Below are 113,899 nucleotides of genomic sequence, written 5' to 3' on the forward strand. Positions count from 1 at the left end.
GCGGGTTCGCTCACCCAGGCGGAGATCGCCAGGACGACGGGCCTGTCGGCGGCGACGGTCTCGAACATCGTCCGGGAGCTGAAGGACGGCGGAACCGTCGAGGTCACGCCCACATCGGCGGGCGGCCGCCGGGCCCGCAGCGTCAGCCTGAGCGGGGACGCCGGCATCGTCATCGGCGTCGACTTCGGGCACACCCATCTGCGCGTCGCGGTCGGCAACCTCGCCCATCAGGTGCTGGCCGAGGAGTCCGAGCCGCTGGATGTGGACGCCTCCTCGACACAGGGCTTCGACCGGGCGGAAGAGCTGGTCAACCGCCTGATCGCGGCGACCGGAGTGGACCGTTCGAAGATCGCGGGGGTGGGCCTCGGCGTGCCCGGCCCGATCGACGTGGAGTCCGGGACCCTGGGTTCGACCGCCATCCTGCCGGGCTGGACCGGCACCAAACCCGCCGAGGAGCTGCGCGGACGGCTCGGCGTGCCGGTGCACGTGGACAACGACGCCAACCTCGGCGCGCTCGGCGAGCTGGTCTGGGGGAGCGGCCGGGGGGTGCGCGATCTGGCGTACATCAAGGTCGCGAGCGGTGTGGGCGCGGGTTTGGTGATCAACGGCAAGATCTACCGAGGTCCCGGCGGCACAGCCGGAGAAATCGGACATATTACACTTGATGAGTCCGGCCCGGTCTGCCGCTGTGGAAACCGCGGCTGTCTGGAGACCTTCGCGGCCGCCCGCTATGTGCTCCCGCTCCTCCAGTCCAGTCACGGCACGGATCTGACCATGGAGGGCGTCGTGCGGCTGGCCAGGGACGGAGATCCGGGCTGCCGTCGGGTGATCGCCGACGTCGGCCGCCACATCGGCAGTGGAGTCGCCAATCTCTGCAATCTCCTGAACCCGAGCCGGGTGGTCCTCGGCGGCGATCTCGCCGAGGCCGGCGAGCTGGTTCTCGGCCCCATCAGGGAGTCCGTGAGCCGGTACGCGATCCCCAGCGCAGCACGTCAACTCTCCGTTCTCCCAGGGGCCCTTGGGGGCCGCGCGGAGGTGCTCGGAGCGCTCGCACTCGCGCTCAGCGAGATGGGCGATTCGACACTTTTGGACGGCACCCTGCACGCAGCGGCACCCGCCTTCACTTAGAGAACGGATGGCACCGTTGCCAACCCGTTAAGGATTTACTTCTTGACGTCGCACGCGTGGCCGAGTTGACTTCCAGCCACCTCGGCCGCAACGACGCGGCCTCGTCAGGGAGGTTTCTGAAGTGAACACGCGTATGCGTCGTGCCGCCGTTGCCGTTGCCGCAGGTGCGATGGCCATCTCGCTCGCCGCCTGTGGCAGCGCCGATGAAGCGGGCGACAACGACTCCACCACGTCGGGCGCCAAGAAGGGCGACGACATCAAGGTCGGTCTCCTCCTTCCGGAGAACCAGACCGCGCGTTACGAGAAGTTCGACCGCCCGCTCATCGAGAAGAAGATCGACGAGCTGACGAACGGCAAGGGCGAGGTCGTCTACGCCAACGCCAAGCAGGATGCCAGCCAGCAGGCCCAGCAGGTCGAGTCGATGATCACCAACAAGGTGGACGTGATCATCCTGGACGCGGTGGACTCCGCGGCCATCAAGAGCTCGGTCCAGAAGGCCAAGGACGCGAACATCCCGGTCGTCGCCTACGACCGTCTGGCGCAGGGCCCGATCGACGCCTACACCTCGTTCGACAACGTGACGGTGGGCAAGACCCAGGGCGAGGCCCTCCTGGAGGCCCTTGGCGACAAGGCCAAGGACGGCCAGATCGTCATGATGAACGGTTCCTCCACCGACCCGAACGCCGCCCAGTTCAAGGAGGGCGCGCACTCCGTCCTCGACGGCAAGGTGAACGTCGGCAAGGAGTACGACACCAAGGAGTGGAAGCCGGAGAACGCCAACGCCAACATGGAGGGCGCGATCTCGGCGATCGGCAAGGACAAGATCATCGGCGTCTACTCCGCCAATGACGGCATGGCCGGCGGCATCATCACCGCCCTGAAGGCCGCCGGCATCGACGACGTCCCGGTGACCGGTCAGGACGCCGAGCTCGCCGGTGTGCAGCGCATCGTCACGGGTGAGCAGTACATGAGCGTCTACAAGCCGTACGCCCCCGAGGCCGACGCCGCCGCCGAGATGGCCGTCGCGCTCGCCCAGGGCAAGTCGCTCGACTCCGTCGCCAAGGACAAGGTCGACAGCCCCACCAACAAGGGCATCCCGTCCGTCCTGGTCGACGTCACCTCGCTGACCCAGGACAACATCAAGGACACCGTCATCAAGGACGGCGTCTACACGGTCGCGGAGATCTGCACCGCCAAGTACAAGGCGGCCTGCGAGAAGATCGGCCTCGAGTAAACAGCTCAAGTCCCCTTTTCAAGTACCGGAATTCGCTCTTGAATTCCGGTACGGGACTGGAAGCTCCAGGCTCCTTCCGGTGCCCCGCGCACTCGACAGCCCCGCAAGCTCGGCGCGGGGCGCCGGACGGAACTCCCCCTAAGTCTTCTGCACAACCTCCCGCCGGGTCAGGCGGCGAAGGAGATGGTTCACGTGTCCGCTACGCCCGTGCTGGCGTTGCGCGGGGTCTCCAAGCGGTTCGGTGCCGTTCAGGCGCTCACCGACGTAGAGCTTGAGGTCCACGCCGGTGAGGTGGTCGCCCTGGTCGGCGACAACGGCGCCGGAAAGTCCACGCTGGTCAAGACGATCGCCGGCGTGCACCCCATCGATGACGGCGTCATCGAGTGGGATGGCAAGCCCGTATCGATCAACCGGCCGCACGACGCCCAGAACCTGGGCATCGCGACGGTCTACCAGGACCTCGCGCTGTGCGACAACATCGATGTCGTCGGCAACCTCTACCTGGGCCGGGAAGTGCGCAAGCGCGGCGTCCTGGACGAGGTGGAGATGGAGCGCCGCTCCCGCGAGTTGCTGGACACGCTGTCGATCCGCATCCCCAGCGTCCGTATCCCGATCGCCTCGCTCTCCGGCGGTCAGCGTCAGACGGTCGCCATCGCCCGCTCGATGCTGGGCGAGCCCAAGCTGGTCATCCTCGACGAGCCCACCGCCGCCCTCGGCGTCGAGCAGACCGCCCAGGTCCTCGACCTCGTGGAGCGACTGCGCGAGCGCGGGCACGCCGTCATCCTCATCAGCCACAACATGGCGGATGTGAAGGCGGTGGCCGACAAGGTCGCCGTCCTGCGCCTCGGGCGCAACAACGGCGTCTTCGAGGTCAAGTCGACCTCGCAGGAAGAGATCATCTCCGCCATCACCGGCGCCACGGACAACGCCGTGACCCGTCGTGCGGCGCGCACCAATGGGGAGATCAAGAAGTGAGCAGCATCGACAAGACCTCCACTCCGCCCGAGGACCACGTGGTGGAGAACCCCGAGGCGGCGGCCGCGGCCGTCACCGCCGTCGACCCCCGTCTGCTGGTGCGCGAGCAGGGCCTCGCGGGCTACATCTCCGAGTTCAAGCGCAAGATGAAGGCCGGCGACCTGGGTTCCATCCCGGTCGTCATCGGTCTGGCGATCATCTGGATCATCTTCCAGAGCCTGAACTCGAACTTCCTGACCGCCGGCAACCTCTCCGACATCTCCGTCGCCATGGTCGGCACGGGCATGATCGCCGTCGGTATCGTGTTCGTCCTGCTGCTCGGCGAGATCGACCTGTCGGTCGGCTCGGTCTCCGGTGTCGCCGGCGCCTCCTTCGCGGTGCTGAACGTCACCAACGGCATGAGCGAGTGGCTCGCCTTCGTGCTCGCCATCCTCACCGGCACGGCCGCCGGTGCCATCCACGGCTTCTTCTTCGCGAAGATCGGCGTCCCCGCCTTCGCCGTGACCCTGGCCGGTCTGCTGTTCTGGAACGGCTTCATGCTCAAGATCCTGGGCGACAACGGCACCATCAACCTGGACAGCGATGGCCTCGTCGCCAAGCTGACCAGCTACTACTTCTCCGATGTGGCCGCCGCCTACGGTCTCGCCATCGCCGCGACCGCGCTGTTCTTCCTCAGCTCCTTCTACGGCAACCGCCGCCGCGAGGCCGCGGGCGTGCCGTCCCGGCCGCTGAGCGACACCATCCTGCGCACCGTGCTGCTGGCGATCGTCTCCTTCGCCGTGGCCATGGTCTACAACTCGTACAAGGGCCTGCCGCTGGCCGTGGTGCTGTTCATCGCGGTCCTGCTGCTCACGGACTTCGTCCTGCGCCGCACCGCCTACGGCCGCAAGGTCTTCGCGCTCGGCGGCAGCGTCGAGGCGTCCCGCCGTGCGGGTATCAACGTGGAGATGATCCGGATCTCGGTCTTCGCGATCTCCGGCACCTTCGCGGCCATCGGCGGTCTGTTCATCGCCTCCAAGATCGCCTCGGCGAACCAGGGCGCCGGCGCCGGTGACCTGCTGATGAACGCCATCGCGGCGGCCGTCATCGGTGGCACCTCGCTGTTCGGCGGCCGCGGCCGCACCTGGAACGCCCTGCTCGGTGTCCTCGTGATCGTCTCGATCCAGTACGGCCTGGCCCTGGAGGGCATCGCCTCCCCGGTCCAGTACATGATCACCGGTGGCGTGCTGCTGGCGACCGTCGTCATCGACGCGGTCACCCGCAAGACACAGAAGACCGCCGGTCGCGCGTAAGCGTCCGCCCAGCGCGTCCCGTAATACCTGTTGCCCGGTGCCAATGGCGGTACCGGGCAACAGTCATGTCGTAGGAACGCCGCATTGTGGGTACAGCCGCTTCCGTGACGTACGACGCACCGCCCGCGCGTCAGCCGCGGAGGCGGAACATTAGACTCGACGAGCCCGGCAACAGCTCGAACAGCTCTACTGCAAGGAGGCACGGGTGCCGCTGCTGACCCGCATCAGGGGACCGCGCGATCTGGACCGGCTCAGCCTGGAGCAGCTGGACCAGCTGGCAGAGGAGATCCGGACCTTCCTCGTCGACGCCGTCTCCAAGACCGGCGGCCACCTCGGCCCCAACCTCGGTGTGGTGGAGCTGACCATCGCCCTGCACCGGGTCTTCGAGTCCCCCAAGGACAAGGTGCTGTGGGACACCGGCCACCAGTCCTATGTCCACAAGCTGCTCACCGGCCGTCAGGACTTCTCCCGACTGAAGATGAAGGGCGGCCTGTCCGGCTACCCCTCGCAGGCCGAGTCCGAGCACGACGTCATCGAGAACAGCCACGCCTCGACGGTCCTCGGCTGGGCCGACGGCCTGGCGAAGGCCAACCAGATCCTGAAACGCGACGACCACGTCGTCGCCGTGATCGGTGACGGCGCCCTCACCGGCGGTATGGCCTGGGAGGCGCTGAACAACATTGCCGAGGCCAAGGGCCGTCCGCTCGTCATCGTCGTCAACGACAACGAGCGGTCCTACGCCCCGACCATCGGCGGTCTCGCCAACCACCTGGCGACCCTGCGGACGACCGACGGGTACGAGCGCTTCCTGACCCGCACGAAGGAGATCCTCGACCGCACGCCGGTCGTCGGAAAGCCGCTCTACGAGACCCTCCACGGCGCCAAGAAGGGCCTGAAGGACTTCATCGCCCCGCAGGGCATGTTCGAGGACCTCGGCCTGAAGTACGTCGGCCCCATCGACGGCCACGACATCGAGGCCCTGGAGTCGGCCCTCGCCCGCGCCAAGCGCTTCGGCGGCCCCGTCATCGTGCACTGCCTCACCGAGAAGGGCCGCGGCTACCAGCCCGCCCTCCAGGACGAGGCCGACCGCTTCCACGGCATCGGCCCCATCCACCCCGACACCGGCCTGCCGATCAAGGCCTCGGGCGCCGACTGGACGTCCGTCTTCGGCGACGAGATGGTCAAGCTCGGCAAGGAGCGCGAGGACATCGTGGCGATCACCGCGGCGATGCTCCAGCCGGTCGGCCTGAAGAAGTTCGCGGACACCTTCCCGGACCGGATCTACGACGTCGGCATCGCCGAGCAGCACGGCGCCGTGTCCGCCGCCGGCCTGGCGACGGGCGGCCTGCACCCTGTCTTCGCCGTCTACGCCACCTTCCTCAACCGCGCCTTCGACCAGGTCCTGATGGACGTGGCCCTGCACAAGTGCGGGGTGACCTTCGTCCTGGACCGGGCCGGGGTCACCGGCACCGACGGCGCCTCCCACAACGGCATGTGGGACATGTCGATCCTCCAGGTCGTCCCCGGCCTCAGGCTCGCCGCCCCGCGCGACGCCGACCAGGTCCGCGCCCAGCTCCGCGAGGCCGTCGAGGTCAAGGACGCGCCGACCGTGGTCCGCTTCTCCAAGGGCGCCGTCGGCCCCGCCGTACCGGCCGTGGGCCGCGTCGGCGGCATGGACGTGCTGCGCGAGCCGGGCACCGACCGGCCCGACGTGCTGCTCGTCTCGGTGGGCGCCCTCGCCCCGATGTGCCTGGAGATCGCCGACCTGCTCGACAAGCAGGGCATCTCCGCCACCGTCGTCGACCCGCGCTGGGTCAAGCCCGTCGACGAGGCCATGGCTCCGCTCGCCGAACGGCACCGCGTGGTCGTCACCGTCGAGGACAACTCCCGCGTCGGCGGCGTCGGCTCGGCCGTCGCCCAGGCGCTGCGCGACGCCGGGGTCGATGTCCCGCTGCGTGACTTCGGCATCCCGCCGCGCTTCCTCGACCACGCCTCGCGCGCCGAGGTCATGGCCGAGATCGGCCTGACGGCCCCGGACATCGCCCGCCAGGTCACCGGCCTGGTCTCCAAGCTCGACGGCGGGTACGACCGCTCGCCCGCCGAGGTCGACTCGGTGGAGCCCGCGCGCGACTGAGTACCGCCGAACGGGCCGGTCCCACCCCCCTTTTGCGGTGGTGGAACCGGCCCGTCCGTGTGACATCGCCCGTGTCAGGGCATACGCACCACGCCCCCTCTCGATCATGTCGAGGACGACAAGCGTGGGAGGTACGCCCGTGAGCAGCACCCTCTTCCGTACGAAGAAGGTCGAGCAGTCCATCCTCGATACCGAGGAACCCGAGCACGCGCTCAAGAAATCCCTGTCCGCGCTCGATCTGACGGTCTTCGGCGTCGGTGTCATCATCGGCACCGGAATCTTCGTGCTGACCGGCACCGTCGCCAAGAACAACGCCGGGCCCGCCGTCGCGCTGGCCTTCGTGGCGGCCGGCGTCGCCTGCGCGCTCGCCGCGCTCTGTTACGCCGAGTTCGCCTCCACGGTCCCGGTCGCCGGGTCCGCCTACACCTTCTCGTACGCCTCCCTCGGTGAACTGCCCGCCTGGATCATCGGCTGGGACCTGGTTCTGGAGTTCGCGCTCGGCACGGCGGTGGTCGCCGTCGGCTGGTCGGGCTATGTCCAGTCGCTCATGGACAACGCGGGCTGGGAGATGCCCGCGGCCCTGGGCAGCAGAGAGGGCGCGGGCGACTTCGGCTTCGACATCCTCGCCGCCGCGCTGGTCCTCGTCCTCACCTTCATCCTCGTGCTCGGTATGAAGCTGTCCGCACGGATCACGTCGCTCGTCGTCGCCATCAAGGTGACCGTCGTCATGACCGTGATCATCGCTGGCGCGTTCCTGATCGACGGCGACAACTACGACCCCTTCGTCCCGAAGCAGCAGGCCGTGGAGGCCGGGGAGAGTCTCCAGGCCCCGCTGATCCAGTTGATGTTCGGCTGGGCGCCCTCCAACTTCGGCGTGATGGGCATCTTCACCGCCGCCTCGGTCGTCTTCTTCGCCTTCATCGGCTTCGACGTCGTGGCGACCGCCGCCGAGGAGACCAAGAACCCGCAGCGGGACATGCCGCGCGGCATCATCGGTTCCCTCCTGATCTGCACCACGCTGTACGTCGCCGTGTCGATCGTCGTCACGGGCATGCAGCACTACAGCGAGCTGTCCGTGGACGCCCCGCTCGCCGACGCCTTCAAGGCCACCGGGCATCCCTGGTTCGCGGGCTTCATCAGCTTCGGCGCGGCGGTCGGGCTGACGACGGTCTGCATGATCCTGCTGCTCGGCCAGACGCGGGTCTTCTTCGCGATGAGCCGCGACGGACTGCTGCCGCGCTTCTTCTCCCGCGTCCATCCGAGGTTCAAGACCCCGCACCGGCCGACCATCCTGCTCGGCGTGATCATCGCGATCCTCGCCGGCTTCACCCCGCTGACCGAACTGGCCGCCCTGGTGAACATCGGCACACTGTTCGCCTTCGTGGTCGTCGCGATCGGCGTGCTGGTCCTCCGCAGGACCCGCCCCGACCTGCACCGGGCCTTCCGCACCCCGTGGGTGCCGGTCATCCCGATCCTGTCGGTGTGCGCCTCCCTGTGGCTGATGATCAACCTGCCCGCCGAGACCTGGGTCCGGTTCGCCATCTGGATGGCCGCCGGCTTCTTCGTGTACTTCCTGTACGGCCGTTCCCACAGCCGCCTCGGACGCCACGAGGAGACCACGATCGGCCAGATCATGAAGCCGCCGCGGGGTGACGCGGAGTAGCCATTCCGGATTGCCTTCCCGGCCCCGTATGTCCCGCTCAGGCAGGGACTGCGGGGCCGGATAGCGTGCACTTCCATGTACGCCGAGCCCCTCGCCCCGCAACGCTCCGTCACCGCACCGCGAGTCGGCGAAGGCTACTGGCGCCGTCTGCTGCCGATGCTGACGGCCTTGGCCTGCCTCACCCGCGTCCCGTCCTTCGCCCACCCCCTGTGGAACCCCGACGAGGGCTATCTGGCCGTACAGGCACGCCTGCTGGCCCACGGCGGAGAGCTGTACGAGACGGTCGTGGACCGCAAGCCCCCGCTCGTACCGTGGCTCTACCAGGGGGCGTTGGCGCTGGCGGGCTCGGATTCGCTGGTGTCGGTGCGGCTGCTGGCCGTAGGGGCCCATCTGCTGACGGCTGCCCTCCTCGCCTCACTGGCCCGCCGCCGCTGGGGAGATGCGGCGGGCCGTACGGCAGGAGTCCTGTATCTGCTGATCTCCGTCGGCCTGAACCCCGAGGACGCGCAGGCGGCCGGCTTCGAGGTGTTCATGCTGCCGTGCACGGCGGCCGCGATGTGGTGCGCGGACCGAAGGCGCTGGGCCGCGGCGGGCGTGGCCGTCGGGTGCGCGTTCCTCGCCAAGCAGACGGGCGGGGCGGTGCTGTTGCCGGTGCTGTGGCTGTGCGGCGCGTCATGGGGCGGGCTGCTGCGGCTCGGAGTGGGGGCGGTGGCACCCGTGCTCACGGCGGCGGTGCTCACGAACCCGGCGGGCTTCCTGTTCTGGACGGTCACCGGATCGGGCGCGTACGCGTCCTTCACCGGTTCCGAACTCCACGTCCTCACAAGGGCGTTGGCGAACACGGCGATCCTGACGGTGGCCTGCGCGGGCCTGCTCCCGCCGCTGGTCCGGGCCTCGCGGATCGCGCGCACGGCCTCGGCGGACGTGTGGCTGTGGCTCGCGGCATCGGCGGGCGCGGTCGTGCTCGGCTTCCACTTCTTCGGCCACTACTACCTGCAACTGACCGCACCGCTCGCCCTGTTGTCGACAGCGGCGCTGCGGATCCTGCCCAGGGCCCACCGCACGCGCGCGGTCGTGACCTCGGCCTGCTGCTGCACCCTGTTCCTGACCTGGGGGATGCTCGCCCCACGCCCGGAACTGACCCACGCCGAGCGCCTGGCGGACGCGATCGGCCGCCACACCACCCCGGACGACCGCGTCCTTCTGTGGGGCATACACCCGGAGACGTACTGGCTGGCGAACCGCACGCCGGCCACCCGCTATCTGACGGCGGGCCTCCTGACCAACTACAGCGGCGGCCGGGACGGCCCAGAAGTGGGCGAGAAGTACGCGATGCGGGGTGCCTGGACCACGCTCCACCGGGAACTGGCCGCCCACCCGCCCCGGTTGATCGTCGACGACTCCCGGGGCAAGCCCTACGCCCCGGACCGGATCAGGCCCCTACGACGGCTGCTGGAGGGGTACGAGGAGGTGGCGGTGGTCGACGGTGCCGTACTGCACGCCCGGGCGCGGTAGTCACGGCCGTACCGTCCGAGGCCCCGCCACCTCCGCCCCCAGCTCCGTCACCCGCCGCCGCAGTTCCCGGTCCGCCGTCACCACCAGGCACGGGCGCTCGGCCGCCCGCCCCGCGACCAGGCCCACCATGTGGTCGTCCCCGCTGCCCTCCGCGGACTCCACGCGCACCCCCGCCACCGACGAGACCCCCCGAGCCGCCCCCTCCACCACCAGCACGATCTCCACCGGCCCCGACCGCCCCGGCACCCCGTCCGCCGCCAGCCGGTCCCGCAACCGCTCGGCCGCTCCCTTGCGGTCCCGCCACCAGCCATCCGGCACCGACCCGACGACGTTCGCGGCGTCGACGATCACAAGCAAGGCAGACTCCATGGGCCCAGGGTCGCACGCGGTGCCCGGGACGCCCCCGTTTAGAGTGATCCGGTGAACGGCGACTGGCTCATACGCGGTCGAGATGGCCGCCTCAGCGTCTACTGGCACACCCAGGACGCCGTCCTGTGCCGTGCGGAGCAGGTCCCCGGCGGCCCCTGGGCCGCGCCGCGCCGAGTGGGCGGCGAGCAGAAGGTGCGGACGGGCTTCGCCCTGGGCCAGGGCGCGGACGGCTACGCCCATCTCATCGCCTGGCGGCCCACCCGTTCGGGGGAATCGGGCCTGGTGCATTCCACGCACTTCCGTCCGCTCCTCGCCGCCCTTGACTGGCTGCCCATCGGTCACCCCAACAAGCAGGGCGAGCGCACCGGCACCCCGGCGGTCGCCGTCGACGCGGAGGGCCGCGCGTACCTCTTCGTACGCAATCGCGGCAAGGGCGTCCACACCATCAACCAGAAGGAACGCGGCGGCTGGAACGGCTGGCACGATCTGAAGGGCTCCAAGGTGGGCGAGGAACTCGTCGCCGTCACCGCCGAGTCGGGCCTGGTCGGGGTGTACGCCACCAACCCCACCGGCGTCCTGCGCTGGCTCCAGCGGGAACCGGGCGGCCGTCCCGTCGCGGCCGACCCCTTGGCCGTACGGATCGCTCCGGGGACCCTGAGCGCCCTGCCGACCTCGAAGGAGCACACGACCCTCTTCTTCGCGGACCCCGAGGGCGTGCTGTACGCCTGGCGTCCGGACGGCGATCCGCTCCCCCTGCTCGCCGCCGCGGGCCCGGGGCCGGTGTCCGCCGTCCGCTGTGTCCTGGACGGCCACGACTGCACCCTGCTCGCCCAGCGCTCGTCCTCCGGCAGGGTGGCGTTCGCCGCGTATCCGACGGAGCAGGAGTCGGCGGGCCTGTGGTGGACGGAGTCGGGACCGACCCTGCCCGCGGGCACCCGGGTCGCCGTGGCGGAGGACGCCGAGGGCCGCGTGGTGGCGGCGACCCTCACCCCGGACGGCGTCCTGCGCCTGGCCCGCCAGAAGGACGAGCCTGGCCTGGCGTTGGCGGCGTGGCGGACTATTTAGCCCGTCCGGCGTTTGAGGACGAGGCCGTTCAGGCCGATACGGGGGTCTGGGGGCGCAGCCCCCCAGGAGCGAGAACGCCGGTGCCTCGCACACCAACTGGCATGCGAGGCACCGGCGTTCACAGCGGAGCGCCTAAGCGGGAACCGAAGCAACCCCCGGCGCCAGGAACTTCCTTCCGTTCACGCGCTCCGAGACACCCTCGCGGTCCAGGTACGGCGTGATGCCGCCCAGGTGGAAGGGCCAGCCGGCGCCCGTGATCAGGCACAGGTCGATGTCCTGGGCCTCGGCGACGACACCCTCGGCGAGCATGAGCCCGATCTCCTGGGCGACGGCGTCGAGAACGCGCGCCCGCACCTGCTCCTCGGTCAGGACGACATCGCCCTGCTTCAGCAGCGCGGCGACCTCCGGGTCCAGCTCAGGCTTGCCGGAGTCGTAGACGTAGAAGCCGCGCTTGCCCGCCTTGACGACGGCCGCGAGGTTCGGAGAGACCGTGAAGCGGTCCGGGAAGGCCCGGTTGAGGGTCTCCGAGACGTGCAGACCGATCGCGGGACCGACCAGCTCCAGCAGCACCAGCGGGGACATCGGCAGACCGAGCGGCTCGACGGCCTTCTCGGCGACCTCGACCGAGGTGCCCTCGTCGATGACGTTCTGGATCTCGCCCATGAAGCGGGTGAGGATGCGGTTCACGACGAACGCCGGGGCGTCCTTCACCAGGACCGCGGTCTTCTTCAGCTTCTTGGCGACGGCGAAGGCCGTGGCCAGCGAGGCGTCGTCCGTCTGCTCACCGCGGACGATCTCCAGCAGCGGCAGGACCGCGACCGGGTTGAAGAAGTGGAAGCCGACGACCCGCTCGGGGTTCTTCAGCTTCGACGCCATCTCGGTGACCGACAGCGAGGAGGTGTTGGTGGCGAGGATCGCGTGCGCCGGGGCGACCGCCTCGACCTCCGCGAACACCTGCTGCTTGACGCCGATCTCCTCGAAGACGGCCTCGATGATGAAGTCGGCGTCGGCGAAGCCCTCGGCCTTGTCCAGGACACCGGTGACCAGGGCCTTGAGGCGGTTGGCCTTGTCCTGGTTGATACGGCCCTTGCCGAGCAGCTTCTCGATCTCGGCGTGGACGTAGCCCACACCCTTGTCGACGCGCTCCTGGTCGATGTCGGTCAGCACGACCGGCACCTCGAGGCGGCGCAGGAAGAGCAGCGCGAGCTGGGAGGCCATCAGACCGGCGCCGACGACACCGACCTTGGTGACCGGGCGGGCCAGGTTCTTGTCCGGGGCACCGGCCGGGCGCTTGCCGCGCTTCTGCACGAGGTTGAACGCGTAGATACCGGCGCGCAGTTCGCCACCCATGATCAGGTCGGCGAGCGCGACGTCCTCGGCGTCGTAGCCCTGCTGGAGGTCGCCGTTCTTGGCGGCGGCGATGATGTCCAGGGCGCGGTAGGCGGCCGGAGCGGCGCCGTGCACCTTGGAGTCCGCGATGAAGCGGCCCTTGGCGACGGCCTGGTCCCAGGCCTCGCCGCGGTCGATCACCGGACGCTCGACCTCGACATCGCCCTTCAGTACCTGGGCGGTCCAGATCAGCGACTGCTCAAGGAAGTCGGCGCCCTCGAAGATGGCGTCGGCGATGCCCAGGTCGAAGACCTGCTGGCCCCCCAGCTGCTTGTTCTGGTTGAGGCTGTTCTCGATGATCACCGAGACGGCCTTGTCGGCACCGATCAGGTTCGGCAGGATCGTGCAGCCGCCCCAGCCCGGGACCAGACCGAGGAAGACCTCGGGAAGCGAGAAGGCAGGGAGCGCCTTGGAGACGGTCCGGTACTTGCAGTGCAGACCGACCTCGACGCCGCCGCCCATCGCGGCACCGTTGTAGTACGCGAAGGTCGGCACGGCCAGGCCCGCGAGGCGCTTGAAGACCTCGTGGCCGCCCTTGCCGATGGCCAGCGCGTCCTTGTGCTCCTTCAGCAGCTCGACGCCCTTGAGGTCGGCGCCGACGGCGAAGATGAACGGCTTGCCGGTGATGCCGACGCCGACGATGTCGCCGTCCGCGGCCTCCTTCTCGACCTGGTCGATGGCGGTGTTGAGGTTCGCCAGCGAGGCCGGGCCGAAGGTGGTCGGCTTGGTGTGGTCGAAGCCGTTGTCCAGCGTGATCAGGGCGAAGCGCCCGGCGCCGAACGGCAGGTCGAGATGGCGTACGTGCGCGGACGTCACGACCTCGTCCGGGAACAGCTCGGCCGCGCCCTTCAGGAGCTCAGCGGTGGTGCTCACTTGTTGCCTCCGGCGTCCTTGTGGTGCGGGTTCTCCCAGATCACCGTGGCGCCCATGCCGAAGCCGACGCACATGGTGGTGAGGCCGTAACGGACCTCCGGCTGCTCCTCGAACTGGCGGGCCAGCTGCGTCATCAGACGCACGCCGGAGGAGGCCAGCGGGTGACCGTAGGCGATGGCGCCGCCGTACTGGTTGACGCGTGCGTCGTCGTCGGCGATGCCGTAGTGCTCCAGGAAGGCGAGCACCTGGACGGCGAAGGCCTCGTTGATCTCGAAGAGGTTGATGTCCTCGATCGACAGGCCGGCCTTGGCGAGGGCCTTCTCCGTCGCCGGGATCGGGCCGTAGCCCATGACCTCCGGCTCCACGCCCGCGAAGGCGTAGGAGACGAGGCGCATCTTCACCGGGAGGTTGTTCTCGCGGGCGAAGTCCTCGGAGGCGATGATCGAGGCGGTGGCGCCGTCGTTCAGACCGGCCGCGTTACCGGCGGTGACCCGGCCGTGGACGCGGAACGGGGTCTTCAGACCGGCCAGGTTCTCCAGCGTGGTGCCCGGGCGCATCGGCTCGTCGGCGGTGACCAGGCCCCAGCCCGTCTCGCCCGCCTCCGGGTTGGTGCGGCGCACCGAGATCGGCACCAGGTCCTGCTGGATCTTGCCGTTGGCGTAAGCCTTGGCGGCCTTCTCCTGCGAACGCACCGCGTACTCGTCGGCGCGCTGCTTGGTGATCGTCGGGTAGCGGTCGTGCAGGTTCTCGGCGGTCATGCCCATGAACAGCGCCGACTCGTCGACCAGCTTCTCGCTGACGAACCGCGGGTTCGGGTCGACGCCCTCGCCCATCGGGTGGCGGCCCATGTGCTCGACACCACCGGCGATGACGGCGTCGTAGGCGCCGAAGGCGATGGAACCGGCCGTGGTGGTGACGGCGGTCAGGGCGCCGGCGCACATACGGTCGATCGAGTAGCCGGGCACCGACTGCGGCAGCCCGGCGAGGATGCCGGCCGTGCGGCCGATGGTGAGGCCCTGGTCACCGATCTGCGTGGTCGCGGCGATGGCGACCTCGTCGATCTTCTTCGGGTCGAGGCCGGGGTTGCGGCGCAGCAGCTCCCGGATCGCCTTCACGACAAGGTCGTCGGCACGGGTCTCGTGGTAGATGCCCTTCGGGCCCGCCTTGCCGAACGGGGTGCGGACGCCGTCGACGAAGACGACGTCCCTGACGGTACGAGGCACGATGGCTCTCCTCCAGGGTGCGGGACTGCACTGCTGCGGCACGCATGCACTGAGCGCGCGCTTACGACCATGCTACTTATGAGTAACGTAGCTGCACAGTCCCGCAGGACCAAGCGGTGAAGGTCACACCATCGGGGGTGCCGTCGACCCTCGCGGGGTGAGGACCGGTGTCGGTACGGGATGCGACCCCGGCCCCTCCCCGGTGATCACCCCGAACAGGGTCCGGGCCACATCCGCCCCGAACCCGTGCACGTCATGACTCATCGCGGACAACGTCGGATGCGTGAGCCGGCACAGCTGGGAGTCGTCCCAGGCCAGCAGGGACACGTCGGCGGGGACCCGTAGCCCCATCTCCGCCGCCACCGACAGCCCCGCCACCGCCATGATGTCGTTGTCGTACACGATCGCCGTAGGCCGATCAGCCGCCGCGGCCATCAGCAGCGAGCGCGTCGCCCGAGCCCCCGCGTCCCCGGAGAAGTCCGTCGCCACCTGCCAGGCCCCGGCCAGCTCCAGCACCCGCGCCGCCTCGTCGAACGCGGCCGTACGGATCGACGTGTGCCCGAGCGCCGCCGCCCCGCCCACCCGGGCGATCCGCCGATGCCCGAGCGCCGCCAGATACCGCACGGCCTCCGTCACGGCCGTGGCGTCGTCGGTCCACACCGAGGGCAGCCCACCGGTCAGCGACGGATGTCCCACGGCGACGACCGGCATCCCCAGCCGCTCCATCGCCGCCACCCTCGGGTCGTCGGCCCGGAAGTCGACCAGGATCGAGCCCCCGATCTGCCGCCCCCGCCACCACGACTCCTGGATCCCGACCTCCTCCTGCACATTCCGCACCAGCCGCAGCAGCAACGAGCAGGACCGCTCGGTCAGCACGCTCTCCACACCCGAGACGAACTCCATGTAGAAGGGTTCGAGCCCGAGCAGCCTCGCCGGCCGGCAGATCGCGAGCCCGACGACGTCCACCCGCGACCCCGCCAGCGACCGCGCGGTGAGGTTGGGCGCCCAGCCCAGCTCACGGGCGGCCCGGAAGATCCGGTCGCGGGTCGCCTCGGACAGCCCCGGCTTGTGGTTGAAGGCGAGGGACACGGCACCCTTGGACACCCCGGCGCGAGCGGCGACGTCCTTGATGGTGACGCGAGTAGCGGTCATCGGGAGGGCTCCACGCAGTACAGGGCCGAACGGGCGGTCTCCGGGTCCGGAGTCTCCCAGCCCCGCACACCGATGGTCACCTGTTCACCGGGCAGCAGCGTGACCAGCCCTCGATCCGCCCGCGCCGCCGGATCCAGCCGATCGGCCTGGAGCAGCAGATCCCGTACGAGCGTCCCGGCCGTCACTCGCACTCCGCCCGGCACGATCTCCACCTCGAACTCCGGCCGAGGATAAGGGATTTCCCGGTCAGGGGCGGGAAAGTGCAGCGCCCGAAGCCCGTCGGCGTCGGCGACCAGGAACTCCTTGGGGCCGGCCGGCTCCAGCTCCCGGGGCACGCCGACGAGCGCCACGGACCGCCTCTCGGCCAGCACGGAAGCGCTCGTCTCGCCGATGACGACCCCCTCGACGGACATACGACGCAACCGCACCGCCCCCGCCCACACCTCCGCCGCCTGATTGACGGCCGCCAACACGAGCCCCGGCTCCCGCACTTGCAGCGTCAGCAGCCGATCCGCGTACAGCCTGCGCAGCTCGTGACAGAGCGGCTTCTCCCGGCCGTCCCCGTCGATCGCGGCCCAAGAGGTCACCGGCCAGCAGTCGTTGAGCTGCCAGAGCACCGTGCCCGCGCACACGGGCCAGTGCGACCGCCAGTGCTCGATTCCGGTGGCCACCGCACGTGCCTGGTTGACCTGCGTGAGGTAGTGCCAGCGGTCGAAGTCGCCCTCGGGGAAGGCGAAGTGCCGCTCCAGGCCCCGCCTCAGCTTGCCGTTGCCGTCGTCGGCCTTCTGGTGGTGCAGCATGCCGGGGGAGTCGGCCGCGAGCTCCTCATCCGGCAGCGCCCGCCGCAGCGTCGCGTACGCGGGCGGCGCCTGCCAGCCGAACTCGGCCATGAAGCGCGGCACGTTCGCCCGGTACTCCGCGTAGTCCTCCCGGTTCCACACCTCCCAGGAGTGGTGCGTCCCGTGCGCCGGATCGTTCGGATGCCGCTCCCAGCCTCCGGACCACGGACTGCCCGCCGTGTAGGGCCGTGTCGGATCCAACTCCGCCACCACACGCGGCAGTACGCCCAGGTAGTACCCCTCGCCCCACGACTCCCCGGCGAGCCGCCCCTCCCAGTCCCAGTCCCGGAAGCCCCACAGGTTCTCGTTGTTGCCGTTCCACAGCACCAGCGAGGGATGCGGCATCAGCCGGACGACGTTCTCGCGGGCCTCGGCCTCGACCTCCCCGCGCAGCGGCTGTTCCTCGGGGTAGGCGGCGCAGGCGAACGGGAAGTCCTGCCAGACCAGCAGCCCCAGCTCGTCGCAGGCGTCGTAGAAGTCCTCGCTCTCATAGATCCCGCCGCCCCAGACCCGGACCAGGTCCACGCCCGCGTCGGCCGCCTGCCCGAGGCGCTCCCGGTACCGCGCACGCGTCACCCGGGACGGGAAGACGTCGTCCGGGATCCAGTTCACGCCCCGCGCGAAGAGCCGCTCGCCGTTGACGACGAGGGTGAAGCCGGTGCCGTGGGCGTCGGCCGACCGGTCCAGCTCCACGCTCCGGAAGCCGATCCGCCGACGCCACACGTCGAGCGGCTCGTCCCCGTGCAGCAGCGTCAACTCCACGTCGTGCAGCGGCTGTTCCTCGTATCCGCGCGGCCACCACAGCCGGGGGGAGGGCACCTCGAGCCGTACGACTGCCTGGGTGCCGTCGAGCGAGGCGCGCGCCCGCACTCCGCCGACCGTCGCCTCGACCGCCAGCGGCGCCTCGACCCGGGTCCGCTCGACGTCGACGGCCAACTCCACGCGTCCCAGGCCCTCTTCGACGGTCACCAGTGGACGCACCCGGGCGATCCTGGCCGTCGACCAGTGCTCCAGGCGCACGGGCCGCCAGATCCCCGCCGTCACCAGGGTCGGCCCCCAGTCCCAGCCGAAGGAGCAGGCCATCTTGCGCACGTACTGGAAGGGCTCGGCGTAGGCCGCGGGCCGCTCGCCCAGCTTGCCGCGGATCGCCTCGGCCTCGGCGTACGCGGAGACGAACCGCACGGTAAGGCGTCCGCTCAGGCCGGTCACGTCGAAGCGGTGCGAGCGGTGCATATTGCGGACCCGGCCCAACGGCCGTCCGTCCAGCATGACTTCGGCGACCGTGTCGAGGCCGTCGAAGACCAGGTCGGTCTGCTCATGTCCGGAGGGCACGCTCAGGTCCCGCTCGTAGGTCCAGTCCCGCCGGCCGACCCAGGCGACCTCGGTCTCGTTCCGCCCGAGAAAGGGGTCCGGGATGACCCCGGCCGCCATCAGATCGGTGTGCACGCACCCCGGCACCTCGGCCGGAAGCGCCGCCGCAGTGCTTCCCGGGGTCCGCAGGATCCATCCCTCGCCCAGCGGTGTGGCCTCCAGCATGCGCACTCCTAAACCGGTCAACCCCAGTGCGGGGCAAGTTTTCTGCGTCGTTGGCGGGATAGGGACTTTACCGGTCGAGAAAGCGCTGTCAGAGTTCCGAACCAGCCAACCCGCGAGTGCTCGTCCGTCACGTGATGAACGGAGCTGATGCACATGTACCGCCGTACAGTCCTCGCCATGGTCACGGGTGCCGCCCTGCTGCTCTCGGCGTGCACCGGCACCGGAGGTTCGTCGAAGGGGGCGGACGCGAAGGCGCCCACCGACCCGGCCAAGGTCAGCGGAACCATCAAGGTCCTCACCGTGCGCACGGACCTCGTGCAGGACGGCACGATGGACAAGTACGCCGCCGAGTTCAACAAGACCTATCCGAAGGTCAAGGTCGAGTTCGAGGCGCTCACCAACTACGAGTCCGAAGTCAAGATCCGGATGAACACGGAGAACTACGGCGACGTCCTCCTGATCCCCGCAGTGATCAAGAAGGCCGACTACCCCAAGTTCTTCGCCTCGCTGGGCACCGTGGAGGAGCGCGGCGAGAAGTACCGCTTCACCGATTTCACCACCGTCGACGGCAAGGTCTACGGCCAGAGCCCGGTCGGGGTGACCCCCGGCTTCATCTACAACAAGAGGGTCTGGCGGGAGGCCGGCGTGACCGAATGGCCCACCACGTCGGCCGAGTTCCTCACCGCGCTGAAGGCCATCAAGTCCAAGACCGACGCGGTGCCGTACTACACCAACTTCGCCGCCGGCTGGACGCTGACCTCCTGGACGTACGTCAACGGCTCGGTCCACTGCGACCCGCAGGCCACCACCAAACTCGCCGAGGGCGACCCCTGGGCCGAGAACGCCGACCTTCGCGTCGGTGACACCCTGCTGCACGACATCGTGAAGCAGGGCCTGGCCGAGAAGGACCCGACGACCACCAACTGGGAGGAGTCCAAGCCCCGTACGGCCAAGGGTGAGATCGCCACGCAGTGGCTCGGCACCTGGGCCATCGTCCAGTTCCAGGACGCCGCGAAGAAGGCCGGGGTGAACCCCGACGACATCGGCTTCATGCCCTTCCCGGCTCAGACGGACGGCAAGTTCTGCGCCGCGGTCGCCCCGACTACAACCAGGCCGTCAACGTCCACTCCCAGCACAAGGACGCCGCCCGCGCCTGGATCGACTGGTTCACGGACAAGTCCGGTTACGACAAGGACAATCTGGCGATCTCCCCGCTCAAGAACGCCCCGCTGCCCGAGGTGTTGCAGCCTTACGAGGACGCGGGCGTGAAGTTCATCGAGGTGGACGACTCCAGGGGTGCCGACGTCAAGCAGATCGACAATCAGTCGGAGACCGGCATCTACGCCCCCGAGTACCGCCAGAAGCTGGTGGACCTGGCCCGGGGCGCCACGAAGGGCGGTCTCGACGACTTCTTCGCCGATCTCAGCGAGCGGTGGACCGAGGCGCAGGGCTGATGGCAGCCACCGCGCAGCAGACGGTCGAGAAGACGAGCGCGGGGGCGGAGATCGCCGCCCCCGCCCGCGGACGCCGGTGGCGGGGGGTGACGCCCTGGCTGTTCCTGATCGCCCCGCTCACGCTGCTGATCGTCTTCACCTATGCGCCGATCGCCAACATGGTCGCGTACAGCTTCACCGACTGGGACGGCGTGAGCCCCGAACTGCACTACACGGGCGCCGACAACTACACGGAGATCTTCACCCGCGAGGATCTCTTCCGGGTCTTCTTCGTCAGCGGCTACTACCTCGCGGCCTCCGCGGTCCAGATCGCCGCCGCCCTCTACTTCGCGACGATCCTGAGCTTCAACGTTCGCTTCCGGAACTTCTTCAAGGGGGTGCTCTTCTTCCCGTATCTGATCAACGGGGTCGCGATCGGCTTCGTGTTCCTCTATTTCTTCCAGGACGGCGGCACCCTCGACTCGGTGCTCAGCCTGTTCGGCGTGCACACCGACCACGCCTGGCTCGGCACCTCGACCTCCGCCAACACCTCGCTCGCCGGCGTCTCGGTCTGGCGCTATCTGGGCCTGAACTTCGTGCTGTTCCTCGGCGCCATCCAGTCGATCCCGGGGGAGTTGTACGAGGCGGCCGAACTGGACGGAGCCAACCGCTGGCACCAGTTCCGCTACATCATCGCGCCGGGCATCAAGCCGGTGCTGAGCCTGACGGTCATCCTGTCGATCTCCGGCTCGCTGTCGGTCTTCGAGATCCCGTACATCATGACCGGCGGGGCGACCGGCACCGAGACCTTCGTCATCCAGACCGTGAACCTGGCCTTCCGTTTCAACAAGACGGGGCTCGCCTCGGCGGCCGCGGTCGTGCTGCTGCTGATCATCCTGCTGGTGACCTGGGTCCAGCGGCGCATGGTCCCCGACGACAAGGTGGACCTCGTATGACGCGGCGAGCCGTAGCCCGTACGTTCGTCTGTCTGTCGCTGGTCGGGGCGACCGTGGTGGTCCTGCTCCCGCTGGTCGTGGTCCTGCTGACGTCACTGAAGACCGAGCAGGAGATGGCGGAGGCCGACGGAGCGCTCTCGCTCCCGGGGAATCCGCTGAACTTCGACAACTACGTGACCGCGTTCCAGGACGGCCGGATGCTCTCGGCGTTCGGGAACACGGCCCTCATCCTGGTGGTCGCGATCGGCGGCACGGTCCTGATCGGCTCGATGACGGCGTACGCGATCGACCGCTTCACCTTCCGTTTCAAGAAGCTGGTGGTCGCGCTCTTCCTGGTCGCCGCGCTGGTCCCCGGGGTCACCACACAGGTGGCGACCTTCCAGATCGTCAACAGCCTCGGCATGTTCGACACCCTCTGGGCGCCGATCGTGCTCTACATGGGCACGGACATCGTGTCGATCTACATCTTCCTGCAGTTCGTCCGGTCCATCCCGATCTCCCTGGACGAATCGGCCCGCCTGGAGGGCGCCAACGCCTTCACGATCTACCGAAAGATCATCTTCCCGCTGCTGAAACCGGCGATCGCGACGGTGGTGATCGTGAAGGGGATCACCGTCTACAACGACTTCTACATCCCGTTCCTGTACATGCCGTCCGAAGACCTTGGCGTGATCTCGACGTCGTTGTTCCGCTTCCGCGGGCCGTACGCGGCCCACTGGGAGACGATCTCGGCAGGAGCGGTGCTGGTGATCCTGCCGACGCTGATCGTCTTCCTCTTCCTCCAGCGGTTCATCTACAACGGCTTCATGAGGGGGGCGACCAGGTGAGATCTAGCCGGACAGCGCCGCCACCAACAAGGGCGTGACCTGCTCGATCTGCCAGGGACGGGCGCCGTGCCCCGCCAGGGCGGCCCCGACCGACTCCGCGTCCACGTCCTTCGGCGGCTCCCAGCACACCCGGCGCACGGTGTCCGGGGTGATCAGGTTCTCCTGGGGCATGTTGAGCCGCTCCGCCAGCGCGGAGACCCCGGCGCGGGCCGCCGAAAGACGCGCCGCGGCCGCGGGGTCCTTGTCGGCCCACGCGCGCGGCGGCGGAGGCCCGGTCACCGGCTGCCCGGGCTGCGGCAACTGCGACTCGCCGAGCGCCTTGGCCCGTTCGACGGCCGCCTGCCACTGCTCAAGCTGGCGCCGCCCCATCCGATGCCCGAAACCGTTCAACGCGGCCAGCGCATGTGTGTTGGCGGGCAGAGCGAGCGCGGCCTCCACGATCGCCGCGTCCGACAGCACCTTGCCCGGCGACACATCCCGTCGCCGCGCGATCCGGTCCCGCGTCTCCCACAGCTCGCGCACGACGCCGAGCTGCCGGCGCCGCCGCACCTTGTGCATCCCGGAGGTGCGGCGCCAGGGGTCCTTGCGCGGCTCGGCCGGCGGCGCGGACGCGATCGCGTCGAACTCCTGCCGGGCCCACTCCAGCTTGCCCTGCCGGTCCAGCTCCTTCTCCAGCGCGTCGCGCAGATCCACCAGGAGCTCCACGTCCAGCGCGGCGTAGCGCAGCCACGGCTCGGGCAGCGGGCGGGTGGACCAGTCGACGGCGGAGTGCCCCTTCTCCAGGACGAAGCCGAGAACGCTCTCGACCATCGCGCCGAGCCCGACCCGCGGGAACCCGGCGAGCCGCCCGGCCAGCTCGGTGTCGAACAGCTGATCGGGCACCATGCCTATCTCTCTCAGGCACGGCAGGTCCTGGGTCGCGGCGTGCAGTACCCACTCCGTACCGGAGAGCGCCTCGCCGAGACCGGACAGGTCGGGACAGGCCACGGGGTCGATCAACGCGGTGCCCGCGCCCTGGCGGCGCAGCTGTACGAGGTAGGCGCGCTGTCCGTAGCGGTAGCCGGAGGCGCGCTCGGCGTCGACGGCGACGGGTCCCGATCCGGCGGCGAACGCGGCGATGACGCGGACGAGGCACTCCTCGTCGGCGATCACGGGCGGAATGCCTTCGCGCGGTTCCAGCAAAGGGGTCGGTTCAGGGTTCGGTGCCCCGGCCGGCGCCCCCGTGACAGAAGATCCGCCGTCGTCCGGAGGGGCGCCTCCGGTGGTTCGCAGTGAGCTGTCTGCTGCGGTCTCTTGGGCGTCGGTCACCTGTCAAGGGTATCTGTGTATGGACAGCGCCCGTCGACGGAACGTTCCGTCGACGGGCGCCTGGGGGTCGTAAACCAGTCAGGTCGGTGATTCATCCGGTCCACGACGGGGGGCCACGGGTGGGGCGGGCCGGCGGCGGATCCGTTCACGTCCGTGAATGGCGGGTGGGAGGGGGTCAGTGGATGATGCCGGTGCGCAGGGCGACGGCGACCATGCCGGCGCGGTCGCCCGTGCCGAGCTTGCGGGCGATACGGGCGAGGTGGCTCTTGACGGTCAGCGCGGACAGGCCCATCGAGACGCCGATGGCCTTGTTCGACTGGCCCTCCGCCACCAGTCGCAGCACCTCGACCTCACGGCCGGACAGTTCGCGGTAGCCGCCCGGGTGGCTCGGGGCACCCGGGGGGCGGCGGTGCATACGGGCGGCGGCACCGATGGGGGCGGCACCGGGTCGGGTGGGGAGCCCGACGTTGGTGCGGGTGCCGGTGACGACGTAGCCCTTCACGCCTCCGGCCAGTGCGTTGCGGACGGCGCCGATGTCGTCGGCGGCGGACAGGGCGAGGCCGTTGGGCCAGCCCGCGGCGCGGGTCTCCGACAGTAGGGTCAGGCCGGAGCCGTCGGGCAGGTGGACGTCGGCGATACAGATGTCGCGGGGGTTGCCGATGCGGGGACGAGCCTCCGCGACGGACGAGGCCTCGATGACGTCGCGCACACCGAGCGCCCACAGGTGGCGGGTGACGGTGGAACGGACGCGGGGGTCGGCCACGACCACCATGGCGGTCGGCTTGTTCGGGCGGTAGGCGACCAGGCTTGCGGGCTGCTCAAGGAGAACGGACACCAGGCCTCCTGGGGTGCGGGACGGCTTTGAAGGTCACAGTCGTCTTCGGCACCAAACCTGAAGTTCTTTAGGGAATGATCACGATCTAGTGAGTAACAATTGGTGCAATTCGGACATGCGGTCGATCGTTCGGTGAACGAATCGGTTCGTTCGAGTAACGCTCATGACTGAAAGTGGCCGTATCGACAAAGTGATGCTTATCGCGACTGCGGTCCGCGCCGCTGTGGCAGCGTCACCACCGCCGCGTCACCGGGCCCGGCCGGCGGCAGCCCCGCGACCTGCGCGAGCAGATCCGCCCAGGACGCCAGATGCGCCGCGGTGTCCGGGACGCCGCCGAGGCCCTCGCGCGGGGTCCAGGACGCGCGGATCTCGATCTGCGAGGCCGACGGACGTTCGGAAAGACCGCCGAAGTAGTGCGAACTCGCGCGGGTGACGGTGCCGCTCGGCTCGCCTTGCGTCAGCCCGCGCGCCTGGAGCGCACCGGTCAGCCACGACCAGCACACCTCCGGCAGCAGCGGATCCGCCGCCATCTCCGGCTCCAGCTCCGCCCGCACCAGCGTCACCAGGCGGAACGTGCCCCGCCAGGCGTCGTGCCCGGCCGGGTCGTGCAACAGCACCAGACGCCCGTCGGCCAGATCCTGGTCGCCGTCGACGACGGTCGCCTCCAGCGCGTACGCGTGCGGGGCGAGCCGCTGCGGCGCGCGCGTGGACTCCACCTCGATCTGCGGCCTCAGCCGAGCGCCGCGCAAGGCCTCCACCGCGGCTCGGAAGACCGGCGGCGCTCCACTGCTCGCATGCCCGTCCGCCTCCCCGGTGTCCTTCGCGTCATCCATTCCACCCGACCGTCGTCCCTGAGCCGCAGCCATGCGGGAAGATTAAGGGGAATCGGCGCCCGGTGCGGGTCTAGACACCCGGTCGACCTCCTGGCCTGCGGGCAGGACGCCACCGCCCCCGTGCGAGACTGACCACCGTGAGTGCCAACGACACGCAGCCGACAGCGACGTACGACTCCGCCTTCCTCAAGGCGTGCAGGCGCGAGCCCGTGCCGCACACCCCGGTGTGGTTCATGCGGCAGGCCGGCCGCTCCCTGCCGGAGTACCGCAAGGTCCGCGAGGGCATTCCGATGCTCGAATCCTGCATGCGCCCGGAGCTGGTCACCGAGATCACCCTCCAGCCCGTGCGCCGGCACAACGTGGACGCGGCGATCTACTTCAGCGACATCGTCGTCCCGCTCAAGGCCATCGGCGTCGACCTCGACATCAAGCCCGGCGTCGGCCCGGTCGTCGAGAACCCGATCCGCACCCGCGCCGACCTGGCCCAACTACGCGATCTGACCCCCGAGGACATCTCCTACGTCACCGAGGCCATCGGTCTGCTCACCCGCGAGCTCGGGTCCACCCCGCTCATCGGTTTCGCGGGCGCGCCTTTCACCCTCGCGAGTTACCTCGTCGAGGGCGGTCCGTCGCGTACGTACGAGAACGCCAAGGCGATGATGTACGGCGACCCGGAGCTCTGGGCCGATCTGCTCGACCGTCTCGCGGACATCACGGCCGCCTTCCTGAAGGTCCAGATCGAGGCCGGCGCCTCCGCGGTCCAGCTCTTCGACTCCTGGGTCGGGGCGCTCGCCCCCGCCGACTACCGCCGCTCGGTGATGCCCGCCTCGGCCAAGGTCTTCCAGGCGGTCGCCGGTTACGGCGTCCCGCGCATCCACTTCGGCGTCGGCACCGGCGAACTGCTCGGGCTGATGGGCGAGGCCGGCGCGGATGTCGTCGGCGTCGACTGGCGTGTCCCGCTGGACGAGGCCGCCCGCCGGGTCGGCCCCGGCAAGGCGCTCCAGGGCAACCTCGACCCGACCGTGCTGTTCTCCACCACCGAGGCCGTCGAGACCAAGACGCAGGAAGTCCTCGACGCCGCGGCGGGCCTGGAGGGACACGTCTTCAACCTCGGCCACGGCGTCATGCCGAACACCGACCCGGACACGCTGACCCGGCTCGTGGAGTACGTCCACACGCACCCCGCGCGCTGATTCACCACGTCTCCCGGGGCCGCGCCCTCCTGCCGAACAGCAGGCCGCGCGGTTCCGGCGGCGGTGGTGTGCCGGGTTTGAGGGGCCAGGCGAGGAGCATGCCCGCGACGAAGCCGACGACATGGGCCGCGTACGCGACGGTCCCGGCGTCGGAGACGCCCTCGCCGGACGAGTACACCGCCTGGAGCGCGAACCAGAAGCCCAGCACCAGCCAGGCCGGCAGTCTGAGCGGCAGGAAGATCAGGAACGGCACCAGCACCCAGACCCTGGCCTTCGGATACAGCACCAGATAGGCGCCCAGCACCCCGGCGACGGCTCCCGAGGCGCCGATCAGGGGGTCGCCGGAGTCGTCGTTGAGGAGCGCGAAGCCGTAACCGGCCGCATAGCCGCAGACGACGTAGAACAGCAGGTACCGCACATGGCCCATGCGGTCCTCGATGTTGTTGCCGAAGATCAGCAGGAAGAGCATGTTGCCCAGCAGGTGCAGCCAGCCGCCGTGCAGGAACATCGCCGTGAAGACCGACAGCACCGGTGACTTGTCATAGCCCGGCTCGCCGATCACGCAGCCGGGGCCCTGCGGGCCCACCGCCACATCGCCGGTCGGGACCAGCCGGGGCAGCTGATCGTGGATCAACTCCCGTGGCACCGCCGCGTAGTGGTCCAGGAACGCGTGCAACTCGCACGTCTGGGCCAGGCGGCTCTGCCCGGGCACGCCGACGGTGCCGGGCATGGCGAGGAAGACGAGGACGTTCGCGGCGATCAGGCCGTACGTCACCCACGGGGTGGTGCGTGCGGGGTTCACGTCATGGACGGGGATGACCACGAGTTTCTTCTTCCCTGGATGCGGTCCGGGAATCGGTGAACGCCGGTGTCTTTGCGTGCGTATGGCTTGTCAACCGGGTCTACGTGAGGACAGGCGATGAACGATCGAGTTGCTCCTTCGATGCACGCGCTGCCGGACGGTGAGGCGGAGCTCTCCGTGGTGGTGCGGCTTCCCTGGGAGGACGTCGCGCGGCTGGGCCAGGAGGCCGGGCGGCTCGCCGCGCAGATGGGGCGGCCGGTGACGCTGGACGAAGCGGTGAGCCATCGGCTGCGGTCGGTGCGGGCGTCGGCCGCGCACGCCAAGCCGGGGGAGCAGCCGGTGGCCGCTCCCTCCAGCGCGTCGGTGGCGTCCCTGCCGAGGATCAGCGGGACGGCCTAGGAGCCTGCCGGCACCGCCTTCGTCGCCTTGCGGGCCGCGACCAGTACCGGGTCCCACACCGGGCTGAACGGCGGGGCGTAGCCGAGGTCCAGGGCCGTCATCTGCTCCACCGTCATCCCCGCGGTCAGGGCCACCGCCGCGATGTCCACGCGCTTGGCCGCGCCCTCCCTGCCGACGATCTGAACGCCCAGCAGGCGGCCGGTACGGCGCTCGGCGAGGATCTTGACCGTCATGAGGTCGGCGCCGGGGTAGTAACCGGCCCGGCTGGTCGACTCGATGGTGGCGGTGACGTACTGGAGTCCCGCCCTGCGCGCGTCCTTCTCGCGCAGGCCCGTGCGGGCGATCTCCAGGTCGCAGACCTTGCTGACCGCGGTGCCGACCACACCGGGGAAGGTGGCGTAGCCGCCGCCGACGTTGGTGCCGATGACCTGGCCGTGCTTGTTGGCGTGGGTGCCGAGGGCGATATGGCGTTCCTGGCCCGAGACCAGGTCGAGGACCTCCACGCAGTCGCCGCCCGCCCAGATGTTCTCGTGTCCGCGCACGCGCATCGCGAGATCGGTGAGCAGGCCCTGGTGGTGGCCGAGGGGCAGGCCCGCCACGCGGGCGAGCGTCGTCTCCGGGCGGACGCCGATGCCGAGGACGACGACGTCCGCCGGGTACTCGGCGTCCTCGGTGGCCACCGCGCGGACGTGGCCGTCGTCGCCGGTGAGGATCTTGGTGACCTCGGCGTCGTCGACCATCGTGATGCCGAGGCCCGTCATCGCCTCGTGCACCAGGCGGCCCATGTCGGGGTCGAGCGTGGACATCGGCTCCTTGCCGCGGTTGACGACCGTCACCTCGTAACCGCGGTTGATCAGCGCCTCGGCCATCTCCACACCGATGTAACCGGCGCCGACCACGACCGCGCGCCGGCCACGCGTGCGTGCCAGCGTGTCCAGCAGCGCCTGCCCGTCGTCCAGGGTCTGCACCCCGTGCACCCCCGGCGCGTCGGAGCCCGGCATGTCGGGACGGATCGGACGGGCGCCGGTCGCGATCACGAGTTTGTCGTACGACGTCCAGGACTCGGCCCCGGAATCGACGTCACGCGCGCGTACCCGCTGTCCGGCCACGTCGATCTCCATGACCTCGGTGCGCAGGCGCAGATCGATGTCCCGCGCGCGGTGCTCCTCGGGCGTACGGGCGATCAGCGCGTCGCGCTCGGCGACGTCGCCGCCGACCCAGTACGGGATTCCGCACGCCGAGTACGAGGAGAAGTGGCCGCGTTCGAAGGCCACGATCTCCAGTTCGTCGACGCCCTTCATGCGCCGTGCCTGCGACGCCGCGGACATCCCCGCGGCGTCGCCGCCGATCACGACCAGCCGTTCCTTCGTACCCCGCCCAAGGCTCATGTTCATGCGAACACGCTACGGGCGCCGATCATTTCGGGCTTGTGGTCAGTCCCTGTCGGGGCCGGGCGCGGGACGTGCCGTGGGAAGCGGGCCGAGCGCGGTCGTCGCGGGGGCGGGCTCGGAGCGGCGGCCCAGGCGGGGCTGGATCAGCCGCAGCCAGAGCACGACGAGCAGGGCCGCCCCCGCGGCGAACGGCAGCACCGCCGCGACGGCCATGACGATCCACCGCAGCATCGTCACGAAGGCGTCCCAGCCGCCCGTCAGCGCGTCCATGACGCCCGGGTCGTCGTCCTCGGCCGCCGCCTTCTTCACCGGAGTCTCGGACAGCGACAGGGTGATGGTGGCGAGGCTCGTGCGGTCCTTCAGGGAGGCCTGCCGGGCCAGCAGCGACTCCAGGTCCGCCTGGCGGGTGCTCAGTTCGCCCTCCAGCGTCACCACGTCGCTCAGCTTGGTGGCCTGGTCCATCAGCTCACGGATCCGGGCCACGCTGGCCCGCTGCGACGTGATGCGGCTCTCCACGTCGACGACCTGGTCGGTGACGTCCTGCGCCTTGGCGGTGCGGTCGAGCAACTTGCCCGTGCCCTCCAGGTCGGCGAGGACGTCCGCGTAGGAGTCGACGGGCACGCGCAGGACGACCCGGGTGCGCTCCCTGCCCTTCTCGTCGCGGGTGGTCGTCTCGTTGCCGACGTAGCCGCCCGCGTTCTCGGTGGTCGTACGGGCCTCGTCGAGAGCCTTCGGTACGTCCTTGACCTGCACGGTCAGCGAGGCGGTACGGATGATGCGGCTCGCGGTGATCTTGGGCGGGGCGTCCGCCTTCTCGGCGCCGGAGTCCCCGGCCGCGGGGCCCGCGGCGCTGTCCGCCTGGGACTTGGCGGCCTCGTTGCTGCCGCCGGAGTCGCTGGAGTCGGCTCCGGCGCTGCAACCGGTCAGCGCCAGGGCCGCGGCCAGCAGGAGGCCGGCTAGGGCCTGAACAGGTCGTACGGAACGTCGTGCGCGCATGGTGGCGTTACCCCCCGAGGGTCGTGACGACTGATGCTTCTTCGACGCCGGAGCGGGTACGGACGTTGGCCCGCGACGGTTCCGATGCGGTCACGGTCGGGACTCGGGCCGGGCACGCGGCGGTCCGGCGGTGAAGGGCCGAACGGCCCTGGCGGGAGTGTCAGTGGTGTTTGAGAGAGTGGGATCATGCACGCAGCGGACACTCCGGCGGAACACGGGCAGGTCGTCGTCATCGGAGCCGGGATCGCCGGCCTTGCGGCGGCCCACCGGCTGCTGGCCGAGGGCAGACATGTGACGGTGCTGGAGGCCTCGGACCGGATCGGCGGCAAGCTGCTGCCCGGCGAGATCGCGGGCGTTCGCGTGGACCTCGGCGCCGAGTCGATGCTGGCGCGCCGCCCCGAGGCCGTCGCTCTGGCCCGCGAGGTCGGCCTCGACGGGCGCCTCCAGCCGCCGGCCACCGCCACCGCCTCCCTGTGGACCCGCGGCGCCCTGCGCCCCATGCCCAAGGGCCATGTCATGGGCGTGCCCGGCACCGCCTCCGCCCTGGCCGGCGTCCTGTCCGACGAGGGCCTCGCCCGGATCGGGCGCGACGCCGAACTGCCCCGCACCGAGGTCGGTGACGACGTGGCGGTCGGGGCGTATGTGGCGCAGCGCCTGGGCCGCGAGGTCGTCGACCGGCTGGTCGAGCCGCTGCTGGGCGGGGTGTACGCGGGCGACGCCTACCGCATCTCGATGCGCTCGGCCGTCCCCCAGCTCTTCCAGGCCGCGCAGACCCATGACTCCCTGACCGAGGCGGTCCGCGAGATCCAGGCCAAGGCGGCCGCGAATCAGCAGACCGGCCCGGTGTTCATGGGCATCGAGGGCGGAATCGGCACCCTTCCGCTCTCCGTCGCGGAGTCGGTGCGGGCCAGGGGCGGCGAGATCGTCACCGGGGCTCCGGTGACCGAACTGCGCCGCGATGCGGACGGCTGGCGGGTCGTCACCGGCGACCGGACGCTGCGCGCGGACGCCGTCGTCGTCGCCGTACCCGCGCGTGCCGCCGCCGAGCTGCTGCGCGCCGAGGCCCCGGCCGCCGCGAGCGAGCTGGCCGCCGTCGAGTACGCCTCCATGGCCCTGGTCACCCTCGCCTACCGCCGCGCCGACACCGCCCTCCCCGAAGGCAGCGGCTTCCTCGTCCCGCCCGTCGACGGCCACACCATCAAGGCCTCGACCTTCGCCTCCCAGAAGTGGGGCTGGATCCACGAGGAGGACCCGGACGTGCTGGTGCTGCGCACCTCCGTCGGGCGGTACGGCGAGACGGAGATCCTCCAGCGGGAGGACGCCGACCTCGTCGAGGTCTCCCGGCACGACCTCAAGGCGGCGACCGGCCTGGACGCCACCCCGGTCGCCACCCGCGTCACCCGCTGGACCGACGGCCTGCCCCAGTACCCCGTCGGCCACCACGCGCGCGTGGCCCGCATCCGCGAGCACCTCGGCAAGGTCCCGGGCCTTGCCGTGTGCGGCGCGGCCTACGACGGCGTGGGCATCCCGGCGTGCATCGCGAGCGCGTACGCGGCCGTCGACCAGATCCACGGTGACCTGCGCGCTGTGCAGGAGCTCACCGCCCACCCGGTGCAGAGTCTGCACGGAGGAGCAGGAGAATAGGGACCATGAGTGACGACGCCCCCACCACCGAGGCCGGCCGGATCCCGAACAAGGGCAAGCTGGCCAAGGACCTCAACGAGGTCATCCGCTACACCCTCTGGTCCGTCTTCAAGCTGAAGGACGTGCTCCCCGAGGACCGTACGGGCTACGCCGACGAGGTCCAGGAGCTGTTCGACCAGCTCGCCGCCAAGGACGTGACGATCCGCGGCACCTACGACGTGTCCGGGCTGCGCGCGGACGCCGACGTCATGATCTGGTGGCACGCCGAGACCAGCGACCAGCTCCAGGAGGCGTACAACCTCTTCCGCCGCACCAAGCTGGGCCGCGCCCTGGAGCCGGTGTGGTCGAACATGGCGCTGCACCGCCCCGCCGAGTTCAACCGCTCGCACATCCCGGCGTTCCTCGCCGACGAGACGCCCCGCGACTACGTCAGCGTCTACCCCTTCGTGCGCAGCTACGACTGGTACCTGCTGCCCGACGAGGACCGCCGCCGCATGCTCGCCGACCACGGCAAGATGGCCCGCGGCTACCCGGACGTCCGCGCCAACACCGTCGCCTCCTTCTCGCTCGGGGACTACGAGTGGATCCTCGCCTTCGAAGCGGACGAGCTGTACCGCATCGTCGACCTGATGCGCCACCTGCGCGCGTCGGAGGCCCGTATGCACGTCCGCGAGGAGGTCCCGTTCTACACGGGCCGCAGGAAGTCCGTGAGCGACTTGGTCGCGGGGCTCGCCTAGGACTTGTCGGGGCGCGGCTCCGGATGCGGCGCGCATGTCGCGCGCCGCACCGGAAGCCGCCCCTCCAGCAGATACGCGTCCACATGCGCGTTGACGCAAGGGTTCGGCCCACCGGCGATCCCGTGCGTCCCCGCGTCCCGCTCGGTCACCAGCACCGACCCCCACAACCGCTGATGCAGCTCCAGCGCCCCCTCATAAGGCGCGGCGGCATCCCGCTCGGCGGCCAGGATCAGCGTCGGCGGCAACTCACCGGGCCCCGTCCGCACATCGAGCGGCTGCTGACGCGGCGCGGGCCAGAACGCGCAGGGCAGATTCATCCACACGTTGTCCCACGTCTCGAACGGCGCCACCCGGGCAAGCCGCGTGTTGTCCCGGTCCCACACACTCCACTCCGTGGGCCAGGCCGCGTCGTTGCACTCGACGGCCGTGTAGACCGCCCTGCCGTTCTCCGCCTCGGCGGCCGCCTCCGTCACCGGAGCGGCGATCTCGATCAGCGGCTGCGGATCGCCCTTGAGATACGCCGACAGCGCCCGCGCCCGGTGCGGCCAGTAGTCGTCGTAGTACCCGGCCTGGAGGAACGACCCCTGCAACTGGCCGGGACCCACCTTCCCGCCCGCCGGTTCGGCGGCGAGCCGCGCCATCGCCTTCTCGTAGCTGCGCAGCACCTGCGCCGACGTCCTGCCGAGCCCGTACACCTTGTGGTGCTTGGCGATCCACTCCCGCAGGTCCGCCCAGCGGCCCTCGAACGCCGCCGACTGGTCGAGGTTGTTGCGGTACCAGATCTGCTCCGGGTCCGGATTCACCGCCGCGTCGAAGACCATCCGCCGCACCCGCGAGGGGAAGAGCGTCGCGTACAGCGCGCCGTAGTACGTGCCGTACGACGCGCCCATGAACGTCAGCTTCTCCTCGCCCAGCGCGGCCCGCAGGACGTCGAGGTCGCGGGCGTTGTTGAGGGAGTGATAGTGCTTCAGCGCGCTGCCGGACCGCTTGGCGCAGCCGCGCGCGTACGCCTTGGCCTGCGCGACACGTTCCCGCTTGTACGACTCGGAGGGGTGCGTGGGCGCCTGTGACGGTCCCTTGAAGAAGTGCTTGGGGTCCTGGCAGGACAGGGGAGCGCTGCGGCCCACGCCGCGCGGGGCGTAGCCGACGAGGTCGTAGGCCGCCGCGAGGCGCTTCCACTCGGGCATCTGACCGATCAGCGGGAAGTACATGCCCGAGGCGCCGGGGCCGCCCGGGTTGAAGACCAGGGCGCCCTGCCGCGGCACCAGGCGCTTGCTGTTGTGCGGGTCCTTGTGGGTGGCCCGCACCCGGCTGACCGTCAGCCTGATCTGCTTGCCCTTCGGATACGCGTAGTCCAGCGGGACGCTGACGGTGCCGCACTGGAGACTGCCCGGCATGTCCTGCTCCTTGGAGCAGGAGCCGAAGTCGATGCCGTCCGCCTTCGCGCGCGCGGCGGCCACCGCGGTGCCACGCAGCTCGGCCAGGCCCGGGACGGCCTCCGCGCCGCCGGCCGGGGCGGCGGCGAGGGTGGTCAGGAGCAACGACCCGGCGGCCGTGTAGAGGGCGGGGGCTCTCATCGCGTATCCCTTCGGTGCACGGACGCAACAAAAGGGATGTTTCGTTCGGCTGTTGGCGAAGGCAAGCACCGTCCGGCCGGTGTCGGCGCCAATGCCCCGTGTGCGCCCCCTTCTGTGTCAGTCGCGCCAGAGCGGCTCGCGCTGCTCGAAGGCCGCCCGCAGGTCCGGCTCACCGATCGCCCGGACCCCGCGTACGGCGACCGTGGTGAGGTACGTACGGTCGTCACCGCCGCCGGTGTGCCGGGCCAGGGCGCCCAGCAGCCGCTGTCCGGCCGGGGAGGCCCAGGGCGAGTACGGGTGGACCTCGACGCGCGCGATGGCCAGACAGCTCAGGGTGAGCGCCAGCGGCAGCCCGAACCAGAGCGCGACCAGATGGCGGGGCATGTCGGCCGAGCCGGGCATGAGCAGCGCGGTCGCGCCCAGCGCCAGGACGGCCGCCACGGCGAGCTGCACCTGGCGGACCGCGGCCGCTATGCCGGTGCGGGCTCCGTCGGGCACGGCGAGACCGGCCCGGACGAGGCGTTCGGCGAGGCTGCCCACCGCCTCCGCGTCGGCCGCGGCATCCCGTACCGGAGCGATACGGGACTGGCCCTCGGGCCCGATGGCGCCTATGACGGAGCGTTCGATGTCGTCCCGGCCGCGCGGGTCGACGACCGTCGCCCAGCCCGTGCGGGCGAGCAGCAGCCGGCGCTGGCGGGCCATGGAGACCAGGGTCAGATCGGCGACCCGGCGGGGGCCGCCCGACAGGAACGCGGCCTCGTACAGCGTCAGATCGTGCTCTCGGCCCGCGTTCACGTCCACGGCCGCCGCGTGTACGGCGGCCAGGCACAGCCGGGTGCACGCGGTGCCGGCGACGGCCCAGGCCAGCAGCAGGAGAAGGACCCAGAACATGCCCCCATCTTGCGGCTGAACCGCCGCCGCTCTCGCGGACTTGGTTGCTCGCCGTGGGGGTTCCTCGATTTATGGTTGCGGTTTTGGGTCGTTTATCAGGACTTGCCGGCATTGGTGGGTGGGCGGCTCGTGGCGGCCGGCGGCAGCGTGTACGTCGGCGTCGGCACCGGGGACGGGGTGACCGGGATCACGGGGGAGGGGTCGGTCACCGGGCCGGGCGGCGCCGGGGAGCGGGTGAGCGGGGGAGTGCTGTGGGCGGCCATGTCCCGGGCCAGGGCGTCGAAGTCGACGTACCCGGTGGCCTCCAGGACCTTGATGTGGTCCAGCACCGTGGTGTTGGCGTCCTCGGCGAGTTGGCGCACCAGGGTGTTGCGGGTGCTCGCGCGGACCTGGGCGACGACCGAGAACACCTTGCCGTGCGCCACGCGCAGGATGTTGGCGAACTGCCAGTCGTACTCGGTGCCCTGGGCCGAGGTCAGGGTGGCGAGCCACCCTCGCTGCTGCTCGTTCGGTTCGTTGGGCAGGGTGAGCGAGAGCTTCGCGGCGACGTCACGGACGCGCTCGTCCAGGAAGGCGTGCCCCTCGACGAGATGTTCGCCCGCCGTCTTCACGGCCGGTGTGGTGCCCTTCTGCTGGGCCTGCTGACCGGCGGGCAGCTCCCAGAGCCCTGCCAGCCGGACCTTGGTGAGGAACTCGCGGTCCAGACCCGACAGGGGGCCGTACCGCGTCGAGACGGTCTCGGCGTTGAGCACGTCGAGACCGGTGCCCGACCGGTCGGCGTACGACCAGATCGGGACGATCAGCGCCACGAGGGTCGCCGTCAGGCCCGTGATGATGAGCCCGGTACCGCTGAGGATGCCCCGGCCGGGGACAGGGGGTCGCGGTCGCATGGTGCCTCCAGTTGCGGCACCGCACGTCAGTGCGCTTCGAGGGGTGGGATGGGCATATTAACTATTAATCGGGGCCCCTCGTTACCGGCGGGTCAATGTCCGCCGTATCCGCGCCGGCCACGAGTGCGAGCGCGGGGCCGGGCCCGAGCGCTCCAGCCACCACTCCCGCAGGTCCCTTCGGGCGGCAGTGTCCAACGCCCCCTCGCCGTCCAGCAGTTGACCGGCGAATTCGAGCGCGTCGCGCCGATAGCCGCTGGTCATCGGGTTGCGCTGGGCGTAGGAGAGGAAGGCGGGACGGTACCGCGGGCCGAGGATCGCGGGCAGTTCCGGTGCGACTTTCGCCACGACGTCCGCCCGCTTCCCGGCGAGCGCCCGCGCCTGTACGCCCAGACGCGTCCGGTCGAACCCCTCGGGCACGGGCGTCCCGGCGACGAGCGCGGACAGCAGCGCGGCCTGGGCGAGGGCGAGGCGCTCGCGGGCGGCGGAAGAGGCCGGTGCCGGAGTGTTGCCCGGCGTGCTGCTCGGGGTCCGCGGCTCCTGGCCGCCCTTCTCGACGGCCGCGCGGATCTGCGCCAACTCCCGCTCCAGTTCGGCCGTTTCGGGGAAGTTCTCGTCGCGCTCCAGCAGGACTCCGGGCGGTGCGACCCGGGAGGCGAGGTCGGTGAGGATGTCGAGCACCGGTCGCGGGACCGGGTGGGCGTGGCTGTCGTGCCAGACGCCGTCCCGCTCGAAGCCGCCCGCGACATGGACGTACGCGATGGCCTCCAGCGGGAGTTCGGCGAGTGCCTCGGCCGGGTCCTCGCCCCGGTTGACGTGGTTGGTGTGCAGGTTCGCCACGTCGATGAGCAGCCGCACTCCGGTGCGGTCGGCCAGCTCGTACAGGAACTGACCCTCGGTCAGCTCCTCGCCGGGCCAGGAGATCAGCGCGGCGATGTTCTCGACGGCGAGCGGCACGGGGAGGGCGTCCTGGGCGATCCGGATGTTCTCGCACAGCACGTCGAGGGCGTCCCGGGTGCGCGGGACGGGCAGCAGGTGTCCGGCCTCAAGGCGCGGGGACGCGGTGAGCGGGCCGCCCGCCCGGACGAACGCGATGTGCTCGGTGACCAGCGGCGAGCCCAGCGCCCCGGCCCGCTCGGCGAGGGCGGTCAGCCGTGTCTCGTCGGGCCGGTCGGCGCCGCCGAGGCCGAGCGAGACACCGTGCGGGATCACCGTGACCCCGCGCTCGCGCAGCCGCAGCAGCGACTTCGGGAGATGTCCCGGACACACGTTCTCGGCGACGACCTCGGCCCAGTCGATGCCCGGTATGCGTTCCACGGCGTCCGCGATCTCCGGTCGCCATCCGATCCCCGTACCCAGTCGCTCCATCCTCGTCCCCCTCCTTCACGTGCGTGGAGGGGGTATGGCCCGGGTGCGGGGAGGTGAATCCCCTGGGCCGGGGCTTCAGAGCAACATTTGAGGTTGGGACCCCGGCCGTCGGCTATCGCAGAGCCGGGTGGTCCGCGATCACCGTCGCCGAGCCCGGGGCGATCTCCGTGAAGCCCGCGTCCCGTACGACCGGCAGGCCGCTCGTGGTGAGGTCCTGCCAACGCTCGCGGGCAGCCAGGCGCACGGCGAGCGGGAAGCCCGCCTCGCGCCAGGCCGTGCGCTCCTCGTCGGAGAGCTCCCACCAGGCGAGCTGGGCGCCGTGCCCGGCCTGGGCCATCGCCTTGCCGGCCGACATGTCGAGGTCGGGGTTGAGCCACAGCATCGGCGCCGACGGATCCGCCGCCACCGGGGGCTCCGGGTCGTCGAGGTCGGTGCCGGAGACCTGGAGCCTCGCCAGATCCTTGGGCCAGCCGTCGAGGGGGACGGGCGGGAACACCCGTACCTCGGCCGCCTTGCCGGTCACGGTGATCCCCGGCAGAGCCTCGGCGCGCCGCCACTCGGCGCCACGAGCCCGCCGTACGACCTTGCGGATCCGCGCGTCCTGCCAGTCCCGCACGGCCTCGGCCCACTCCCCGTCCCCGACTGCCCGCTCGTCCGCGAGCAGCACCAGCACCGCACGGGCGGCGGTCTCCAGGGCGTCGGTACGGGCCGGGGGAGCGCCACGCTCGATGCGGACCACCAGGGGCAGGACGAACTGCGGGGCCTGGTCGCGGGCGGTCGGCTCGGAACGGAAGGGACTGTCACCGGCAGGCTGGTATGTGTGGCTCACGGCTTCCAGTGTGCCAGTCGGAAGATCGTGTCCGGTGGGGTCGGCGGGCAGGAGAAGATGGCCGTATGCAACGCGATCTTCGTCTGGACAACGTGGGCCGCCGCTACGGCCTGCGCGGCCCCTGGGTCTTACGCGCGGTCAACCTGGCGATAGCGCCCGGCACCCTGACCCGGGTCGAGGGCGCCAACGGCACGGGCAAGTCCACCCTCCTGCGGCTGCTCGCCGGCATCGACGCCCCGACCGAGGGCAGGATCACCGGCCGCCCCCGCACGGCCTACGTCCCCGAACGCTTCCCGTCGGCGCTGCCCTTCACCGCCGTCGGCTACCTCACCCACCTCGGCACCGTGCACGGCCTGTCCCGCGCGTCGGCCACCCGCGCCGCCCACGCCTGCCTTGAGCGCTTCGGCGCCGCCGCCTACGCCCGGACACCCATGGCGCAGCTCTCCAAGGGCAGCAGTCAGAAGGTCGCCGTCGCCCAGGCCCTGCTCGCCGAACCCGAATTCCTCGTCCTGGACGAGGCCTGGACCGGCCTCGACGAGGACGCCCGGGCCGAACTGGAACGCGCGGTGGCGGAACGCACCGCCGTCGGCGCCTCGGTGGTCTTCGTCGACCACGACCCGAGCCGTCTGGCCGGAGTGCCGGACGTGATCTGCACGGTCCGGGACGGAGGCGTCAACCGCCGTACGGAACACCCCACTTCACCGGCCGCGGGCCCGAGGACCGTGGTGGTGGCCCAGGGCCCGCGAGGCGGCGCACTCCCCGCCGAGACCGCCGGACTCCCCCTCACCACCCTCGAAGAGACGACCGCGGGCACCTACCGCATCACCGTCCCCGCGTCCCACTCCGACGTCCTGCTCCGAGCGCTGCTGATGTCCCGCCCGCCGTGGCACGTGGTGGCCGTGGGCAGTGAGGAGACCCCATGACGGCACTGTTCCGTTACCAGACCGACCTGCTCGTCCGCTCCCAGCGCTGGCTGCCGCCGTTCATCCTCTACGCGGTGTTCCTGGCCGTGGGTGTCCAGAGCGGCCAGCCGATACTCGACTCGCTCGGCTACACGGCGGCCGCCCTGCTCCCGGTCGCCGCCTGGCTCGTACGGATCTGCGTCACCAACGAGCCCGCCGCCGCCCGAGGTTGCGTCTCCGCGGCCGTAGGACCGGGACGGGCGCACCTGGCACCCCTGCTCGTGGCGCTGACGGCGGCGGCGACCCTGGGCGCGCTGGCGACCGTCCTGGTGACGCTGATCAGCGACCCGACGAGCGCGGACCGTCAGACCGCCGTGCCCCGACTGCCGGCCGGCGCCTCCGGCCTGCTCGCCGCCCTGGTCTGCGCCCTGCTCGGCACGGCCGTGGGCGCGCTGACGACCTGGCCGCTGCTGCGCTCGACCGGCCGCGCGATCCCCGCGATGCTGCTGACGGCCCTGCTGTCCGTGGTGGTGACCGGGTCCCCGGCGCGGGCGGCGGTCAGCGGACTGGTCACCGGCTCCCGCTCGGGCACGGTTCCGCTGCCCTTGCTGCCACTGGCCGGGGCAGCCCTGTTCACTGCCGCGGCGACCGCCCTGGCCTGCGCGCTCAGCTCCCGAAGATCACCCTGAGCAGGCGGTCCGCTCGGCCTCGCGCCACTCGCACACCGGGCACAGCGTGAGGCCCTTGTACGACTCCGGGTACTCCGTCGGCTCCCGGCACAGCACACACTCCGCGTACGGCGGCCCGTCGGCCTTGGGCGGCTTGGTCGCGTCGGCGATCGTGCAGTAGTCGGCCTCGCTCATGCCTCCAGCGTAGAACGCTCACCGCCGGTCGCGGGCGGCCCCGATCAGCTCGGACACCTTCACGAAGCGGAACCCCTGGCGCCGCAGCTCGGGCACGATCGTGCGGACGGCGCGCTCGGTGGTGGGGGCGGCGCTGCGGGTGCAGTGCATGACGACGACCGATCCCGGCCGCACCCCGTCCAGCACCTGCCGGGCCACGGCGTCGGCGTCGGTGGCGAAGGCGTCCCCGCTCACCACGTCCCACTGCACGGCGGTCACCCCGGCCGGGGTCAGCGCCTTGAGCGCCCGCCGGTCGTGGCACCCACCGGGGAACCGGAAGTACGGCATCGCATCCGGCACCCCGGCCTTCCGGAAGGCAGCGTACGCCCGCTCCACATCCGCCCGCATCCGGTCCTCGGAGACGGTCGGCAGTCCGTAGCAGTCAGCGGTGAAGGCGTAGTGGCTGTAGGAGTGATTGGCGACCTCGAAGAGCGGATCCCGCCCGATGCCCCGAGCCTGCCCGGGGTACTCCTCGGCCCACCGCCCGGTCATGAACACAGTCGCGGGTACGTCGAGCTCGCGGAGCGCGGCGATGAGCCCCGGATTGTCGAACCGCTCACCGGCCGCGGCCCTCGGCCCCTGGTCGGCGGTCATGTCGGCATCGAAGGTGAGAGCGACGGTCTTGTCCTCGCCCCTGGGCCCGTTCATGAACACGGGCGTCACCCCGGCGGGCCCCGGCGCGAGCGTCGGCGGCTTCGACGGGGCCACGGAGGTCGCGGAAGGGGCCGGACGGGCGGGGCGTGGGGTCTGGGGGGCGCCGCAGGCGGCGAGTGCGGCGCCCAGGACACAGACGGCGGTGATGCTGCGTACACGAGTGATCACCGTATGAGAATTACGGTGATATGCCCCTTATCTGATTACGGGAGCCGCCGACACGGTGCCGTGTCACCCGGTCAGAGGCCGGTTCATCCGCGCCAGGGCCCGGTCACCGCGAACGTCGTCCCCGGGGTGTAGCAGTTGACGTACATCGTCTCGCCGTCGGGGGAGAAGGTGACGCCGGCGAACTCGCCCCACTCCGGGGCTTCCGGGGTGCCCAGGTTCTGGGCGTTGCGGGCCAGCGCGTAGACCTCGCCGCGGCGGGTGACACCGTAGACGTGCTGGGCGCCGTTGCCGTCCTCGCAGACCATGAGGCCCCCGGAGGGGGCCAGGCAGATGTTGTCGGGGGACTCGCCGGGGAGCTGGATGTCCGTGTCGGGGCCGAAGACGATCACCAGGGTCAGACGGCGGCGCTCGGGGTCGTAGCGCCAGATCTGGCCGTAGTGGTCAGCCGCCGAGCCCTCGGCGCTGCGGGCGAACGACGACACGAAGTAGACCGAGCGGCCACCCCAGTAGCAGCCCTCCAGCTTCTGGGCATGGGTGATGCCCCGGCGGCCGAAGTCCTGGAGGCGGATGGGGGTTTCGGTGGCCAGGGGGTCCGGTACGTCCACCCACTCGATGTTCTCGAAGGCCGCGCCGGTGTCCTGGATCGACGACAGATCCGGTACGCCCGGGACGCGCATCGCCTGGAGCCGGCCGCCCGCTCGCAGGGAACCTCCGCCGCCCAGGGGCTCGTCGGGGAGGAAGCGGTAGAACAGGCCGAAGGGTTTCTGGAAGGCGTCCTCGGTCTCGTAGACGATGCCGCGCCTCGGGTCCACCGCCACCGCCTCGTGCTGGAAGCGGCCCATCGCCGTCAGCGGTACCGCGCCGCTGCGGTGCGGGTCCGCCGGGTCCACCTCGAAGATGAAGCCGTGGTCCTTGGTGTAACCGTTGGTGCCCGCCTTGTCCTCGGTCTCCTCACAGGTCAGCCAGGTGCCCCAAGGTGTGGGCCCGCCCGCGCAGTTGACGGCCGTACCGGCGATGGCGACCCGTTCGGAGAGGACCTTGCCGCGGGCGTCCAGGGTCAGCGTCGTACAGCCGCCCCTGCCCTCCGGGTCGTACGTCAGGCCCTCGACCGTCGGGACGGGGAGCCTCGCGGTCTTGCGGTTCTCGTGGTTGCGGACCAGGTGGACTCTGCCGTGGCGGCCGGGCAGGGCGGTCATGCCGTCGTGGTTGGAGGGGACCTTGCCCTCTCCCGAGCGCAGGGAGTCGCCCTCTCGGGACAGGACCCGATAGCGGAAACCTTCCGGCAGGTCGAGAAGGCCGTTCGGGTCGGGGACGAGGGGGCCGTAGCCTGTATGGCCCAGGTTCTGCGCGGCCGCTGTGCCCGCGAAGAGTTCGGTGAGGTTTCCGGCGAAGGCGATCGAGACGCCCAGGGCGCCGGTGCGGGCGAGCATCTGACGGCGGCTCTGGATGCCGTGTTCGGGCATGGTGGAACCTTCCTGCTGGCGGACAGGACTGTGTCGACGCCGTGTCTATCATCTGGTTCCGGCCAGGTGAACCACGCGCGTAGAGCATGTTCACTTTCTGTCGGAGCGGTCCGGCTGCTGCTGGGCCTTCTCCAGGAAGCGCAGCAGTTCCACGGGGAACGGCAGTACCAGCGTCGAGTTCTTCTCGGCCGCGACCGCCACCACGGTCTGGAGCAGGCGCAGCTGGAGCGCGGCCGGGGTGTCCTCCATCTGCTGTGCCGCCTCGGCGAGCTTCTTCGACGCCTGGAGTTCGGCGTCGGCGTTGATGATCCGGGCCCGCCGCTCCCGGTCGGCCTCCGCCTGGCGGGCCATGGAGCGCTTCATCGTGTCCGGCAGGGAGACGTCCTTGATCTCGACGCGGTCGATCTGCACACCCCAGCCGATGGCGGGGCTGTCGATCATCAGCTCCAGGCCCTGGTTGAGCTTCTCCCGGTTGGACAGCAGATCGTCCAGATCGCTCTTGCCGATGATCGACCGCAGCGAGGTCTGCGCCATCTGCGAGACCGCGAAGCGGTAGTCCTCGACGTTGACGACCGCCGCGGCCGCGTCCACGACCTTGAAGTACACGACCGCGTCGACGCGGACCGTGACGTTGTCCCGGGTGATGCCCTCCTGGGCCGGCACCGGCATGGTCACGATCTGCATGTTCACGTGGCGCAGCCGGTCCACGCCCGGCACGATCAGGGCGAGCCCCGGCTGGCGCACGGCGCCGCGCAGCCGCCCCAGCCGGAAGACGACCCCACGCTCGTACTGCTTGACGATCCGTGCCGCGGCGGCGAGATAGACCAGCCCGGCGGCCCCGGCGGTAGCGGCCGCGGCCAGCAGCTCCTCGACCATGACGACCTCCCTGTCAGAGGTCCGGTGTATTCGCTTATTAGACGATATGCCCAGGTTCTGTGTGGCGGTATGCCTCGGTCCGTCCGGTTGGGTCAGGGGGCCTCGGTGAGGCCCTTCGCGTCCCGGGCCAGCGCGGTGAGGCGGGAGATCGCGCGGAAGTACTTCTTGCGGTAACCGCCCTTCAGCATCTCCTCGCTGAACAGTTGATCGAACGGCAGTCCCGAGGCAAGCACCGGCACTTCACGGTCGTAGAGCCGGTCAGCGAGCACCACGAGCCGCAGTGCCGTCGACTGGTCCGGAACCGGCCGTACATCGGTCAGGCACACCGCCGTCACACCGTCGGTCAGCGCGCCGTACCGGCTGGGGTGGACCCTCGCCAGATGCTCCAGCAGATGCGGGAAGTCGTCGAGCGAGGCGCCCTCGGTGGCGTACGCCGCCTTCGTCACCTGCTCGTCGCCGAACGGCGCCGGCGCCTCGGGCAGACCGCGATGGCGGTAGTCCTCGCCGTCGATGCGCAGTGGGCGGAAGTGCGCCGACAGGCCCTGGATCTCCCGCAGGAAGTCGGCCGCCGCGAAGCGGCCCTCGCCGAGCTTGCCGGGCAGGGTGTTGGAGGTGGCGGCGAGGGCGACACCGGCGTCGACGAGCTTGCCGAGCAGGGTGGAGACGAGGACGGTGTCGCCGGGGTCGTCGAGCTCGAACTCGTCGATGCAGAGGAGGCGGTGCCCGGAGAGGGTCTGCACCGTCTTCTGGAAGCCCAGGGCGCCGACGAGGTTGGTCAGCTCCACGAAGGTGCCGAACGCCTTGAGCGACGGTTCGGCGGGGGTGGCGTGCCAGAGGGAGGCGAGGAGGTGGGTCTTGCCCACGCCGTAGCCGCCGTCCAGATAGACGCCGCGGGGGCCCGGCGGGGTCTTGGGGGCCTTGGGCCTGCCGAGGCCGAAGAAGCCGCGCTTGCCGCCGCCCACCGCGTGTGCTCCGCCGAGTCCCGCCGCGAAGGTTTCCAGGACCTGGACCGCCTCCGTCTGGCTCGGCTGGTTCGGGTCCGGGATGTAGGTGCCGAAGCGGACCGAGTCGAAGCGGGGCGGGGGGACCATCTCGGCCACCAGGCGGTCCGCGGGGACGTGCGGCTCGCGGGAGCAGAGGGAGAGGGGGGTCGCTTCGGCTATGGGGGTATCGCCGGCGGTGGTGGAGGAGGACACGTCTCCCGATTTTAGGGGGTGGGCGGGAGCGGCCTCGCAGGCCCAGGTTCTGAGTGGGTACGTCCTCACCCGCGCGTGGAACACTGCCCGCATGCGACGCCTGTTCCCCGTGACCGATCAGACGGACGACCGTGAGTGGACGCTCGACGAGCTGGCCGAGGTCTATGCCTATCCCGACTCCGCCGAACCCTGGCTGCGCGCCAACATGGTCTCCACGCTCGACGGGGCCGCCCAGCACGACGGGAAGTCGCAGCCGATCTCCAGCGCGGCCGACATGCGGATCTTCGGCACCTTGCGCGCGCTGGCGGATGTGGTGGTCGTCGGTGCGCAAACGGTACGCCAGGAGGGGTACCGCCCCGCACGCGCGCGTGCGGACTTCGCGCCGCGGCGCGAGGCGGCCGGGCAGGCACCCGCGCCCGCCATCGCGGTCGTCAGCGCCGGCCTCGACCTGGACTTCTCCCTTCCCCTGTTCACCTCCCCACTGGTACCGACCGTCCTGCTGACCGGCGCCGCCGCGGCCCCCGACCGCATCGCCGCGGCGGAGAAGGCGGGCGCGCGGGTGCTGTTCGCCGGTGACGGCGCGGGTGTGGAGCCCGCCCGTGCCGTACGGGCCCTCGCCGAGCTCGGGTACCGGCGGCTGCTGACCGAGGGCGGGCCGCGGCTGCTCGGTCAGCTCGTGGCCGCCGGGGTACTCGACGAGATCTGCCTGACCGTCTCCCCGATGCTCACGGCGGGGGACGCGCAGCGGATCGCCGACGGGCCCGCGGTGGAGGTGCCTCGGAAATTCGCACTGGTGTCCCTGCTGGAGGAGGAGGGCTTTCTCTTCACCCGGTACGGGCGGGTCTGACGGGAGGCGCGGGGGAAACGGCGGAATCAGCCGTTCCGTTTAGCTTCCGGCGGGCACACTAAAACTCGCAGTCCCCGTGCGATCACGGGGCAGGATGGTTTCCGCAGGGCCTCGCAGGGCCTGCAGGAGAAGGGGCGCCTGGTGTTCAGAAGCGTATTGATGATCGAGAAGGCTCTGACGTCCGCAGACGTGGAGTTCGTCACCACGCTGCACGGGGACGAGTCGGTCTCCTTCCATGTGCTGCTCCAGCCGCGCGGCGACCAGGCGGATCGTCTGCTGCGGGCCATCGACGACGTCGCGCTCGGGGAACTGGACGAGGCGGCGCGGGAGCGGGAGACGCCGGAAGGTGAGGAGGCGAAGGGTTTCGGGGAGCGGGCGCTCGACGTGTCCCTTCAGGCGTTGCGGGCGTCCGGGAACGAGGCCGAAGGACGGTTGATCGAGGATCATCCGCTGGACGCGCTGAAGTCCCTGGTGGACGAGATCGGGGCGGACGAGGTCATCGTGCTCACCGATCCGCACTACGTGGAGGAGTTCTTCCACCGGGACTGGGCCTCCCGGGCCCGGCACAAGGTGGGCGTGCCGGTGCTGAAGCTGTTCTCGCACAGCAAGGCGTAGTTCTTCGGGCAGTCGCCGCACACCATAGGCTGGGGGCACCTTCGTCGTACCGGATCTTGGGAGATATGCGCATGGCACCCGGCCTTCCCTCCGCCATGGAGCGACCGCACTTCATCGGCATCGGCGGTGCGGGGATGTCCGGCATCGCGAAGATCCTGGCGCAGCGCGGGGCCGTCGTGGCCGGTAGCGACGCCAAGGAGTCCGCCACCGCCGAGGCCCTGCGCGCGCTGGGCGTGACCGTGCATATCGGGCATGCGGCCGAGCACCTCGCCGACGACGCGAGCTGTGTCGTCGTGTCCTCGGCGATCAGGGCCGACAACCCCGAGCTGGAACGCGCGGCCGAACTCGGCATTCCGGTGGTGCACCGGTCCGACGCCCTCGCCGCCCTCATGGACGGGCTGCGGCCCATCGCCGTCGCCGGTACGCACGGCAAGACGACCACCACCTCGATGCTGGCCGTGTCGCTGAGCGCGCTCGGGCTTGAGCCGTCGTACGCGATCGGCGGTGACCTGGACGCGCCGGGGTCCAACGCGCTGCACGGTGACGGGGAGATCTTCGTCGCCGAGGCCGACGAATCGGACCGCAGCTTCCACAAGTACGCGCCCGAGGTGGCGATCGTGCTCAATGTGGAGCTGGACCATCACGCGAACTACGCGTCGATGGACGAGATCTACGAGTCCTTCGAGACCTTCGCGGGCAGGATCGTGCCCGGTGGCACGCTGGTGATCTCCGCCGATCACGAGGGCGCGCGCGAGCTGACGCGGCGCCTCGACGGTGTGCGGGTGGTGACGTACGGAGAGTCGCAGGACGCCGATGTGCGGGTGCTGTCCGTCATCGCTCAGGGGTTGAAGAGCGAGGTGACCGTGGTGCTGGACGGCCAGGAGCTCACCTTCACGGTCTCCGTCCCGGGTCGGCACTACGCCCACAACGCCGTGGCCGCGCTGGCGGCGGGCGTGGCGCTCGGCATTCCGGCCGTCGAGCTCGCCCCGGCCCTCGCCGCCTACACCGGCGTCAAGCGGCGCCTCCAGCTCAAGGGCGAGGCCGCCGGGGTCCAGGTCATCGACTCCTACGCACACCACCCGACGGAGATGACGGCGGACCTGGAGGCCATGCGCGCGGCCGCCGGAGACGCCCGCATCCTGGTGGTCTTCCAGCCGCACCTGTTCTCCCGCACCCAGGAGCTGGGCAAGGAGATGGGCCAGTCGCTGGCCCTGGCCGACGCCTCCCTGGTCCTCGACATCTACCCGGCCCGTGAGGACCCGATCCCCGGTGTCACCAGCGAGCTGATCATCGAGGCGGCCCGGGTCGCGGGCGCCGATGTGACGCCTGTGCACGACAAGGGCGAGGTGGCTTCCGTCATGGCGGGAATGGCGAAGCCGGGTGATCTCGTTCTCACCATGGGCGCGGGCGACGTGACGGACCTCGGCCCGCAGATCCTGGACCGCCTGTCGAAGTGAGGGGCTGAGGCTCATGTCGTACGACGTCGAGAAGCCGGACGAGCAGTGGCGCGCGGAACTGACCCCGGCCGAGTTCGCCGTACTGCGGCAGGCCGGTACCGAGCCGGCGTTCACCGGTGAGTACACGGACACCAAGACCAAGGGCGTCTACTCCTGTCGCGCCTGCGGTGCCGAACTGTTCACCTCGGACACCAAGTTCGAGTCGCATTGTGGGTGGCCGAGCTTCTTCGATCCGAAGGACTCGGACGCGGTGGAGCTGCTTTCGGACACCTCGCACGGGATGGTGCGGACGGAGGTGCGGTGTGCTCGGTGCGGTTCGCACCTGGGCCATGTCTTCGAGGGTGAGGGGTATCCCACGCCCACTGATCAGCGGTACTGCATCAACAGCATCTCTCTGCGGCTGACGCCCGACGAGGGCTGAGTCCGGCTTGCGGAAGGGCCGGATCTAGGTCAACCCCCCTTTGCGGCGCGGGATACTTGGGCTTTCTCGTGATGTGGCGACCAGGGGAGTGGATCGGTGAACTCTGCCGGAGAGACGGGCCGCCCGGGTGGGCGGCATGCGGTCGTCGTGGGCGGGAGCCTCGCGGGGCTCCTCGCGGCGCATGTCCTGGCCGGGCATGCCGATCGGGTGACCGTCGTCGAGCGCGACCGCTTCCCGGAGGGCAGTGAGGCACGGCCCGGTGTGCCGCAGGGGCGGCATCCGCATGTGCTGCTCCAGGGCGGTCAGGTGGCGTTGGAGTCGCTGTTGCCGGGGTTCCTGGCCCAGTTGCGGAAGGCGGGGGCGCCTTGGGTGGGCTTGCCGTCCGACCTGGTGCTGTGGCAGAGCGGCCGTTGGCTGCGCCGGGTGCCCCCGACGACCCACATCTACACCGGTTCCCGTGCCCAGTTGGAGGCGCTGGTGCGCTCGCGGGTCCTCGCGGACCCGAGGATCAGCGTGGTGGAGGGGGCCGAAGTCGTCGGGCTCCTCGGGGACGCCTCGCGGGTGCGGGGCGTGCTGCTGCGGGACCGCTCCGGGGACGCCCGCGGGGAGCAACGGGCCCTGGAGGCCGACCTGGTGGTCGATGCCTCCGGCAGCGGTACCAAGGCTCCGCAGTGGCTCGCGGCGATCGGTGCCGAGGGGCCGCACGAGGAGACCATCGACACCGGGCTCGCCTACGCCTCCCGCGTCTACCGGGGCAAGGACGGCGTCCTCGACGGCGAGACCCTCGGCTACTACGTCTATCCCGGCCCCGAACAGCTCCACGGCGGCGGTGCGCTGCCGCTGGAGGACGGCAGCCATCTGGTCATCGTCTCGGGGCTGCGCGGCGACGAACCGCCCACGGGCGACGACGAGTTCGTGACGTACACCAAGAGGCTGGGGCATCCGCTCCTGGACCGGTGGCTGGACGACGCCGAACCGCTGTCGCCGGCGTTCGGGTACCGGCGGACCGCGAACATCCGCCGCCGCTACGACCTGCCCGGCCGCCGCCCGGCCGGGTTCCTCGCCACCGGCGACGCCCTGTGCGCCTTCAACCCGATCTACGGGCAGGGCATGGCCGTCGCCGCCATGAGCGCGGTCGCCCTGCGTGACGCGCTGGCCGACCGGCGTAGGACGCCCACGACGCGCCGCGTGCAGCGGGCGCTGCTCGCGGCGTCCCGGCAGGCGTGGGACATCTCCGCCGGGGCGGACCGCTCGATGCCGGGCGCGGTCGGCACCGCGACCGACAGCGGGGCCGCGGACCGGGTGGCCGGCTGGTATCTGCGCCGCGTCCAGGAGCGGTCTCCCGGCGACCCTGTCGTGGGGCGCGCCTTCCGCGCGGTCCTGACCCTCTCCGAGCCCGTCGCCGCCCTGTTCGCCCCGCCCGTGGCCCGGGCCGTCCTCTTCGGCCCGCCCGCGCCGTCGCCCACCGAGCCGCCGGCGACACCGGAGCGCACCGGGGACTGAGGGCGGCTCGCGAGAAGCCATCGGCCGAGTGGTCTAGACCTCACCTGCTCCGTCGGGCATGATCGGGTCATGGAGAAAGCGCACCTGCCGACCACCGAGGCCGCTGTCGTCGCGATCCGTGACCTCGCGATGGAGTTCGAACTGACCATGTCGGTCACCGACGACATCGGCGCGGACCAGACCTCGCGGCGCACCTCGGCCGAGCTCTTCACGGTGTTCGACCCCGACGGCTCGCTGCCGCACGAGGCGTTCGTGGAGCTGGCGGGATCACCGGCCGTGAGCGTCCGGCTCTTCCCCGAGGACGACGCGAGGATCACCGTCGACGGGGTCGAGTTCCACGACGTTCCCCGGGACTCCGTCCCCGCGTTCCTCCGGTCCGTCTACAGCGGGCTCGCCCGGACGAAGGGGCGGCTGTTTCCCCCCGGCCAGTGGCTGATCGTGCCGCTGCCCGGGGACGAGACGTACAAGGAACTGATCGTGGACGCCAACCTGACGCCCTGGCTGGCCCGCATGGCGCGCGGCTAGGTGACGGCTCGCTCGGCCGCCTCCGTACGTACGTAACGGGTGATGAGGCGGTCGAGGTAGGCGGGGCCGAAGCCGAAGTGCTCGGATTCGGGGACGTGGACCCGCATCCGGTGGTTGGAGATCCGGAGGGATTCCGGTGGCACCTCGCGCGGGATCCGGTGCGCGCGCTGTCCCAGCGCCGCCTCTACGGCCGTCACGATCTCCTCGGCCGCGAAGGAGACTCCGGCGGCCACGTTGACGACCCTGCCGTGTACGCCGAGGGTGAGCAGCCGGTCCAGGACCGTGCGGAAGTGGCGGACGTCCAGCAGGTCCCGGCGTGCTCCGTGATGGATCACGACCGTGCCGGACCGGACTTGGCGCACGAGCGCCGGTATGAGCTGTGCCGGGTTCTGGCCCGGGCCGACGAGGTGGCTGAGCCGTAGCGTGAGCCAGGGGGCGCCGGAGTCGGAGACGATCCGCTCCATGGCGAGCTTGTGCCTGCCGTAGGGGGTCACGGGAGCGATCCGCGCGTCCTCGCGGCCCTCGCCCTGTCTGCCGTAGAGACCGCCGGCGGCCGTGGACAGGAAGACCATCAGGCGTCGTTGCTCGCGGCAGCGGCGGGCCGTTTCGGTCACCAGGGCCGCCTCGCGTGCGAAGGGTTCGGGTGCGGTTTCCGACGTTCTTGAGACTCCCGCGGCCAGCACCGTCACCGGCCGGTTCAGCGGCAGGTGTTGGCGGACGTACCGGGCTATGAAGCCGTCGCCGATCACCTCGCCGGTCATACGGAGGTGAGCCGTCGTACGACGGCATCCGCGGCCGCCCGGGCTCCTCCTGCGCGGCGGATCTCCTCGCGCATAGCACTGACCCGCTGTTGTACGCCTTCGTGGGCGTGCAGGTGGAGGACGGCGGTGCGCAGGGCGGTGGGGGTGACGGAGCGGAAGGGGATCGCCGCGCCGAGCCCCAGCTCCCGTACGCGTCTGGCGTTGCCGGTCTGTTCCGGGAGGCGGGGAACCACGAGGGACGGTACGCCGTGGTGCAGGGCTTCCATCGTGGTGGCCATACCTCCGTGGTGGATGGCCAGTTGGGCGTGGCGGAGGACGGCCGTGTTCGGTACCCAGGGGTGCGCTTCGACGTTGGGGGGCAGCGGGGGCGGCTCGCAGCGGTCGCCGACCGCCATCACCACGTGCCAGGGGAGGCCGGTGAACGCCTCGGCCACCGTGGTGAAGAACTCCGGGTGGGCGTGGTCGATGGAGCCCAGGGAGACCAGAGCGACGGGGTCCTTGCCCTCCGGCGGGGTCCAGGCCGGTGGTCGGGGCTCGGGGGCGGGGGCAGGCCCGGTGAACGTGTACTCCTCGCCGAAGGTGTCGCCGTCCGGCTGGAAGGAGCGGGGGATCAGGACCAGTCCGCCTGCCAGGCCCGTGTTCAGGTGGTCCCGCGCCGTCGTCGTCAGGCCCTCCTGGGTCAGGAACTCGCCGAGCCGGGACAGGAATTCGGCGGCCACAGGGTTCGCGGTGCCCGTTCCCGGTTCGGTGAGGGACCAGTGGCGGGCCGCCGCCAGATACGTCCAGACCTGCATCGACGGGATGCCCCACCTCGCGGCGAGGACGCTTCCGGCGCCGGCCGGGTCCTCGGTGAGGACGAGATCGGGGCGGTCATGGGTGAAGGACGCCGCCAACTCCGGCAGCGTGGCGCGGGCGTCGTCGAGGTAGAGGAGCGGGAGGCGGCGGGTGTCCGTGGGCCAGGCGGCCGGGTCCGACGGGAGTGAGGAGCGGAAGACCACGGCCGTGGCTCCCGCGGCTTCGACCAGCGGCGCGAATGCGCGTGTGGTGGCGTAGCTGACCTTCAGGCCGCGCCGTACGAGTTCGGCGACCGTGCCCAGCAGCGGGTTGATGTGGCTGAACGCGGCCGCGGTGAAGACCGCCACATGCCCGCCCTCAGCGGGCACCGTTCACCGCTTCCTGGGGCTGTCGGGCCCGGCGTAGGTCCTCAAGGCTTCCGAGGAGGTTGGGGAGGGTGTCCGGCTGGTTGCCGTCATGGCGGCCGGTGGTCATGCTCAGCCCCATGACCGGCGGCTGGAGCACGACATTGGCGCGCTGTGCGAGCCGGGCCCGGTGGTCGCTCATGGCGGCGCTCTCCCAGCCGCCCGGCGGCAGCGCGGCGGCCAGTGCGATCGGGGCCTCGGTGCACTGCAGCGCCATCGTCACCGGGGTGTCCGCGAGGCCCTGCGCGAGCCGTGCGATGAAGTGCAGCCCCGCCGGATAAACGGCGATCGCGTCCGGCCAGCTCGCCAGTTCCACATGGAGTTTGCGGACCTGCGGTTCCTCGGACCAGGAATCCTCGAAGACCATTCTGTTGGTGAGAACGGAAAGGCCCTCCCTGGTCACAAAACGCTGAGCGGAACGAGTGAGGACGATGCGCAATTCGATCTGCGGATAACTGACCTGGAACCAGTTGACCCACAGGGGAAGAAAAGCCGCGTTGGACGATCCGGTACCGACCAGGAGAAGCCGTTTCACCCCGAGGGGAGGAACCGGAATGGGGGGCATTCCCCAGTTCTCTTCACTTGTCATCTCTCACTCCGACCTCCTCGCGCCCCCCGGGAGGCAGAGCCTCCCGGGAGACGTGCATCAGGAACCGATACTCAGCAGCCGCACCACGAGCAGCAGCAGGAGCACAGGATGGCCTGCGCCTCGTTGTCGTCCGCCTCGACCGTGAGGAGCTCGTCCTCGGTCAGGGCGTCCAGCTCCAGCAGGTCGTCGGCGAGCAGATCGGCGATCGGCATGGTTGCCTCCTTCGACAATGGATATTCCGGCGGATGGGGAATGCATCCGCGGGACTGCCCGTGGGTCGGACAGTCGTCGCCATGCTGTCCGGGGAGCATCCCGAATTCTTCCGCCGCCTCGCTGGTTTCTCGCTCCCCGCGCGAGTATGAACCGAACCGGCCGTCTCCCACCCGGGTGCGAGACGCGGACTCACCTTTCTGATTACTGTTGCGACGGAACTCGTAAGCGCATAACGAACGGGCAGGATCCTTTGCTACGTTGCCGGTCCGATGTCAGTTCTGCCCGCCCGGAAAACAGGTGGTTCGATGTCCCATATCGCCTTCTTCAACATTCCTGGAACCGGTCACGTCAATCCCACGGCGGGGATCGTCGCGGAACTCGTGGCGCGCGGTCATCGCGTCAGCTACGCGGTGACCGCACGCCAGGGCGCGGAGGTCGAGGAGGCCGGCGCCACGCTGGTGCCGTACGAGACGACGATGCGGCAGACCCGGAACGCGATGAACGACCTGGAGAGCGTCGACCGGTTCACCACGGGCGACTTCGTGCAGGTGCTGCGGGGCCTGGTGACGGAGACCGAGGCGGTGTACCCGGCGCTCGACCGGGCCTTCGCCGACGGCCGTCCGGACGTACTGATCCACGACGGACTGTCCGGCTGGACGGGCCGGCTGCTCGCGCACAGCTGGGGCATACCGTCCGTGCGCAGCATCCCGACGCTGGCCGCGAACGAGCACTGGTCGCTCGGCACGGACGGGGAGTACGCCACGTTCGAGCCGGAGCACGCCGGACTGAACGCCGTGTACGGGGAGATCGCCGCCATGCTGGACAGGCTCGGGGTGGGCCTCAGCGCCCAGGAGTTCTTCGGGGCCAGCGAGTCGGGGCCCGCGCTGGTGTTCATCCCGCGCGAGTTCCAGTTCAAGGGCGAGACCTTCGGCGAGGACTTCCATTTCGTCGGGCCGTGCTGGTCGGAGCGCCGGTTCGACGGGGAGTGGAGCGGGTCGGGTGAACGGCCGTTGGTGTTGGTGTCGTTGGGGACGATCCATAACGACGATCTGGGGTTCTTCCAGACGTGTGTGGATGCGTTCGCGGGTCTTGCGTGGGATGTGGTGATGGCGGTGGGGGACCGGGTCGATCCCGGCCGGCTGTCGGGGGTGCCCGGGCATGTGGAGGTGCGGGCTCATGTGCCGCAGCTTCAAGTGCTTCGGGAGGCCGATCTGTTTGTGACGCATGCGGGGATGGGCAGTGTGATGGAGTCGCTGTCCTTCGGGGTGCCGATGGTGGCGATTCCGCAGATGAGTGAGCAGCGGGCGAATGCCGACCGGTTGGCCGAGCTCGGGCTCGGGGTGATGCTGCACCGCACCGAGGTCACCGTGGAGAGCCTGCGGGAGGCGGTTGTCACCGTGCTGGGCGAGCCGTCCTACGCTCAGCGTGTCCAGGCGATGCGCGAGCACATCCGGCAGGCGGGCGGGGCCCCCGCCGCGGCCGACGTGATCGAATCCCTCCTGGTGCGCGCCGGGGTGGGACGGTGAGCGAGGTCCCCCCGGCGCATGTCGCGTTCTTCGCCCTGCCCGGACACGGGCACATGAACCCGGCCCTCGGCGTCGCGGAGGAGCTGACGCGGCGCGGTCACCGGGTGAGCTTCGCCACGACCGACCGGTTCGCCGCCGCCGTGGCCGAGACGGGTGCGGTGCCCCTGCGGTACGAGTCCACCATGGACGGGCTGCCGGCCGACGACAGTGCCTCCGACCGCCCGGACCGCTTCGGCAGCGACGACCTCGCGAAGGTGCTGCGCGATCTGCTGCGCGAAACCCTGGCCGTACTCGCCCCGCTGGACCGGGCGTTCGCGCGGGACCGGCCCGATCTGGTGGTCTACGACGACCCGTCGGGATGGGCGGCCCGGCTGATCGCGGCGCGGCGGGGCATTCCGGCGCTGCCCTACCGGACCACCTTCGCCGCGAACGCCGACTGGTCGCTCGCCGGGGAGCGCACCGATGTCGACCCGCTGCACCCGGAGATCATGCGGGTGTTCCACGGCATCGCCAAGCTGTTGGAACGGGTGAAGGTCCCCTTCGGGCCCAAGGAGTTGATGACCGGGAGCGAAGCCGGTCCCGCGCTGGTGTTCCTGCCGCGCGAGTTCCAGTTCCGGGGCGAGACCTTCGGCGACGATGTCCACTTCGTCGGGCCCTGCCTCGGGCGGCGGGCGTCGGACGGGGAATGGAGCCGGTCGGGTGAACAGCCGCTGGCCTTCGTCTCGTTGGGGACGATTCACAACGACGATCTGGGGTTCTTCCAGACGTGTGTGGATGCGTTCGCGGGTCTTGCGTGGGATGTGGTGATGGCGGTGGGGGACCGGGTCGACCCCGCCAAGTTGTCGGGGGTGCCCGGGCATGTGGAGGTGCGGGCTCATGTGCCGCAGCTTCAAGTGCTTCGGGAGGCCGATCTGTTTGTGACGCATGCGGGGATGGGCAGTGTGATGGAGTCGCTGTCCTTCGGGGTGCCGATGGTGGCGATTCCGCAGATGAGTGAGCAGCGGGCGAATGCCGACCGGTTGGCCGAGCTCGGGCTCGGGGTGATGCTGCACCGCACCGAGGTCACCGTGGAGAGCCTGCGGGAGGCGGTTGTCACCGTGCTGGGCGAGCCGTCCTACGCTGAGCGTGTCCAGGCGATGCGCGAGCACATCCGGCAGGCGGGCGGGGCCCCCGCCGCGGCCGACGTGATCGAATCCCTCCTGGACTCCCGGTGAGCCGGCCGACCGGGATCGACACCTCGGCCTTCTTCGCCGATCAACACGGCTACTACGTCGAGTTGAGGCGGACCCCGGGCCCGCGACTCGTCCGCAACCCGCAGGGCCTCGCCTACTGGCTGATCACCCGGCATGCGGAGGCCAAGGCGGTCCTGCTCGACCCCCGGTTCTCCAAGGACCCCCGGCTCGCCGAACAGGCGCTGAGCTCCGCCGGGTACGGAGTCACGGGCGCGGACAGCTTCTTTCTGCCCCTGGTCAACAGCGACCCCCCGGACCACACGCGGCTACGGCGGCTGGTCTCCGGGGCGTTCACCCCGCGCCGTGTGGAGGAGCTCAGGCCGCGGGTGGAAAAGCTCACCCATGAACTTCTCGACGCCGTCCCGGACGAGAACGACGTCGACCTCATGACGGCACTGGCCTTCCCGCTGCCGGTCCTGGTGATCAGCGAGCTGCTGGGCGTGCCGTACGGCAGCCGGGGCGCGCTGCTGAACTGGGCCACCCGGATGCTCACCATCTCCGGGAGCGGGTCCGGTCCCGCGGAGCGCACGCGCAGACTGCACCGCTGGTTCGCCTCCCTCGTGGCCGCGAAACGCCCCTACGTCCGTGCCGACCTGCCCCAGGACGAGCAACCCGACCTGCTCGCCGCCCTCGTGGTGGCGCACGACCAGGGGCAGCGGCTCAGCGACGAGGAACTGGTCGGCCTGCTCGTGCTGTTGCTCGTCGCGGGCCACGAGACGACGACGGGGATGATCGGCAACGCCGTCGACGCCCTGCTGCGCCATCCGGACCAGCTCGCCCTGCTGCGCCGCCGCCCGGAACTGGTGCCCTCGGCCGTGGACGAACTGCTTCGCTACGAGGCGTCGTTGGCCCGCACCACGCTGCGCGTGGCACGGGAGGACGTGGAGGTCGCTGGCACCGTCATCCCGGCGGGCAGTGTGGTCAGCGTCGCCCTGTCGGCCGCCAACCGGGACCCGGACGTCTTCGCCGAGCCCGACCGGCTCGACATCACCCGCGCCCGCGGCCCCCATCTCTCCTTCGGCCACGGCATCCACTTCTGCCTGGGCGCGCCGCTGGCCCGGCTCCAGACGGAGACCGTGCTCGCCGTACTGCTCCACCGTTGTCCTGACCTTGCCTTGGCCGATCCTCAGGCGCCGCAGTCGTGGCGGCCCGTCGGGGACATGCGCGGGCTGCTGACGCTGCCCGTACGGCTGCGGCCCGCCGTCTGACCGTTGTGCACCGCCCCCTTCATGGAGGAGAACCCGTGCCCCCACCCCCTCTCGACGCCGCCGCGATCGAGGTACGCGGTCTGCGTAAACGGTTCGGGCCGATCTCCGCGCTGGGCGGGGTCGACCTCACCGTCGAGCCCGGCACCGTCTGCGGTCTGCTCGGGCCCAATGGAGCGGGGAAGACCACGCTGGTCCGGATCCTGGCCACCCTGTCGCTGCCGGACGGCGGTGTCGCCCGCGTCGCCGGACACGATGTCGTCCAGCACCCCGCCCGGGTGCGCGGAAGCATCGCGCTGACCGGACAGTACGCCTCGGTGGACGAGGTGATCAGCGGCCGCGACAACCTGGAGATGTTCGCCCGCCTCTACCGCATGCGGGGGCCCGCCGTACGGCGCAGGGCCGAGGAGCTGCTGGAGCGGTTCGGCCTGGAGGACGCGGCCCACCGGCCGGTGCGGACGTACTCCGGGGGCATGCGCCGACGACTCGATCTCGCGGTCGGACTTGTCGTCCCGCCCGGTGTGATCTTCCTCGACGAGCCGACGACGGGGCTCGATCCGCAGAGCCGCGGCGGGCTCTGGGAGAGCGTGCGGGAGCTGGTGAGGGCCGGAACCACCGTGCTGCTCACCACGCAGTACCTGGACGAGGCCGACCAGCTCGCGGACCGGATCGCCGTGCTGGCCGATCCGGAGGGCACCGGAGGCCGGGTCGTCGCCGAGGGCACGCCGTTCGAGCTGAAGTCCGCGCTCGGCGGCGAGTCCATCGACCTCACGGTGCGCCACGCCGAACAGCTAGGTCCTGCCACCGAGATCCTGGCCCGCGCGGGCGGCCGACTCCCCACGACCGGTGACGACCCACGCCGGGTGACCCTGGCCGTCGGCGCCGAGGCGGAACCCGGTACGGCCGTGCTCGCCGCCGCGCTGCGCGAACTGGACGCCGCCGGGATCGCCGTAGAAGATCTCGCTCTGCGGCGCCCGACGTTGGACGAGGTCTTCCTCAACCTCATGAACCGGCAGCGGGAGGCCGTGTGAACACGCCCTTGCCCCCGACCGCCTGGACCACGTCCGACGAACCCCCGCTCGCACGGCTGCGCTGGGCCGCCGGTGACGCGGTGACCGTCGCCCGGCGCTATCTGATCCATCTGCGCAGCGCCCCGGAACGGGCCGCCATGGCGCTGGTGATCCCGCTGCTCTTCACCATGCTGTTCGTCTATGTGCTCGGCAGCAACATGCGGCCGCCGGGCGGTGGTTCGTACGTCGACTTCCTGGTGCCGGGCATGCTGGCGCAGATGGCGGTGTTCGGCATCGCGGCGAGCGCGGCCGTGGTTGCCGAGGACAAGGACCGGGGGGTCACCGACCGCTTCCACTCGCTGCCCATGAGCCGTACCGGCGTGCCCGTCGGGCAGTCGCTGGCCGAGTGCCTGGGCGGGGTCATCACCCTTGTGGTGATGGCTGGTTGTGGGCTCCTGGTCGGCTGGCGTCCGACGGGAGTCGTCGCGGGGCTCGCTCTGCTGCTCCTCGTCCGCTACGCGTTCAGCTGGCTGGGGATGTGGATCGGCCTGGTCATGCCCTCGCGGTCAGCCACGGACTTCGTCGGGATGCTGATGTTCCCGCTGACCATGATCTCCAACATCTTCGTCCCCACCGAAGGACTGCCGGCCGGGCTGCGCCTTGCCGCCGACTGGAATCCGGTGAGCGCGGTGGTGGCGGCCGTACGGGAGCTGTTCGGCAACCCCGTCGCCGTGCCCGCGGACGCCGCCTGGCCGATCGCGCACCCGGTCGTCGCCACCCTCGGCTGGTGCCTGCTGCTGCTCGTGGTCTTCGGCCCGCTGACGGTGGCCGCGTTCCGTGCGCCGAAGCACTGACATCGAAAGGAGCCTTGTGAAAGCCCTCGTGCTGGCGGGCGGCGCGGGCACCCGACTGCGCCCGATCACCCACACCTCCGCCAAACAGCTCGTCCCCATCGCCAACAAGCCCGTCCTCTTCTACGGCCTCGAAGCCATCGCCGACGCCGGGATCAAGGACGTCGGAGTGGTCGTCGGCGACACCGCCGACGAGATCCGGCGTGCCGTCGGCGACGGCTCCGACTTCGGGCTGCGGGTGACCTATCTGCCGCAGCCCCGGCCGCTGGGGCTCGCGCATGCCGTCGTGATCGCCCGCGAATTCCTCGGCGACGACGACTTCCTGATGTATCTCGGCGACAACTTCATTGTCGGGGGCATCACTTCGCTGCTCGACGAGTTCCGCACCCAACGCCCCGACGCTCAGCTGATGTTGACCCGGGTTCCGAACCCGAGCGCGTTCGGCGTCGCCACGCTGTCCGCCGACGGCCGGGTCAGGGACCTGGCGGAGAAACCGGAGCTGCCCGCGAGCGATCTGGCCATCGTCGGCGCCTATCTGTTCACCCCCGCGGTGCACGCGGCCGTTCGCGCCATCGCCCCCTCCGACCGGGGGGAACTGGAGATCACCGACGCGCTGCGCCTGATGCTCGCCCAGGGCCGGGAGATCCGACCGACCGTGATCACCGGGTACTGGAAGGACACCGGCACCGTCGACGACATGCTGGAGGCGAACCGCAGTGTCCTGGAGGTGCTCGAACCCGCGGTCGAGGGCACCGTCAGCGCCGACAGCGAACTCGTCGGACGGGTGCGGGTGTGCGCGGGCGCGGTCGTGCGCGGTTCCCGGATCGTCGGTCCCGCGCTGATCGGCGCGGGGTCGGTCGTCGTCAACTCCTATGTGGGGCCCTCCACTTCGATCGCCGAGAACTGCCGGGTCGAGGACAGCGAGATCGAATTCTCCATCGTGCTGAACGACGCGTCCATCAGCGGAGTCCGCCGTATCGACGCCTCCCTCATCGGCTGCCATGTCCAGGTGGCGCCCGCGCCCCGCGTTCCCAGCTCCCACCGCCTGGTCCTGGGCGACCACAGCACGGTCCGGATCGCCTCATGACGCACTTCCTCGTCACCGGAGCGGCCGGGTTCATCGGCTCCCACTTTGTCCGCGAACTCCTCGCAGGACCTGAGGACATCGAGGTCACCGTCCTGGACGCGCTGACCTATGCCGGGAACCCGGCGAACCTCGCGCCGGTGCTGGGCGATCCGAGACTGCGGTTCGTGCACGGGGACATCGCAGACGCGCCACTCGTCGAGAAGCTGCTGCCGCCCGGCTCGGTGGTGGTCAACTTCGCCGCCGAGAGCCATGTCGACCGCTCCATCGCCGCCGCCGACGCCTTCGTACGCACCAATGTCCTGGGCACGCGGGTCCTGCTCGACGCGGCGCTGGCCGCCGGCGCCCGGTGTTTTCTGCAGGTGTCGACGGACGAGGTGTACGGCTCCATCGAGGAGGGCTCCTGGACCGAGGAGGCCCCCGTCCGGCCGAACTCCCCGTACGCCGCCACAAAGGCCGCCGCCGACCTGCTGGCCCTCTCCTACGCCCGCACCCACGGGCTCGACGTGCGGATCACCCGATGCAGCAACAACTACGGCTCGGGGCAGCACCCGGAGAAGCTGATCCCGCGGTTCGTGACGCTGCTGCTCGCCGGTGAAACGGTGCCGCTGTACGGCGACGGCGGCAACGTCCGGGACTGGCTGCATGTCTCCGACCACTGCCGGGCCCTCCGGCTCGTCCTCGAACGCGGGACGCCCGGCGAGGTCTACAACGTGGGCGGCGGCACCCAGTTGACCAACCGGGACCTGACCGGGCTGCTGCTCGACGCCTGCGGTGCCGACTGGGACGCGGTGCGCCCGGTCGCCGACCGCAAGGGGCACGACCGCCGTTACCGCGTGGACGACGGCAAGCTGCGGCGCCTCGGGCACCGGCCCGAAGTCCCCTTCGCGCAGGGGCTCGCGGACACCGTCGACTGGTACCGCCTGTCCATCGACCACCCTTCGACAAGGAAGTAGCCGGCCGTGCGTGTCCTGTTCGCCGTCTTTCCCGTCGCGGACCATGCCTTCCCCGTGGTCCCGCTCGCCTGGGCGCTCCAGAACGCGGGCCACGAGGTGCGGATCGCCACCCACCCCGACCTGGTGGGCGCGGTGACCGGGGCGGGGCTCGCCGCCGTCCCCGTGGGCCGGGGCGAAGACCTCGCCGCGCTTACGGACCTCAGCCGGAACCCCGCCCTGTCCGGCCACCCCGGAGGCGGTCTGGACGTCGGCCCGGGCGACTGCCCCGACTGGGGGGCGAAGTGGTTCCGCACGACCCGGGTGTTCGCGGCGCAGCGGCCCCTGCTGGAGGAGCTCACCGGCGTCGTCGTGCGCCGGCGCCCCGACCTCGTCCTGTGGGACCCCTTCTGCCTCCCGGCCGCCGTCGCCGCCCGGGTCGGCGGAGCGGCCCACGCCCGGCTGCTGTGGGGACGGGACAACATCGCCTGGCTGCGTGGGCGTTCCGCGCGCTACCGGGATCGGGCGGCCCCCGGCGGCGGCTGGCCTGAGCCGCTGGAGGAGACGATGCAGCAGCTCCTCGAACCGTACGGACTGCCCTACGAGGAGGAACTGGTCCTCGGCCAGTGGACGGTTGACCCGATGCCACCCGGGATGCGCCTGCCGGCACCGGGCGTGCGGTACGAGAACGTGCGCTGGGTGCCGTACAGCGGAGGCGTGAGCGTGCCGGAGTGGCTGCACAGGCGGCCCCTTCGGCCACGGGTCTGGGCGACGCCGGGCACGACGGGCATGATCGGTTCCCTGGCGGAGTCGGAGATCGAGCTGGTGTCCGCCGGGGACTCGGAGCCGCAGGTCCCCCTTGCTCACCTGCTCCCCAGCTGCTCCGCTGTCGTCCACCACGGCGGAGCAGAGCTGTTCGCCTCCGCCGCCGCGGCGGGTGTACCCCAGCTGATCGTGCCGAAGCCGACCTGGGACGAGGAGGCCTCGGCGGCGCAACTCGTCCGCAAGGGCGCCGGAATCGCCGTCAGCGGCGGCGAGTTCGGCCCGGATTCGCTACGGACACTCCTTCAGGAACCCTCATTCCACGAGCGGGCCACCGCCTGGCGCGATGAGCTCGCCCGGCTTCCCGGGCCCGCGGAACTCGTGCCGGTGCTGGAGAGACTGACCAGCCATCACCAGCGGATCTGAGAAGCGGTCCCCCACACCAGTGGGAGACCGGGCCCGCCCGCGGCTTCACGGCGGAGGCAGGAATGCAGACTGCCGACGGACGACGGGGGGCGGCCCCGCTGACACGATCGACATCACGACTCGCCCGGGGCATGCACGCCCGACCAGCCGAACGCGGAGTCCTCCACCATGCAGAGCACCATCGCGGCCATGCGCCCGCGCATGAGAACCGGCGTCTTCTTCGCCCCGACCCCGGAAGGGGACGGCGTCCTGCTGACCAAGGGCAGCGACATCGTCACCTTCCAGGGCGCCTCGACCTACGCGTGGCTGGAGAAGCTCTCCCCGCATCTCGACGGCCGCCACAGCGTCGGCGACCTCACCGCGAGCATGCGGCCCGCGACGCGCGCGATGGTCGAGCGGCTTGTCGGGGCGCTGCACGACGCCGGTCTGGTGCGGGATGTCGCCGAGGACGAGGAGCACTCCCTGACGGAGCGTGAACTGGAGGAGTACGGCGCCGAGATCGCGTTCGTGGAGGCGTTCCGGGCGTCACCCGCGCTGCGGTTCCAGCGGTACCGCCGGACGCGGTTGCTGGTGGTGGGGTCGGGATCGGTGCTCGCCGCCGCGGTGGAGGGCACGCTGCTCACCGGTGTGGCTCAAGTGCAGAGCCTGGACGCGGGGTCGCTGGACGCGTCGCAGCTGCAACGGGCGGTGGAGGCCGCCGACTTGGTGCTGTACGCGGCCGACCGCGTGGACCCCGGCCTGCTGGCGGCGGTCGACCTTGCGTGCGCGGAGCTCGGGCGGACATTGATCCCCGTGACGCTCCTGGGCGAGGAGGCGTGGGTCGGGCCGGTGTGCCCGGCGGACCGTCCGGCGCTGCGCTGGGGGAGTCTGTGGCGGAGGCTGGGCAGCCCGGATGCGGCCCGGAGCGAGTTCCTCACCGGGCCCGTCCCCGGCATCGTCGCCAACCACCTGGTGTTCCGCGCCTTTGAGCACGTCACCGGGGTCGCGGAGGAGGACACCTCGTCGGCGGGTGTCGTCCGTATCGACTTGGAGACATTGCAGACATCCGTCCATAAGCTCCCTGCGGCGCCGTCGGAATCAGGGGAACTCGCCGAGCGAGTGGGTGCGTTGACCGACGAACGGCTCGGTGTGCTGGGCCCGGTGTCCGAGGGGCACTACGAGCAGTTCCCGCTGCGGGTCGTACGGGTTGCCGTCTCCGACCCCGTGAGTCCCGGGGCGTCCTTCCCGGTGTGGGGTGCGGGCGCCGACTTCGCGCAGGCCCAGGACGCCGCCCTGCGGCACGGGCTCGCGGCGTACGCCGTGCGCTCGGGTACGGGCGAGGCGCTTCCCGTCGGTACGGCCGCCGGGGCGACGAGGGACGCCGCCGTCGAGGGGGCGTTGCTCGACCTCTGTCTGCGCAGGCTGCTCGGCGCCGCCGTACCGGAGGAGGAGAGCCCACTGGCGCTCGACGACCTCGAACTGACCGTCGGCGCGGGCAGGTTCCGGGATCTGCTGCTGACCACGGGGGAGGAGCTGTCGGCGTACGCCCTCCGGGCCCCGGCCGGGGTGACCGCGTACGCCTTCCGCCTCGGTGACGCGGAGACGGGGCTGGTCGAGCGGGGTGTCGGCTTCGCGCCCGGCGAGGCCGCCGAATCGGGCCTCGGGCGGCTGCTGCTGGCCCACCAGGCCCACAGCCACGGCCAGACCGAGTACGTGCCGTCGCCCGCGGTCGCCCTGTGGACCTCCGCCGAGGCGGACGCCGCCCCGGAACGGTACGGCCCGCTCGTCGAGGCCCTGCGTGCCGACGGCCTCGACCCCGTGGTCGTACCGCTCGACCAGGACCCGGCCGTGCATGCCGTACTGCCGCACATCGTCCGGGTGGTGCTGCGCGATGCCTGAGAGGACATCCTGCGCCCCGGCCCGTCCGGTCGCCGTGATCGGCGACGGCGGTCTGCTCGACCGTGCCACGGCCGCGGTAGTGGCCCGCACCTACCCGCTGATACGCCCGGACATCGGCGCGCTCGACGGCTGCGCGGCCGTGTTGGTGCCCTCGGACAGCGCTCTCCACGCCGAGGTCCGCAAGGCCGCTGAGGCGGCCGGCATCCCCTGGCTTCCGCTGCGCACCGAGGCGGACGCCATCCAGGTGGGGCCCGTGGCCGGCGGCCCCGGCGACGCCTGTCCGACCTGCGCCGACTGGCGTCGTCGCCTCGCCCGCGACAAGGCGCAGCACCACGAGACCCTGCGCGCCCGGCACGGTACCGCCCTCGCCGCGCACCGCTCGCCGCTGCTCACCCGGGCTGCGGCGGCCGTGGCGGCCGAACTCGCCGTGGACCTGCTCGACGCGGCGCTCTCCGGCAGACCCGTGCCCGAGGACACCGCCGAGGGCCGCCGCCCCGGCGACCGGTTCCTCCAGGTCGACCTGGCCTCGCTCGCCGTCAGCTCCCACCGCTGTCTGCCGTACTCGCTCTGCGAGGACTGCGGCGGCCTGCCGCCCGACGGCCCCGAAGCGGCGCGGATCACCCCGGTCTCCCGTCCCAAGCCCGCGCCTGATGTCTTCCGGGTGCAGAACGTCGTAGCGCGCGAGCAGGAGCTGTACGACATCTACGTCGACAGCGCCGCCGGTGTCGTGCCCTGCGTGGACGACGAACGCGGCGGACCGCTGCCCCGCGCGGTGGCGCCGCTCAGCTCGCTGCGCGGCAACAGCTCCCAGCACGGCTGGGGTCGTACCACCGACTACCGCACCTCACGGATCACCGCCGTGCTCGAAGCGCTGGAGCGGTTCGGCGGGGAGCAGCCCCGGGGCCGGCGGACCACGGTCACGGCGAGCCGGCGGGAACTGGGGGAGCGGGCCCTGGACCCGCATGTCCTCGGGCTCTACCCGGACGAGCGGTACGACCTGCCCGGGTTCCCCTACCTCCGGTACCACGAGGACCTGGTGATGCCCTGGGTGTGGGGCTACTCCTTCGCCCGCGGCGAGCCCGTGCTCGTACCGGAGCGGTACGCCTACTACGCCGCGCACAGCCACGACGATCCGCGCTTCGTCTACGAGATCTCCAACGGCTGCGCCATGGGCGGCTGTCTGGAGGAGGCCATCCTGTGCGGTCTGCTGGAGGTGGCCGAGCGGGACGCCTTCCTGATGACCTGGTACGGGCGGATGCCGATCCCGCGCGTCGACCCGGGCTCCGCGCGGGACCGTTCCATCCCGATGATGATCGAGCACTTGCGCCATCGGACCGGGTACGAGGTCCAGCTCTACTCGGCCACCCTGGAACAGGGCGTGCCCTGCTTCTGGGCAGTGGGCCTGGACGCGCTCGACGACCCGGGCAGGCCACGCGTGCTGTGCGCGGGCGGCTCCGCGCTGCTGGCCGAGAAGGCCGTGGTGAACGTCCTGCACGAGATGGCGCATCTGCTGGAGCACGCCAAGATCTACGACGCCGAGGAACGAGCGCGGGCAGCCGCCATGGTCCGGGACCCCTCCCTGGTCAAGGTGATGGGCGACCACTCCGTGCTCTACAGCCACGAGGACGCCTTCGACCGGTTCGACTTCCTGCTGGGGGAGCGCGAGGCACGGCCGTTCGCGAGCTTCGAGGAGCAGTGGCGGTGGCCCGCGCACACCGATCTGCGGGCGGATCTGGAGGAGATGCTCCACCGCTATCTGGACCGGGGCATGGATGTCGTCGTCGTGGACCAGACGACCCCGGAGCACCGGGCGGGCAGTTTCGCCTGCGTCAAGGTCATGGTGCCCGGCACGCTGCCGATGACCTTCGGACACCAGAACCGGCGGGTCGACGGACTGCCCCGGCTGCTCCGGGTGCCGTACGAACTTGGTTATCGGGAGCGCGAGTTGACGCCCGAGGACATCAACCCCCACCCCCACCCCTTCCCGTGAGGACGACAGCGCGGATGACCGCCATCGAACGGCCCGTCCGGGCCCCCGAGTCGCCCGGCGCACGGTACTGGCACCGGTCCCTGCACGACTACGCCGACCTGATCGGGCAGGGACCGGGCGGCCGGGAGGGCGGAGCGGAGGAACCGGAGCGGTTCACCCGCTTCGGCGGACTGCCCCGGTACCCGCTGCCCGCACCGCCCGGGACGCTCGGCCCGCTGGCCCGGTGCTTCGGCCCGCCGGGTGCCGGACACGCGACGACGGTCTCCGCACCGACCGCCGCCTTCCACTCGGCGCTGCTCCACTACACCTGCGGTGTGCTGCGCACGGAGTTGGGGCCCACGGCCCGCTGGCCGTACCACCGGGCCGTCCCCTCCGCCCGGTGCTTCGCGCCGGTCGAGACATATCTGTGGACGCCCGGGCACGAGGAACTCCCGGCGGGCGTCTACGCCTACGACCCCGCCCACCACACCCTGGTCCTGCTGCGGGCCGGGGACTTCCGGGCCCTGCTCGGCGCGGCGCTCGGAGCGGACCTCGGCGACGCCGTCGGGGTGCTGCTGCTGTCCACCGTCTTCTGGCGTACGGCCTTCCGGTACGGCGCCTACGCGTACCGACTGTGCGCGCAGGAGACGGGTCTGGTGGCCGGCAACGCCCTGATGGTCGCGGGTGCCCTCGGTGTACGGGGGCATCTGCACCATCAGTTCCTCGACGGGGTGCTGGAGCGGCTGACGGGCGCATCGCGTCCCGACGAGAGCATAGCGGCGGTGCTGCCCCTGTACGGCAGCGACGTCGACCGGCCGATCCTGCGTTCCACGGCGCGGCACACCGAGGCCGAACTGTGCGCCGGGATCGGGGAAGTCGGCCGCCCCGCATCCGCGGCCACCGGCATCCGCGCCCTCGCGGACCTCGTCGAGGTGGACAGCGCCGCCCGTCTCACCGATACGGCGTCCTTCGCCCGGTTGGCCCCTTCGGTGTCCCCGCCCAGTGCTGTCGTCGCCCCGGCCGGGGAGCTCGGCCACTGCCTGCGCCAACGCACCTCCGGCGCCCCGGCGTTCCACCCGAAGCGGCGGCCGGTGCCGCTGGAGACGATCCTGAGGGCCGTACGGCCCGCCTTCGCGCCGTTCGTGTCCGACGCCGTGCCGCACGGCACCGCACCGCCCGTCACCGCGCACGTGTGGGCGGTCGACGTCACCGGGGCCGAGGGCGGCGTACATGAGATGACCGTGCGGGGCCTGCGGTATGTGGAGCCCGCCCGGGCCGCAGACCTCGGTCTGGAGGCGGCCAACATCAACTACCGCACGGTGAACGCCGTGGTGTTCCTGTCGGTGCCCGCGCGGGATGGCCAAGTGGCCTTCGACGACCGGGGGTTCAGGGTGCTGCATCACGAGGCGGGGGCCGTGGCGCAGCGCGTGTGCGTGCTGAGTGCCGTGTCCGGGCTCGCCGCGCGGATCCACAACGGCTACCCGGCCGGGAGGCTGGCACGCGCCCTCCGACTCCCGCCGGGGCACGAGCCGGTGTTCCAGATCGCGCTCGGCACACCGGGCGCCGACGAACGCTATCTGATGCCCCTCCCCACGCCCTGGAAGGCGGTGCCGGCCGCATGACCACGTACGCCACTTCGGCAGCCCTGGACTATCTTGCCTCGGGCCACCAGCCGCCGGACGCACTCCCCGCCGCCGACCCGCTCCGGCTCCCGCCCGTCCACAAGCGTTACCCGTCGGCGGCCCGCCAGGTCCTGCCGCCGCCCCCCGACGACCCACGGCACGACGAGCTGCTGCCGTGTCTGTCCTGGCTGCTGCACCGGACCAACGGCCTGACCAGGATGCGCTGGATGAGCGGCATCATGCCGCTCGGCCTCGGCGCCCCCGCCGCCCGACGGGTCCTGCTGTCACCGGGCCGCACGGGAGCGGCCTCGGGTTCCCGCTACCCCGTCGAGGTCTACGTCGCCCACCCGGACCATGACGGTCTGCCCGCCGGACTCTCGCACTACGACCCGGTGCACCACGTCCTGGAACGCCTGCGAGAGGGCGACGGACGCGCCCTGCTCACGCCGTTGCTCGCCGAACCACCGGCCCAGGAGCCGGAGTTCGTCCTTCTGCTGAGCAGCGTGCTGTGGCGCAACGCGGCCAAGTACGGCGTGTTCGGCTACCGCCTGCTGAGCCTCGACGCCGGTGTCGCGGTCGCGCAGGCGGTAGCCGCGGCCGAGGCGACCGGGCTGACCGCACGGGTCCATCCGCGGTACGACGACGCCGCGTTGGACGAGACGCTGGGCCTGTCCCCTTTCGCGGAGAGCGTGTTCGCGGTGGTCACCCTGCACCGGCCGGACAGCCCGCGAACGTCGGCCACGCCGGCGACCTGGCGCGGCCAGATACCTTCCGCCAAGCCCGACCCGGTGCCCATCACCAAGATCCCCGCCCTGGCGGAGGTGGCCGCCCTGCACGCCGCCGTCCGCCGCGCCGCGCCGGAAGGCTCCGCCACCCTCCCGCCCCTCCCCGACGCGCCCCGGCACGCACTGCCCCCGGCCTCCCTCGATGTGGCGGACGGCTTCGCGGGCAGGCGCACCGTCTACGGCTATCGCCCGGGGCCGGTTCCGCAGCAGACGCTCGCCGCGCTGCTCGCCGCGGCCGCGGAACCGGTCGTCGACGGAACGCCGGTCCAACTGGCCGGAGCCGTACAGCGGGTCCCCGGAGTGGAGACCGGCGCCCACCTGTACGACGCGGCCGGACACGCCCTTGTCGCCACCCGGGGGGCGGACGCCGTGACTGCGGTCATCACCGCCGCCAAGAGCCCCATGCTGGCCGACGAGTGCCGTACCGCCACCGCGGTCCTCGCGCCCTGCGGCGATCTGCGGACCGGCATCGAGCGCTTCGGTGACCGCTGGTACCGCGCGCAGAACATCGCGGCCGGTGCGGCGGCCCAGCGGATCGCCCTGGCCGCCGCGGCCGCGGGACTTGAGAGCCATGTGCACTGCGACTTCGACCCGGAAGGCGTGCGGTCCGCCCTCGGCCTGAGCGCGGGCCCGCTCCAGCCGCTGGTGCTGGTCACCGTGGGACCCCGTGCACCGCACCGCACGGATCCACAACTGCCCCTGCGGGCGGAAGGGGGCGTCAACTGATGGAGTCCTACGACGTGGTGGTCGTCGGCGCGCGGAGCGCCGGCGCCTCGACCGCCCTGCTGTTCGCCCGGGCCGGGTACCGGGTCCTGCTGGTGGACCGAGCGCAGTTCCCCAGCGACACCCTCTCCACCCAGCACATCCACCGTCCCGGACTGCGGCTGCTGAAGCGGTGGGGACTGCTGGAGCGGCTCGCGGCGACCGGATGCCCGCCGGTGCGCCGGATCTCCTACACCCTCCAGGACGTCCGGCTCGACGGTCCGGTGCCTGTGGAGGAGGGCATCGACGCGGTGTACGCGCCGCGCCGGTACGTCCTGGACAGCCTGCTGATCGACGCGGCGGCCGAGGCCGGGGCCGAGTTCCTCCAGGGCTGCACCGTCACCGGCGTCACGACCGAGGGCGGCCGGGTCACCGGAGTGCGCTGCCGGATCGGCCGGGGCACGGCCGAGGTGCGGGCACGGCTGGTGGTCGGCGCGGACGGGATGCGCTCGACCCTGGCCGGGCTGGTCGGGGCCACGACGGAGCGTGAGGACATCCCGCGCACCTGTGTGTACTACGGCTACTGGGAGGGGCTGCCCGCACAGTTCGAGGTGTACGAGCGGACCGGACGGCTCATCGGCGTGGTCGGCACCCATGACGAACTGACCCTGGTGGCCGCCTACTTCCCCCAGGCGGAGTTCCAGGACGTACGACGGGACGCCGACGCCGCGTATGTGGAGGCGATCCGGACGACCGCTCCCGGCCTCGCCGAGCGCGCCCTGTCGGCCCGGCGCGTGGAGCGCCTGCGGGGCACAGGCCGTCAGCTCAACTTCTTCCGTACGGTCAAGGGTCCTGGCTGGGTCCTGGTCGGGGACGCCGGTTGCCACAAGGACTCCATCACCGGGACCGGCATCAGCGACGCCTTCGAACAGGCCGCGCTGCTGGCCGAGTCGGTCGGCGCCGGGCTGCACGACGACCGGGAGCCGGGGGCCGCGCTGGAGCGCTACGCCACAGGTCACCGGCGGCTGATGGAATCGCGCTACCGGATGGCACTGGACACCGCGCGGCTCGAAGTGACCGAGGAACGGCTGGAGTTCACACGGTGGATCGCGAGCGATCCGGCGTCCGCCGGCGCCTTCCTCTCGGTGGCGGTCAGTCATGTCGAGGCGGCCGAGCTGATTCCGGCCACGGGCTGAGGGAGGTTCCGGCGGTGGTCGGGCGCCGGAACCTCCCTCAGCCGTGCGATCAGGCCGCGCAGGGTCTGACCAGCCCCGTCTCGTACGCGAGGATCACCGCCTGGGTGCGGTCGCGCAGACCGAGCTTCTGGCACAGGTGATAGAGGTGGGATTTGACCGTGGCTTCGCTCAGCGACAGCATCTTGGCGATCACCAGGTTGGAGTGGCCGTTCGCGACCAGTGACAGCACATCACGCTCCCGGCTGGTGAGCAGCGACAGCTGCCCGGAGCCGACGGAGGCGACCTCGGGTGAACGGCTGAGCAGTCTGCCGATCAGCTGGACGGCGTTGGGTGACTTCAGGACCATCGCGCCGCCCGCGATGTCGCGGATGGCGGCGGGCAGCGTACGGGGGTCGCAGTTGCCCGGCAATAATCCGCGCACCCCGCCCTTCAGGGCCGACAGCAGCTCCGCCTGCTCCGTCCGGGAGCTGAGCATGAGCACGCCCGGCGCGGTGTCCGGGGACATTCTCCGCAGGCTCCGCGCCATGGCGATGCCGTCCACGGCGTCCGCGTCGTGATTGATGAGTGCGACATGCGGGCGCAGGCTCTGTACGGCGGCGATCATCTCCCGGCCGTCGAGTGCCTCGCCCACCACGCTGATGTCCGGTTCTCGCTCCAGGACGCTGACCAGCCCCGCTCGCATCAGATGGCGTGGGTCGCAGATCAGGACCCGTATACAGTCAGCCCCAGTTTTGTTCGTCATGCTGTGAAATAACCCCCATGAGTGCATGAATCCCGAAGACGGACATACGGGAAACCGGTCACGACCGATGGTCTGGACCACTCGTCTCGTCTGCAGACTACTGACATCGCACGGCAAAGATCTAGCGACATCCGAGCCCGGCTCAGTAACCCCAGGTGACGCGCGGTGGAGAGGTGCCCGAGGCTTCAACCCCCAGTCTGAGAAGCAAATCCGGACCACGGACGGACGACACCATCCGGCCACGGTGCGAAGGTGATCCGGTCGGTCGGCTCAGGGGGAACAGGTGCACACTCAGCCGGATCTCGATCCATTGCTCGGCTTCAGCCCGTACCGGCTGCTCACCGAACCGGACACGGTCCACCAGCGGATGCGCGAGGAACCGCCGGTCCGCCTCGTACGGGAGGAGAGCGGCTTCACCTACTGGCTGATCTCCCGGTACGCCGAGGCCCGCCAGGCGCTGCGCGACCCCGGGCTCTCCAACGACCCGCGGCGACTCGGCCACGCGGTGGACACGGACAACGCCTACTCGCCGATGGCCAACAACGACCCGCCGCACCACACCCGGCTGCGCCGGCTGGTCTCCCACGGCTTCACCCGGCGCCGGATCACCGCCCTCGCGCCCCGGGCCGAGGCGATCACCGACGGCCTCCTCGACACGATCGCGCCCGCCGGGCGTGCTGATGTGATCGCCGACCTCGCCTTCCCGCTGCCGGTGCTGGTCATCTGCGAGCTGCTGGGGGTGCCGACGCAGGACCGGGAAGCCTTCCGCGCCTGGGCCGGGCGCACCCTCTCCACCACCGCCGGGCCCCGCACCCGCGAGGAGCGCTCACGCCGGCTGCGCGCGTACTTCACCCGGCTCGTCGCCGTCAAACGGGCATCCGTACGGCCCGACCTGGCGCCGGACGAGCAGCCCGATCTGCTCAGCGCCCTCATCGTGGCGCAGGAGCAGCGCAGCAGCCTCGACGACGACGAACTCATCGGCCTCGCCGTGCTGTTGCTGGTCGCCGGGCACGAGACGACGACCAACCTCATCGGCAACGGACTGCTGACCCTGCTGCTCCGCCCCGGCCAGTTGCGGCTGCTCAGGGACGACGCGTCCCTGCTGCCGTCCGCGGTGGAGGAACTGCTGCGCTACGAGGGGTCCGCAGGGCAGTCCGCCCTGCGGGTCGCGGTCGACGACGTTGTCATCGGCGGGACCCCGATCCCCCGGGGCTCGGTCGTCAACATCGGTCTGTCCCTGGCCAACCGGGACCCCGAAGCCTTCCGGGACTCCGACAGCCTGGACGTCCGGCGCGACCCCAACCCCCATCTGGCCTTCGGACACGGCATCCACTACTGCCTCGGCGCCCCCCTCGCGCGGATGCTCGCGGCGACAGCGCTCGGAGCGCTGCTCAGCAGGTTCTCCGGCCTCCAACTGGCCGTAGCGACCGAGGAGTTGCGCTGGCGTCAGATCAGCATCCTGTGCGGGCTGACCGCACTCCCCGTCTTCTTCGATCCCGTTCGTCCGGAAACGAGTGGCACGTGACCATGATCGACCCGATGGCGGCAGCCAACCTCTACCGCCTCGCCTTCGGATTCATCCCCGCACAGATGATCCACGCCGCGGCCCGGCTGCGGCTGCCCGACCTGCTCGCGGAACAGACCCTGACCGCCGAGGAGTTGGCGGCACGCACCGACACCCGGGCCCCCGCACTGCGGCGGCTGCTGCGCGGCCTCGCCGCCATCGGCCTGGTGGAGGAGCAGGGCGAGAACGGCTTCCGGCTGGCGCCGGCGGGCCAACTGCTCCGCTCGGACGTCGAAGGCTCCGTCCGCCCGATGCTGCTGCCGTACTTCGGCGAGGCCGTCTGGGCCTCCTGGGGACGGTTCACCGACTGCCTGCGCACCGGACGCCCGGCCGTGGAGTCGGTCACCGGAGGCTCGGTGTTCGACCTGTTCGCGGCCGACCCGGAGCTGGGCGCGGAGTTCCACGCCGCGATGGCGGTCAGCGGCGGGGCGGAGGCCCAGGCGCTGGCACGGTCGTACGACTTCGACGACGTGAAGACGGTCGTGGATGTCGGCGGCGGCAACGGCGCCCTGCTCGCCGGGGTCCTCGGGCACCACCCCCACCTGCGCGGAATCCTCGTCGACACCCCGGTGGGCGTGGCCGGAGCCCCGGACACCCTCGCCGCCGCCGGGGTCGCGGACCGCTGCGAGATCCGGGCCCGGGACTTCTTCGCCTCCGTGCCCGAGGGCGGCGACCGGTATGTGATCAAGAGCGTCCTGCACGACTGGGACGACGAGAGTTGCGTGACGATCCTGAGCAACTGCCGCCGGGCCATGCCGGACACGGCCCGGGTACTGATCGTCGAGGTCGTCGCACCGCCCGTCGTGGACACCACGACCGACCCCTTCCTCACCGTCAGCGACCTCAACCTGATGGTGCTCACCCACGGCCGGGAGCGGACCGAGGAGGAGTTCACGCACCTCCTCCAAGCGGCCGGTCTGGAGCTGACAGGCATCGGCGCTCCGCTCGGCTTCAGCGGTTACCGGGTCGTCGAGGCCCGCACCGGCGCCGGAGTTGCCGAGTGACGCGGCACGACAACGGAGGAACGCAAGCGTTGGGAACCATCGAGGAATCCACCGGCCACGTCGGCCCGTCCACGCTCCGCCGGCTCGCGACGGCCTGGCCCCGGCGGGCCACGGTCCGCACCGACATGGACAAGGTCACCGGCGCGGGGGAGTACGACCCCGAACTGCTCGATTACCCGGTCACGTTGATGCCGTTCGGTGAGCACCCCGACTTCCAGGACGCGCCCGAGGACAAGCGGCGTCTGGTGAACACCCTGGGCTGGCTCGCGTACAACGAACGCGTCGTGGCCGCCGAGGAGTTCGTCGTCAACCCCACCTTCGAGAAGCTCGGTCACGCCGTCTACCCCGGAGTGGACCGCTTCGAGGTGAAGGAGATCGTGCGGCAGTCCCACATCGACGAGGTGTGGCACACGTACATGCACATGCTGGGCATGCACCGCACCCGGGAGGCCAGAGGGATCACCGCCGAACCCGACTGCGGCCACCCGGTGACGAACCGCCTGCTGTACGAGGCACAGGCCGCCTCCGGCGAGCGCTGGGAGGCCGACCTGCTCCATCTGCTGTGGACCACGGTCGGCGAGGTCAGTGTCAACGCCTTCCTCGATCTGATGGCTCGGGACACGACCGTGCAGCCGCTGCACTCGACGATCGCCCGGCTGCACGCCCGCGACGAGTCGGCGCACGGCCCGGTCATGGTCGAGGTGATGAAGGACGTCTTCGTCAATCTCAGCGCGCGGCAACAGGACTTCTTCGTGGCGTCCCTGCCCGCCGGCATCAACGCCTTCTGCGCCGAGGACTTCGACTGGTGGCTGAAGGTCCTGGAATTCGCCGGGATCCCGAAGGCCAGGGACATCATCGGGGACTCCCGGGGCGGAGGGCTCGCGGAGCTGCTCGTCACCGACTTCTCCGGGATCCTGCGCATGATCCGCGAACTCGGCGTGGAGAACCGGGTGGACTTCGACTTCGCGGGGGCGGCCGCATGATCCTCACCGGTCCCGAGATCACCGAGGCCGCGGGCGACGGACGGATCGTCATCTCCCCGTTCAACCCGGCCCAGGTGAACCCCAACAGCTACAACGTCTGTCTCGGGGACAGGCTGCTGACGTACACCGACGACGTCATCGACCCCTACCGCCCCAACGCCACCCGGGAGATCACCATCGGGGAGGACGGCTACGTCCTGCGGCCCGACCAGCTCTATCTCGGGCACACCGTGGAACAGGTCGGCTCCGACCAGTACGTGCCGCTGCTCTTCGGGCGGTCCTCGGTCGGGCGGCTCGGGCTCTTCGTGGAGATCACCGCGCCCATCGGGGACATCGGCTTCCACGGCCAGTGGACGCTGATGCTGGCACCGGTGAGGCCGCTGCGGGTGTATCCGGGGATGAAGATCGGCCAGATCATGTTCTTCGTGTCGCTCGGCGAGGTCGACCTCTACCGCGGCAAGTACCAGTCCTCGGCGGGCCCCCAGGAGTCCCGCTACTGGAAGGACGTGGCGGTGCCGACGACATGATCCTCACCCGCGAAGCCATCGCCACCGCCGTGCGGCGCGGTGACATCGTCATCGAGCCCTTCGACGCCGGCCGGATCTCCCCCAACGCCTACGACTGGCGCCTCGGGGACCGGATCCGGGTCTGCGAGGGCGACGAACTGGACGCCGCGGCCGCCACCCGCGTCACCGAGCACGTCATCCCCGCCGAGGGCATGGTGCTGCGGCCGGGACAGCTCTACCTCGGCGTCACCCACGAGCGCACCCACTCCGAGCGCTACGCCCAGATGATCAACGGCGACCGCAGCCTCGGCGCGCTGGGCATCTGGGTCCATGTCTCCGCCCCGCTCGGGCACGTCGGCCACGCCATCCACTGGACCCTGGAGATCCGGGTGGCGCGGCCGGTCCGGGTCTATCCGCTGATGCCGTTCGGGAAGATCGTCTTCCTGGTCGCCGCCGGAGCGGTCTCCAGCTACCAGGACCTGGGCCGCAAGTACACCCGGACCAGCGGGATCGACATCTCGCGGCTGTACGAGGAGCTGCGGTGAGCGGGCCCCGGGTGCTGACCGGCCTCGATCTGCCGTGGGGCAGCCCGGGCGGCAGCGTCGAACTGCTCAAGGGCCTGTATCTGGATCCGTCCGGTCCGCTGGCGGCGACAAGCACCTTCATGCTCGCCCCGGACGGCTCCCCGCCCCCGACCGAGGGTGCCCCCGCCCTGCTGGACGTCCCGGGCAAACAGCTCACCGGCGACGGCTTCTGGGCCTACGTCGACCGGCTCACGGACGCGGTCACCGCCCGCTTTCCGCACGCCGAGCAGGACGTCGTCCACCTCCAGCACCTCGCCTTCGGCGCCACCCCCGCGCTGCTGCGGGGCTATCCCAAGCAGCCCGCCATCGGCCTGGTGCACGGCACGGACCTGCTGTTCGCCGCGGAGTACGAGACGCAGGGCGAGGTGCTGCGGGAAGCGGTGGCGGCCGCGCGCTCTTTGGTGGTGCCGACCGCCGGAATGGCCGACCAACTGCGGCGCCTTGCCCCGGAGGTGGACAGCGCCCGTATCGTCCACATCCCCTGGGGGATTCCCGATGCGCTGCTGGCCGAGCCGCCCGCGCGGACCCGCCGGGACGACGGAGAGCTCCGGGTGCTGTACGCCGGCCGCCTCACCGCGGAGAAGGGAGCCGCCGCACTGGTCGCCGCCCTGTCCGGCGTACCGGGACTGCGGCTGAGCATGGCCTCACCGATGGCCGAGTTCCGGCGTCTCGCCGCCGAGCGGGACCTGTCGGCCGTACACCATCTGGGCTGGCTGACCCGGCGGGAGCTGTGGGCGGCGTTCGCCGAGCACGATCTGCTGGTGGTGCCGTCCGCGAAGCTGGAGGCGTTCGGTCTGGTGGCGGTGGAGGCCCAGGCGTGCGGGCTTCCGGTGGCCTACCAGCCGGTGCCGGGGCTGCGGGACGCGCTGGGCGACTCGGCCCTGCCTCTCGATCTGCTCGCCGAGCCGCGGCAGGCCCTGGCCGAGCTCACCGGGCTGCGCGACGACCCCGGGGCGCTGGACGGGCTGCGCCGGTCCGGATTCCGCAACGCGGCACGCTTCCCGCTCTCCAGGACCGCCCGCGAACTGGCCGCCCTCTCCAACCAGGTGCAGTGAGCCCCCGACCGTCCGAAGGAACACGACATGTACACCGCCGCGCTGTTCGATCTCGACGGCACCCTGATCGACACCGAGCCCCGCAGCCATGAGGCGTGGTCGCGGCTCTTCCGCAACCACGGGGTCCCCTACGACGAGGCCACCATCAAGGGCTTCGCCGGCCGGCCCGGCAGGGAGGCGCTCCTCGACCACCTCCCGCGCTTTGCCGGGCACACCGTGGACGAACTCTTCGCGGAGGCCCTCGGCTACACGGCGCTTCCCGACATGCCGCCCGTCAAAGCCGTGCCCGGCGCGCTCGAACTGCTGGTGCGGCTGCGGGCGTTGGGGGTGCCGCTCGGGCTGGTCACCTCGGGCACGCGGGAGTACGCCCGGCACGAGCTCGGTGCGGTGGGGGCGTTGGGCTTCTTCGACGCTCTGGTCACCTCGGACGACGTGAGCCGGGGCAAGCCGGACCCGGAAGGGTGCCTCAAGTGCTGTGCGGCGCTGGGCGTCGAGCCCGCCACGGTCGTGGTGTTCGAGGACGCTCCGGCCGGGGTGGCGGCGGCGAAGAGCGCGGGCGCCGACTGCGTGGCGATCACCTCGACGAAGTCGCCACAGGCGCTGGTCGCGGCGGATCTGATCGTCCCGGATCTCACCGGTATGTCCTGGCCGCCGGTCATCGCGTCTGATTCGGAGGTCTGAGCCATGGCGATTGTGGAAGTGGTCGTCACCTGTGCCGAGGAGGCCCTCGCGGCGGTCGCGGGCGGCGCCGACCGGCTGGAGCTGGCGGCGGACATGGACGCCGACGGCATGACCCCCTCGCTCGCGGAGTTCGTCCGTACGCGGGAGGCCGTCAGCGTTCCGCTGCGCGTCATGCTGCGCGACAAGGGCGGCTTCCAGCTCGCCGACCTCGACGAACTCCGCGCCACCGCTTCGGCGTTGAGGGCGGCGGGCGCCGAGGAGTTCGTGCTCGGGTTCCTCACCGCCGACGGCAGGTTGGACCTGCCCGCGGTCCGCGCCGTGCTCGACGCGGCTGCGGGCTGCCGCTGGACATTCCACCGGGCCGTGGACCACGCGGCCGACCGGACCGCGGTCCGGCGGGCCATCGAGGGGCTGCCCGGCCTCGACACCGTCCTGTCCGCGGGCAGCGTCACCGGAGTCGCGGCGGGCCTGGAGACGCTGCTGGCGGAGGCGGACCGCCTGGGCGAGCCGGGTTGCACGATCCCCATCATGGCCGGCGGAGGACTTCTCACGGAGCATGTCCCCGTACTGCGCGCCCGGGGCGTCGACGCCTTCCACGTCGGTACGTCGGTCCGGTACGGGGGCTGGGACAGCCCGGTCGACCCGGCCGCCGTACGCCGGTGGTGCCGCGTCGTCGAGGCGGCGCGCAAGGACGCGGGCTGACATGGCGGCCGAGTGCGTGTTCTGCGACATCGTGGCGGGCCGCCTGCACGCGGAGATCCTCTTCGAGGACGAGCGGACCGTCGCCTTCCTCGACAACACCGCGGTGATGGAGGGCCACACCCTCGTCATCCCCAAGCACCACGCGGCCGACATCTGGGCCGTCTCCGAGGACGACGCGGCGGCCGTGATGCGTACGGTCCACCGCATGGCCGCGGTCCTCGACGGCGTCCTGAAGCCGGACGGCATGACGCTGTTTCAGGCGAACCGGCCCGCAGGCTGGCAGGACGTGTTCCATCTGCATGTCCATCTGGTGCCCCGGCTGGACTCCGACCGTCTGAACCGTCCCTGGTACGTGGACCGCGCCGACCCGGCGGCCCTGGCGAGGACGCGCCGACGCATCATCCGACATCCGGCCGCTGGGCCGGAGAAGAACCGAGCGAAGAACCGAGCCTGGAGTACCCGCCATGCCCACCACACCTGACCAGCAGCACCTCCACCGAGCGGCATCGAGCCGCCCCTATTTCAGCGCGGACGGCGAGACCTACCTCGCGCAGACCCCGCTCCGCAGGATCGAGAAGTCAAGGCCGCTGCGCGTGCTGTCGGACGAGGACTTCGCCTTCTGGCGGACGTACGGCTATGTCGTCGTCCGCGAGGCGATATCCCCGGGGGCCGCGCAGAGCCTGCTGGAGTTCGCCTGGGACTTCCAGGGACTGGACCCCGAACGCCCCGAAACCTGGTACGAGGAGCGGGAGTTCCGCTCCGACCTCGACCGCGACCTGTTCGTCTACGGCTTTGTCGAGGCGTACCACCACCAGCTCATCTGGGACAGCCGTCAGACCCGGCGGGTCTACGACGCGTTCGTCGACGTATGGGACTGCGAGGAGCTGTGGGTCACGCTGGACCGGCTCAATCTCAACCCGCCCAACATCAAGAACCGTTCGCGCTCCCTGATCGAACCCACCGACGAGGGCTTCGACATCGAGCTGCACTGGGACGTGGACACCACCCTCGAAGTGCTGCCGCAGCGCGTCCAGGGCATCATCGCGCTGGGCGACACAGCGCCCGAACTGGGCGGCTTCCAGTGCGCGCCGGAGCTGTTCCGGCGGTTCGACGAGTGGCGGGTCGCCCAGCCCGCGGACCGCGATCCCATCCGGCCCGCGATCGACCGCAGGGAGTTCCCCCTGGTGCGGCCCGACCTCCGCGCCGGTGATCTGCTGATCTTCAACGGGCTGCTTGCGCACGGCGTGGCGCCCAACTCCGGCAGCGGGGTCCGCGCGGTCCAGTACCTGTCGATGATGCCCGCGCTGGAGGAACACGAGGAGCTCAGGCGCTCGCGCGTCGACTCCTGGCACACCCTCAGCACACCGGACTGGAACGGCACGTTGCTCGGCGACGCGGTGCGGCACGAATCCCTCCGGTACGGCGCCGCGAGTCTGAACAGCCTGGGCAGGAAAGTACTGGGCCTGGACTCCTGGGGCGCACGGTGAACCCGCGCGGTGTCTGCCTGGTCCTCCCCACCAACCGGGCGTGTTCCCCCATGATCTCCGCCATCGGCCAGGAGGCGGCCTACGCGGCCCGCCACTTCGACGTCGAAGTCCATCTGCTGATCCTCGACTCCTGCGACGAGCGGACCCACGCCGAGCACGCCCGCGTCGTGGCCGGACTCGACCCGGCGCCGAAGGTGACCGTCCACCATCTCGACGAGGCCCGCCAGCGGGACTTCCTGCGGACCGTGATCGACCGAGCCCGAGTCCAGAAACCGGACCTGATGCTCGACCTGATGCTTCCGGCCGACGTCTCCTACGGCGCCTGCACCAACCGCGCCTTCCTGATCGCCGCCGCGCTCGGCTGCCGCTCGGCGCACCGCCGGGACTCCGACGCCAACTACCAGTTCTGGAACGGCAGTCAGGTCTTCCCGGTCCACCCTGAGCTGACCTCGCTGGGCAAGCGCGCCGCCGAGGCGTCGGCCGGGGTGTCGGAGACGGCCCTCGATCCCGCGTACGCCGATCGCCCGGTCTCGATGGTGGGGAGCTCCTTCATCGGTGAACTGTCCGTGGACATCGGCGAGATGCGGCGGCTCGACGCGGCCGTGTACGACGACGTCGTCAGCCTGTGGGCGCCCGGTGACTGGTCGGACGAACACAAGCGCCAACTCGTCGAGGAGTCCTTCACCGGAGCAGGCACCGCCCCGTACACCGGGGACCGCTCGACGCTCACCCTGGTCGACCCCATGCGGGTGGACATGTGCAACATCGCCTTCGACAGCGGGGTGTACGAGCGGATGCCGCTGCCGCCCGCGCGGGACACCATCGGCAGCGACTACTTCCTCATCCACCTGGTCCACGACGCCACCCTCCCCGGCGTCCTGCACAACCGCCACATCGAGAACTTCCACACCCCGGAACGCCGCACGGACGCCGGGTTCATGGCCTACCAGACCCGGTTCGTGAAGTTCCTGCTGTCGATGCTCTACTTCCACTTCGTCTACGACCGGATGGCCACGGCCGGGGCCTCGCTCCTCGACGACCGGCAACAGGTCCGTGCCGACGCCGTCGCCGAACTCCTGCGGGAGAGCGCCGGGTTGGACCGCGCCGAGAACGAGTGGCGGCTGGACCGCGTGGACAGCTCGTACCGCAAACTGGGCGGCAGATACGCGCGGTTCGCCGAGACGCTCGCGCCGCGTCGTGGGCGGCTGCTCGACGAGGCCCGGCAGGACATCGAGGACTTCGCGCTGCTGGCCGAGACGTGGGGTCCGCTGGTGCGGGCGAGCCGGGACACCGGAGTGGTCACATGAGTGGGCCGCTGAGTCCGCCGCTGCGCGCGGCGCTGGCCGCCGCGGCGGAGGACGGCATCGTGTTCGACCTCGACGGCATCGCCGCCCAATATGACGAACTGGTACGGGAGTTGCCCGGCCTCGACGTCCGCTTCGCCGTCAAGTCCTGCCCGCTCGACGAGGTGCTGACCCGCCTCGCGGACCGGGGCGCCGGCTTCGACGCGGCGAGCCCCGGCGAGATCGCACTGGCGCTGCGGACCGGGGTGCCGGTGCGGCGGATCCACTACGGCAACACCGTCAAGTCCGACACCGACATCGCCGAGGCCCACCGGCTCGGCGTCCCGGACTTCGCGACCGACAGCGTCGAGGACGTCGCCGCGATCGCCGCCCACGCGCCCGGTTCCCGGGTGTTCTGCCGACTCGCCACCAGCGGAGAAGGGGCACTGTGGGGGCTGAGCCGGAAGTTCGGCTGCTCGGGGGACGACGCCGTACGGGTGCTGGAGGCGGCCCGGGCGGCGGGCCTGACCCCGGCCGGTCTGTCCCTCCATGTCGGCTCCCAGCAAATGACCACCGAAGCCTGGCGGCAGGCCTTCGACTCCCTGGCCGAGGTGCTGGAGGCGCTCCACCGGCGCGGAATCGTGCCGGACCACGTCAATCTCGGTGGTGGCCTGCCCGCGCTCGGCTATGTCGACCGGCGGGGCAGAAGGCTCGAACCCCCGCTGGACAAGATCTTCGTGGTGATCCGCGAGGGCATCGAACGGCTGAGGGACCTCTCTCCGGCCCCCCTCGACCTCCGCATGGAGCCCGGACGTCACCTGGTCGCCGACCACGGCGCGATCAGGGCCCATGTCTCCCGGCTGACCGAACGACGGCAGCCGGACGGTGCGCGCGAGCGCTGGCTGTACCTGAGCTGCGGGAAGTTCAACGGCCTTTACGAGATGGACGAGTTGCGGTACCGGCTCGTCTTTCCCACCCACCCCGGCAAGGAGTACGTGCCCGCGGTCGTCGCCGGTCCCACCTGCGACAGTGACGACGCCTACCCTCCGGATCACCCGGTGCGCGTGCCCAGGGCCGCAGCGTCGGGCGACCCGGTCTGGGTGCTGTCCGCCGGTGCGTACGCCACCAGCTATATGACGCAGGGCTTCAACGGCTTCCGCCCGCTTCCGTACACCTGGGCCGATGGCCATGGAAGGTCCTGAGCATGCGCATACGGACCCTCTCCGAGGCCGACTGGCCGGGCGTGGCGGCGCTCGAAGCCGACGCGTACGGGGGCAGCTCGCTGCTGGAGGGACGGGCCGCGCTGGAGTCGCGGGGCCGGGCCTCGCCGAGCACCTGTTTCGTGCTGGACCTCGACGACCGGATCGCGGGCTATGTGCTGGCGTTGCCCTATCCGGCCTTCCGCTACCCGGATCTGAGCCGGTCGGAGCGGAACGTCTTCCGTTCGCACAATCTCCATCTGCATGACCTCGTCGTCGCCGAGCACCTGCGCGGCAGGGGCTGGGGCCGCGCCCTTCTGCGCCGACTCACCGCCACAGCGAGGTCGCAGAGATACCGGCGGATCTCCCTCATCGCGGTCGGGGGAATGGAGACCTTCTGGGCCGCACACGGCTATCTGACCCACCGCGAGGTCCAACTGCCCCCGAGCTATGGCCAGAACGCGGTCTACATGTCGACGGCACTGCAGGGGGCCGAAGCAACGACTCGCAGAAAGCAGGCTGATGTTGTCCGTGTTCCGCGTCCCTAGCGAGTTCCACCGCGCGCGATTCGCGATCGCGGGGCTCTTCTGTTTCCTCGGCTTCCAGTACGCCACCTGGGCCGCCCGGCTCCCCGCGCTCAAGACCCGGCTCGACATGACGGAGGAGGAGCTGGGCCTGCTGCTCATGGCCTGCGGTGCCGGTGCCGCCGCCTCGTTCCCGCTGGTCGCGGTGCTGATGAGACGGCTCGGCTCCCGGCGGCTGGCCTTCGTCTCCGCCCTGTGCCTCGCCGCGCTCCTGCTCGCGCTGTCCGCGGCCCCGAACTACCCGGTCGCCTTGCTGATCATCTGCCTGGACGGGGTCGCTGTCGGCTGCCTCAACGTCGCCATGAACGCGCAGGGCGCCGCCCTGGAGGCCCGCTACCAGCGGACGGCCATGGCGCAACTGCACGCCACGTTCAGCGCCGGATCCCTCGGCGCCGCACTCCTGGCATCCGGCATCAACGTCCTGACCTCGGCCGTCACGGCACACTTCGCGGTCGCCGCCGCCATCCTGGCCCTGCTGCTTGCCTATGCCCAGCCCCGCCTGCTGACCGACGAGCGGCAACAGCCCGAGGAAGAGAAGAAGACCCGGCGCGGAGGACTCACCCTGCCGTCCGCGCTGACGCTGTGGATGGGGTGCGCCATGGCCTTCGGCACCGTGACCGAAGGCGCCATGAACGACTGGTCGGCGCTCTACATGGAGGACGTCGTCAAGGCGTCGGAGCACCTGGTGCCGATGGGCATCGCCGTCGTCTCGGTCGTGATGGTGCTGGCCCGCCTCATGGCCGACAGCTGGCGCAGCCGCTGGGGCGACGCCCGTATCGTCCGGCTCGGCAGCGCCCTGGCGGGCACCGGACTGGCCCTCGCCCTCCTGGCCGGCGGGGTGGTGCCCACCCTGATCGGATTCGCCTGCGTCGGGCTGGGTGTGGCGGCGGTCACACCGTGCATCTACGTCGCCGCAGCCGCCCGGGGCCCGGAGGCCCTGGCCCTGGTCGCGGCGATGGGCACCACGGGGCTGCTGGCGGGCCCGGCGCTGATCGGCTTCGTCGCCGGTGCCACCAGCCTGGTCTGGGGCATGGCCCTCGTCGCGGCCTCGGCCCTGGCGGTGTCCCTGTGCGCGACCCGGATCTCCTGGAACGCGCCCGCCGCCGAACCCGTGGAGGCGGCGAAGTAGGACTCCGCGCCCGGCCCCGGGCAGCGCGGACGGCAGCCACCCGAGCGAATCGTTACAGTCGGACATGGCGCAGGTGCGACGTACAGGTGTTCGAAGTGAAAAAACCTGGTCGTTACCTGTCTGGTTCAGCGTGCTTTTAGGGTGGTAGTTGTGGCGCGATCGTTCGAGTCGTTTCAGAGTCCGGCGACGGCTGAGCCGGCCGATTCCGCCGGCTCACCCCCGTGGGGTGCCGGCGGCTCCAGGCTGAGCGCGCTGCGCTCGGCAGCCGCCCGCATCGGCACCACCCTCGACGAGGACACCACCTGCGCGGAGCTGACCCAGGAAGTCGCCGGTCAGGTGGGAGCAGCGGTGGCGGTCCTGCGCGAGCGGGGCGAGGCCGACGCGCGGTACGAGGCCGTCAGCGGGAACCCGGCCGTGCTGCCCGACGCCCGCTGGGCCGGGGAGGTGGCCGGCAGGACGGGCGAGAACGGCTCCGTACGCCTGACCTCCGGCGGCTCCCGGCCCGCCCTCTGTATCCCCCTCGCCGCCGGCGGCCACCGCTACGGCGTGCTGGTCTGCGCCCGTGAGGGGGCGCCCTTCACCCACGAGGAAGAGGAAGTGGTCGCCTTCCTGGCCGAGCGCGCCGCCTCCAACATCCGGCACGTGCGCGAGCACGACGCCGTGACCGGCATCGTCGGCAAGCTCCAGCGGGCCCTGCTCGCCGAACCCGGCCGCCCGCATCCCAACCTCGACGTCGCCATCCGCTATCTGCCCGTCGGACAGCGCGCCCTGGTCGGCGGCGACTGGTGCGAGACCGTACGGCTGCACTTCGGCCGTACGCTGCTCGTCGTCGGCGACGTCATGGGGCACGGCCTGGACGCTGCCGTCGACATGACCGCATACCGCTCGGCCCTGCGCTACATAGCCTCCGCCGACCTGCCGCCGCACCGGGTGCTGCGCCAGCTCGACGACATCGCCTCCGCGGAGCCCGAGCGCCGCCCCGCCACCTGTCTCATCGCGCGCGTGGACCCCGTCCGCGGACTGGTCACGCTGGCCAGCGCCGGCCATCTGCCCCCGGCCGTGATCGACGGAGACGGCAAGGTCTCCCTGCTCCCGGTGCCGGTCGGCCCGCCCCTGGGCACCGGACTCGGCGGCTACGAGCCGGCCACCTACCGGCTCGACCCCTCCCAGGCGCTCATGCTGTTCACCGACGGCCTCGTCGAGCGCCGCGGCGAGGACATCGACCAGTCCCTGGACCGGCTGGCCCGGGTCAGCTTCTCGTCCGCCACCGGCGTCCAGGACGTCCTCGACACGGTCCTCGCCTGCCTCGACGCCCGGCACGCCGAGGACGACGTGGCGGTCCTCGCCGCCCGCCTCCAGCACCGCTCCGGGCCCTCCTCCGACACTCAGTGGCCGTAGGGCGGCGACATACAGCCCGTCTCCAGGTACGGCCCGTTGGCCTGGTCCCGGCTCCGTTCCGCGTGGGGCGGCCGGACGGATGAGTACGTGTACTCAGAGCACCTTGCGATGGACCAGCGCGGAGAGCATGAGCACGCCCGGCACCAGCGGCAGCCACACCGTCAGCACGCGGTAGCCGATCACGGTCGCCGTGGCCGGTGCCAGGGCGGCGCCGAAGGCGACCATCGTGAACACCAGCGCCGCGTCCACCGGACCGATACCGCCCGGCGCGGGCACCGCCCCGACGGCCGTACTGGCGGCGAGGAACGCGAACACCATCTGCGCCCACGACAGCGGCAACCCGAGCGAGGCCCCCACCGAGGCGACCACGCCCGCCTGCAGCAGCGGGGTGACGGCCGCCCCGCCCCACAGCGCGAGCACCCGGCCCGGCATGGTGTGCAGCAGCTTGGCATCGGTCAGCGCGGTGCGCACAAACCCGAGGATCCCGTGGCGCAGCGGCCGTACGGTCGCCAGGAGCAGGGCCAGCGTGGCGAGTACGGTCGCCAGGCCCACGCCGACCATCAGCAGGGTTCCGCCATCCGGGACGAGTCCCTCAAGACGGATCAGCTCCGGGGCGGCCAGCAGCAGGGCGAGCAGCACGAACGTCTTCGCGACCGGCTTGACCAGGGAGTACAGGGCGAGTGAGGCCGCCGCCCGGGGCAAGGGGATGCCCTGGCCCTGGAGGAAGCGCAGGGTGACGGCATGGGCACCGATGCTCGCCGGGAGCACATGGTTCGCGGCGCCCGCGGCGAACTGCGAGGCGAGCAGCAGCAGGGGCGGCAGCCGCTCGGGGATCGCGCCCTGCCGGACACAGGCGGCGGCCACCCAGGTCAGGCAGGTGAATCCGACCCCGGCCAGCAGCCACCAGGGGTCGGCGGAGGTCAGCCGGGAGGCTCCGGCGTACAGGCCGCGCCAGTCGGCCGCCATCCAGACGCCGATCAGCACGAGCGGCAGGAGGGCCAGCACATGGCGGGCGAGTCGGGAGGGGGAGGGGGAGTACCAGGGGGCGGGGGCGGCTGCCGCGGTGGGGACCGGGGCGGCCGGAGCGGGGGCGGGGAGCGGGAGAAGGGACATGGCGCACGTCGTCCTTCCGCGTCACGCCCACGCGGCGCAGGGCGGACGGATCACAAGGCGAAGCAGTGGGGACGAGCGAAAGGTGCCCGCCGGATGTGACGCGGCGGAGTCCGGAAACCGACGGCCCACCGAAGAATCGGGTCAGGGCGTGCGAGTTGTGGGTGCCTGCGGTGCGGACGGTGACGATGAGCTGGATTTCGGGTCGAGTGTCATGGGGCGTCGTACGCTGAACCGCGTATGCGTAACGCACCCATGAGGCTACGGACTGTGATCTCGGCGGGGCCTGTTCCGTGACGGCGTACGACGGGGAGTGGGGCGATTGGGTACGGGACTGGGGTGGCCCTTACTGATGGACGGGCCGGAGCCGCCCGGCGACAGCGGGGTACGGAGTTCGAGTTCCGGGTGGTGAAGGAGGCCGCCTCCGCGGGGCTGCTCAAGGAGCTGGCGGGAGCCGTTCTGCGGCTGTGGAACGGCCCCCCTCAGCAGTGAGCGTGGCTTACGCCTTGCGGCCCACCGCGCAGTAGGCGTCGACGGCGACCTTCTGAGCCCCCGGTCCGGTCTCGTCCGGGCGCCACTCGGTGACCTGGACGACGCCCGGCTCCACCAGCTCCAGACCGTCGAAGAAGGCGGCGATCTCCTCGATGCTGCGCACGTAGTACGGCACCGCGCCGCTGGAGTTGTAGGCCTCCGACGCGGCGATCATGCCCTCGCTGGTGGCCGTGCTGTCGCTGATCACCAGGTAGCTGCCCGACGGGAGGCCCGCCATCAGCCGCTGCACCAGGTCACGGGCCTGCGCGTGGTCGGCGACATGGCCCAGGGTGTTGAGGATCATCAGGGCGACCGGCCGGGACAGGTCCAGGGTCTCCGAAGCGGCCTCCAGGACGGTCTTCGGGTCGTACAGGTCCGCGTCCAGATAGGCCGTCCTGCCCTCGGGGGTGCTGGTGAGCAGGGCGTTGGCGTGGGCCAGGACGATGGGGTCGTTGTCGACGTAGACGATGCGCGCGTCCGGGGCGACGCGCTGGGCGACCTCATGGGTGTTGTCGGCGGTGGGCAGTCCGGTGCCGATGTCCAGGAACTGGCGGATGCCCTGCTCCCCGGCCAGATGGCGCACGGCACGGCCCAGGAAGTGCCGGCTGGTGACCGCGACATCGACCAGGCCGGGGAAGATCTCCTTGATCTGGTCGCCGATCTCCCGGTCGACCTCGTAGTTGTCCTTGCCGCCGACGAAGTAGTTCCAGAAGCGCGCGGAGTGCGGCTTCGTCGTGTCGATGCGGGCGCGTATCTCCATCGACGCGCGAATCTGGGGATCGACGTCCGACACGGTGCGGCCTCCTGCGGTGGCTTCATTGATCAGGTGGTGCCCAACTTAGGCGAACTCACTTTCGCCGTATGCGGCTTGGACACCGAGAGCCCCGCGGACAGTCGTTTTCCGGCCATTGATTGAACTGTTGACGAAGGCGGGCAGGGGACCACCCGGCGCGGTACCCGCCCGACAGGCGCACACTGGAGGTGTGCTGTCGGTGCTCTCCAGGGGGTGTCGGCCGATGGCTGAGACACGGTGCGAGCGCGTACGGATGTGGCGGTGGCGGCGCAGCCCGCTGAGGCGGCGCTGCGATCTCGTCGAGGCCTGGGTGGTGCTCGGCGGCTGGGTGCTGGCCCTGGTGGGCGGGGTCCTGGCGGGCTTCGTCGCGGTCGGCGCGGTGGAGCGGGCCGCCGAGGAGCAGCGGGCGCGGAGCCGGCAGGTGTCGGCGGTGCTGGTGGAGGACGCGGACGACAAGGTGCCCGCCCGGGTCCCGGCCGACTACCGGGTGTGGGCCAAGGTGAGCTGGACCGGCCCCGACGGCACCACCCACACCGACGAAGCGCGCGTGTCGCCCAAGACCAAGGCCGGCGCCAAGATCCCCGTCTGGACCGACGGCAAGGACCGGATCACCGCCGAGCCCCTGAACAACGGCGAGATCAGACTGCACGCCGTCTCCGGCGGCACGCTGGCCGCCCTGTGCACGGCAGGGGTCGTCCTCGGCACCGTCTGGGGCGTCCGGCAGCTGATGGAGCGCCGTCGCCTCGAACAATGGGCCCTGGAATGGGAGCGCATCGACACCCGCAACGGCTGGAAGACCGGCTGACCGCCCGCGCGGTGCCGGGGACCCACCTGTCTGCGTGCGGCCCCGCACAGTCCCCTGCGCTGGAAAGCCGTCAAAAAACGACGTAGAAAACGGTGTCAGCACGACACACGACACACGACACAGCGGAGAGCGGGGGAGCGCGCATGGTGGGGCCGGAGGCGTTCGCGGAGTATCTGACCGGCTACCGCGGCATCCTCGCCGACGCCTCGGCCACCGGCCGTCGGCTCACCCGCGCGGAGCTCGACTCCCGCCGTGATCTGGGCGAGCGGGCCGCCGAGGCCGGGCTCGGACTGCGCGCCATGGTCGCCGCGCACATGGCCGAGACCCGTGCCAACTGGCCGACCGGCAGCGGCACTTCCGTGGACGCCGTCCTGGCCGCCGCCGCCCAGGCCCTGGACGCCTTCGCCGAGGGCTACGAACGCGCCCAGCGGGACGCCGTGCGCCAGGAGGAGGCCGCCCGCCGGGAGTTCGTGGACGATCTGCTCTACGGCCGCAGCGACCTCGGCCTGCTGGCGGAGCGCGCGGAGCGCTACGGGCTGCGGCTGTCGCACGCGCACGCCGTCGCCGTGGCCCGCGGCCGGGCCGCCTATGACGACGGCGACCCGGTGCCCCGCGAGGTGGAGCGGGCGCTCATCGGCCGGTTCGGGGACCGCAGCATCCTGCTCACCACCAAGGACGGCCGGATGGTCTGCATCGCTCCCGGCAACCACGGCGACGTCCTCACCCACTTCGCCAAGCTCGCCCACGCCGCGACCGACGGCGGCCAGGTCGCGATCGGCCGCGCGCACGCGGGACCGGCCGGCGTCGTCCAGTCGTACGAGGAGGCCCTGAACGCCCTCGACCTCGCCGAACGCCTGGAGCTCACCGAGCCGGTGCTGCACGCCGCCGACCTGCTCGTCTACCCCGTGCTCACCCGGGACCGGCAGGCCATGGCCGATCTGGTGGCCAGTGTGCTCGGCCCGCTGCGCCAGGCCCGCGGCGGCGCCCGCCCGCTGCTGGACACCCTCACCGCCTACTTCGACTCCGGCTGTGTGGCGGCGGAGGCGGCCCGCCGGCTGTCGCTCAGCGTGCGCGCCCTGACCTACCGCCTGGACCGCGTCCGCCAGCTGACCGGCGCGGACCCGGCCGATCCGGTGCAGCGGTACACCCTCCAGACCGCGGTGATCGGGGCACGCCTGCTGGACTGGCCGACCAACCCGGTGTGAGCGGGGCTCAGCCGACCGTCCCGCTCGGACTCGGCTGGGGGGAGGCTGTGTTGATGTTCAGGTCCGGGCGGGGCTTGAGGACGAGGACCGGGGAGCCGGGCTGGGGCGGGGGCGGGGTGAGCTGGTCGTTGGGCAGCTTCGGGGGGGAGGTCTGCTGGAAGTTGACCTGTTCGTAGTTGACCAGGCCGGTCTTCTCCAGCACGGTGATGTGGTCCAGGACCGTGTCGTTGGTCAGGTCCGCCAGCTGCCGCACCAGCGTGTTCTGCGTGTTGGCCCGGATGCTGGCGACGGTCGGGAAGATCCGGCCGTGGGCCACCCGCATGATGGTGACCGCGGTGGAGTCGAACTCCTTGCCGCTCTTGGAGTCCGCGGTCGCCACGAACTGCTGCTGCTGCGGGCTCGGCTGGTTCGGCAGTGTGATGCCGAGATCGGGCGCGATCTTGCGGCACAGCGCGTCGAGCCCCGAGTGCCCGACGAGCAGATGCTTGCCCACTTCCTTCATCTCCGCGGTGGTGCCGCGCTCCAGCGCCATCTCTCCCAGCGGGTACTCCCACAGCCCCGCCGCCCGCACCTTCACCACGAAGTCCCGGTCCGCCTCGGTGAGCGGTCCCCATTGGGTGTTGGCGATGATGCGGGACGTGTCGGACGAGGTGTTCTCCACCCCGAGCATCGCGGGGTACGCGAGAGCGGAGAGGGTGAGCACCAGGGCGCCGCCGACGAAGACGGTTCCCGCCGTGCTGCGCGAGATGCGCATCTGACCTCCTGAGGCGAACGGCTCGGACATCAGGAGATACGAGCGTGCGGCCCGGAACAATCATCGCTGCGGGTAAAACTTCCCGGCCCCCAGGGGTGTCCTGCGTCACACCAGCGGCTCCGCGCTCTCTTCACGGATCGTTGTGATGGGGGTCACATAGGGTCTAGGGTGAAATCGCCTGAGGGAAGTGAGCCTCGTGTCCGTCGCCTGGGACGACATCGGCGGGCTCGTCGATGCCCATGAACGCTTCCTCCGCGGCGCCCGCGTCGACTCGGACGTCCGGGACCCCGTGCTGGCCTCCTGGAAGCGATGCAGGTCGGCCGGGCTCGAACCGGACCGGCTGAGCATCCGGTACGAGGCCGACGTGATGCTCGACGAGCGGTTCATGCTCGCCGCCGAGCCCGTCCTCGGGCAACTGGCCGGGTCCCTCGCCGACCTGGGCACGACCATCGCGCTGTGCGACGGGCACGGCCGGATGGTCCAACGGCTCGGCGGTGGGCGCGTGCTGCTCGACCAGCTCGACGCGGTGAGCTTCGCGCCCGGCTTCGACGCCTCCGAACAGGCCGTGGGCACCAATGGAGTGGGCACCGCGCTGGCCGAGCGCGGGCCCGTCCAGGTCGTAGGCCGGGAACACTTCGCCGACTGCCTTCAGCCGTTCGCCTGCGTCGGTGCCCCGATCCGCGACCCGCTCAGCGGGCGGATCGAGGCCGTCCTGGATCTGACCTGTCTGCGCGACCACGGCGACCCGATCATGCTCCGGCTGGTACGGGAGGCCGCCCAGGCCATCGAAGGGCGGCTGCTGGACCAGGCCACCCAGCGGGAGCGGGCACTGCTCGCGGCCTACCGGCGCGCCACCCACGAGGCCCGCCCGGAGCCGGACGGCGCCCGGCTCGGCCGTATCGACCTGGCCCTCCTGCGCGAGAAGGCCGAGGCGCTGCTCGCCTCGCCCCATCGCACCCTCGACGAGGTGAACCTGACCGGCGGCCGGACCGCCGCCCTGCTGCGCCGCCCGGTCGTCGGCGCCGCCGGGGAGACCGGCGTGGTCGTCGAGGCCCGCGTCCTCGGCCACCCCCGCCCGGTCACCCTCACCCCGCCGACGCCCCCTCCCACGGCGACCGCGGCCGGCGTCATCGCCACCCCCGTCGACACCGGCGACGGAGCCGACGGGAGGCTGGTGCTCGTCGGGGAGCCCGGGGTCGGACGGCTGGCCCTCCTCGCGCGCAGACGGCTGGAGTTGCTGCACGAGGCCGGGGCGCGGATCGGCGCCACCCTCGACGTCACCCGTACCGCTGAGGAGCTCGCCGAGGTCGTCGTCCCCCGCTTCGCCGACTTCGCCGCCGTCGATCTGCCCGACGCCGTGCTGAACGGCGAGGAGCCCGCCTCGCTCGGGGCGGACGCCCTGCTGCGCCGGGTCGCCCTGCGCAGCCGGAACGACGAACCACGGCTGTACCACGTCGGTGACGGCTTCGCGTATGTCGGCTCCACCCCGCAGGCCCGCAGCCTGGAGAGCGGCAGGGCGGTGCTGGAGCCGGTGCTGTCCGAGGCGGGCGGCTGGTTCGCGCAGGACCCGGTACGTCTTGAGCGGGTGCTGGCGGCCGGGACGCACTCCCTGATCACCGTGCCGCTCAGGGCCCGCGGCGCGACCCTCGGCGTGGTCAGCTTCTACCGCTGCGGCAACCCGGCCCCCTTCGAGGACGACGACCTCTCCCTCGCCCAGGAGCTGGGCGGACGGGCCGCGATGTGCATAGACAACGCCCGCCGCTACACGCGCGAGCACAACACGGCGCTCGCCCTCCAGCGCAGTCTGCTGCCCCGGGGGCGGCCCGAGCAGCGCGCTGTCGAGGCCGCCTACCGGTATCTGCCCGCGCAGGCCGACGTGGGCGGCGACTGGTTCGACGTGATCCCGCTCTCCGGCGCGCGGGTGGCCCTGGTCGTCGGCGATGTCGTCGGGCACGGTCTGCACGCCGCGGCCACGATGGGCCGGCTGCGCACCGCTGTGCACAACTTCTGCTCCCTGGACCTTCCGCCGGACGATCTCCTCACCCACCTCGACGACCTGGTCGGGCGTCTTGACCGGGGCGAGGGCTGGGCGGTGGAGGGCGGCGCCGACGAGAGCGGTGGCATCGGCGCCACCTGTCTGATCGCGGTCTACGATCCGGTGTCCCGGAGCTGCACCCTCACCCGCGCCGGGCACCCCCTGCCCGCGGTCGTCCATCCCGACGGCTCGGTGGACTTCGTCGATCTGCCGTCCGCTCCGCCGCTCGGCCTGGGCGGAATGCCCTTCGAGACCGCCGAGCTCGAACTCGCCGAGGGCAGCCAGCTCGTGCTTTACACCGACGGTCTGGTCGAGGACCGCCACCAGGACATCGACACCGGCCTCGACCGGCTGCGCGAGGTGCTCACCCACGTCGGGCGCGCCCCCGAGGACACCTGCGAGGCCGTCCTGGACGCGCTGCTCCCGGCCCGCCCGAGCGACGACGTGGCACTGCTGGTCGCCCGCACTCATGTCCTCGGGCCCGACCGGGTCGCCCAGTGGGACCTGCCGAGCGATCCGGCGGTCGTCTCCCGGTCCCGCGCCGCGGTCACCGAGCAGCTCGCCGCCTGGGGCCTTGACGACCTGGCGTTCACCACCGAACTCGTGGCCAGCGAGCTGGTCACCAACGCCATCCGGCACGCCACCGGCCCCGTCCAGCTCCGGCTGCTCCGCGACCGCGCCCTGATCTGCGAGGTCTCCGACGGCAGCGGCACCTCACCGAGACTGCGCCGGGCCCGGACCGAGGACGAGGGCGGCCGCGGGCTCTTCCTCGTCGCCCAGCTCACCGAGCGCTGGGGCACCCGCTACACCCCGCACGGCAAGGTCATCTGGGCCGAACAGCCCCTGCCGTGATCACCAGCCCGTCCACAGCAGGTGGTTGACGAGCAGCGCGAGCACGGCCTGTACGGCGAGCCAGCCGCGCGGCCCGGGCAGGAACGCGCACGACGGCAGCAGCCACAGCGCGAACGGCAGCCAGATCCGCTCCGTCTCCGCCTTGCTCATCCCGGACAGATCGGCGACGAGCAGCGCGAGAAGCGCGGCGCCCACCAGCACCGCGAGCCGGAAACCGGCCGTGCTCTCCCGTCGCAGTACCGCCACCCCGGTCCGCCGCAGCCCCGCCGCCGTCGCGAGGCCCACCACGAGCACCTGGCAGGCGAGGTTGGCCCACACCCAGTAGGCCTGCGGCCGGGTGCCTCCGGCGCCCTGGTTGTAGCGGGTGACCAGCAGGTCGTAGGCCTCCCACCAGGAGAAGCCCAGCGCCGTGAACACGATCGGGACCACGAGGAATCCGGCCACCGCGAACAACAGTGGCCGCAGGCGCTCGGAGCCCAGGAACAGGACGGCCGCCGCGATCACGACGTACAGGGTCAGGCCGTACGACAGGTACACCGTCAGGCCGAACAGGAGGCCGGAGGCGAGGCCCGTCCAGCGTGGCCGGTGGCCCGTCACCGCGAGGGCCAGCAGCGCCACCGCCCAGGCGGCCACCGCCGCGAACCAGCCGTCGGCCGACGTGCCCAGCCACACCGCGCCCGGGGCCAGCACCAGGAAGGGCGCCGCGCGGCGGGCGAGTTTCTCGTCGGCCAGGGCGCGGACGGTGACGAGGATCGCGAGGGCGGCCGTGGCGCCGACGACGATGCACCACACGCCCGCCCAGGCGCCGCCGCCCAGGCCGATCCGGTCCAGGTAGACGAAGGTGAGCGTGGCCGCAGGGGGGTGGCCCGCGATATGCGCGGGCCAGTGGTCGGGCGAGCCGATCAGGATGTGGTTCGTGAAGTCCCGCAGGGTGGCCGGGATGTCCTGGAAGCGGTCGATGACCTGGAGGTACTCGTACCGGGTCGTCAGGCGGCGGGCGATGCCGCGGTGCCAGCCGTCGACCAGGGCCAGCGAGAACGTCCACGCCATGCCCACGCCCCACACGGCGAGCATCAGTCCGCGCCAGGGCAGACGGGCGGCCAGGGGCGGGCCGTACGCCACGACGGCGACGGCCACGACGATCGCGGCCGCGGTGCCGGGTCCTGTGTGCGGGCCCCAGTCCGCGAGCAGCGGCGGCCAGTTGACGAAGAGGGTGCCGTCACGGTGCTCGATCGCGGTGCCGACCAGGGCGGCGGTCGCGAAGAGCAGCGCGGCGGCCGTGGCGGCGTACAGGTCGCGGCGCAGGTCGCGGGAGGGATGGCGGGTCACGTCTGCACGCTAGGACGGCGGGCCTCGACCGGACGGCTGACAGGCGTGGACGTCAGAGATTCGTCATGGTTCGTGAGCGCTTTCCGCGGGTGTACCCGGCCTACGGTCGGGGCATGAAACGGTCTCCATTCGCACCCGGCTTCTGGCGCAGCCCGCTGCGCGGCCCCTGGCTCACCTCGGTGCTGGGCGTGGTGCTGCTCGGCGGGATCACGGTGCTGTTCGTGACGGGTCTGGTGTCGTACGCGGCCTACAACCCGGACCTGTCCCCAGTGAACGACAAGACCCCGGACAAGGGGATCCTCGGCTTCTATCTCTTCTCCTGGCCGACCGATCCGCACTGGCTGTACCGGCTCAACCAGGGCGTCCATGTCACCCTCGGCATCACGCTGATCCCGGTTCTGCTGGCCAAGCTCTGGTCGGTCGTACCGCGGCTGTTCACGCTGCCGCCCGCCCGCTCGCTGGCCCACGCCCTGGAGCGGATCTCGCTGCTGCTCCTGGTCGGCGGCGCGCTGTTCGAGTTCGTGACCGGAGTGCTCAACGTCCAGCTGGACTACATCTTCCCGGGCTCCTTCTACCCGCTGCACTTCTACGGGGCGTGGGTGTTCTTCGCCGCGTTCCTCGCGCATGTCGCGCTCAAGACGCCCATGGCGCTGCGCAATCTGCGGCATATGAGGGAGTCGCGGGAGGAGAAGGACGACCTCGTCTCCCCGGACCCGGCCGAGCCCACCGTCTCCCGGCGCGGCGCCCTCTGGTTCGTCGGGGGCGGCTCGCTGCTGCTGTTCGCCACGAGCGTCGGGCAGAACTTCGACGGACTGCGCTGGACGGCCCTGCTCGCCCCGCACGGCCCCGCCGACCCGGGCGACGGCCCCAACGGCTTCCAGATCAACAAGACGGCCGCGTACGCCGGAATCCGCCCCGCGGACACGACCGACGAGGCCTGGCGGCTGGTCGTCACCGGCCGCACCGGCACCGTCCGGCTCAGCCGCGCCGAACTGCTTCAACTCCCGCTGCACAGCGCCGCGTTGCCCATCGCCTGCGTCGAGGGCTGGTCGACCTCCGACCAGTGGTGGCGGGGCGTACGGCTGCGGGACCTCGCCGCGCTCGTCGGGTACGACGATTCGCCGGACGTCCTCGTGGAGTCGCTGCAACAACGCGGCGCGTTCCGCAGGGCCGCCCTGCGCGCCAACCAGGTCGCCGACCCCCGCTCGCTGCTCGCCCTGTTCGTCAACGGCGAGGAGCTGTCCCCCGACCACGGCCACCCGGCGCGGGTCATCGTGCCCGCGGCACCCGGAGTGCTCAACACCAAGTGGGTGGCCCGGATGACGTTCGGAGACCTGTGATGCGACTGAGGCCTCCCCTCGGCAGCCCGCTGCAAATCCTGCTGCTCGCCTGCTCGTTCGCGCTCGCCGGATACGCGGGCGTGCGACTGCTGGACGGGGACTGGTTCGAGATCGCGCTGTGGTTCGTGGGCGCGGCCGTGCTCCACGACCTCGTCCTGCTGCCGCTGTACGCGGCGGCGGACCGGGCGCTCGGGGCGGCGGCGGGACGGCATGTGAGGTACGTCCGGGTGCCCGCCGGCCTTTCCGCGCTGCTGTTCCTCGTGTGGTTCCCGCTGATCACCGGCCGGGTGGAGGAGCGCTACAGCTCCGGCACCGGCCTTTCCCCGGACGGCTTCCTGGCGCGCTGGCTGCTCATCACGGCCGTGCTGTTCGGCGCTTCGGCGGCGCTGTTCGTGCTGCGGCTGCGCAGGGCGGCGAAGGAACGCCCGCCGACCGTCCACTGACCGACGGCACACCAGCCGGCCCGCTCCGCGAGCCGCAGCAGGGCCGGCGTGCCGAGGCGGGCCCACGGGAACGGCGTCCCTGCGGCGCCCCGCGCGTCGGTGACATGCACCAGGACCCGCTCGTCGAGATCGAGCCCCGGCACCGTCTCCACGATCAACAGCCCGCCGGGGCACAGAAGTCGGGCCACCCGGTCGAGGAGTGCGCCGGGGTCGCCGCCGATGCCGACGTTGCCGTCGATCAGCAGGGCGGTGCCCCAACGGCCCTCCGCGGGCAGCGGATCGAAGACCGAGCGGCGCAGGGCCTGCCCGCCGAGCCGCACCGTGCGCGCCACGGCGGCCTCGCTCACATCGATGCCGAGCGCCCGCCGCCCCTGCGCCCCCAGCGCCGCCACCAGCCGCCCCGGCCCGCAGCCGACGTCCAGCACGGCGCCCTCACAGCGCCGCAGCACCTCCAGATCCGCCGCGTCGGCCTCCGCGCACCAGCGCTCCACGTCCAGCGGCAGCAGCCAGCCGTCGGTCCGGCGCAGGAACAGCGGACCGCGCCCGGTGCGCAGGGCGTCGGTGTAGGGGTCGGCGGACCAGGGAGCGGCCACGCCGCGCTGCCGGGCGATCCGTACCGTGCTCATCGGTGCCCCGCCGCGGTCAGCGCGGTCAGCCGGGCCGCGAACCGCCCCCCGGGCACGGCCTCGGCGACGGCCCTGGCGTCGGACGCCGTGTCCACGTCCCGCAGCACCGGCAGGTCCCGCACCCGCAGCCCCGTGAGCCGGGCCCGCTGGGCGGCGCCCGTGTGCGGGGTCGACATCGGGACGCCCCGCAGCAGCGACGGCTCCGGTTCGGCCAGGCCCAGCGCCCAGAAGCCGCCGTCCTCGGCGGCACCGAAGTACGCGTCGCAGCCGGCGAAGTCGACGGTCAGCAGTTCCGGTGTCACCTGCGGGGTGTCCATGCCGATGAGCAGGGCCGGACCCGTGCAGTGCCCGAAGGCGTCGGCCAGCCGTTCGTCGAGGCCGCCCGCGCACTGCGGTACGACCTCGAACCCCGGCGGCAGCCAGGGCCCCGGCGTCCCGTCCAGCACCAGCACCCGGCGCCGCGCGGGCGTCCGGGCCACCGCGTCCAGCGTGTCCGCGAGCGCGGCCTCGGCCAGCGCCGCCGCCTCCTCGGGGGTGAAGGGCGGGGACAGCCGGGTCTTCACGCGCCCGGGCCGGGGCTCCTTGGCGATGACGAGAAGCGTGGTCATGCGTGCGCCTCCTCGCGCTCCGACAGAACCCGGCTCATGTCCCGCACGGCCTGCCAGGTCCCGCGCCAGGTGCCGGTCACCTTGGAGGCACCCGTGCGCGGCCGGTACGGGACGTCGTACTCGGCGATCCGCCAGCCCGCGTCGGCGGCGCGGACCACCATCTGCAGCGGATAGCCGCTGCGCCGGTCGGTGAGACCGAGGGCGAGCAGCGGCTCACGGCGGGCGGCGCGCAGCGGGCCGAGGTCGTGCAGCCGCAGACCGGTACGGCGGCGCAGCAGGCGGGAGAGCGCCAGGTTTCCGGCACGGGCGTGCGCCGGCCAGGCACCCCGGCCCCGCGGACGGCGCCGGCCGAGCACCAGATCGGCCTCGCCGGACCGGACCCGGTCCACGAACGGCACCAGGTCGGACGGGTCGAGGGAGGCGTCGCAGTCGCAGAAGCACACCACCTCGGCGGTGGCGGCGGTCAGGCCCGCGTGGCAGGCGGCGCCGAATCCGCGCCGCTCCTCACGCACGACCGTCGCGCCGAGCGCGCGGGCCACGGCGGCCGAGCCGTCCGTGGAGCCGTTGTCGACGACGAGCGCCCGCCAGCCCTGCGGGATGCGCTCCAGCACCCACGGCAGCGCCTCGGCCTCGTCGAGACAGGGAAGTACGACGTCGACCGGAGCCGGGTCCGGTCCGGAAGCGGAAGAGGAGGTCACACCGCTCACCCTACGAGCGCAAAAAGGGCGTATCGGGCATCGGCTTCTTACGAAACAAGGACGTCAGCAGGGGACGGGCGCACACGCGCGCGCAGGGTGCGAGGCTGGCGGCATGGAACAGCAGCAGCCCCGGGTCCTCGTCGTCGACGACGACCCGACCGTCGCCGAGGTGGTCTCCGGCTACCTCGACCGCGCCGGATACCTCGTCGACCGCGCCGGCGACGGCCCGGACGCCCTCGCCCGGGCCGCCGAGCACTGGCCGGACCTCGTCGTCCTGGACCTGATGCTGCCCGGCATGGACGGCCTGGAGGTGTGCCGCCGGATGCGCGGACACGGGCCCGTCCCGGTCATCATGCTCACCGCGCGCGGCGACGAGGACGACCGCATCCTCGGCCTTGAGGTCGGCGCCGACGACTACGTCACCAAGCCCTTCAGCCCCCGCGAACTCGTCCTGCGCGTCGAGTCCGTACTGCGCCGGGTCCGCCCGGCGCAGTCCACGGGACTGCTGCGCGCCGCGGGCCTCTCGGTCGACCCAGCCGCCCGCCGTGCGGTGAAGGAGGGCACCGAACTCGCCCTCACCATCCGCGAGTTCGACCTGCTCACCTTCTTCCTTCGGCACCCGGGGAAGGTGTTCAGCCGTGAGGACCTGATGCACGAGGTGTGGGGCTGGGACTTCGGCGACCTGTCGACCGTCACCGTCCATGTGCGCCGGCTGCGCGGCAAGGTCGAGGACGATCCGGCCCGCCCCCGGCTGATCCAGACGGTGTGGGGCGTCGGCTACCGGTTCGAGGGGGTCTGACCGTGCGGGACACGCTTCTCATCGCCCTCTTCGCCTTCCTCGGCGCGGCGGCCGCCGGGGTGCTCGGCGCGGGCGTCCTACGGCTGATCCGGCGCCGCTCGCTCGCCGTGCACCTCACGGTGGTCACCGCCGTCGCCGTCACCGCGATGCTCGCGGGCACCCTCGCGGTCGCGCAGGCGATGTTCCTGTCCGAGCACGACCTGAAGGTGGTCACCCTGGTCGTCGCCATGGCCGCCGTGGTCTCCCTGGCCACCGCCGTGCTGCTGGGCCGCTGGGTCGTCGCCCGCAGCCGCGCCCTCGCCCTCGCCGCCCGTTCCTTCGGCGACGGCGGCGCCTTCACCTCGCCCGACGGCCCCGCCACCGCCGAACTCGCCGCCCTGAGCCGCGAGTTGGAGACCACCAGCGCCCGCCTCGCCGAGTCCCGCGAGCGGGAACGCGCCCTGGAGTCCTCCCGCCGGGAACTCGTCGCCTGGATCTCCCACGACCTGCGCACCCCGCTGGCCGGACTGCGCGCGATGTCCGAGGCACTGGAGGACGGCGTCGCCGCCGACCCCGACCGCTATCTCAAGCAGATCCGCACCGAGGTCGAACGCCTCAACACCATGGTCGGCGACCTCTTCGAACTCTCCCGTATCCACGCCGGCGCCCTCGCCCTGACTCCCACCAGGGTCTCCCTGTACGACCTGGTCGGCGACGCCCTCGCGGGCGCGGACCCCCTCGCCCGCGAGCACGGGGTACGGCTCGTCGGCGACCGGGTCGAACCGGTGCCGGTGCAGGTGGACGGCAAGGAGATGAGCCGCGTCCTCGGCAACCTCCTGGTCAACGCGATCCGGCGCACCCCGTCCGACGGCACGGTCGCGATCGCCGCCGAGCGCATTCCCGACGGCGTGCTGCTGTCCGTGACCGACGGCTGCGGAGGCATTCCCGAGGAGGACCTGCCGCGCGTCTTCGACACCGGCTGGCGCGGCACCGACGCCCGCACACCTCCGGCGGGAGCGGGCCTCGGCCTCGCGATCGTCCGCGGCATCGTCGAGGCCCACCAGGGCCGGGCCACCGTACGGAACATCCCCGGCGGCTGCCGCTTCGAGGTGACGCTGCCGACCGCCGAGGTCTGAGACCTCACTCGGCCCTCGCGAACTCCCGCATCCCGTCCTCGAACCCGACCTCCGCCTTCCACCCCGACTCGGCCCGCAGCCGCGAGGAGTCGGCGGTGATGTGCCGTACGTCCCCCAGCCGGTACTCCCCGGTCACCACCGGCTCGGGTCCGCCGTACGCGGCCGCCAGGGCGTGCGCCATCTCCCCGACGGTGTGCGGATCACCGCTGCCGGTGTTGTAGGCGACGAGCGCCCCGGTGGGCGAACCCGCCTCCAGCGCCGCCAGATTGGCCGCCGCCACATCCCGTACGTGCACGAAGTCCCGTCGCTGGCAGCCGTCCTCGAAGACCCGCGGGGCCTCGCCGCGGGCGAGCGCGGAGCGGAAGAAGGAGGCGACTCCCGCGTACGGGGTGTTCCTTGGCATGCCCGGTCCGTACACGTTGTGATAGCGCAGCGACACCGCCTCACCGTCCGTCACCCGTGCCCAGGCCGCCGCCAGATGCTCCTGGGCGAGCTTGGTGGTGGCGTAGACATTCCGCGGGTCCACCGGCGCGTCCTCCGCGACAAGGCCGGGCGACAGCTCGGCCCCGCACTCCGGGCAGCGCGGCTCGAAGCGCCCGGCGTCCAGATCGGCCACGGCACGCGGTCCCGGACGGACGACACCGTGCCGGGCACAGGTGTAGCGGCCTTCGCCGTAGACCACCATCGACCCGGCGAGCACCAGCCGCCGTACGCCCGCGTCCGCCATGGCGGTGAGCAGGACGGCGGTGCCGAGGTCGTTGCGGGAGACGTACTCCGGCGCGTCGGCGAAGCCGGTGCCGAGGCCGACCATCGCGGCCTGGTGGCAGACCGCGTCCACGCCGGCGAGGGCGCGACCGACGGCGGCGGCATCCCGTACATCGCAGGCCGGGTCGTCGTGGATGTCGTAGACGACGGGCTCGTGCCCGCGCTCTTCCAGGGCCGTCACGATGTGGGACCCGATGAATCCGGCACCGCCGGTGACCAGTACGCGCATGCGCTCACGCTAGGGCCGGGAGCCGCCCGGACCGGCGGGCCGCTCCCGTCACGTCATGGCTTCGTAAGACTCAGCGAGACCGTGAACACCGTCCGGCCGGGCTCGCTGGTCAGCTCGATCGTGCCGCCGTGCGCCTGGATCAGCGAGCCGGCCACGGCCAGTCCCAGACCGCTGCCGCCGCGGTCACGGCTGCGGGCCTTGTCGACCCGGTAGAAGCGGTCGAAGACGCGTTCACGGTCGGCGGGCGGGATGCCGGGACCCGCGTCGGCGACCCGGATCCGGGCCAGTCCGCCCGAGACCGACAGCGCCACCGAGACCTTCGTACCGGGCGGGGTGTGCATCGCCGCGTTGGTGAGGAGGTTGTCCAGGACCTGACGGATCCGCTGCGGGTCCACATGGGCGGGCAGCGCCGAGGGGCCCGGCGCCACCGTCAGCGGATGGTCCGCGTGGCTCGCCCGGAAGGCGTCCGCGGCCTCCTGCACCAGCTCCACCAGATCGGTCTCCCGGGGGCGCAGCGGGGTCTCCACCTCCGCCGCGTCGAGCCGGGCGAGCAGCAGCAGGTCGTCCAGGAGGAAGCCCATCCGGGCCGCCTCGGCGCGCAGCCGGGCCAGATGCCTGTCGCGTTCCTCGGGGGCGTTGGCGGCCGCGTACTGGAAGAGGTCCGCGTAGCCGCGTACCGACATCAGCGGCGTCCGCAGCTCGTGCGAGGCGTCCGCGACGAAGCGGCGCAGCCGCTGCTCGGCCTCCGTGCGCACCGCGAGGGACTCGTCGATGTGCTCCAGCATCGTGTTGAACGCGGTGCGCAGCTCCTCGACCTCGGGGCCGCCGCTGCGCCCGTCGTGCCGCACCGGCAGCCGGGCCGAGTCCGTCAGATCGTGCGAGGTGATGCCATGGGCGGTGCGCGCCATGTCGCTCAGCGGCTTCAGACCGCGCCGCAGCAGCGCCCGCCCGGCCACCACCAGCGCCAGCAGCGCGAGACCGAAGGTGACGGCCTGGACGGTGATCAGCTGCCCCACGGTGTCGTCGATGTCCTCCATCGGCGCGGCACTGACCAGCACCACCCCGGGCTCCACCTCGCAGGCGCGCAGCCGGTACTCGCCCGCGCCCTTGAGGTGCTCGGTGCGCAGGACCTCCGTGGACGACGCGGTCTGCGCTTCGGCCACGGCGGTGAAGTCGTCGACGTCCTCCGGCAGGTCGCCGGGGTCCTCGGGTTTGCGCAGCACAGGCGTGCCGTCCGTCACGTCGTACACGGCGTAGAACCAGCTGTAGTACTTCTTGCCCGAGAGCGTGCCGTGTTCCTCGATGCTCTTGGACTGGGCGACCTGGCCCTGCGCGAGCTGGGTGTCCAGCTGGGCCGAGAGATAGTCGCGCATGTACGTCGTCAGCGCGGTGCCGACGACGCCGAACACGACCAGCGCCAGCGCCCCCAGCCCCAGCGCCAGCCGGGTGCCGAGACGTGTTCCGCCGTACGCCCGCCGCAGCCGCCCGATCACTCCGCGGCCTGCCGGACGACGTACCCGAAGCCCCGCACGGTGTGGATCATCGCCGGTCCTGTGTCGTCGAGCTTGCGGCGCAGCCGGCTGACGACCAGCTCGACGACGTTGGAGCGGCCGCCGAAGCCGTACTCCCACACATGGTCCAGGATCTGCGCCTTGGTCTGCACGGTCGGCGACTTGCGCATCAGATAGCGCAGCACCTCGTACTCGGTCGGGGTGAGCGTGAGCAGCTTCTCGCCGCGGCGCACCTCGCGGGTGTCCTCGTCCATCGTCAGATCGCCGACCCGCAGCACCGAGCGCTGGAAGCCGGGCCCGGCGCTGCGCCGCAGCACGGTCCGCAGCCGGGCCATCAGCTCCTCCACCGCGAACGGCTTGACCAGGTAGTCGTCGCCGCCCCGGGTCAGCCCCGCCACCCGGTCGGCGACGCCGTCGCGGGCGGTGAGGAACACCACGGGCACCATCGTCCCGGAGCGGCGCAGCCGGTCCAGCACGCCGAAACCGTCCAGGTCTGGCAACATCAGGTCAAGCACGACGATGTCCGGACGGAACTCGGCGGCGCGGCGCAGCGCCTCCTCACCGGAGTTCGCGGTGACCGCTTCCCAGCCCTCGTACCGGGCGACCGTCGCGACGAGGTCGGCGATCGGCGGGTCGTCGTCCACGACGAGGAGTCGTACTTTTTCCACCCGCTCATAGTGCTTCACCCGGCGCTCGTCACCACAGGGGGACGGCCGTCGCTGTCACATCGATAACCACTTGAAAGATGTACGACAGGTGATCGACAGCTTCGACCGGACAAGCTCGGTACCCCGGCCCCGGACCCCAGCGAGGAGCTGCCACCCGTGACGACCGTCCAATCGCCCCCTGCGCCCCCCACGGCGATACGCCCCAGGGTGGTGGCCCGCACCGGCCTGTACGCCGTGCTGGCCGCGAACGCGGCCGTGGTGACCTACTTCTTCCTCGACGCGGGCTTCGGCGCCTCCAACGCCCTGCTCGTCCTCGGCCGCCTCGCCGGACTCTACGGCGCCCTGCTGATGGCGTTCCAGCTGCTGCTGGTGGCCCGGCTGCCCTGGCTGGACCGCCGGATCGGCATGGACCGGCTGACCTCCTGGCACCGCTGGACCGGCTTCGGCATCCTGTGGACGCTGCTCGCGCACGCCGTCTTCATCACCTTCGGCTACGCCGACTCCTCCGGCCTCGACCCGGTCAGCCAGCTGGTCGACCTCGCCGAGACCGTCGAGGGCGTGCTGCGCGCCGTCGCCGCCCTGGTGATCATCCTCGTGGTCGGCGCGGTCTCCGGACGCTACGCCCGCCGCCGGCTGGCGTACGAGACCTGGCACTTCATCCACCTGTACACCTATCTCGCCGTGGTGCTGGCCTTCACCCACCAGGTCGCGGTCGGTACGACCTTCACGTCGTCGTCGGCCGCCACGGCCTACTGGTACGGCCTGTGGACCGTCGCCCTCGGCTCGGTGCTCGTGGGCCGGCTGGTCCTGCCGCTGTGGCGGAACTGGCGCCACCAGCTGCGCGTCTCGGCGGTCGTCCCCGAGTCCGACAACGTGGTCTCCGTCTACATCACCGGCCGCGACCTGGACCGGCTGCCCGCCCGCGCCGGGCAGTTCTTCCTGTGGCGGTTCCTGACGAAGGACCGCTGGTGGCAGGCGAACCCGTTCTCCCTGTCGGCGGCTCCCGACGGCCGCACGCTCCGGCTCACCGTCAAGGCGGCCGGCGACGGCAGCGCGGGCCTGCGCCACATCGAGCCCGGCACCCGCGTCTTCGCCGAGGGCCCCTACGGCGCCTTCACCGCCCTGCACCGCACCCGCCCCGAGGCCGTCCTCATCGCCGGCGGCGTCGGCGTCACCCCCATCCGGGCGCTGCTGGAGGAGCTGCACGGGCACGCGGTCGTCGTCTACCGCGTCGCCACCGACCGGGACGCGGTCCTCTACGAGGAGCTGCGCGAGCTGGCCCTCGCCAAGGGCGCCGAGCTGCATCTGGTGACCGGTCCTGTCAGCCCCGACAAGCTGGCGCCGGCCGAGCTGACCCGGATGGTCCCGGACATCGCCGACCGGGACGTCTTCCTGTGCGGGCCGCCCCCGATGATGAACGCGGTCCTGGGCAGCCTGCGCGAGCTGGGCGTGCCCAAGCCGCAGATCCACTTCGAGCGTTTCAGCCTGGCGGGATGAGAGGGACACCGTGAAGCGAGCCATACCCGTCCTGGTCCTGACCGCCGTCGGTCTGGTCCCGCTGTGGCGCTACGAGCCGTCGACGGACACGACATCCACGACGGAGGCTGTCGCACCGGCCCCGTCCGCGACCTCCTCGTCGGGCAGCTCCGCCCTGGTGATCGAGGGCTCGGTGGTGAACACCGAGAAGGGCCCCGTCCAGGTCGAAGTGACCTTCGACGGGGACAAGATCGCCTCCGTGCGGATGCTCCAGCAGCCGGACCATCCGCAGACGACGGCGGCGGTCCCCAAGCTGATCGAGGAGACGCTCGAGGCGCAGAGCGCGGACATCGACACGGTGTCCGGGGCGACGATCACGAGTGAGGGCTACAAGGAGTCCCTCCAGGCCGCCCTCGACGAGCAAGGGACCGCTGCTTCGGCGTCCCCGTCACCTTCCTCCGAGGTCGTCGCCGGGTCCACGGTGAACACCGAGAAGGGCGCCGTGCAGGTGGAGGTGACCTTCGAGGGCGACAAGATCGCCTCCGTGCGGATGCTCCAGCAGCCGGACCATCCGCAGACGACGGCCGCGGTCCCGAAGCTGATCGAGGAGACGCTCGCGGCGCAGAGCGCGGACATCGACACGGTGTCCGGGGCGACGATCACCAGCGACGGCTACAAGGAGTCCCTCCAGGCCGCCCTCGACGCGAAGGGTGCCTGAGGTGCGGCGCGTCGAGCATGTGATGGGGTTCCCGGTCTCGCTGCGGGTGGACGACGAGCACGTCCCCGGCGCGGCCGTGGACGCCGTCTTCGCCTGGCTGCGCGCGGTCGACGAGCGGTTCAGCCCGTTCAGGCCCGACAGCGAGGTGTCCCGGCTCGACCGGGGCGAGATCGGCCTCGACGAGGTCAGCGCCGACCTCGCCGGGGTCCTCGACCTGTGCGAGCAGTACCGGGCCGCCACCGGCGGCGCCTTCGACGTACGGCTGCCCGGACGGGGCCTCGACCCCTGCGCGGTGGTCAAGGGCTGGTCGGTGCAGCGGGCGGCGGAGCTGTTGAAGGCGGCCGGGGTGGAGCGGTTCTGTCTCAACGCCGGGGGTGACGTGGTCGCCGCGGGCGGGCCCTGGCGGGTGGGGGTACGCCATCCCGAGCAGGCCGACAAGCTCTGCATGGTGCTGGAGATCACCGACGGGGCGGTCGCGACCTCCGCGCTCTACGAGCGGGGCGCACACATCCTCGACGGCCGGACCGGGCGCCCGGCGACCGGGCTGCTCAGCATCACGATCGTCGCGGACTCGCTGACGGAGGCCGACAGCACGGCCACGGCTGCGTTCGCGATGGGAGCGGAGGGCATCGCGTGGGCGTCCTCCCGGCCGGGCTGCGAGGTGTTCGCGGTGGACGCGGGGCGCCGGGTGGTACGGACGCGGGGGCTGCCGGTGGCGGTCGCCGTCACGGCTTGATCCCGCTCACCGACCAGGCCCGGGCCGACAGTTCGATGGAACCGTCCGGATCCCGGGGGAGCGTCTCGGCGAGCGCGTCCCGCAGCCGGTCCCGGTCGTCGGGCGGCAGGGCGGCGACGTAGCCCGGGGCGGGGCCCTGGCCCGCGAGGAAGGGGGACCACAGGTCGGCGAGGTCGGTGAAGCCGGTCCGGATGACGATCGGGGTGACCCACACGTCCTCCAGACCGGCATCCCGCCACAGCGCGTGCAGGGGGTCCGGTCCGCACATCGGGAACCGGCGCCCCTCGTCCAGCTCGGCCGCCGCCGGATCCAGCGCCGTGGCCGTGTCCCAGAACCGGCGCAGCAGTTCCATGCCCTCCGCGTAGTCCCAGACGTACGCGGCGACCTGGCCACCGGGCCGGACCGCCCGGACCATCTCGGCGACGCCCTCGGCGGGCTCGGGAAGGAAGTTCAGCGTGAGCCCGCTGACGGCGGCGTCGCACGAACCGTCCCGCACCGGCAGTGCCCTCGCGTCCGCCACCACGAACCGCACCGGCCCGTACGCCGCCTCCCGCGCGCCGGCCACCAGCTCCGCGGACCGGTCGCAGCCCAGCACCAGCGCGGGCCGGCACCGGGCGGACAGCACCGCCGACAGCGCCCCGGTCCCGCATCCCACGTCCAGCCAGCGCAGCCCGTCCCGGTGGCCGGCCAGGGCGGTGAACCGCTCGGCGACCTTCCGGCTCCACCGGCCCATGTACCGCTCGTAGGCGGCCGATGCCTGCCACACGTCGAACCGCTGCTGCTCGCTCATGACTCCACCTTGAGGGACGCGGACGACTTCGGCCGACATCCGGGACCCCACCGGAAAACGGGTCGTTCCGACAGCACCCACCATGGTGAACCGCGGCCACGAGTCCGAGGGCGTCCTGGTCCTGGCGGGGCCCGAGAGCCGGCGCACCCTCGTCTGGCTCGCCACGCTCACCTGCGGTCTAGACTCTCCCCGCAACGGCCTGCTCAACCCCGGCCGGAAGCGGGCGACTTCTGCCAGACCCGAAGGGTATTCGGCGTTTTGATACGGATAGATTCAGTCACCAAGCGGTACCCCGACGGCACGGTGGCGGTCGACCGGCTGTCGCTGGAGATACCCGACCGCTCGATCACCGTCCTCGTCGGACCCTCGGGCTGCGGGAAGACGACCACCCTGCGCATGATCAACCGGATGGTCGAGCCCAGCGAGGGCACCATCCTCCTCGACGGCAAGGACATCCAGCAGCAGCCCGTCAACACCCTGCGCCGGTCCATGGGTTACGTCATCCAGAACGCCGGTCTCTTCCAGCACCGCACGATCCTGGACAACATCGCCACCGTGCCCCGCCTGCTCGGCTGGGGCAAGGAGAAGTCCCGGGCCCGCGCGCGCGAGCTGATGGAGCGGGTCGGTCTCGACGGCGCCCTCGCCAAGCGCTACCCGTACCAGCTCTCCGGCGGACAGCAGCAGCGCGTCGGCGTGGCCCGGGCGCTCGCCGCCGATCCTCCGGTGCTGCTCATGGACGAGCCGTTCTCCGCCGTCGACCCGGTCGTCCGCAAGGGGCTCCAGGACGAACTCCTGCGCATCCAGGAGGAGCTGGGCAAGACCATCGTCTTCGTCACGCACGACATCGACGAGGCCGTCAAGCTCGGCACGATGGTCGCCGTGATGCGCACCGGCGGCCGGCTCGCCCAGTTCGCGCCGCCCGCCGAACTGCTGACCGACCCCGCCGACTCCTTCGTCGAGGACTTCCTCGGCACGGACCGGGGCATCCGGCGGCTGTCCTTCTTCCCCTCCGCGGGGCTGGAGTTGCTGACGGCCCCGATCGTCGCGAGCGACACGACCGACGAGCAGATCGCCGCCCGGGACTTGACCGACGCCCCCTATCTCCTCGTAACGGATCTGGACGGCAAGCCCCTTGGCTGGGCCGAGCGGGACACAGAGATCGACACGGCTCGACTGCTGCCCTACGGACGCCCGTTCGTGGTCGCTACGGACTCCCTGCGGGCCGCACTCGACTGCGCCGTACTCTCACCGACCGGCTGGGCCGTCGCCGTGGACGGTGAGGGCCGCGCGGCCGGAGTGGTCTCGCAGCAGACCATCGGCGAGGCGATCCGGGGCGCCCACGCCAAGAGCGCGACGACGCAGAAGGCCGCGCGATGAGCGAGCTCTTCGACATGCCGAGCGACCTCCAGAACAGCTACCTCGGCCTGGTCGCCCTCCATCTGCGCGAGGCCCTGCTCCCGGTGCTGGCCGGACTGCTGGCGTCCCTGCCGATCGCCCAACTCTGCGTCCGGCTGCGCTGGTTGTACCCGCCGGTGCTGTGGGTGACGACGGTGCTGTACGCCATCCCGTCGCTGGCCTTCTTCGTGATCCTCATCGACTACACGGGCCTGTCCGAACTCACCGTGATGATCCCGCTGGCCGTCTACAGCCTGGTGGTGCTGGTCCCGGCGATCGTCGACGGCGTCCGATCGGTCCCGCAGGAGACGCTGGCCGCCGCCACGGCCATGGGCTTCGGCCCCGTACGCCGCTATTTCCAGGTCCAGTTGCCCATCGCCGCGCCCGCGATCATCGCAGGGCTCCGGATCGCCTCGGTGTCGAGCATCTCCTTGGTCAGCGTGGGCATGCTGATCGGCAACCAGGGCGCCCTTGGCAACCTCCTCAACAGCGGCATGATCTACAACCAGCCCCGCCTGATATGGCTTTCGGTCGTGGGCACGGCGGTCCTGGCGATCCTGGTCGACGCGGCGCTGATCGTCGTACGCGTGCTGCTGACCCCCTGGATGCCCCGCAGCACCAGCGCGCGTCGGCTCACCGCGAAGGAGGCCACCCGGTGAACATCCTCAACTACATCGACGCCTTCTTCAGCGACAACGCCCACTGGCAGGGCTACGACGGCATACCGACCCGGGTGGCCGAACACATCGGCTACACCCTGATGGCGCTCGGCACAGCCGCCGCCATAGGCCTGCCGATCGGCCTGCTCACCGGCCACACGGGCCGCGGCGGCAACACCCTGGCCCTCATCGCCACGGCGGGCCGGGCCCTGCCCAGCTTCGGCCTGATGGTCCTGATGTTCGTCCTGCTGGGCCTCGGTATGGCACCGGTCATGATCCCGCTGGTGGTTCTGGCGATCCCCCCGATCCTGGTCACCACCTACGAGGCCATGCGCTCCGTGGACCCCGCCCCGGTGGACGCCGCGCGGGGCATGGGCATGGCCGAGACGGAGGTCCTCTTCCGCGTCGAACTCCCCGTGGCCCTCCCCCTGATCCTCAGCGGCCTGCGCTCAGCGGCGATCCAGATCGTCTCAACGGCGACGATCGCGGCGTACGTCAGCTTCGGCGGCCTGGGCCGCTACATCGTGGACGGCTTGTACCAGCGGGACTACGAGAAGGTGGTGGGCGGGGCGACGCTGGTGGCGGCGATGGCGCTGGCGACGCTGGGGTTGTTCTGGGGGGTAGGCCGACTCACGGTGTCTCAAGGAGTGCGGCGGGGGAGTGCCGGCTAGTCAGGCTTCGGTGCGGGCGAGGGCCTGTTCCAGGACGACCAACAGGGCGTCCCGTACCGAGCCGCGCTCCCGCGCGTCGAACACGACGACTGGTACCCCTGCGCTCACGTCGAGCGCCCAGCGCACGTCGTCCAGCTCGTGCTCCACCTTCCCGTCAAACGCGTTCACAGCCACCGCGAACGGGATCTCCCGGTGCTCGAAGTAGTCGACGGCCGCATAACAGTCATCGAGCCGCCGCGTATCCACAATGACAAGACCACCCACCGCCCCCTCCACGATGTCGTCCCACATGAACCCGAACCGCTCCTGCCCGGGCGTACCGAACAGATAGAGCTTCAACGTCGGGTCGATGGTGATGCACCCGAAGTCCATGGCAACGGTGGTGGTGGTCTTGCGCGGAGTGTGGGTGAGGTCGTCAACTCCGGCCGCGACCTCGGTGATCGCGGCCTCCGTCGTCAGCGGCTCGATCTCGGAGATGGACCCGACCGCCGTCGTCTTGCCCACCCCGAATCCCCCCGCGATCACCATCTTGACCGGCAGCGGCGGTCGTACGGCGGCGGCCGGTTCAGTCGGTGTCACGGAGTACCCCCCGGGAGTCGGGGATGGCGCGCAGGCCATCGATCACTCTTCGCAGTACGGATGAATCGTGGACGGCATCGGAGTTCGGCACATGCACCGTCAGCCGCCCCTCGGCCCGCAGGTCCTCGGCGAGGACGCGGACCACGTTCAGATGCAGCCGCAGCCGCGCCGCGATCTCCGCGATGGACTGCGGCTGCCGGCACGCGGCCACGATGTCGTGCTGCTCGAAGGAGAGCAGGGACAGCGCGTCGAGCCCCGAGGCGGTGGCCACCACCTGGGTCTCGACGGGCATCGTCCGGCCGGAGGCGCTGGGCGCCACCCGGCCGGCGGTGACCAGGAACGGCCGTACGGCGGGGGCGGGGCCGACCGGGTCGTCGCCCGGGGGTTGGGTGCCGTCCGCCATCAGGTCGTCCTCAGCGAGCCGACGCGGCGCCGACGCTGTTCTTCAGCTCCAGCACCAGCTGTGGGCTGAGCGCGGCACCGGCGCGGTTGGCGAACAGCGTCATCTCGTAGGCGATGTTGCCGAGCTTGGCCTCCTTGTCGGTGACCACGCCGAGCAGGGCGCCGCTGCCGATCGCGGAGACCAGCACATGGCCGCCCTCCAGATCGATGATGACCTTGTTGAGGCCGCCGAGGCCGTAGTTGCCGGAGGCTCCGGCGGCGAGGCTGGTGATGCCGGAGACGATCGCGGCGAGCCGCTCGGAGTCGGCGTGCTCCCGCAGTTCCGAGACCGCGATCAGCAGCCCGTCGGAGGAGACGGCGATGGCGTCGACGACGCCCGCGGTCTCCGTGGCGAAGCGATTCAGCAGCCAGGTGAAGTCGGCTGCGGCGGCCTGGAGTTCGGCCGGCGTGGTGCCTCCTGTGGACGTACTCACTGCTCCGCTCCTTCCGGGAGGTGGTTCGAGTCCTGCTTGGCGGGGATGGGTGTCTCGTCGGTGGTGTCGCTGTCGCGGTGCGCCCGTTCCACGGCCGCCTCGAACTCCTCCAGCGCGGACCGTACGGCGTCCGCGTCGGCGGGGCGGGAGGCCTGGCGCAGGATCTGGTGGGCGCCGGTGTCCTCGGAGGTGCGCAGGGTGGCACCGCGGACGCGGCGGCGCAGCGGGCGGGGCCCGTCGGCGTGGGCCCTGGTGGACGCGTCCGGCTGGTCGGCCCTCGCGTGATCGGCGGGAGGTACGTCCGGGGCGGCGCCCTCGCGCCGGGGGACCCTGCGCGGGAGGGGGGCGGAGTCGTCCTCCGTGGCGGCCGAGGGGAGCGGTCCGGATGCCGTGGCCGCGGGCACCTCGGCCGGGGCCGGCACCGGCTCCGCGGGCTCCGGGAGCAGCAGCGTCGTCGGCAGGCTCACCTCCGCCGTGACACCGCCGCCCGGCGTCCGGGTCAGCGTCACGCCGATCTCCCAGCGGCGCGCCAGCGTGCCGACCACGAACAGGCCCAGCACCTTCGTCGGCACCAGGTCGAGTCGCTCGCGGCGGATCAGCCGGGCGTTCTCCTCGGCGAGGCGCTCGGCGCTCATACCGAGACCGTGGTCGGCGATCACGATCGACGCCGTGTCGTCCTCGGCGGTCGCCACCGTCACCTCGACGGGGCTGCCGGCGGGCGAGAACGACACGGCGTTCTCCAGCAGTTCGGCCACCATCAGCGTGAGGTCGCCGATGACGTCCGGCTCCACCGCGGCCTCGGAGCGCGCGGTCAGCCGTACCCGCTGGAAGCCCTCGATCTGGCCGAGCGCGGCACGGACGACATTGGTGAGCGCGAGCGGACCGGAGCCGAGGCCCGACTCGCGGATGCCGGCGAGCAGCATCAGGCTGTCGGCGTTACGGCGCAGCCGGACCGCGATGTGGTCGATGCTGTACAGCCGTTCCAGCAACTCCGGGTCGGTCTCGCCGCGCTCCACCGCGTCGATCTGGGCGAGCTGGCGGGTGGTGAGGTTGCTGACCCGGCGGCCGACGTTGCCGAACATCTCGGCGACGTTGCGGCGGCTGAGCACCTGGCGCTCCAGGAGCGCGGCCGCGGTGGTCTGCACGCGGTTGAACGCGTCGGCGAGGTCGCCGATCTCGTCGCGTGCGGTGACCGGCACCTCGCGCAGCCGGGGCGGGCCGTCGTCCTCGGCGTCGTCGTCGGCGACCCGGGCCAGCTCCCGGTCCGCGACCTCGGCGACCTCCCGGGCGGCGCCGGTGAGGGCCTGCACCGGGCGCACCACCGAGCGGCGGACCGCGACCGAGAGGGCGAGCCAGAGGGCGAAGCCGAACAGGGCGAGCGTGAGCAGCAGTCCCGCGCGCCAGGCGGCGTCGCCGGAGGCCTCGTCGGCGCGGTCGGCGATCTGGTCGATGAGGGAGGCGGTGACCCCGAGCCGGATCTCTGCCTGCTCGCGGTAGGCGGGGTAGGAGTCGAGCGAGGCCTGGAACGCCTGCCGGATCTCGGCGGGGGAGTCGGCCTGGAGCGAGCCGGGGTCGATCTGCAGCTCGGCGTACTGGCGGCGGATGGTGGCCTGCGGGGAGCTGTGCTCGATGCCGCTGAGCTCCTCGGCCTGCTCGGCGTCGGCGAACCGGGCGAAGCGGTCGGCCTGGTAGGTGTACACCTCGTAGGAGCCGACCGCGCCGATGAACTCGATGAGCGCGTTGGAGTCACCGGTCGTCGCGGAGAACACCCCGGTCTCGAAGGCGCTGTGGGCGGCGTCGGCGCGCAGCAGCGAGTCGAGGAGGTTGCCGGTGAAGGTGGCCGCGAGGGAGGCGTTGCGGTCCAGGCCGAGGCCGTCGATGACGCCCTTGGCCGCGTTCGCGTACGCCGGGTCGATGTTGTCGGCGGGCAGATGGCCCTGCTCGATGGTGTCACGGAGGCCGCCCAGGGCGCCGATCTCCCTGAGGGCCCGCGCCTCGGTGTCCGGGAGCCGGTCACCGAAGGTCTCGCGGACCTTGATGACCTGGGCGTCCACCGCGGCCTGCGCCTTGTCGTACGCGTCCGTGGCGGGCGGGGCGTCGCCGTCGGCGGCGGCCTCGTGCCGTACGGAGAGCAGGATCGCCTGCTGGTGTTCGGCCTCCACCCGGTCCACGAGGGTGGCGACCTCGGCGCTGTCCCGGACCAGCCGGGCCGCGTCGGAGGCGGAGAAGGACTGACGGGCCTGAACGGTGGTGAGGTAGGCGAGCAGGGCGGCCACGACGGCGAGCGGCACGCCGACCAGGAGGTTGAGCTTGCGCCGGAAGGGCCAGCGGTCGGTGAGTCGCCGTATGCCGAGCGGGAAGCCTTGTGTCGCGGTGGACGCGTCCACCTCTTTCGTGGACACCTTTCCTCCTCAGCGCCCGGCGTCAACTGCGGGGGAGACTATCGCCTCTTGAGTCGTTCGTCTTCACATGCGATCACAACTGACTACTCATCGAGGCCAATCGGTTACCCGGATTCCCTTGACTGATCAAGAAGCGGCTGGATTGGATCGGTTCACGTACTGAAGAACTGCCGTCCCCCAACATCTGAGTCCGGATCGGGAATCGTGACTTCTACCGCCTCACGCAGCAGGTCCATCGTCGCGCTCGCCGCCACCGCGGCCCTGCTCGCGGGATGTGGCTCCTCCGACGACGAGAACGACAACCCCCTGGCGGAGGACAAGGCGAGCGGCGACACCGTCGTCGTCGGCTCCAACAACTTCGCCGAGTCCATCCTGCTCGCCGACATCTACGGCGAGGCCCTGAAGGCCAAGGGCATCAAGGTCACCTACAAGCCCAATATCGGCAGTCGCGAGACCACTTACGGCCTGCTGAAGAACGGCTCCATCACCGTGCTGCCGGAGTACAACGGCTCACTTTTGGCGTACCTGGACCCGAAGGCGGCGCAGAAGTCCGCCGACGAGGTGAACGCGACGGTGAAGACCAAGCTGGACAAGAAGCTGACCCTGCTGGAGTCCTCGCCCGCCGAGGACAAGGACTCCGTCAGCATCAACGCGGCGACCGCCAAGAAGTACAGCCTCACCGGCGAGTCCACCCTCGCGGACCTCAAGGACATCGCCCCCGAACTGGTCATCGGCGGTTCCCCGGAGTTCCAGACCCGGCAGCAGGGCCTGGTGGGCCTCAAGGACGTCTACGGCCTGGAGTTCAAGTCCTTCAAGGCGCTCGACGCCGGCGGCCCGCTGACCCAGGCGGCGCTGACGAAGAACACCGTGCAGGCCGCGGACATCTTCACCACGGACCCGACGATCACCAAGGAGAAGTTCGTCGTTCTCCAGGACCCGGAGAACCTCTTCGGCTTCGCCAACGTGACCCCGCTGGTCTACAAGTCGGGCCTGCCGCAGGAGGGCGTCGACGCCCTCAACGCGGTCTCCGCCAAGCTCGACACCAAGACCCTGCTCGACCTGGACTCCCAGGTCCAGCTGGAGAACAAGGACCCGCTCGATGTCGCCAAGGCCTGGCTGGAGTCGGCGGGTCTGGGCTGACGCCTCTTCCGGCGGGGCCGTGACACCCACGACCCCGCCGCGGGGCTCCTAGTAGCCCACCTGGAACGTCGCGTCCTGCCGCTCGGTCGCCGTCGAGATCGGGTCGATGCGCAGGGCATAGCTGTAATGCCGTATGTAGCGCGTCGGGTTGTTGTACGACCGGAACGACGACCAGGACGCGTCGGCGAGCCCCGCCGTACGGTAGAAGGTCGCGTCCCCGGCGAACGTGGACGTGCCGTCGTTCACGTCCAGTTGGAGCGCGTAGTTGTAGTGCCGCAGATAGCGGGTCGGGTAGTTGACCGACTGGAAGGACACCCCGGAGGAGTCCGCGAGGCCCGGCACCAGCTTCCACTGGGAGTCGGGGAACGGGTCGAAGGGGTACTCGTCGATCCGGCCCACGAAACCGCTGTGCCGGACGTAACGGGCCGGGAAGTTGTACGACTTGAGCCGGTTCCAGGAGGGCGCGCCCCACTTCGCGAGCAGGTTGGTGTACTCGGTCGAGGTGATCGGGTGGATGCCGCAGTGCTTGGAGTTGAGGGGCTGCGTGTACAGCTTCTGGTCGACCGGCGTCCAGGTG

General features: G+C 71.2%; 106 protein-coding genes and 1 pseudogene (2 of these 107 only partly in view). 65 read left to right on the plus strand and 42 right to left on the minus strand.

The features are described 5' to 3' along the window. From H4N64_RS10020 to H4N64_RS10050, 7 genes are all read left to right on the plus strand, one after another. Positions 1–1,128, plus strand: partial view of an ROK family protein gene (locus H4N64_RS10020; RefSeq protein ID WP_186282003.1) — the 3' portion only. It extends 72 nt beyond the left edge of the window; 1,128 of the gene's 1,200 nt are visible here — the last part of the coding sequence; the start codon falls outside the window, past its left edge; the stop codon is at positions 1,126–1,128. 133 nt (positions 1,129–1,261) lie between these two features. After that, positions 1,262–2,362, plus strand: coding sequence for a substrate-binding domain-containing protein (locus H4N64_RS10025; RefSeq protein ID WP_186282004.1), 1,101 nt, complete (start codon positions 1,262–1,264; stop codon positions 2,360–2,362). Positions 2,363–2,545: 183 nt separating this feature from the next. Further along, entirely contained in the window at positions 2,546–3,337 is a 792-nt protein-coding gene (locus H4N64_RS10030) for an ATP-binding cassette domain-containing protein (protein ID WP_186281851.1), read from the plus strand. Then, positions 3,334–4,629: an ABC transporter permease subunit gene (locus tag H4N64_RS10035; protein WP_186281852.1), complete on the plus strand. Its 1,296-nt coding sequence runs from the start codon at positions 3,334–3,336 to the stop codon at positions 4,627–4,629. The genes H4N64_RS10030 and H4N64_RS10035 overlap by 4 nt, the downstream gene beginning before the upstream one ends. 205 nt (positions 4,630–4,834) lie before the next feature. Beyond that, the gene (gene dxs / locus H4N64_RS10040; RefSeq protein WP_186281853.1) at positions 4,835–6,763 is read left to right on the plus strand and encodes a 1-deoxy-D-xylulose-5-phosphate synthase; all 1,929 of its coding nucleotides are present in this window, start codon (positions 4,835–4,837) and stop codon (positions 6,761–6,763) included. 139 nt (positions 6,764–6,902) lie between these two features. Then, the gene (locus tag H4N64_RS10045) at positions 6,903–8,426 is read left to right on the plus strand and encodes an amino acid permease (protein WP_186281854.1); all 1,524 of its coding nucleotides are present in this window, start codon (positions 6,903–6,905) and stop codon (positions 8,424–8,426) included. A gap of 75 nt (positions 8,427–8,501) precedes the next feature. After that, on the plus strand, positions 8,502–9,941 hold the full coding sequence (locus H4N64_RS10050; protein ID WP_186281855.1) for an ArnT family glycosyltransferase: 1,440 nt from the start codon (positions 8,502–8,504) through the stop codon (positions 9,939–9,941). Here the strand turns inward: H4N64_RS10050 and H4N64_RS10055 are convergent, their stop codons facing one another. Beyond that, positions 9,942–10,310, minus strand: coding sequence for a PIN domain-containing protein (locus H4N64_RS10055; RefSeq protein ID WP_186281856.1), 369 nt, complete (start codon positions 10,308–10,310; stop codon positions 9,942–9,944). 51 nt (positions 10,311–10,361) lie between these two features. Between H4N64_RS10055 and H4N64_RS10060 the strand changes: the two genes are divergently transcribed. After that, positions 10,362–11,375: a PLL family lectin gene (locus H4N64_RS10060; RefSeq protein ID WP_186281857.1), complete on the plus strand. Its 1,014-nt coding sequence runs from the start codon at positions 10,362–10,364 to the stop codon at positions 11,373–11,375. Positions 11,376–11,507: 132 nt separating this feature from the next. Here H4N64_RS10060 and H4N64_RS10065 read toward each other — a convergent pair whose 3' ends face one another. From H4N64_RS10065 to H4N64_RS10080, 4 genes are all read right to left on the minus strand, one after another. Beyond that, on the minus strand, positions 11,508–13,637 hold the full coding sequence (locus tag H4N64_RS10065; protein ID WP_186281858.1) for a 3-hydroxyacyl-CoA dehydrogenase NAD-binding domain-containing protein: 2,130 nt from the start codon (positions 13,635–13,637) through the stop codon (positions 11,508–11,510). Next, a complete protein-coding gene (locus H4N64_RS10070) occupies positions 13,634–14,860 on the minus strand; it encodes an acetyl-CoA C-acyltransferase (RefSeq protein WP_186281859.1) in 1,227 nt (408 codons plus the stop codon). Before H4N64_RS10070 ends, H4N64_RS10065 begins: the two co-directional genes overlap by 4 nt. Positions 14,861–14,983: 123 nt before the next feature. Further along, entirely contained in the window at positions 14,984–16,012 is a 1,029-nt protein-coding gene (locus tag H4N64_RS10075; RefSeq protein ID WP_186281860.1) for a LacI family DNA-binding transcriptional regulator, read from the minus strand. Then, positions 16,009–18,387 (minus strand): glycoside hydrolase family 2 protein, encoded by a 2,379-nt coding sequence (locus H4N64_RS10080; protein ID WP_186281861.1) that lies wholly within the window; start codon positions 18,385–18,387, stop codon positions 16,009–16,011. The genes H4N64_RS10075 and H4N64_RS10080 overlap by 4 nt, the downstream gene beginning before the upstream one ends. Positions 18,388–18,540: 153 nt before the next feature. On the opposite strand from H4N64_RS10080, the pseudogene H4N64_RS10085 reads away from it, so the two are divergent. The 3 genes and pseudogenes from H4N64_RS10085 to H4N64_RS10095 all read left to right on the plus strand — a co-directional run bounded on the left by H4N64_RS10085 (position 18,541) and on the right by H4N64_RS10095 (position 21,603). Then, positions 18,541–19,841: pseudogene (locus tag H4N64_RS10085) on the plus strand (ABC transporter substrate-binding protein). Next, the gene (locus tag H4N64_RS10090) at positions 19,841–20,776 is read left to right on the plus strand and encodes a carbohydrate ABC transporter permease (RefSeq protein WP_186281862.1); all 936 of its coding nucleotides are present in this window, start codon (positions 19,841–19,843) and stop codon (positions 20,774–20,776) included. Before H4N64_RS10085 ends, H4N64_RS10090 begins: the two are co-directional and overlap by 1 nt. After that, positions 20,773–21,603, plus strand: a complete 831-nt coding sequence (locus tag H4N64_RS10095) for a carbohydrate ABC transporter permease (protein ID WP_186281863.1) — start codon at positions 20,773–20,775, stop codon at positions 21,601–21,603. The genes H4N64_RS10090 and H4N64_RS10095 overlap by 4 nt, the downstream gene beginning before the upstream one ends. A gap of 3 nt (positions 21,604–21,606) precedes the next feature. On the opposite strand, the gene H4N64_RS10100 is transcribed toward H4N64_RS10095, so the two are convergent. The 3 genes from H4N64_RS10100 to H4N64_RS10110 form a co-directional block, all read right to left on the minus strand. Then, the gene (locus tag H4N64_RS10100; RefSeq protein ID WP_186281864.1) at positions 21,607–22,911 is read right to left on the minus strand and encodes an HRDC domain-containing protein; all 1,305 of its coding nucleotides are present in this window, start codon (positions 22,909–22,911) and stop codon (positions 21,607–21,609) included. 175 nt (positions 22,912–23,086) lie between these two features. Beyond that, entirely contained in the window at positions 23,087–23,746 is a 660-nt protein-coding gene (locus tag H4N64_RS10105; protein WP_186281865.1) for a LuxR C-terminal-related transcriptional regulator, read from the minus strand. Between the two features lie 197 nt (positions 23,747–23,943). Continuing rightward, the gene (locus tag H4N64_RS10110) at positions 23,944–24,579 is read right to left on the minus strand and encodes a DUF3000 domain-containing protein (protein WP_186281866.1); all 636 of its coding nucleotides are present in this window, start codon (positions 24,577–24,579) and stop codon (positions 23,944–23,946) included. 137 nt (positions 24,580–24,716) lie between these two features. Here H4N64_RS10110 and hemE point away from each other — a divergent pair, with 137 nt between their 5' ends. Beyond that, on the plus strand, positions 24,717–25,772 hold the full coding sequence (hemE, locus tag H4N64_RS10115; RefSeq protein WP_186281867.1) for a uroporphyrinogen decarboxylase: 1,056 nt from the start codon (positions 24,717–24,719) through the stop codon (positions 25,770–25,772). Position 25,773: 1 nt separating this feature from the next. Here the strand turns inward: hemE and H4N64_RS10120 are convergent, their stop codons facing one another. Further along, positions 25,774–26,595 (minus strand): rhomboid family intramembrane serine protease, encoded by an 822-nt coding sequence (locus H4N64_RS10120; RefSeq protein WP_186281868.1) that lies wholly within the window; start codon positions 26,593–26,595, stop codon positions 25,774–25,776. Between the two features lie 96 nt (positions 26,596–26,691). On the opposite strand from H4N64_RS10120, the gene H4N64_RS10125 reads away from it, so the two are divergent. Then, complete coding sequence (locus H4N64_RS10125) at positions 26,692–26,973, plus strand: hypothetical protein (RefSeq protein ID WP_186281869.1); 282 nt, start codon at positions 26,692–26,694, stop codon at positions 26,971–26,973. On the opposite strand, the gene H4N64_RS10130 is transcribed toward H4N64_RS10125, so the two are convergent. Both H4N64_RS10130 and H4N64_RS10135 read right to left on the minus strand, forming a co-directional pair. Continuing rightward, positions 26,970–28,367 (minus strand): FAD-dependent oxidoreductase, encoded by a 1,398-nt coding sequence (locus H4N64_RS10130; protein ID WP_186281870.1) that lies wholly within the window; start codon positions 28,365–28,367, stop codon positions 26,970–26,972. The two genes, H4N64_RS10125 and H4N64_RS10130, sit on opposite strands and share 4 nt — an antisense overlap. 39 nt (positions 28,368–28,406) lie before the next feature. Then, the gene (locus H4N64_RS10135) at positions 28,407–29,360 is read right to left on the minus strand and encodes a DUF4349 domain-containing protein (protein ID WP_186281871.1); all 954 of its coding nucleotides are present in this window, start codon (positions 29,358–29,360) and stop codon (positions 28,407–28,409) included. A gap of 186 nt (positions 29,361–29,546) precedes the next feature. Here H4N64_RS10135 and hemG point away from each other — a divergent pair, with 186 nt between their 5' ends. Further along, positions 29,547–31,004 (plus strand): protoporphyrinogen oxidase, encoded by a 1,458-nt coding sequence (hemG, locus tag H4N64_RS10140; RefSeq protein WP_186281872.1) that lies wholly within the window; start codon positions 29,547–29,549, stop codon positions 31,002–31,004. Between the two features lie 5 nt (positions 31,005–31,009). After that, entirely contained in the window at positions 31,010–31,741 is a 732-nt protein-coding gene (hemQ, locus tag H4N64_RS10145) for a hydrogen peroxide-dependent heme synthase (RefSeq protein ID WP_186281873.1), read from the plus strand. Here hemQ and H4N64_RS10150 read toward each other — a convergent pair. The 5 genes from H4N64_RS10150 to H4N64_RS10170 all read right to left on the minus strand — a co-directional run bounded on the left by H4N64_RS10150 (position 31,738) and on the right by H4N64_RS10170 (position 37,293). Further along, positions 31,738–33,318, minus strand: coding sequence for an alpha/beta hydrolase (locus tag H4N64_RS10150; RefSeq protein ID WP_186281874.1), 1,581 nt, complete (start codon positions 33,316–33,318; stop codon positions 31,738–31,740). The two genes, hemQ and H4N64_RS10150, sit on opposite strands and share 4 nt — an antisense overlap. 117 nt (positions 33,319–33,435) lie before the next feature. Further along, a complete protein-coding gene (locus H4N64_RS10155) occupies positions 33,436–34,209 on the minus strand; it encodes a TIGR04222 domain-containing membrane protein (protein ID WP_186281875.1) in 774 nt (257 codons plus the stop codon). Between the two features lie 95 nt (positions 34,210–34,304). Further along, on the minus strand, positions 34,305–35,099 hold the full coding sequence (locus H4N64_RS10160; protein ID WP_186281876.1) for a DUF4142 domain-containing protein: 795 nt from the start codon (positions 35,097–35,099) through the stop codon (positions 34,305–34,307). Positions 35,100–35,180: 81 nt separating this feature from the next. Then, positions 35,181–36,464 (minus strand): MbnB/TglH/ChrH family RiPP precursor modification enzyme, encoded by a 1,284-nt coding sequence (locus H4N64_RS10165; protein ID WP_186281877.1) that lies wholly within the window; start codon positions 36,462–36,464, stop codon positions 35,181–35,183. 112 nt (positions 36,465–36,576) lie between these two features. After that, entirely contained in the window at positions 36,577–37,293 is a 717-nt protein-coding gene (locus H4N64_RS10170; RefSeq protein ID WP_186281878.1) for a peptidyl-tRNA hydrolase, read from the minus strand. A 65-nt stretch (positions 37,294–37,358) separates the two neighbouring features. Here H4N64_RS10170 and H4N64_RS10175 point away from each other — a divergent pair, with 65 nt between their 5' ends. Together H4N64_RS10175 and H4N64_RS10180 are read left to right on the plus strand one after the other, a co-directional pair. Then, entirely contained in the window at positions 37,359–38,216 is an 858-nt protein-coding gene (locus H4N64_RS10175; RefSeq protein WP_186281879.1) for an ABC transporter ATP-binding protein, read from the plus strand. Beyond that, positions 38,213–38,884: an ABC transporter gene (locus tag H4N64_RS10180; RefSeq protein ID WP_186281880.1), complete on the plus strand. Its 672-nt coding sequence runs from the start codon at positions 38,213–38,215 to the stop codon at positions 38,882–38,884. Before H4N64_RS10175 ends, H4N64_RS10180 begins: the two co-directional genes overlap by 4 nt. Here H4N64_RS10180 and H4N64_RS10185 read toward each other — a convergent pair. The 5 genes from H4N64_RS10185 to zapE all read right to left on the minus strand — a co-directional run bounded on the left by H4N64_RS10185 (position 38,876) and on the right by zapE (position 43,454). Next, complete coding sequence (locus H4N64_RS10185) at positions 38,876–39,058, minus strand: hypothetical protein (protein ID WP_186281881.1); 183 nt, start codon at positions 39,056–39,058, stop codon at positions 38,876–38,878. The genes H4N64_RS10180 and H4N64_RS10185 overlap by 9 nt on opposite strands. 18 nt (positions 39,059–39,076) lie before the next feature. After that, the gene (locus H4N64_RS10190) at positions 39,077–39,919 is read right to left on the minus strand and encodes a polysaccharide deacetylase family protein (RefSeq protein WP_186281882.1); all 843 of its coding nucleotides are present in this window, start codon (positions 39,917–39,919) and stop codon (positions 39,077–39,079) included. A gap of 83 nt (positions 39,920–40,002) precedes the next feature. Continuing rightward, the gene (locus tag H4N64_RS10195) at positions 40,003–41,382 is read right to left on the minus strand and encodes a PhoX family protein (protein WP_186281883.1); all 1,380 of its coding nucleotides are present in this window, start codon (positions 41,380–41,382) and stop codon (positions 40,003–40,005) included. Positions 41,383–41,472: 90 nt separating this feature from the next. Then, positions 41,473–42,258, minus strand: coding sequence for a slipin family protein (locus tag H4N64_RS10200; protein ID WP_186281884.1), 786 nt, complete (start codon positions 42,256–42,258; stop codon positions 41,473–41,475). Between the two features lie 92 nt (positions 42,259–42,350). Beyond that, the gene (gene zapE / locus H4N64_RS10205) at positions 42,351–43,454 is read right to left on the minus strand and encodes a cell division protein ZapE (RefSeq protein WP_186281885.1); all 1,104 of its coding nucleotides are present in this window, start codon (positions 43,452–43,454) and stop codon (positions 42,351–42,353) included. A 91-nt stretch (positions 43,455–43,545) separates the two neighbouring features. On the opposite strand from zapE, the gene H4N64_RS10210 reads away from it, so the two are divergent. The 6 genes from H4N64_RS10210 to H4N64_RS10235 all read left to right on the plus strand — a co-directional run bounded on the left by H4N64_RS10210 (position 43,546) and on the right by H4N64_RS10235 (position 48,822). Next, positions 43,546–44,301: a pyrimidine reductase family protein gene (locus H4N64_RS10210; RefSeq protein ID WP_186281886.1), complete on the plus strand. Its 756-nt coding sequence runs from the start codon at positions 43,546–43,548 to the stop codon at positions 44,299–44,301. A 159-nt stretch (positions 44,302–44,460) separates the two neighbouring features. Beyond that, complete coding sequence (locus tag H4N64_RS10215) at positions 44,461–44,916, plus strand: indole-3-glycerol phosphate synthase (protein WP_222108773.1); 456 nt, start codon at positions 44,461–44,463, stop codon at positions 44,914–44,916. 71 nt (positions 44,917–44,987) lie between these two features. Then, positions 44,988–46,373: a UDP-N-acetylmuramate--L-alanine ligase gene (gene murC / locus H4N64_RS10220; protein WP_186281888.1), complete on the plus strand. Its 1,386-nt coding sequence runs from the start codon at positions 44,988–44,990 to the stop codon at positions 46,371–46,373. A gap of 13 nt (positions 46,374–46,386) precedes the next feature. Continuing rightward, a complete protein-coding gene (gene msrB / locus H4N64_RS10225) occupies positions 46,387–46,794 on the plus strand; it encodes a peptide-methionine (R)-S-oxide reductase MsrB (protein WP_186281889.1) in 408 nt (135 codons plus the stop codon). 147 nt (positions 46,795–46,941) lie between these two features. After that, positions 46,942–48,297: an FAD-dependent monooxygenase family protein gene (locus H4N64_RS10230; protein ID WP_186282005.1), complete on the plus strand. Its 1,356-nt coding sequence runs from the start codon at positions 46,942–46,944 to the stop codon at positions 48,295–48,297. A 69-nt stretch (positions 48,298–48,366) separates the two neighbouring features. Beyond that, positions 48,367–48,822 carry a hypothetical protein gene (locus H4N64_RS10235; protein ID WP_186281890.1) on the plus strand — a complete coding sequence of 152 codons (456 nt, stop codon included), beginning with the start codon at positions 48,367–48,369 and terminating at the stop codon, positions 48,820–48,822. On the opposite strand, the gene H4N64_RS10240 is transcribed toward H4N64_RS10235, so the two are convergent. From H4N64_RS10240 to H4N64_RS10255, 4 genes are all read right to left on the minus strand, one after another. Next, complete coding sequence (locus H4N64_RS10240; protein ID WP_186281891.1) at positions 48,819–49,583, minus strand: NAD-dependent epimerase/dehydratase family protein; 765 nt, start codon at positions 49,581–49,583, stop codon at positions 48,819–48,821. The two genes, H4N64_RS10235 and H4N64_RS10240, sit on opposite strands and share 4 nt — an antisense overlap. Continuing rightward, the gene (locus H4N64_RS10245; protein WP_186281892.1) at positions 49,580–50,746 is read right to left on the minus strand and encodes a macrolide family glycosyltransferase; all 1,167 of its coding nucleotides are present in this window, start codon (positions 50,744–50,746) and stop codon (positions 49,580–49,582) included. Before H4N64_RS10245 ends, H4N64_RS10240 begins: the two co-directional genes overlap by 4 nt. Continuing rightward, positions 50,736–51,371, minus strand: a complete 636-nt coding sequence (locus H4N64_RS10250; RefSeq protein ID WP_186281893.1) for a flavoprotein — start codon at positions 51,369–51,371, stop codon at positions 50,736–50,738. Before H4N64_RS10250 ends, H4N64_RS10245 begins: the two co-directional genes overlap by 11 nt. Positions 51,372–51,442: 71 nt before the next feature. Then, positions 51,443–51,583 carry a hypothetical protein gene (locus tag H4N64_RS10255; RefSeq protein ID WP_186281894.1) on the minus strand — a complete coding sequence of 47 codons (141 nt, stop codon included), beginning with the start codon at positions 51,581–51,583 and terminating at the stop codon, positions 51,443–51,445. A 306-nt stretch (positions 51,584–51,889) separates the two neighbouring features. On the opposite strand from H4N64_RS10255, the gene H4N64_RS10260 reads away from it, so the two are divergent. From H4N64_RS10260 to H4N64_RS10320, 13 genes are all read left to right on the plus strand, one after another. Next, positions 51,890–53,110, plus strand: a complete 1,221-nt coding sequence (locus tag H4N64_RS10260) for a macrolide family glycosyltransferase (protein ID WP_186281895.1) — start codon at positions 51,890–51,892, stop codon at positions 53,108–53,110. Next, positions 53,107–54,324 (plus strand): macrolide family glycosyltransferase, encoded by a 1,218-nt coding sequence (locus H4N64_RS10265; protein WP_186281896.1) that lies wholly within the window; start codon positions 53,107–53,109, stop codon positions 54,322–54,324. The genes H4N64_RS10260 and H4N64_RS10265 overlap by 4 nt, the downstream gene beginning before the upstream one ends. Continuing rightward, positions 54,321–55,550, plus strand: coding sequence for a cytochrome P450 (locus tag H4N64_RS46330; RefSeq protein ID WP_186281897.1), 1,230 nt, complete (start codon positions 54,321–54,323; stop codon positions 55,548–55,550). The genes H4N64_RS10265 and H4N64_RS46330 overlap by 4 nt, the downstream gene beginning before the upstream one ends. A 35-nt stretch (positions 55,551–55,585) precedes the next feature. After that, the gene (locus H4N64_RS10275) at positions 55,586–56,578 is read left to right on the plus strand and encodes an ATP-binding cassette domain-containing protein (protein ID WP_186281898.1); all 993 of its coding nucleotides are present in this window, start codon (positions 55,586–55,588) and stop codon (positions 56,576–56,578) included. Beyond that, positions 56,575–57,411, plus strand: coding sequence for an ABC transporter permease (locus H4N64_RS10280; RefSeq protein WP_186281899.1), 837 nt, complete (start codon positions 56,575–56,577; stop codon positions 57,409–57,411). Before H4N64_RS10275 ends, H4N64_RS10280 begins: the two co-directional genes overlap by 4 nt. A gap of 16 nt (positions 57,412–57,427) precedes the next feature. Then, a complete protein-coding gene (locus tag H4N64_RS10285) occupies positions 57,428–58,495 on the plus strand; it encodes a glucose-1-phosphate thymidylyltransferase (RefSeq protein ID WP_186281900.1) in 1,068 nt (355 codons plus the stop codon). Then, the gene (gene rfbB / locus H4N64_RS10290) at positions 58,492–59,448 is read left to right on the plus strand and encodes a dTDP-glucose 4,6-dehydratase (protein WP_186281901.1); all 957 of its coding nucleotides are present in this window, start codon (positions 58,492–58,494) and stop codon (positions 59,446–59,448) included. The genes H4N64_RS10285 and rfbB overlap by 4 nt, the downstream gene beginning before the upstream one ends. Before the next feature lie 6 nt (positions 59,449–59,454). Further along, positions 59,455–60,612, plus strand: a complete 1,158-nt coding sequence (locus tag H4N64_RS10295) for a nucleotide disphospho-sugar-binding domain-containing protein (protein WP_186281902.1) — start codon at positions 59,455–59,457, stop codon at positions 60,610–60,612. A gap of 168 nt (positions 60,613–60,780) precedes the next feature. Beyond that, positions 60,781–62,490, plus strand: coding sequence for a hypothetical protein (locus H4N64_RS10300; RefSeq protein ID WP_186281903.1), 1,710 nt, complete (start codon positions 60,781–60,783; stop codon positions 62,488–62,490). After that, entirely contained in the window at positions 62,483–64,480 is a 1,998-nt protein-coding gene (locus H4N64_RS10305) for a TOMM precursor leader peptide-binding protein (RefSeq protein WP_186281904.1), read from the plus strand. Before H4N64_RS10300 ends, H4N64_RS10305 begins: the two co-directional genes overlap by 8 nt. 14 nt (positions 64,481–64,494) lie before the next feature. Continuing rightward, positions 64,495–66,081, plus strand: a complete 1,587-nt coding sequence (locus H4N64_RS10310) for a SagB family peptide dehydrogenase (protein WP_186281905.1) — start codon at positions 64,495–64,497, stop codon at positions 66,079–66,081. Next, positions 66,078–67,592 (plus strand): SagB/ThcOx family dehydrogenase, encoded by a 1,515-nt coding sequence (locus H4N64_RS10315; protein ID WP_186281906.1) that lies wholly within the window; start codon positions 66,078–66,080, stop codon positions 67,590–67,592. The genes H4N64_RS10310 and H4N64_RS10315 overlap by 4 nt, the downstream gene beginning before the upstream one ends. After that, entirely contained in the window at positions 67,592–68,764 is a 1,173-nt protein-coding gene (locus H4N64_RS10320; RefSeq protein WP_186281907.1) for an NAD(P)/FAD-dependent oxidoreductase, read from the plus strand. Before H4N64_RS10315 ends, H4N64_RS10320 begins: the two co-directional genes overlap by 1 nt. Positions 68,765–68,813: 49 nt before the next feature. Here H4N64_RS10320 and H4N64_RS10325 read toward each other — a convergent pair whose 3' ends face one another. Next, positions 68,814–69,506, minus strand: coding sequence for a LuxR C-terminal-related transcriptional regulator (locus H4N64_RS10325; RefSeq protein ID WP_186281908.1), 693 nt, complete (start codon positions 69,504–69,506; stop codon positions 68,814–68,816). Positions 69,507–69,789: 283 nt separating this feature from the next. Between H4N64_RS10325 and H4N64_RS10330 the strand changes: the two genes are divergently transcribed. The 15 genes from H4N64_RS10330 (at position 69,790) to H4N64_RS10400 (ending at position 83,665) form a co-directional block, all read left to right on the plus strand. Then, a complete protein-coding gene (locus H4N64_RS10330; RefSeq protein ID WP_186281909.1) occupies positions 69,790–71,031 on the plus strand; it encodes a cytochrome P450 in 1,242 nt (413 codons plus the stop codon). Between the two features lie 2 nt (positions 71,032–71,033). Further along, positions 71,034–72,074, plus strand: coding sequence for an acetylserotonin O-methyltransferase (locus H4N64_RS10335; protein ID WP_260859646.1), 1,041 nt, complete (start codon positions 71,034–71,036; stop codon positions 72,072–72,074). 29 nt (positions 72,075–72,103) lie between these two features. Then, positions 72,104–73,057, plus strand: coding sequence for a diiron oxygenase (locus H4N64_RS10340; protein ID WP_186281911.1), 954 nt, complete (start codon positions 72,104–72,106; stop codon positions 73,055–73,057). Further along, the gene (gene dcd / locus H4N64_RS10345; protein WP_186281912.1) at positions 73,054–73,584 is read left to right on the plus strand and encodes a dCTP deaminase; all 531 of its coding nucleotides are present in this window, start codon (positions 73,054–73,056) and stop codon (positions 73,582–73,584) included. Before H4N64_RS10340 ends, dcd begins: the two co-directional genes overlap by 4 nt. Next, positions 73,581–74,108 (plus strand): dCTP deaminase, encoded by a 528-nt coding sequence (locus H4N64_RS10350; RefSeq protein ID WP_186281913.1) that lies wholly within the window; start codon positions 73,581–73,583, stop codon positions 74,106–74,108. Before dcd ends, H4N64_RS10350 begins: the two co-directional genes overlap by 4 nt. Beyond that, the gene (locus H4N64_RS10355) at positions 74,105–75,202 is read left to right on the plus strand and encodes a glycosyltransferase (RefSeq protein WP_186281914.1); all 1,098 of its coding nucleotides are present in this window, start codon (positions 74,105–74,107) and stop codon (positions 75,200–75,202) included. The genes H4N64_RS10350 and H4N64_RS10355 overlap by 4 nt, the downstream gene beginning before the upstream one ends. A gap of 27 nt (positions 75,203–75,229) precedes the next feature. After that, on the plus strand, positions 75,230–75,883 hold the full coding sequence (locus H4N64_RS10360; RefSeq protein WP_186281915.1) for an HAD family hydrolase: 654 nt from the start codon (positions 75,230–75,232) through the stop codon (positions 75,881–75,883). Positions 75,884–75,886: 3 nt separating this feature from the next. After that, positions 75,887–76,585, plus strand: coding sequence for a copper homeostasis protein CutC (locus H4N64_RS10365; protein ID WP_186281916.1), 699 nt, complete (start codon positions 75,887–75,889; stop codon positions 76,583–76,585). Between the two features lies 1 nt (position 76,586). Continuing rightward, complete coding sequence (locus H4N64_RS10370) at positions 76,587–77,066, plus strand: HIT family protein (RefSeq protein WP_260859633.1); 480 nt, start codon at positions 76,587–76,589, stop codon at positions 77,064–77,066. Further along, on the plus strand, positions 77,050–78,072 hold the full coding sequence (locus H4N64_RS10375; RefSeq protein WP_186281917.1) for a phytanoyl-CoA dioxygenase family protein: 1,023 nt from the start codon (positions 77,050–77,052) through the stop codon (positions 78,070–78,072). The genes H4N64_RS10370 and H4N64_RS10375 overlap by 17 nt, the downstream gene beginning before the upstream one ends. A 50-nt stretch (positions 78,073–78,122) precedes the next feature. Then, positions 78,123–79,379, plus strand: a complete 1,257-nt coding sequence (locus H4N64_RS10380; protein ID WP_186281918.1) for a DUF6271 family protein — start codon at positions 78,123–78,125, stop codon at positions 79,377–79,379. Further along, entirely contained in the window at positions 79,376–80,557 is a 1,182-nt protein-coding gene (locus H4N64_RS10385) for a type III PLP-dependent enzyme (protein WP_186281919.1), read from the plus strand. Before H4N64_RS10380 ends, H4N64_RS10385 begins: the two co-directional genes overlap by 4 nt. A 2-nt stretch (positions 80,558–80,559) precedes the next feature. Next, positions 80,560–81,102, plus strand: a complete 543-nt coding sequence (locus H4N64_RS10390; protein WP_186281920.1) for a GNAT family N-acetyltransferase — start codon at positions 80,560–80,562, stop codon at positions 81,100–81,102. Continuing rightward, positions 81,077–82,267, plus strand: a complete 1,191-nt coding sequence (locus H4N64_RS10395) for an MFS transporter (protein ID WP_186281921.1) — start codon at positions 81,077–81,079, stop codon at positions 82,265–82,267. The genes H4N64_RS10390 and H4N64_RS10395 overlap by 26 nt, the downstream gene beginning before the upstream one ends. Positions 82,268–82,417: 150 nt before the next feature. Then, a complete protein-coding gene (locus H4N64_RS10400) occupies positions 82,418–83,665 on the plus strand; it encodes a SpoIIE family protein phosphatase (RefSeq protein ID WP_186281922.1) in 1,248 nt (415 codons plus the stop codon). A 93-nt stretch (positions 83,666–83,758) separates the two neighbouring features. Here the strand turns inward: H4N64_RS10400 and H4N64_RS10405 are convergent, their stop codons facing one another. Beyond that, on the minus strand, positions 83,759–84,778 hold the full coding sequence (locus H4N64_RS10405) for a lysylphosphatidylglycerol synthase transmembrane domain-containing protein (RefSeq protein WP_186281923.1): 1,020 nt from the start codon (positions 84,776–84,778) through the stop codon (positions 83,759–83,761). A 336-nt stretch (positions 84,779–85,114) separates the two neighbouring features. On the opposite strand from H4N64_RS10405, the gene H4N64_RS10410 reads away from it, so the two are divergent. Next, entirely contained in the window at positions 85,115–85,267 is a 153-nt protein-coding gene (locus H4N64_RS10410) for a hypothetical protein (protein ID WP_186281924.1), read from the plus strand. A 7-nt stretch (positions 85,268–85,274) separates the two neighbouring features. On the opposite strand, the gene H4N64_RS10415 is transcribed toward H4N64_RS10410, so the two are convergent. Then, positions 85,275–86,066 (minus strand): SAM-dependent methyltransferase, encoded by a 792-nt coding sequence (locus tag H4N64_RS10415; protein WP_186282006.1) that lies wholly within the window; start codon positions 86,064–86,066, stop codon positions 85,275–85,277. A 256-nt stretch (positions 86,067–86,322) separates the two neighbouring features. On the opposite strand from H4N64_RS10415, the gene H4N64_RS10420 reads away from it, so the two are divergent. Beyond that, entirely contained in the window at positions 86,323–86,904 is a 582-nt protein-coding gene (locus H4N64_RS10420) for an Rv1733c family protein (protein ID WP_186281925.1), read from the plus strand. A 143-nt stretch (positions 86,905–87,047) separates the two neighbouring features. Then, positions 87,048–88,109, plus strand: a complete 1,062-nt coding sequence (locus H4N64_RS10425; protein ID WP_186281926.1) for a PucR family transcriptional regulator — start codon at positions 87,048–87,050, stop codon at positions 88,107–88,109. A gap of 7 nt (positions 88,110–88,116) precedes the next feature. Here H4N64_RS10425 and H4N64_RS10430 read toward each other — a convergent pair whose 3' ends face one another. Continuing rightward, the gene (locus H4N64_RS10430; RefSeq protein WP_186281927.1) at positions 88,117–88,863 is read right to left on the minus strand and encodes a DUF4142 domain-containing protein; all 747 of its coding nucleotides are present in this window, start codon (positions 88,861–88,863) and stop codon (positions 88,117–88,119) included. Positions 88,864–89,059: 196 nt separating this feature from the next. On the opposite strand from H4N64_RS10430, the gene H4N64_RS10435 reads away from it, so the two are divergent. Continuing rightward, positions 89,060–91,750, plus strand: coding sequence for a SpoIIE family protein phosphatase (locus H4N64_RS10435; RefSeq protein ID WP_186282007.1), 2,691 nt, complete (start codon positions 89,060–89,062; stop codon positions 91,748–91,750). Here H4N64_RS10435 and H4N64_RS10440 read toward each other — a convergent pair whose 3' ends face one another. Continuing rightward, positions 91,751–93,079 (minus strand): hypothetical protein, encoded by a 1,329-nt coding sequence (locus H4N64_RS10440; RefSeq protein WP_186281928.1) that lies wholly within the window; start codon positions 93,077–93,079, stop codon positions 91,751–91,753. 113 nt (positions 93,080–93,192) lie between these two features. Between H4N64_RS10440 and H4N64_RS10445 the strand changes: the two genes are divergently transcribed. After that, on the plus strand, positions 93,193–94,419 hold the full coding sequence (locus H4N64_RS10445) for a molybdopterin-dependent oxidoreductase (protein ID WP_186281929.1): 1,227 nt from the start codon (positions 93,193–93,195) through the stop codon (positions 94,417–94,419). Positions 94,420–94,717: 298 nt separating this feature from the next. On the opposite strand, the gene H4N64_RS10450 is transcribed toward H4N64_RS10445, so the two are convergent. From H4N64_RS10450 to H4N64_RS10460, 3 genes are read right to left on the minus strand one after another with little or no spacing between them, the layout of a single operon-like run. Continuing rightward, positions 94,718–95,488: a class I SAM-dependent methyltransferase gene (locus tag H4N64_RS10450; RefSeq protein WP_186281930.1), complete on the minus strand. Its 771-nt coding sequence runs from the start codon at positions 95,486–95,488 to the stop codon at positions 94,718–94,720. After that, positions 95,485–96,096 (minus strand): TIGR04282 family arsenosugar biosynthesis glycosyltransferase, encoded by a 612-nt coding sequence (locus tag H4N64_RS10455; protein WP_186281931.1) that lies wholly within the window; start codon positions 96,094–96,096, stop codon positions 95,485–95,487. Before H4N64_RS10455 ends, H4N64_RS10450 begins: the two co-directional genes overlap by 4 nt. Beyond that, entirely contained in the window at positions 96,093–96,803 is a 711-nt protein-coding gene (locus H4N64_RS10460) for a glycosyltransferase (RefSeq protein WP_186281932.1), read from the minus strand. The genes H4N64_RS10455 and H4N64_RS10460 overlap by 4 nt, the downstream gene beginning before the upstream one ends. Before the next feature lie 103 nt (positions 96,804–96,906). On the opposite strand from H4N64_RS10460, the gene H4N64_RS10465 reads away from it, so the two are divergent. Together H4N64_RS10465 and H4N64_RS10470 are read left to right on the plus strand one after the other, a co-directional pair. After that, positions 96,907–97,593: a response regulator transcription factor gene (locus H4N64_RS10465; protein ID WP_186281933.1), complete on the plus strand. Its 687-nt coding sequence runs from the start codon at positions 96,907–96,909 to the stop codon at positions 97,591–97,593. A 2-nt stretch (positions 97,594–97,595) separates the two neighbouring features. Further along, positions 97,596–98,708, plus strand: a complete 1,113-nt coding sequence (locus tag H4N64_RS10470) for an ATP-binding protein (RefSeq protein ID WP_186281934.1) — start codon at positions 97,596–97,598, stop codon at positions 98,706–98,708. A 4-nt stretch (positions 98,709–98,712) separates the two neighbouring features. Here H4N64_RS10470 and H4N64_RS10475 read toward each other — a convergent pair whose 3' ends face one another. The 3 genes from H4N64_RS10475 to H4N64_RS10485 are packed head-to-tail and all read right to left on the minus strand — an operon-like array spanning position 98,713 to position 101,881. Then, positions 98,713–99,702 (minus strand): NAD-dependent epimerase/dehydratase family protein, encoded by a 990-nt coding sequence (locus H4N64_RS10475; RefSeq protein WP_186281935.1) that lies wholly within the window; start codon positions 99,700–99,702, stop codon positions 98,713–98,715. A 53-nt stretch (positions 99,703–99,755) separates the two neighbouring features. Continuing rightward, complete coding sequence (locus H4N64_RS10480) at positions 99,756–101,195, minus strand: ATP-binding protein (protein WP_186281936.1); 1,440 nt, start codon at positions 101,193–101,195, stop codon at positions 99,756–99,758. Further along, complete coding sequence (locus tag H4N64_RS10485) at positions 101,192–101,881, minus strand: response regulator (RefSeq protein ID WP_186281937.1); 690 nt, start codon at positions 101,879–101,881, stop codon at positions 101,192–101,194. The genes H4N64_RS10480 and H4N64_RS10485 overlap by 4 nt, the downstream gene beginning before the upstream one ends. 156 nt (positions 101,882–102,037) lie before the next feature. On the opposite strand from H4N64_RS10485, the gene H4N64_RS10490 reads away from it, so the two are divergent. Genes H4N64_RS10490 through H4N64_RS10500 form a run of 3 tightly spaced genes read left to right on the plus strand, consistent with a single transcriptional unit; the run spans position 102,038 to position 104,811 of the window. After that, on the plus strand, positions 102,038–103,378 hold the full coding sequence (locus H4N64_RS10490; RefSeq protein WP_186281938.1) for a ferric reductase-like transmembrane domain-containing protein: 1,341 nt from the start codon (positions 102,038–102,040) through the stop codon (positions 103,376–103,378). Positions 103,379–103,388: 10 nt separating this feature from the next. After that, on the plus strand, positions 103,389–104,075 hold the full coding sequence (locus H4N64_RS10495; RefSeq protein WP_186281939.1) for an FMN-binding protein: 687 nt from the start codon (positions 103,389–103,391) through the stop codon (positions 104,073–104,075). 1 nt (position 104,076) lies between these two features. After that, the gene (locus tag H4N64_RS10500) at positions 104,077–104,811 is read left to right on the plus strand and encodes an FAD:protein FMN transferase (protein WP_186281940.1); all 735 of its coding nucleotides are present in this window, start codon (positions 104,077–104,079) and stop codon (positions 104,809–104,811) included. Here the strand turns inward: H4N64_RS10500 and H4N64_RS10505 are convergent. Then, positions 104,801–105,601, minus strand: a complete 801-nt coding sequence (locus H4N64_RS10505; RefSeq protein ID WP_186281941.1) for a class I SAM-dependent methyltransferase — start codon at positions 105,599–105,601, stop codon at positions 104,801–104,803. The two genes, H4N64_RS10500 and H4N64_RS10505, sit on opposite strands and share 11 nt — an antisense overlap. A gap of 258 nt (positions 105,602–105,859) precedes the next feature. Here H4N64_RS10505 and H4N64_RS10510 point away from each other — a divergent pair, with 258 nt between their 5' ends. The 3 genes from H4N64_RS10510 to H4N64_RS10520 are packed head-to-tail and all read left to right on the plus strand — an operon-like array spanning position 105,860 to position 108,326. Next, complete coding sequence (locus tag H4N64_RS10510; RefSeq protein WP_186281942.1) at positions 105,860–106,978, plus strand: ABC transporter ATP-binding protein; 1,119 nt, start codon at positions 105,860–105,862, stop codon at positions 106,976–106,978. Continuing rightward, positions 106,975–107,655, plus strand: a complete 681-nt coding sequence (locus H4N64_RS10515; RefSeq protein ID WP_186281943.1) for an ABC transporter permease — start codon at positions 106,975–106,977, stop codon at positions 107,653–107,655. The genes H4N64_RS10510 and H4N64_RS10515 overlap by 4 nt, the downstream gene beginning before the upstream one ends. Next, positions 107,652–108,326, plus strand: a complete 675-nt coding sequence (locus tag H4N64_RS10520) for an ABC transporter permease subunit (RefSeq protein ID WP_186281944.1) — start codon at positions 107,652–107,654, stop codon at positions 108,324–108,326. The genes H4N64_RS10515 and H4N64_RS10520 overlap by 4 nt, the downstream gene beginning before the upstream one ends. Here H4N64_RS10520 and H4N64_RS10525 read toward each other — a convergent pair whose 3' ends face one another. From H4N64_RS10525 to H4N64_RS10540, 4 genes are read right to left on the minus strand one after another with little or no spacing between them, the layout of a single operon-like run. Next, the gene (locus H4N64_RS10525; protein ID WP_418896256.1) at positions 108,327–108,905 is read right to left on the minus strand and encodes a GTP-binding protein; all 579 of its coding nucleotides are present in this window, start codon (positions 108,903–108,905) and stop codon (positions 108,327–108,329) included. Beyond that, a complete protein-coding gene (locus H4N64_RS10530; RefSeq protein ID WP_186281946.1) occupies positions 108,892–109,308 on the minus strand; it encodes a DUF742 domain-containing protein in 417 nt (138 codons plus the stop codon). Before H4N64_RS10530 ends, H4N64_RS10525 begins: the two co-directional genes overlap by 14 nt. Before the next feature lie 10 nt (positions 109,309–109,318). Further along, the gene (locus H4N64_RS10535; RefSeq protein WP_186281947.1) at positions 109,319–109,780 is read right to left on the minus strand and encodes a roadblock/LC7 domain-containing protein; all 462 of its coding nucleotides are present in this window, start codon (positions 109,778–109,780) and stop codon (positions 109,319–109,321) included. Next, positions 109,777–112,182, minus strand: a complete 2,406-nt coding sequence (locus H4N64_RS10540) for an ATP-binding protein (RefSeq protein WP_186281948.1) — start codon at positions 112,180–112,182, stop codon at positions 109,777–109,779. Before H4N64_RS10540 ends, H4N64_RS10535 begins: the two co-directional genes overlap by 4 nt. Positions 112,183–112,386: 204 nt before the next feature. On the opposite strand from H4N64_RS10540, the gene H4N64_RS10545 reads away from it, so the two are divergent. Then, a complete protein-coding gene (locus H4N64_RS10545; RefSeq protein WP_186281949.1) occupies positions 112,387–113,322 on the plus strand; it encodes a glycine betaine ABC transporter substrate-binding protein in 936 nt (311 codons plus the stop codon). Between the two features lie 48 nt (positions 113,323–113,370). On the opposite strand, the gene H4N64_RS10550 is transcribed toward H4N64_RS10545, so the two are convergent. After that, on the minus strand, positions 113,371–113,899 hold the 3' portion of the coding sequence (locus H4N64_RS10550; protein WP_186281950.1) for a glycoside hydrolase family 43 protein. 866 nt of this gene lie beyond the right edge of the window; the window shows 529 of its 1,395 coding nt (coding positions 867–1,395); the start codon falls outside the window, past its right edge — the gene reads right to left on this strand; it ends in the stop codon at positions 113,371–113,373.

The sequence above is a fragment of the Streptomyces cupreus genome (assembly GCF_014257025.1).
Classification (GTDB): domain Bacteria; phylum Actinomycetota; class Actinomycetes; order Streptomycetales; family Streptomycetaceae; genus Streptomyces; species Streptomyces cupreus.

What these genes read in the sequence shown, in the direction of transcription:
- H4N64_RS10025 (WP_186282004.1), top strand. Translation starts at nt 1,262, where the DNA reads ATGCGTCGTGCCGCCGTTGCCGTTGCCGCAGGTGCGATGGCCATCTCG.
- H4N64_RS10030 (WP_186281851.1), top strand. Translation starts at nt 2,546, where the DNA reads ATGGTTCACGTGTCCGCTACGCCCGTGCTGGCGTTGCGCGGGGTCTCC.
- H4N64_RS10050 (WP_186281855.1), top strand. Translation starts at nt 8,502, where the DNA reads ATGTACGCCGAGCCCCTCGCCCCGCAACGCTCCGTCACCGCACCGCGA.
- H4N64_RS10055 (WP_186281856.1), bottom strand. Translation starts at nt 10,310, where the DNA reads ATGGAGTCTGCCTTGCTTGTGATCGTCGACGCCGCGAACGTCGTCGGG.
- H4N64_RS10075 (WP_186281860.1), bottom strand. Translation starts at nt 16,012, where the DNA reads ATGACCGCTACTCGCGTCACCATCAAGGACGTCGCCGCTCGCGCCGGG.
- H4N64_RS10080 (WP_186281861.1), bottom strand. Translation starts at nt 18,387, where the DNA reads ATGCTGGAGGCCACACCGCTGGGCGAGGGATGGATCCTGCGGACCCCG.
- H4N64_RS10090 (WP_186281862.1), top strand. Translation starts at nt 19,841, where the DNA reads ATGGCAGCCACCGCGCAGCAGACGGTCGAGAAGACGAGCGCGGGGGCG.
- H4N64_RS10095 (WP_186281863.1), top strand. Translation starts at nt 20,773, where the DNA reads ATGACGCGGCGAGCCGTAGCCCGTACGTTCGTCTGTCTGTCGCTGGTC.
- H4N64_RS10110 (WP_186281866.1), bottom strand. Translation starts at nt 24,579, where the DNA reads ATGGATGACGCGAAGGACACCGGGGAGGCGGACGGGCATGCGAGCAGT.
- H4N64_RS10125 (WP_186281869.1), top strand. Translation starts at nt 26,692, where the DNA reads ATGAACGATCGAGTTGCTCCTTCGATGCACGCGCTGCCGGACGGTGAG.
- H4N64_RS10130 (WP_186281870.1), bottom strand. Translation starts at nt 28,367, where the DNA reads ATGAACATGAGCCTTGGGCGGGGTACGAAGGAACGGCTGGTCGTGATC.
- H4N64_RS10135 (WP_186281871.1), bottom strand. Translation starts at nt 29,360, where the DNA reads ATGCGCGCACGACGTTCCGTACGACCTGTTCAGGCCCTAGCCGGCCTC.
- hemG (WP_186281872.1), top strand. Translation starts at nt 29,547, where the DNA reads ATGCACGCAGCGGACACTCCGGCGGAACACGGGCAGGTCGTCGTCATC.
- hemQ (WP_186281873.1), top strand. Translation starts at nt 31,010, where the DNA reads ATGAGTGACGACGCCCCCACCACCGAGGCCGGCCGGATCCCGAACAAG.
- H4N64_RS10150 (WP_186281874.1), bottom strand. Translation starts at nt 33,318, where the DNA reads ATGAGAGCCCCCGCCCTCTACACGGCCGCCGGGTCGTTGCTCCTGACC.
- H4N64_RS10155 (WP_186281875.1), bottom strand. Translation starts at nt 34,209, where the DNA reads ATGTTCTGGGTCCTTCTCCTGCTGCTGGCCTGGGCCGTCGCCGGCACC.
- H4N64_RS10160 (WP_186281876.1), bottom strand. Translation starts at nt 35,099, where the DNA reads ATGCGACCGCGACCCCCTGTCCCCGGCCGGGGCATCCTCAGCGGTACC.
- H4N64_RS10165 (WP_186281877.1), bottom strand. Translation starts at nt 36,464, where the DNA reads ATGGAGCGACTGGGTACGGGGATCGGATGGCGACCGGAGATCGCGGAC.
- H4N64_RS10175 (WP_186281879.1), top strand. Translation starts at nt 37,359, where the DNA reads ATGCAACGCGATCTTCGTCTGGACAACGTGGGCCGCCGCTACGGCCTG.
- H4N64_RS10180 (WP_186281880.1), top strand. Translation starts at nt 38,213, where the DNA reads ATGACGGCACTGTTCCGTTACCAGACCGACCTGCTCGTCCGCTCCCAG.
- H4N64_RS10185 (WP_186281881.1), bottom strand. Translation starts at nt 39,058, where the DNA reads ATGAGCGAGGCCGACTACTGCACGATCGCCGACGCGACCAAGCCGCCC.
- H4N64_RS10195 (WP_186281883.1), bottom strand. Translation starts at nt 41,382, where the DNA reads ATGCCCGAACACGGCATCCAGAGCCGCCGTCAGATGCTCGCCCGCACC.
- H4N64_RS10200 (WP_186281884.1), bottom strand. Translation starts at nt 42,258, where the DNA reads ATGGTCGAGGAGCTGCTGGCCGCGGCCGCTACCGCCGGGGCCGCCGGG.
- H4N64_RS10210 (WP_186281886.1), top strand. Translation starts at nt 43,546, where the DNA reads ATGCGACGCCTGTTCCCCGTGACCGATCAGACGGACGACCGTGAGTGG.
- H4N64_RS10215 (WP_222108773.1), top strand. Translation starts at nt 44,461, where the DNA reads ATGATCGAGAAGGCTCTGACGTCCGCAGACGTGGAGTTCGTCACCACG.
- murC (WP_186281888.1), top strand. Translation starts at nt 44,988, where the DNA reads ATGGCACCCGGCCTTCCCTCCGCCATGGAGCGACCGCACTTCATCGGC.
- msrB (WP_186281889.1), top strand. Translation starts at nt 46,387, where the DNA reads ATGTCGTACGACGTCGAGAAGCCGGACGAGCAGTGGCGCGCGGAACTG.
- H4N64_RS10235 (WP_186281890.1), top strand. Translation starts at nt 48,367, where the DNA reads ATGGAGAAAGCGCACCTGCCGACCACCGAGGCCGCTGTCGTCGCGATC.
- H4N64_RS10240 (WP_186281891.1), bottom strand. Translation starts at nt 49,583, where the DNA reads ATGACCGGCGAGGTGATCGGCGACGGCTTCATAGCCCGGTACGTCCGC.
- H4N64_RS10250 (WP_186281893.1), bottom strand. Translation starts at nt 51,371, where the DNA reads ATGACAAGTGAAGAGAACTGGGGAATGCCCCCCATTCCGGTTCCTCCC.
- H4N64_RS10255 (WP_186281894.1), bottom strand. Translation starts at nt 51,583, where the DNA reads ATGCCGATCGCCGATCTGCTCGCCGACGACCTGCTGGAGCTGGACGCC.
- H4N64_RS10260 (WP_186281895.1), top strand. Translation starts at nt 51,890, where the DNA reads ATGTCCCATATCGCCTTCTTCAACATTCCTGGAACCGGTCACGTCAAT.
- rfbB (WP_186281901.1), top strand. Translation starts at nt 58,492, where the DNA reads ATGACGCACTTCCTCGTCACCGGAGCGGCCGGGTTCATCGGCTCCCAC.
- H4N64_RS10300 (WP_186281903.1), top strand. Translation starts at nt 60,781, where the DNA reads ATGCAGAGCACCATCGCGGCCATGCGCCCGCGCATGAGAACCGGCGTC.
- H4N64_RS10305 (WP_186281904.1), top strand. Translation starts at nt 62,483, where the DNA reads ATGCCTGAGAGGACATCCTGCGCCCCGGCCCGTCCGGTCGCCGTGATC.
- H4N64_RS10310 (WP_186281905.1), top strand. Translation starts at nt 64,495, where the DNA reads ATGACCGCCATCGAACGGCCCGTCCGGGCCCCCGAGTCGCCCGGCGCA.
- H4N64_RS10315 (WP_186281906.1), top strand. Translation starts at nt 66,078, where the DNA reads ATGACCACGTACGCCACTTCGGCAGCCCTGGACTATCTTGCCTCGGGC.
- H4N64_RS10320 (WP_186281907.1), top strand. Translation starts at nt 67,592, where the DNA reads ATGGAGTCCTACGACGTGGTGGTCGTCGGCGCGCGGAGCGCCGGCGCC.
- H4N64_RS10325 (WP_186281908.1), bottom strand. Translation starts at nt 69,506, where the DNA reads ATGACGAACAAAACTGGGGCTGACTGTATACGGGTCCTGATCTGCGAC.
- H4N64_RS10335 (WP_260859646.1), top strand. Translation starts at nt 71,034, where the DNA reads ATGATCGACCCGATGGCGGCAGCCAACCTCTACCGCCTCGCCTTCGGA.
- dcd (WP_186281912.1), top strand. Translation starts at nt 73,054, where the DNA reads ATGATCCTCACCGGTCCCGAGATCACCGAGGCCGCGGGCGACGGACGG.
- H4N64_RS10350 (WP_186281913.1), top strand. Translation starts at nt 73,581, where the DNA reads ATGATCCTCACCCGCGAAGCCATCGCCACCGCCGTGCGGCGCGGTGAC.
- H4N64_RS10360 (WP_186281915.1), top strand. Translation starts at nt 75,230, where the DNA reads ATGTACACCGCCGCGCTGTTCGATCTCGACGGCACCCTGATCGACACC.
- H4N64_RS10365 (WP_186281916.1), top strand. Translation starts at nt 75,887, where the DNA reads ATGGCGATTGTGGAAGTGGTCGTCACCTGTGCCGAGGAGGCCCTCGCG.
- H4N64_RS10370 (WP_260859633.1), top strand. Translation starts at nt 76,587, where the DNA reads ATGGCGGCCGAGTGCGTGTTCTGCGACATCGTGGCGGGCCGCCTGCAC.
- H4N64_RS10375 (WP_186281917.1), top strand. Translation starts at nt 77,050, where the DNA reads ATGCCCACCACACCTGACCAGCAGCACCTCCACCGAGCGGCATCGAGC.
- H4N64_RS10380 (WP_186281918.1), top strand. Translation starts at nt 78,123, where the DNA reads ATGATCTCCGCCATCGGCCAGGAGGCGGCCTACGCGGCCCGCCACTTC.
- H4N64_RS10385 (WP_186281919.1), top strand. Translation starts at nt 79,376, where the DNA reads ATGAGTGGGCCGCTGAGTCCGCCGCTGCGCGCGGCGCTGGCCGCCGCG.
- H4N64_RS10390 (WP_186281920.1), top strand. Translation starts at nt 80,560, where the DNA reads ATGCGCATACGGACCCTCTCCGAGGCCGACTGGCCGGGCGTGGCGGCG.
- H4N64_RS10395 (WP_186281921.1), top strand. Translation starts at nt 81,077, where the DNA reads ATGTTGTCCGTGTTCCGCGTCCCTAGCGAGTTCCACCGCGCGCGATTC.
- H4N64_RS10405 (WP_186281923.1), bottom strand. Translation starts at nt 84,778, where the DNA reads ATGTCCCTTCTCCCGCTCCCCGCCCCCGCTCCGGCCGCCCCGGTCCCC.
- H4N64_RS10415 (WP_186282006.1), bottom strand. Translation starts at nt 86,066, where the DNA reads ATGGAGATACGCGCCCGCATCGACACGACGAAGCCGCACTCCGCGCGC.
- H4N64_RS10420 (WP_186281925.1), top strand. Translation starts at nt 86,323, where the DNA reads ATGGCTGAGACACGGTGCGAGCGCGTACGGATGTGGCGGTGGCGGCGC.
- H4N64_RS10425 (WP_186281926.1), top strand. Translation starts at nt 87,048, where the DNA reads ATGGTGGGGCCGGAGGCGTTCGCGGAGTATCTGACCGGCTACCGCGGC.
- H4N64_RS10430 (WP_186281927.1), bottom strand. Translation starts at nt 88,863, where the DNA reads ATGCGCATCTCGCGCAGCACGGCGGGAACCGTCTTCGTCGGCGGCGCC.
- H4N64_RS10445 (WP_186281929.1), top strand. Translation starts at nt 93,193, where the DNA reads ATGAAACGGTCTCCATTCGCACCCGGCTTCTGGCGCAGCCCGCTGCGC.
- H4N64_RS10450 (WP_186281930.1), bottom strand. Translation starts at nt 95,488, where the DNA reads ATGAGCACGGTACGGATCGCCCGGCAGCGCGGCGTGGCCGCTCCCTGG.
- H4N64_RS10455 (WP_186281931.1), bottom strand. Translation starts at nt 96,096, where the DNA reads ATGACCACGCTTCTCGTCATCGCCAAGGAGCCCCGGCCCGGGCGCGTG.
- H4N64_RS10465 (WP_186281933.1), top strand. Translation starts at nt 96,907, where the DNA reads ATGGAACAGCAGCAGCCCCGGGTCCTCGTCGTCGACGACGACCCGACC.
- H4N64_RS10475 (WP_186281935.1), bottom strand. Translation starts at nt 99,702, where the DNA reads ATGCGCGTACTGGTCACCGGCGGTGCCGGATTCATCGGGTCCCACATC.
- H4N64_RS10505 (WP_186281941.1), bottom strand. Translation starts at nt 105,601, where the DNA reads ATGAGCGAGCAGCAGCGGTTCGACGTGTGGCAGGCATCGGCCGCCTAC.
- H4N64_RS10515 (WP_186281943.1), top strand. Translation starts at nt 106,975, where the DNA reads ATGAGCGAGCTCTTCGACATGCCGAGCGACCTCCAGAACAGCTACCTC.
- H4N64_RS10530 (WP_186281946.1), bottom strand. Translation starts at nt 109,308, where the DNA reads ATGGCGGACGGCACCCAACCCCCGGGCGACGACCCGGTCGGCCCCGCC.